80 protein-coding genes, 2 tRNA genes and 1 riboswitch are annotated in these 86859 nt (G+C 62.0%); of the genes, 44 read left to right on the top strand and 38 right to left on the bottom strand.

Annotation, left to right across the window (positions count from 1 at the left end; all coding sequences use genetic code 11):
- Positions 1 to 196: 196 nt before the first annotated feature.
- The 3 genes from Q8K08_RS21250 to Q8K08_RS21260 all read right to left on the bottom strand — a co-directional run bounded on the left by Q8K08_RS21250 (position 197) and on the right by Q8K08_RS21260 (position 3194).
- Positions 197 to 1474: a PqqD family protein gene (locus Q8K08_RS21250; RefSeq protein WP_305251638.1), complete on the bottom strand. Its 1278-nt coding sequence runs from the start codon at positions 1472 to 1474 to the stop codon at positions 197 to 199.
- 4 nt (positions 1475 to 1478) lie between these two features.
- Positions 1479 to 1805 (bottom strand): hypothetical protein, encoded by a 327-nt coding sequence (locus Q8K08_RS21255; RefSeq protein WP_304799430.1) that lies wholly within the window; start codon positions 1803 to 1805, stop codon positions 1479 to 1481.
- A 69-nt stretch (positions 1806 to 1874) separates the two neighbouring features.
- Entirely contained in the window at positions 1875 to 3194 is a 1320-nt protein-coding gene (locus tag Q8K08_RS21260; protein ID WP_305251639.1) for a S8 family serine peptidase, read from the bottom strand.
- A 191-nt stretch (positions 3195 to 3385) separates the two neighbouring features.
- On the opposite strand from Q8K08_RS21260, the gene Q8K08_RS21265 reads away from it, so the two are divergent.
- Together Q8K08_RS21265 and Q8K08_RS21270 are read left to right on the top strand one after the other, a co-directional pair.
- Entirely contained in the window at positions 3386 to 3907 is a 522-nt protein-coding gene (locus tag Q8K08_RS21265) for an RNA polymerase sigma factor (protein WP_305251640.1), read from the top strand.
- Positions 3904 to 4590 carry an anti-sigma factor gene (locus Q8K08_RS21270; protein ID WP_305251641.1) on the top strand — a complete coding sequence of 229 codons (687 nt, stop codon included), beginning with the start codon at positions 3904 to 3906 and terminating at the stop codon, positions 4588 to 4590. The genes Q8K08_RS21265 and Q8K08_RS21270 overlap by 4 nt, the downstream gene beginning before the upstream one ends.
- Position 4591: 1 nt before the next feature.
- Here the strand turns inward: Q8K08_RS21270 and Q8K08_RS21275 are convergent, their stop codons facing one another.
- Positions 4592 to 5620, bottom strand: a complete 1029-nt coding sequence (locus tag Q8K08_RS21275) for an ornithine cyclodeaminase (RefSeq protein WP_305251642.1) — start codon at positions 5618 to 5620, stop codon at positions 4592 to 4594.
- A gap of 15 nt (positions 5621 to 5635) precedes the next feature.
- On the bottom strand, positions 5636 to 6559 hold the full coding sequence (gene rocF / locus Q8K08_RS21280; protein WP_305251643.1) for an arginase: 924 nt from the start codon (positions 6557 to 6559) through the stop codon (positions 5636 to 5638).
- A gap of 111 nt (positions 6560 to 6670) precedes the next feature.
- On the opposite strand from rocF, the gene Q8K08_RS21285 reads away from it, so the two are divergent.
- Complete coding sequence (locus Q8K08_RS21285) at positions 6671 to 7102, top strand: Lrp/AsnC family transcriptional regulator (protein WP_304799442.1); 432 nt, start codon at positions 6671 to 6673, stop codon at positions 7100 to 7102.
- Here Q8K08_RS21285 and Q8K08_RS21290 read toward each other — a convergent pair.
- Positions 7099 to 7683, bottom strand: a complete 585-nt coding sequence (locus Q8K08_RS21290) for a flavin reductase family protein (protein WP_304799444.1) — start codon at positions 7681 to 7683, stop codon at positions 7099 to 7101. The genes Q8K08_RS21285 and Q8K08_RS21290 overlap by 4 nt on opposite strands.
- Before the next feature lie 134 nt (positions 7684 to 7817).
- Here Q8K08_RS21290 and Q8K08_RS21295 point away from each other — a divergent pair, with 134 nt between their 5' ends.
- A complete protein-coding gene (locus tag Q8K08_RS21295; RefSeq protein WP_304799446.1) occupies positions 7818 to 8306 on the top strand; it encodes a GNAT family N-acetyltransferase in 489 nt (162 codons plus the stop codon).
- 42 nt (positions 8307 to 8348) lie between these two features.
- Positions 8349 to 9125, top strand: coding sequence for an EcsC family protein (locus Q8K08_RS21300; protein WP_305251644.1), 777 nt, complete (start codon positions 8349 to 8351; stop codon positions 9123 to 9125).
- A 218-nt stretch (positions 9126 to 9343) separates the two neighbouring features.
- Here Q8K08_RS21300 and ptsP read toward each other — a convergent pair whose 3' ends face one another.
- The 3 genes from ptsP to purD form a co-directional block, all read right to left on the bottom strand.
- Positions 9344 to 11587, bottom strand: coding sequence for a phosphoenolpyruvate--protein phosphotransferase (gene ptsP, locus Q8K08_RS21305; protein ID WP_305251645.1), 2244 nt, complete (start codon positions 11585 to 11587; stop codon positions 9344 to 9346).
- Positions 11588 to 11786: 199 nt separating this feature from the next.
- Positions 11787 to 13043, bottom strand: coding sequence for an aspartate kinase (locus tag Q8K08_RS21310; protein WP_304801656.1), 1257 nt, complete (start codon positions 13041 to 13043; stop codon positions 11787 to 11789).
- Between the two features lie 211 nt (positions 13044 to 13254).
- Positions 13255 to 14517 (bottom strand): phosphoribosylamine--glycine ligase, encoded by a 1263-nt coding sequence (purD, locus tag Q8K08_RS21315; RefSeq protein ID WP_304801654.1) that lies wholly within the window; start codon positions 14515 to 14517, stop codon positions 13255 to 13257.
- A gap of 65 nt (positions 14518 to 14582) precedes the next feature.
- On the opposite strand from purD, the gene xseA reads away from it, so the two are divergent.
- The gene (gene xseA, locus Q8K08_RS21320; protein ID WP_305251646.1) at positions 14583 to 16148 is read left to right on the top strand and encodes an exodeoxyribonuclease VII large subunit; all 1566 of its coding nucleotides are present in this window, start codon (positions 14583 to 14585) and stop codon (positions 16146 to 16148) included.
- Between the two features lie 282 nt (positions 16149 to 16430).
- On the opposite strand, the gene Q8K08_RS21325 is transcribed toward xseA, so the two are convergent.
- Positions 16431 to 16844 carry a hypothetical protein gene (locus Q8K08_RS21325; RefSeq protein WP_304801649.1) on the bottom strand — a complete coding sequence of 138 codons (414 nt, stop codon included), beginning with the start codon at positions 16842 to 16844 and terminating at the stop codon, positions 16431 to 16433.
- 70 nt (positions 16845 to 16914) lie between these two features.
- Complete coding sequence (locus Q8K08_RS21330; RefSeq protein ID WP_305251647.1) at positions 16915 to 17973, bottom strand: alkane 1-monooxygenase; 1059 nt, start codon at positions 17971 to 17973, stop codon at positions 16915 to 16917.
- A 164-nt stretch (positions 17974 to 18137) separates the two neighbouring features.
- Here Q8K08_RS21330 and ftsY point away from each other — a divergent pair, with 164 nt between their 5' ends.
- The 6 genes from ftsY to Q8K08_RS21360 all read left to right on the top strand — a co-directional run bounded on the left by ftsY (position 18138) and on the right by Q8K08_RS21360 (position 25026).
- Complete coding sequence (gene ftsY / locus Q8K08_RS21335; RefSeq protein ID WP_305251648.1) at positions 18138 to 19166, top strand: signal recognition particle-docking protein FtsY; 1029 nt, start codon at positions 18138 to 18140, stop codon at positions 19164 to 19166.
- Between the two features lie 95 nt (positions 19167 to 19261).
- Complete coding sequence (locus Q8K08_RS21340) at positions 19262 to 20167, top strand: DMT family transporter (protein ID WP_305251649.1); 906 nt, start codon at positions 19262 to 19264, stop codon at positions 20165 to 20167.
- Positions 20168 to 20169: 2 nt separating this feature from the next.
- Positions 20170 to 20781 (top strand): inner membrane-spanning protein YciB, encoded by a 612-nt coding sequence (locus Q8K08_RS21345; protein WP_305251650.1) that lies wholly within the window; start codon positions 20170 to 20172, stop codon positions 20779 to 20781.
- Between the two features lie 117 nt (positions 20782 to 20898).
- Positions 20899 to 20975, top strand: a riboswitch (SAM riboswitch).
- A 49-nt stretch (positions 20976 to 21024) separates the two neighbouring features.
- Positions 21025 to 22206 carry an O-succinylhomoserine sulfhydrylase gene (gene metZ, locus Q8K08_RS21350; RefSeq protein WP_304799826.1) on the top strand — a complete coding sequence of 394 codons (1182 nt, stop codon included), beginning with the start codon at positions 21025 to 21027 and terminating at the stop codon, positions 22204 to 22206.
- A gap of 184 nt (positions 22207 to 22390) precedes the next feature.
- A complete protein-coding gene (gene folE2 / locus Q8K08_RS21355) occupies positions 22391 to 23479 on the top strand; it encodes a GTP cyclohydrolase FolE2 (RefSeq protein ID WP_304799824.1) in 1089 nt (362 codons plus the stop codon).
- A gap of 98 nt (positions 23480 to 23577) precedes the next feature.
- Positions 23578 to 25026: a TrkH family potassium uptake protein gene (locus Q8K08_RS21360; RefSeq protein ID WP_305251651.1), complete on the top strand. Its 1449-nt coding sequence runs from the start codon at positions 23578 to 23580 to the stop codon at positions 25024 to 25026.
- A 142-nt stretch (positions 25027 to 25168) separates the two neighbouring features.
- Here the strand turns inward: Q8K08_RS21360 and Q8K08_RS21365 are convergent, their stop codons facing one another.
- Positions 25169 to 26968 (bottom strand): serine protease, encoded by a 1800-nt coding sequence (locus Q8K08_RS21365; RefSeq protein ID WP_304799820.1) that lies wholly within the window; start codon positions 26966 to 26968, stop codon positions 25169 to 25171.
- A gap of 195 nt (positions 26969 to 27163) precedes the next feature.
- Here Q8K08_RS21365 and Q8K08_RS21370 point away from each other — a divergent pair, with 195 nt between their 5' ends.
- The 8 genes from Q8K08_RS21370 to glmM all read left to right on the top strand — a co-directional run bounded on the left by Q8K08_RS21370 (position 27164) and on the right by glmM (position 37847).
- On the top strand, positions 27164 to 28132 hold the full coding sequence (locus Q8K08_RS21370) for a glycine--tRNA ligase subunit alpha (protein ID WP_305251652.1): 969 nt from the start codon (positions 27164 to 27166) through the stop codon (positions 28130 to 28132).
- The gene (locus Q8K08_RS21375) at positions 28129 to 28602 is read left to right on the top strand and encodes a DUF6446 family protein (RefSeq protein ID WP_304797553.1); all 474 of its coding nucleotides are present in this window, start codon (positions 28129 to 28131) and stop codon (positions 28600 to 28602) included. The genes Q8K08_RS21370 and Q8K08_RS21375 overlap by 4 nt, the downstream gene beginning before the upstream one ends.
- A 4-nt stretch (positions 28603 to 28606) precedes the next feature.
- Positions 28607 to 30802 (top strand): glycine--tRNA ligase subunit beta, encoded by a 2196-nt coding sequence (gene glyS, locus Q8K08_RS21380; protein ID WP_305251653.1) that lies wholly within the window; start codon positions 28607 to 28609, stop codon positions 30800 to 30802.
- A 177-nt stretch (positions 30803 to 30979) separates the two neighbouring features.
- Positions 30980 to 33508: a pyruvate, phosphate dikinase gene (ppdK, locus tag Q8K08_RS21385; RefSeq protein WP_305251678.1), complete on the top strand. Its 2529-nt coding sequence runs from the start codon at positions 30980 to 30982 to the stop codon at positions 33506 to 33508.
- 218 nt (positions 33509 to 33726) lie between these two features.
- Positions 33727 to 34416, top strand: a complete 690-nt coding sequence (locus tag Q8K08_RS21390) for a cell wall hydrolase (RefSeq protein ID WP_304799665.1) — start codon at positions 33727 to 33729, stop codon at positions 34414 to 34416.
- 114 nt (positions 34417 to 34530) lie between these two features.
- Positions 34531 to 35439, top strand: a complete 909-nt coding sequence (locus tag Q8K08_RS21395) for a dihydroneopterin aldolase (RefSeq protein ID WP_305251654.1) — start codon at positions 34531 to 34533, stop codon at positions 35437 to 35439.
- Positions 35440 to 35484: 45 nt separating this feature from the next.
- Positions 35485 to 36507: a dihydropteroate synthase gene (gene folP, locus Q8K08_RS21400; RefSeq protein WP_305251655.1), complete on the top strand. Its 1023-nt coding sequence runs from the start codon at positions 35485 to 35487 to the stop codon at positions 36505 to 36507.
- Entirely contained in the window at positions 36504 to 37847 is a 1344-nt protein-coding gene (gene glmM / locus Q8K08_RS21405; RefSeq protein WP_304802020.1) for a phosphoglucosamine mutase, read from the top strand. The genes folP and glmM overlap by 4 nt, the downstream gene beginning before the upstream one ends.
- A 17-nt stretch (positions 37848 to 37864) precedes the next feature.
- Here the strand turns inward: glmM and Q8K08_RS21410 are convergent, their stop codons facing one another.
- Positions 37865 to 38758 (bottom strand): DMT family transporter, encoded by an 894-nt coding sequence (locus Q8K08_RS21410; protein WP_305251656.1) that lies wholly within the window; start codon positions 38756 to 38758, stop codon positions 37865 to 37867.
- Between the two features lie 158 nt (positions 38759 to 38916).
- On the opposite strand from Q8K08_RS21410, the gene Q8K08_RS21415 reads away from it, so the two are divergent.
- Positions 38917 to 39138, top strand: coding sequence for a hypothetical protein (locus Q8K08_RS21415; protein ID WP_304801775.1), 222 nt, complete (start codon positions 38917 to 38919; stop codon positions 39136 to 39138).
- An 80-nt stretch (positions 39139 to 39218) separates the two neighbouring features.
- Here Q8K08_RS21415 and ilvC read toward each other — a convergent pair whose 3' ends face one another.
- Complete coding sequence (gene ilvC, locus Q8K08_RS21420; RefSeq protein ID WP_304801771.1) at positions 39219 to 40241, bottom strand: ketol-acid reductoisomerase; 1023 nt, start codon at positions 40239 to 40241, stop codon at positions 39219 to 39221.
- 125 nt (positions 40242 to 40366) lie between these two features.
- Here ilvC and Q8K08_RS21425 point away from each other — a divergent pair, with 125 nt between their 5' ends.
- The 3 genes from Q8K08_RS21425 (at position 40367) to Q8K08_RS21435 (ending at position 42540) form a co-directional block, all read left to right on the top strand.
- Positions 40367 to 40825 (top strand): Lrp/AsnC family transcriptional regulator, encoded by a 459-nt coding sequence (locus Q8K08_RS21425; RefSeq protein ID WP_305251657.1) that lies wholly within the window; start codon positions 40367 to 40369, stop codon positions 40823 to 40825.
- Positions 40822 to 41280 carry an Lrp/AsnC family transcriptional regulator gene (locus Q8K08_RS21430; RefSeq protein ID WP_305251659.1) on the top strand — a complete coding sequence of 153 codons (459 nt, stop codon included), beginning with the start codon at positions 40822 to 40824 and terminating at the stop codon, positions 41278 to 41280. The genes Q8K08_RS21425 and Q8K08_RS21430 overlap by 4 nt, the downstream gene beginning before the upstream one ends.
- A gap of 135 nt (positions 41281 to 41415) precedes the next feature.
- Positions 41416 to 42540 carry an aminotransferase class V-fold PLP-dependent enzyme gene (locus Q8K08_RS21435; RefSeq protein WP_305251660.1) on the top strand — a complete coding sequence of 375 codons (1125 nt, stop codon included), beginning with the start codon at positions 41416 to 41418 and terminating at the stop codon, positions 42538 to 42540.
- A 49-nt stretch (positions 42541 to 42589) separates the two neighbouring features.
- Here the strand turns inward: Q8K08_RS21435 and Q8K08_RS21440 are convergent, their stop codons facing one another.
- From Q8K08_RS21440 to Q8K08_RS21450, 3 genes are all read right to left on the bottom strand, one after another.
- Positions 42590 to 43792 carry a UbiH/UbiF family hydroxylase gene (locus Q8K08_RS21440; protein ID WP_305251661.1) on the bottom strand — a complete coding sequence of 401 codons (1203 nt, stop codon included), beginning with the start codon at positions 43790 to 43792 and terminating at the stop codon, positions 42590 to 42592.
- Positions 43793 to 43859: 67 nt separating this feature from the next.
- Positions 43860 to 44129, bottom strand: coding sequence for a hypothetical protein (locus Q8K08_RS21445; protein WP_304797738.1), 270 nt, complete (start codon positions 44127 to 44129; stop codon positions 43860 to 43862).
- 92 nt (positions 44130 to 44221) lie between these two features.
- The gene (locus Q8K08_RS21450) at positions 44222 to 44872 is read right to left on the bottom strand and encodes a pyrimidine 5'-nucleotidase (protein ID WP_304797740.1); all 651 of its coding nucleotides are present in this window, start codon (positions 44870 to 44872) and stop codon (positions 44222 to 44224) included.
- 187 nt (positions 44873 to 45059) lie between these two features.
- On the opposite strand from Q8K08_RS21450, the gene Q8K08_RS21455 reads away from it, so the two are divergent.
- Complete coding sequence (locus tag Q8K08_RS21455) at positions 45060 to 45698, top strand: GntR family transcriptional regulator (RefSeq protein ID WP_304797742.1); 639 nt, start codon at positions 45060 to 45062, stop codon at positions 45696 to 45698.
- A gap of 8 nt (positions 45699 to 45706) precedes the next feature.
- Here the strand turns inward: Q8K08_RS21455 and Q8K08_RS21460 are convergent, their stop codons facing one another.
- Both Q8K08_RS21460 and carA read right to left on the bottom strand, forming a co-directional pair.
- Positions 45707 to 47590, bottom strand: coding sequence for a glycosyltransferase (locus Q8K08_RS21460; protein WP_305251662.1), 1884 nt, complete (start codon positions 47588 to 47590; stop codon positions 45707 to 45709).
- Positions 47591 to 47671: 81 nt separating this feature from the next.
- On the bottom strand, positions 47672 to 48826 hold the full coding sequence (carA, locus tag Q8K08_RS21465; RefSeq protein ID WP_305251663.1) for a glutamine-hydrolyzing carbamoyl-phosphate synthase small subunit: 1155 nt from the start codon (positions 48824 to 48826) through the stop codon (positions 47672 to 47674).
- A gap of 180 nt (positions 48827 to 49006) precedes the next feature.
- Between carA and Q8K08_RS21470 the strand changes: the two genes are divergently transcribed.
- Complete coding sequence (locus Q8K08_RS21470) at positions 49007 to 49465, top strand: GatB/YqeY domain-containing protein (protein WP_304803508.1); 459 nt, start codon at positions 49007 to 49009, stop codon at positions 49463 to 49465.
- A 7-nt stretch (positions 49466 to 49472) separates the two neighbouring features.
- Here Q8K08_RS21470 and Q8K08_RS21475 read toward each other — a convergent pair whose 3' ends face one another.
- From Q8K08_RS21475 to Q8K08_RS21490, 4 genes are all read right to left on the bottom strand, one after another.
- Positions 49473 to 49970, bottom strand: coding sequence for a DUF2244 domain-containing protein (locus Q8K08_RS21475; RefSeq protein ID WP_304803502.1), 498 nt, complete (start codon positions 49968 to 49970; stop codon positions 49473 to 49475).
- Between the two features lie 75 nt (positions 49971 to 50045).
- On the bottom strand, positions 50046 to 50357 hold the full coding sequence (locus Q8K08_RS21480) for a hypothetical protein (RefSeq protein WP_304803500.1): 312 nt from the start codon (positions 50355 to 50357) through the stop codon (positions 50046 to 50048).
- Between the two features lie 131 nt (positions 50358 to 50488).
- Positions 50489 to 52159, bottom strand: coding sequence for a cytochrome c oxidase subunit I (gene ctaD / locus Q8K08_RS21485; RefSeq protein WP_304803498.1), 1671 nt, complete (start codon positions 52157 to 52159; stop codon positions 50489 to 50491).
- Between the two features lie 232 nt (positions 52160 to 52391).
- Entirely contained in the window at positions 52392 to 52793 is a 402-nt protein-coding gene (locus Q8K08_RS21490) for a cytochrome c family protein (protein ID WP_304803496.1), read from the bottom strand.
- Between the two features lie 188 nt (positions 52794 to 52981).
- On the opposite strand from Q8K08_RS21490, the gene Q8K08_RS21495 reads away from it, so the two are divergent.
- Positions 52982 to 54190 carry a PLP-dependent aminotransferase family protein gene (locus Q8K08_RS21495; RefSeq protein WP_305251664.1) on the top strand — a complete coding sequence of 403 codons (1209 nt, stop codon included), beginning with the start codon at positions 52982 to 52984 and terminating at the stop codon, positions 54188 to 54190.
- 22 nt (positions 54191 to 54212) lie between these two features.
- On the opposite strand, the gene Q8K08_RS21500 is transcribed toward Q8K08_RS21495, so the two are convergent.
- Both Q8K08_RS21500 and lipB read right to left on the bottom strand, forming a co-directional pair.
- Complete coding sequence (locus Q8K08_RS21500) at positions 54213 to 54680, bottom strand: hypothetical protein (RefSeq protein WP_305251665.1); 468 nt, start codon at positions 54678 to 54680, stop codon at positions 54213 to 54215.
- 64 nt (positions 54681 to 54744) lie between these two features.
- Entirely contained in the window at positions 54745 to 55440 is a 696-nt protein-coding gene (lipB, locus tag Q8K08_RS21505) for a lipoyl(octanoyl) transferase LipB (protein WP_304803490.1), read from the bottom strand.
- Positions 55441 to 55540: 100 nt separating this feature from the next.
- Between lipB and Q8K08_RS21510 the strand changes: the two genes are divergently transcribed.
- The 6 genes from Q8K08_RS21510 to Q8K08_RS21535 all read left to right on the top strand — a co-directional run bounded on the left by Q8K08_RS21510 (position 55541) and on the right by Q8K08_RS21535 (position 62402).
- The gene (locus tag Q8K08_RS21510; protein ID WP_304803488.1) at positions 55541 to 57043 is read left to right on the top strand and encodes a peptidoglycan-binding domain-containing protein; all 1503 of its coding nucleotides are present in this window, start codon (positions 55541 to 55543) and stop codon (positions 57041 to 57043) included.
- A gap of 118 nt (positions 57044 to 57161) precedes the next feature.
- Positions 57162 to 57248: transfer RNA gene (locus tag Q8K08_RS21515), tRNA-Leu, on the top strand.
- Positions 57249 to 57821: 573 nt separating this feature from the next.
- Entirely contained in the window at positions 57822 to 58922 is a 1101-nt protein-coding gene (locus tag Q8K08_RS21520) for an ABC transporter ATP-binding protein (RefSeq protein ID WP_304803485.1), read from the top strand.
- Between the two features lie 75 nt (positions 58923 to 58997).
- Complete coding sequence (locus tag Q8K08_RS21525) at positions 58998 to 60074, top strand: ABC transporter substrate-binding protein (protein WP_304803483.1); 1077 nt, start codon at positions 58998 to 59000, stop codon at positions 60072 to 60074.
- 96 nt (positions 60075 to 60170) lie between these two features.
- Positions 60171 to 61433: an ABC transporter permease gene (locus Q8K08_RS21530; protein ID WP_304803481.1), complete on the top strand. Its 1263-nt coding sequence runs from the start codon at positions 60171 to 60173 to the stop codon at positions 61431 to 61433.
- 15 nt (positions 61434 to 61448) lie between these two features.
- The gene (locus Q8K08_RS21535; RefSeq protein WP_304803478.1) at positions 61449 to 62402 is read left to right on the top strand and encodes an ABC transporter permease; all 954 of its coding nucleotides are present in this window, start codon (positions 61449 to 61451) and stop codon (positions 62400 to 62402) included.
- Here the strand turns inward: Q8K08_RS21535 and Q8K08_RS21540 are convergent.
- Genes Q8K08_RS21540 through Q8K08_RS21570 form a run of 7 tightly spaced genes read right to left on the bottom strand, consistent with a single transcriptional unit; the run spans position 62399 to position 68777 of the window.
- Entirely contained in the window at positions 62399 to 63337 is a 939-nt protein-coding gene (locus Q8K08_RS21540; protein ID WP_305251666.1) for an AEC family transporter, read from the bottom strand. The genes Q8K08_RS21535 and Q8K08_RS21540 overlap by 4 nt on opposite strands.
- Positions 63334 to 64149 (bottom strand): MBL fold metallo-hydrolase, encoded by an 816-nt coding sequence (locus tag Q8K08_RS21545; protein ID WP_304803472.1) that lies wholly within the window; start codon positions 64147 to 64149, stop codon positions 63334 to 63336. Before Q8K08_RS21545 ends, Q8K08_RS21540 begins: the two co-directional genes overlap by 4 nt.
- Positions 64146 to 64949, bottom strand: coding sequence for a TatD family hydrolase (locus tag Q8K08_RS21550; RefSeq protein WP_304803469.1), 804 nt, complete (start codon positions 64947 to 64949; stop codon positions 64146 to 64148). The genes Q8K08_RS21545 and Q8K08_RS21550 overlap by 4 nt, the downstream gene beginning before the upstream one ends.
- 4 nt (positions 64950 to 64953) lie before the next feature.
- Positions 64954 to 66084 carry a DNA polymerase III subunit delta' gene (locus tag Q8K08_RS21555; protein WP_304803467.1) on the bottom strand — a complete coding sequence of 377 codons (1131 nt, stop codon included), beginning with the start codon at positions 66082 to 66084 and terminating at the stop codon, positions 64954 to 64956.
- On the bottom strand, positions 66084 to 66707 hold the full coding sequence (gene tmk / locus Q8K08_RS21560; protein ID WP_305251667.1) for a dTMP kinase: 624 nt from the start codon (positions 66705 to 66707) through the stop codon (positions 66084 to 66086). The genes Q8K08_RS21555 and tmk overlap by 1 nt, the downstream gene beginning before the upstream one ends.
- 12 nt (positions 66708 to 66719) lie before the next feature.
- Positions 66720 to 67874 (bottom strand): D-alanyl-D-alanine carboxypeptidase family protein, encoded by a 1155-nt coding sequence (locus Q8K08_RS21565; protein ID WP_370654173.1) that lies wholly within the window; start codon positions 67872 to 67874, stop codon positions 66720 to 66722.
- A gap of 15 nt (positions 67875 to 67889) precedes the next feature.
- Entirely contained in the window at positions 67890 to 68777 is an 888-nt protein-coding gene (locus Q8K08_RS21570) for an SPOR domain-containing protein (RefSeq protein WP_304803463.1), read from the bottom strand.
- Positions 68778 to 69007: 230 nt separating this feature from the next.
- Between Q8K08_RS21570 and Q8K08_RS21575 the strand changes: the two genes are divergently transcribed.
- From Q8K08_RS21575 to Q8K08_RS21615, 9 genes are all read left to right on the top strand, one after another.
- Positions 69008 to 69097 (top strand) — tRNA-Ser (locus Q8K08_RS21575).
- A gap of 723 nt (positions 69098 to 69820) precedes the next feature.
- Positions 69821 to 70717: a LysR substrate-binding domain-containing protein gene (locus Q8K08_RS21580; protein ID WP_305251668.1), complete on the top strand. Its 897-nt coding sequence runs from the start codon at positions 69821 to 69823 to the stop codon at positions 70715 to 70717.
- 219 nt (positions 70718 to 70936) lie between these two features.
- Complete coding sequence (locus Q8K08_RS21585) at positions 70937 to 72295, top strand: NAD(P)H-dependent oxidoreductase (RefSeq protein ID WP_305251669.1); 1359 nt, start codon at positions 70937 to 70939, stop codon at positions 72293 to 72295.
- Positions 72292 to 72585, top strand: coding sequence for a putative quinol monooxygenase (locus Q8K08_RS21590; protein ID WP_304803457.1), 294 nt, complete (start codon positions 72292 to 72294; stop codon positions 72583 to 72585). Before Q8K08_RS21585 ends, Q8K08_RS21590 begins: the two co-directional genes overlap by 4 nt.
- Positions 72582 to 73478 (top strand): NAD(P)-dependent oxidoreductase, encoded by an 897-nt coding sequence (locus tag Q8K08_RS21595; RefSeq protein WP_304803455.1) that lies wholly within the window; start codon positions 72582 to 72584, stop codon positions 73476 to 73478. The genes Q8K08_RS21590 and Q8K08_RS21595 overlap by 4 nt, the downstream gene beginning before the upstream one ends.
- A gap of 33 nt (positions 73479 to 73511) precedes the next feature.
- Positions 73512 to 74531 (top strand): DctP family TRAP transporter solute-binding subunit, encoded by a 1020-nt coding sequence (locus Q8K08_RS21600; RefSeq protein ID WP_305251670.1) that lies wholly within the window; start codon positions 73512 to 73514, stop codon positions 74529 to 74531.
- Positions 74532 to 74630: 99 nt separating this feature from the next.
- Positions 74631 to 75125: a TRAP transporter small permease gene (locus Q8K08_RS21605; protein ID WP_305251671.1), complete on the top strand. Its 495-nt coding sequence runs from the start codon at positions 74631 to 74633 to the stop codon at positions 75123 to 75125.
- Positions 75122 to 76393, top strand: a complete 1272-nt coding sequence (locus Q8K08_RS21610; RefSeq protein ID WP_305251672.1) for a TRAP transporter large permease — start codon at positions 75122 to 75124, stop codon at positions 76391 to 76393. Before Q8K08_RS21605 ends, Q8K08_RS21610 begins: the two co-directional genes overlap by 4 nt.
- A gap of 20 nt (positions 76394 to 76413) precedes the next feature.
- Entirely contained in the window at positions 76414 to 76896 is a 483-nt protein-coding gene (locus Q8K08_RS21615; RefSeq protein WP_304803447.1) for a gluconokinase, read from the top strand.
- 42 nt (positions 76897 to 76938) lie between these two features.
- Here Q8K08_RS21615 and Q8K08_RS21620 read toward each other — a convergent pair whose 3' ends face one another.
- A complete protein-coding gene (locus Q8K08_RS21620; RefSeq protein WP_305251673.1) occupies positions 76939 to 77802 on the bottom strand; it encodes a DMT family transporter in 864 nt (287 codons plus the stop codon).
- A gap of 117 nt (positions 77803 to 77919) precedes the next feature.
- Here Q8K08_RS21620 and Q8K08_RS21625 point away from each other — a divergent pair, with 117 nt between their 5' ends.
- Positions 77920 to 79338 (top strand): PLP-dependent aminotransferase family protein, encoded by a 1419-nt coding sequence (locus Q8K08_RS21625; RefSeq protein ID WP_304803443.1) that lies wholly within the window; start codon positions 77920 to 77922, stop codon positions 79336 to 79338.
- A 12-nt stretch (positions 79339 to 79350) separates the two neighbouring features.
- On the opposite strand, the gene Q8K08_RS21630 is transcribed toward Q8K08_RS21625, so the two are convergent.
- Positions 79351 to 79704 (bottom strand): phasin family protein, encoded by a 354-nt coding sequence (locus Q8K08_RS21630; protein ID WP_305251674.1) that lies wholly within the window; start codon positions 79702 to 79704, stop codon positions 79351 to 79353.
- Positions 79705 to 79847: 143 nt separating this feature from the next.
- On the bottom strand, positions 79848 to 81317 hold the full coding sequence (locus Q8K08_RS21635) for a ferric reductase-like transmembrane domain-containing protein (protein WP_305251675.1): 1470 nt from the start codon (positions 81315 to 81317) through the stop codon (positions 79848 to 79850).
- Positions 81318 to 81456: 139 nt separating this feature from the next.
- Here Q8K08_RS21635 and Q8K08_RS21640 point away from each other — a divergent pair, with 139 nt between their 5' ends.
- A complete protein-coding gene (locus Q8K08_RS21640) occupies positions 81457 to 82545 on the top strand; it encodes a polyheme membrane-associated cytochrome C (protein ID WP_304803436.1) in 1089 nt (362 codons plus the stop codon).
- 176 nt (positions 82546 to 82721) lie between these two features.
- Here Q8K08_RS21640 and Q8K08_RS21645 read toward each other — a convergent pair whose 3' ends face one another.
- The 3 genes from Q8K08_RS21645 to Q8K08_RS21655 form a co-directional block, all read right to left on the bottom strand.
- Positions 82722 to 83129 (bottom strand): universal stress protein, encoded by a 408-nt coding sequence (locus tag Q8K08_RS21645; RefSeq protein WP_304803434.1) that lies wholly within the window; start codon positions 83127 to 83129, stop codon positions 82722 to 82724.
- A gap of 85 nt (positions 83130 to 83214) precedes the next feature.
- Entirely contained in the window at positions 83215 to 84819 is a 1605-nt protein-coding gene (locus Q8K08_RS21650; RefSeq protein WP_305251676.1) for an MBL fold metallo-hydrolase RNA specificity domain-containing protein, read from the bottom strand.
- Positions 84820 to 84864: 45 nt separating this feature from the next.
- Positions 84865 to 86679, bottom strand: coding sequence for an alpha/beta hydrolase (locus Q8K08_RS21655; RefSeq protein ID WP_305251677.1), 1815 nt, complete (start codon positions 86677 to 86679; stop codon positions 84865 to 84867).
- Positions 86680 to 86859: the final 180 nt, after the last annotated feature.

An 86859-nucleotide genomic window follows, 5' to 3' on the forward strand; every position in this document is an offset into this window, starting at 1 on the left:
AGACATGCTCAGGGACGCGCGTATCACTACCGAAACCTGGCACGCGTTCCTCGACGACTTCGTCGATGACGCAGAACTCGTCGCACGCATCAAGGCCCAGTCACCACGGTAACAACCGGTCGATTACGTCTTGCCGCCTGACCCATGATGCAACCGGGCCGGATGACCCCTGTGGCACGGCTACCCCAAGCGGTTGTCAGGCGGGCAGGATCATTTCCTTTTCGGCAAGCTGTGACAGCAAGATGGCGGTATCTGACACGATGCTGTCCTTTGGCTGATCGGGGAAGACTTCGGCCAAAGCTTCGGCCAGATCGGTTGCCGATCCCGGTATTTCAAGCAAAGCCCAGATCGCGCCGCCAAGCAGATTCAACTGCCACAGCGTTGTGTCGTCTGGCATCCACAGAAAATGCGACTCTGCAACCCGGCGCAGCGCCACTTTGGGGTTTTGCCGCCAGGTCTGGTGTAGATCAACGGCAGTCGGCGCCTTTTGCGGAGGGGCATGCTCTGTGCAGTCCGGCCCGATGTCCAGCGCTGGGTTCAGCGGCAAAGACCCACAAAAAGCCCGTCGCAGCAAGGTCACCGCTTCCTCTAATTCGGAATAGATCAGGCGCAGACAGGTCACGCCCTCGATCACTGCCAGCATTTTGTCCAGCGCTGACTTTGCCGTGCCAAGATCGGCAAGGTTGTGCGACAGCAGCTGTCGCAGGGCTGTGTCGGGGGCCATGTGGTGCAGACGCGCCGAGCCAGAGTCGCGCCTGTCCAGCGTGATGATCGCCCCCAATGGGGCCGTCGCACCATGGGCTGCGCGGCCAGGGGGGCACAGATAGGCATAGCGTTCGTCTTGCACCGTGCTCCAACGGGCGACATGGGACCGAAAGGCCGGGCTTGCGCTGGCGGGCAGGGGCAGGCGCAAACGCGGCGCAATCCCCAGGGCGACCCCGCGCCCGTCAGGATGGATCGGCAGCACATCATCGCAGAAAACCCGCATGTCCGGTTCTGCGGTAAGCCGGGAAACAAGCGTGCTTTTGCCCGCGCGATGCGCCCCTGTCAGGACCACCAGCCGCCCGCCGATCTCGACGGCGCCACAATGCAGGGCCAGCCTGCCGGGGCTGCTGTCGATGTAGCTTTGCGACAGATCCGCCACCAGTGCGCAGGCGGCCGAGGTCAGCGTCAGACCGGGCAGCGGGCTGTCGGTAAACAGCGAGTGTGCCGTCAATCCTTCTGGACCTGCCACGATTTGGGCCAGCGCTTGTTGGTCTGGCGGGCAGGGGCGGGTGGCAGGCACCGATGTCACCCGGTGAGGCCAGTCCTGAATGATCCGGGCGAGCACGACAGGCAATGCCTTGGCGCCTTCAATCCAGACAGGGCCGTCAACCCCGGCGAAATCAAGACGCTGGCGTGTAGCAGGGGCCAAAGCCCGGACCCGCGCGTGGCGGGTCCGGGCAGTGTTGCCATTGGCAAGGTTCCGGATCATCTGATTACAGACCAAGGTTGCGCAAGAAACGGCGCAGATTCAACGCCTGCTGAGCCTGAGCCTGAGCCTGCGCCTTTGCCTGTGTCGGGCGGCGTGACGACGCGTTGTTGCGCGAAGGCCGCGACGGACGTGAGGGCCGTGATGGACGTGAGGGTGGCGAATTGCGTGATGGGCCAGAGCTGCGCGATGGGGCAGACTGGCCGCTGTTGCCACTGGCGCGGGCGGCGTTGAAACCGGCCAGTGTCGGGGCGACATAGGCCGCACCTGCGGCCAGACCAATGCGGCCCAGCAGGGCGCGGCGCGAAATCAGGGTCTTTGCGTCGTTGGACATGGTGCTTTCCTTTTCCAGTTGGGCCGGCTTTCTTCCCGGCTCTGATGGAAAAACGTGAAACCGCGCACTTTATTCCCCGCTGACCGAAAATAGTTCAGCATTTTCTGCGTTGCACTGTGCGGGGGCAGACAGAAGCCCATAGCCAAAGGTGTCATCAAACCCGGCTTCGCCCAGATCACGGGCACAATCGAACAGGCTCTGGGTCACCTCTGACAACGCAAGGTCCGGCGCACGCATCCGCTCAATCGCAAGCGACGCTGTGACAAAGGGTGCGGCATAAGATGTGCCGGATCGCAGGCGACCGCCAGAAACCGAGGCGGCGGTCCAGACATTCACACCGGGGGCAGCCAGCATGACATAGGGGCCGCGATTGGCCTGTCGGTAAGGCTGCGCGCTTGCATCCACCGCCGTCACCGCAATCACCTGACCCCATGCCGCCGGATAGGCTGGCGCGGCACCCGGCCCGCCGTTTCCAGCCGCCGCGACCATGGCCACCCCCGCCACGTCGGCGCGGATCACCATGCGTTCAAGCACCGTATTCGCCGGGCCAGAGAACGACAGGTTGATCACGCTGACACTTTCGGTCAGCAAAATATCCATGCCCCGGATGATCGAGAAGGCATCCGCCACCTCGCCCGTAGCACCCCTGTGAAACCCTTCGACTGCGATCAACTCGGCATAGGGCAACAGGCCGGGCACACGCCCGGCAACGCTGCCGATCAGCATCGCGGCAATCGCGGTGCCATGCTGACGCCCCGCTGCCGCCCGGTCAGCCAGATCCAACTGATGCACCGTCAGCTTCTGACCTGACAGCGTCGGGTGATCGACATTGACCCCAGTATCAATCATCCCGATGCGCGGCGCCATCGCACTGGGCCAGCCTGACCAGCCTATCATGGCATGGGCGGCGCAATCTTCGCCGGTGCAGGTGAAATCATCGGGCGCGTAAAGATGGTTCTCATCCGCCAGAGCACCGGGGATCAGTTGCGCAAGTTCTGCCAAAGCCGCCTCGATGGTGCGGCCCCCCGGCAGGCCCAACCGTGCCAGCCTGCCCGAAAGACCGCCCGAGTCTGCCTCGTCCAGCACGCGGTATCCTGCCTCTACGGCAGGCGTCAGGGATTGCTCTGCGCCAAGAAGGATCAGGATTTCCGGCACAACATTCGGAGCAGCCGGGCGGCGGCGCTGAGCCTGCTGGCGACGTGTGTGGGTGGGGTTACGGTCTGATCCGCGTGGTTCCACACCTGACGGGCCACTTGGCCCACTTGACCCTGACGCCCGCGCAACCCCCAGAGCAGACAGGCCGGGTGCCACATAGCTTAGCCCGGCGGCCAGCCCGATCCGGCGCAACAGCGCGCGACGTGTGGTCTTTGGGGTGCTGTCACTGTCCATCACCTGTCCTTTTTCGTCCGATGTGCAAAAAGATAGCCTTGAGGCATGGTTTAAACGATCCCGGTGGGCGATTTATTCCCCAAGCTGGCAAAAATCCTCCGATCCGCGTTTCTTTGCGCGCAGGCTGGAATAAACCGCTAACGGCACGCGTTGACACAGCAACCAATGGATCAGGTCGGGATGGACAGACCGTGACAACTGAACTTCGCAGCCAGATGATTGCGCTTTTGCCCCGTCTGCGCGCCTTTGGCCGCAGCCTGACGGGGGTGGCGGATCAGGCCGATGATCTGGTGCAGATGACCGTGGAAAAGGCGTTGTGCAACCTTGATGGCTTTACGCCCGGCACGCGGCTCGATTCGTGGATGTTTCGTATCATGCGCAACGCGTGGATTGATACGATCCGGGCGCGCAAGGACACGCAGGCGCTGGATGATGCCAGTGCCGAAACGCTTGTTGGTGATGACGGGCGCACCACGACCGAAGCGCGCTTGCATCTGGCCGATGTGCAACGTGCCATGGCCGGCTTGCCCGAAGAGCAGCGCGCGGTGCTGATGCTCGTTTGTGTTGAAGGCATGCGTTACCGCGAGGTGGCCGAGGCCCTCGACATCCCCGAAGGCACGGTGATGAGCCGCCTGTCCCGCGCCCGGCTGGCTTTGGCCGGGCAGTTGAACAAAACACCCGATGCGGCACCACAAAAGGGGTTTGCCCAATGACCCGAACCGAAGAAGTGAGCGATGATATGTTGATGGCCCTGGCGGATGGAGAATTGCCCGAAACTGACGCGCGTACCTTGCGCCAGCGGATCGAGGCTGATGCAGACCTTGCCGCCCGCTATGCGATCTTTGCCGAGACGCGGGCCATGTTGCAGGCCGCGTTTCCGCCCGAGCCCGTGCCGCAACACTTGATTGACGCAGTGATGCAGGGCGCAGAATCCGGCCCGTCCAATGTTGTGCTGATGGCGCGGCCCATGCTGCCCCGGTGGAGCTTGGCTCTGGCCGCATCACTGGTGTTAGCGGTTGGTGTGGCGGGCTTTGTGGCGGGTCGGGGTGCCGCCCCGGTCACACTCGCCACCGGGCCAGAAGCGGCGGCGCAGGCTTTGGCAGGCGTGCCAACGGGGGGCGAGGTGACCTTGGCCGATGGCAGGCGCGCTCGTGTCCTTGCCAGTTATCAAACTGACCTTGGCCTGTGTCGTCTGATCGGCACCGACGCATTGCGCGCGGTTGCCTGCCGCGCCCCAGATGGCTGGGCTGTAGCACTGACCGTGACCGCAACCGGCGGAGAGGCGTATTTGCCTGCCTCTGACCTTGGCACGGCGCTGATTGATCAGCTGCTGGATGACATCGCCGCTTCAGCGCCTTTGGACCCAGGCACCGAGGCGCAGGCTTTGGCGCAATAGATCAGGCAGCACGCAGGATCATCCCGAACAGGTCACGCGGATCATCGGGATCTGCGATCATGTCCAGATGGTCACACAGCCCGGTTTGCGCCAGTTGCGCACGGATATAGCGCAAGGCGCTGAAATCCTCGATCGCAAAGCCCACACTGTCAAACAGCGTGATCTGAGCGGCATCTGTGCGGCCGGGGGTTTGGCCTGCAATCACCTGCCACAGCTCTGTCACCGGATGATCGGGGGCAAGCTGTTGAATTTCGCCCTCAATCCGGGTTTGGGGCGGGTATTCGACAAAAATTGACGAGCGCAGCAGAATATCGCCAGCCAGTTCTGTCTTGCCGGGGCAATCGCCGCCAACACCGTTGATGTGAACGCCTGCGCCGACCATGTTGTCGGTCAGGATGGTCGCATTGGCCTTGTCGGCGGTGACGGTGGTGATGATGCCCGCGCCAAGGATCGCCTCCTCGGCGGTGGTGCAGGTGGTCACTGTCAGCCCGCGCCCCTTCAGGTTGGCCGCGCATTTTGCAGTGGCGGTCGGGACAAGATCGTAAAGCCGGACCTCGGAAATTCCGCAAATTGCCTTGAAGGCAAGCGCCTGAAATTCGGCCTGTGCGCCATTGCCGATCAGCGCCATCGTGGTGGTATTGGGCGCCAGCCACTTAGCCGCCATGGCCGAGGTCGCCGCCGTGCGCAGGGCGGTCAGGATGGTCATTTCCGACAGCAAAAGCGGATAGCCCGTCTCCACATCGGCCAAAAGTCCAAAGGCTGTAACGGTTTGCAGACCTTTCTTCATGTTTCCGGGGTGGCCGTTCACATATTTGAAGCCATAAGTTTCGCCATCAGAGGTTGGCATCAGTTCGATCACCCCGACATCAGAATGCGAGGCCACGCGCGGCGTTTTGTCAAACTGCGGCCAGCGCAGGAAATCCGCCTCAATCTCGGCGGCAAGATCCACCATCACACGTTCGATCCCAAGATGAAGAACAAGCTTCATCATATTGTGAACGCTGACAAAAGGCACAAGGTTCAGGCTCATGTCATACGCTCCGTTTCATTTCGCTCGGGTCGGGCGGTCAAAGACCTTTCGGCCCATCAGACTGCCCACCAGATCAACCATCAGTCGCGCGGTCATGCCCCGGTCATCCAGAAACGGGTTCAATTCCACCAGATCAAGGCTGGTCACCAACCCGGACTCGTGCAGCAATTCCATCACCAGATGGGCCTCGCGAAAGGTGGTGCCGCCGGGCACGGTGGTGCCCACAGCGGGCGCAATCGCGGGGTCCAGAAAATCGACATCAAGGCTGACATGCAGCATGCCACCCGCCCGACGCACCTTTTCCAGAAAGGCGCGCAAGGGCGCGACGACGCCATGTTCGTCCAGCACCCGCATGTCGTTGATGGCGATATCATGCTCCAGCAGCGCTGCGTGTTCGGCTGGATCAACCGACCGGATGCCATAAAGGCAAATGCGATCCGCCGGAATTGGGGCGGGAAACGGTGCAAACGCCTCAAACCCGGAACGGCCCGCGATATAGGCCACGGGCGTGCCATGAAGGTTGCCGCTGGTTGTGGACAGCGGCGTGTGGAAATCCGAATGGGCATCCAGCCACAGCAAAAACAGGGGCCGCCCGTTACGCCGGGCATGGGTCGCCGCCCCTGAGACAGAGCCAAGCGCCAGCGAATGATCGCCGCCAAGCATGATCGGCATCGCCCCCTCGCTTAGCGCGTCATCCACCTTGTCAGCCAGAATTTCGGTCCAGCCCAGAACCTCGGCCAGAGAATGCACCGCCGGGTTGGGGCAGGCCGGGGCCTCAACCACCGGGCAGCTCAGATCGCCCCAATCCTGTACCACATGGCCCTGACCGGAAATTGCCTGCGCCAATCCGGCCACGCGATACGCGGCAGGGCCCATCAGACAACCGGGGCGCTTTTGCCCCGCGTCAATCGGTGCGCCGATAAGAATGGTTTTGGGCATGTCGGTTTCCTTCTGTTTGGCACAGGGTTGCGCCAAACGATGGTGGATTCACGCAAATTACTGTGCAAAATGCACAGAGTATAGCGTCAAACGGCAGGGAATTTGCGCAAAATGGACGACACCGATACACGTCTCTTATCTGAACTGCGCCGCGACGGACGGGCGGCGATTTCCGATCTTGCCGACAGCCTTGGCCTGTCGCGGGCCACCGTGCGCGCCAGGATGGAGAGGTTGGTGGACCGGGGCGAGATCGCGGGCTTTACCGTTGTCACCCGCGCTGACGTGACAGCGGCCGCCGTGCGCGCGCTGATGATGATCGGGATCGAGGGCAAAGGGGCCGAACGCACCATGGCACGGCTGGCGGGTCTGCCCGCGGTGCAAGCGGTGCATTCAACCAACGGGCGGTGGGATCTGATCGTCGATCTGGCCACGCAGACTTTGCAGGAGTTGGACGAGGTGATCTTTCGCATCCGCAACATTGACGGCGTGATGACCAGTGAGACGAACCTACTTTTGTCTACCCGCAAAGCCGGGCGGCGTTAGGTCTCGCCGGGGCGCAGGTGTTCAAACACCGTATCCACAATCGCATAATCGCGGTAACCCATCCGGGCAAGCGGGCGGTAGCGGCTAGGATCAAACCGGCCGTCAACCACGCAATCATCGCGCAGGTGAATGCCTGTCACCTCACCCAGAATCAGAAAATTATTCTGTCCTTTCAGATCGATGATTTGGGTCAGCACGCATTCTAGGGTGGCGGGGGCATCGGCCACCCGCGCGCAGGCAATCGTGGTGCAGGCGGCTTTGTCCACTTCAGCTGCGGCGAATTCATCCGTGCCGCGCGGCAAGGGGGCCGAGGTTTTGCTCATCGCTATCAGCATATCGGCGCCCACGATATTCACAGCGAACACCCCGGTTTCGCGGATATTGGCCAGGCTGTCCTTGGCCCCGGTTGACGAGAACATCACCTGTGGCGGCACATAGGCTACGGCGTTAAAGAATGAATAAGGCGCAAGGTTATCGCCCTGCGACCCGGTGCTGGAAATCCAGCCAATGGGCCGGGGGGTAACTATGGCGTTGAACGGATTGTGCGGCAGACCGTGACCGTCCTCGGGGCGATAGAACATGGGGGCGTCCTTTTGGGAACAGTGATTTGAACCTGACATAAACGCATGTTAGGCGCGCATGTCACGGGGCATTCTAACCGGACACTGCGGGGAATCGCCCGCGGTTGCGGGTATTTGGGCGGGAGACGGACCGGGTGTACAAGCTGGAGGAGGAGACCGAGGACGACTGGTGGGAAGTCGAGGCGCTGTATGATCTGTGCTTTGCCCCCGGTCGCACCGCGTTGTCGTCTTACCGTTTGCGTGACGGAGTGCCGACGGTGGCGGCGCTGTGCCTGACCTTGCGCGATACCGATGGCACGCTGGCCGCTGTGATCCGCTATTGGCCTGCACTGGTGGGGGGGGGGCAGGATGTGCTGCTGCTTGGCCCCATTGCGGTGCACCCGACGCGGCAGGGCGAAGGCTTGGGCGGGCTTTTGATCAACGAAAGTCTGGCTGAAGCGCGGCGTCTGGGATGGGAGCGGGTGCTGCTGGTGGGCGATGCGCCCTATTACGGGCGGTTCGGCTTTCGCAAGCTGGAGGGGGTGGTGATGCCGCCGCCGACCAACCCCGACCGCGTTCTGGGTCTGGCGCTCAAGGCGGGCGCGTGGGACGGGGTGACCGGCGCTGTCACGAAAGCCACCTGAAGCCCCATTGCGCCGGGGGAACTTCCCCCCATATCATGCCCTATGGACCCTTTGCCGCTTGATCAGTCGACTGTTGTGCCACCCGGCGATGCCTTGCCGGAAATCCGCGATCTGGCGGCGCGGCACAAACGCGCCAACGGGCCGGTCATGAGCATGGTCAACCGGCTGGGCGGCACGCTGGAGCGGCAGATGGCGCTGGTGCCTCAGGTCTACCGGACCCAGATCGAACGGGTGGTGGCGCAGGCGCTGTCGGCGGCGATGACGGTGGCGGGGCAGGGCGACCGTTTGCCCGACACCGGTACGCGCGGGCCGCTGTTTGCCGCGATGGCCACGGGGGCTGCGGGCGGCGCCGGGGGCCTTCCGACAGCGGTTGCCGAGCTGCCGGTCACGGTCACGCTGATCTTGCACGCGATCCGGCAGGCCGCGCGGGCCGAGGGGTTTGACCCCGACGACCCGGCTATCCGGGCCGAGTGCATCCGGGTTTTCGGCGCGGGCAGTCCTTTGGCGACGGATGACGGCATCAACACCAGCTTTTTCTCGGCCCGGCTGACGCTGACCGGGCCTGCGGTGCAAAAGGTGATTGCCAGTGTCGCGCCAAAGCTGGCGACAGCCCTGGGGCAAAAGCTGGCGGCACAGGCGATTCCCGTGCTTGGCGCGGTCACGGGGGCGGCGCTGAATGCTGCATTCCTGAATTATTACAGTGAGATTGCCCGCGTGCGTTTCGCGCTGTTGCGTCTGTCACAGACCCATGGGGCCGAACAGGTTCTGGCCGATTTCCGCGCCGCCGTCGATGCGCCGCGCCTTGAAGCGGGGATCTGACGGAGCGGCTGCGCCGCGCGGTTTTTTTAGCTTGCCTCTGGCCTGCGGCCAACCGGCAAGCGCGCTGCCTCCGGCGGGGATATTTGAGAACAGAAAAAGTCTGCTCTGGGTTTATCTGGTTATAAGCAGCCTGAAAAATCCGGAGCATCCGCGCGCTTTTCGCGCGGCGGCGACATGTCGCTTGCCGCCGTAGGCGGCTCCGTTTGGGTCGGGTTGGATCACTCGCCTTGGTTGGACAGCCAGTCCATCAGGGCGGGGCGGGCGCTGTCATCGCCTTTGGCGCGGGCGTCTTCAATCACGCCGCGCACCTGCACCAGATCGACCCGTCGTAAAAGCGCCTTGACCGGGCCGATGGAGGCCGGCCGCATCGACAGGCTGCGCAGGCCAAGGGCGGCAAGGGCCAGTGCCTCGACCGGGCGGCCCGCGTCTTCGCCGCAAAACGACAGCGGGGTGTCTGTCTCGGCGCAGCGGGCCACGATCTGGTCGATGAAGCTGAGGAAGGACAGGTTGAGCATATCATAGCGGCGGCGTACGCGTTCATTCTCGCGGTCCGCAGCGAAGAAAAACTGCTTCAGGTCATTGCCGCCGATCGAGACGAAATCGGTCAGTTCGAAAAAAGCCTTTGGCGCGAAGGCAAGGCTGGGGGTTTCCAGCATCGCCCCGATCTCCAGGCCGGAGGGCATGACATGCCCCAGCGACCGTTCGCGGTGGATTTCGCGCAAAACATGGGCGCGGGCTTCCTGAAACTCGGAAAACTCTGATATGAAGGGGAACATCACGGTCAGTGCCCGGCCATTTGACGCGCGCAAAAGCGCCTGTATCTGCATGCGCAACACGCCGGGTTTATCAAGGCCGACCCGGATCGCGCGCCAGCCCATCGCCGGGTTAGGCTCGTCATTGGGCTTCATATAGGGCAGCACCTTGTCTGATCCGATATCCAGCGTGCGAAAGGCTACGCGCTTGCCTTTGGCCGCATCCATGACGCGGGCGTAAAGTGTGGCCAGTTCGGCGCGGCGCGGCATCTTGTTGCGCACAAGAAATTGCAACTCGGTGCGGAACAGACCCACCCCATCCGCGCCAGAGCCTTCAAGGCTGGGAAGATCGGCCATCAGCCCCGCATTCATATGCAGCGAAATGGTTGTGCCGCATTTGGTCAGCGCGGGCAGGTCGCGCAAAGACGCATAGCGCTGCTGCGCCTGCGTCTGCATGGCGATTTTGTCGCGAAAGGCGCGGGCTACGGTTTCTTCTGGCCGCAAATGGGCAATGCCCTGATCGCCATCGACAAGGATGTGATCGCCGTTCAGCGCCTCCATCGAGATGCGCCCGGCATGGATAATCAGCGGTATCGCCAACGCGCGGGCGACGATCGCGGCATGGCTGCCGACGGAGCCTTCCTCCAGCACCACGCCGCGCAGCTTGCGACCATAGTCCAGCAACTCGCCCGGCCCGATGTTGCGCGCAACCAGCACCGGGTTTTCCGGCATTTCCGCGCCGGTATCAGCACCTTGCCCGGTCAGGATGCGCAGCAATCTGTTCGACAGATCGTCCAGATCATTCAACCGCTCACGCAGATAGGCGTCTGGCACCTGTTCCATCCGGGCGCGGGCGGCGGATTGTTCCTTTTCTACGGCGGCCTCGGCGGACAGGCCGCTTTGGATGTCTTCTTCCATCCGGCGCAGCCAGCCGCGCGAATTAGCAAACATCCGGTAGGCTTCCAGCACCTGTTTCTGATCTTTGTCGAGGCTTTCGACCGACAAAAGATCATCGACTGACACCCGTAATTGTCCCACCGCCTCGCGGATGCGGTCAATTTCGGTCAAAGGGTCGTCGGCCACCGGGTTTGTCACCACCACGCGCGGCTCGTGCAGCCAGACATGGCCCTCGGCCGCGCCCTCTTGCCCGGTGGCACCGCGAAACATCACCGGTTGGCGGTGCAGCGCGCGCATGCCGTCTTCATCGCTGGTAAAGGCACCCAGTTCTGTCATCTCGGCCAGCACCATGGCCACGACTTCCAGCGCATAGATCTCGTCATCGGAAAACTGGCGCGCGGTTTTGGACTGCACCACCAGCACGCCCAGCTTTTCACCAACCCGTTGAATTGGCACGCCAAGGAAGCTGGAATAAATCTCTTCGCCGGTTTCGGGCATATAGCGAAAGCCCTTTTCGGCGGGTGCGTCGGCGGTGTTGACGGGCGTACTGGTGCGCGCGACCCGGCCCACCAGACCTTCGCCCAGCTTCATGCGCGTCTGGTGAACGGATTCGGGCTTGAGCCCTTCGGTGGCGCACAGCTCCAGCGTCTCGGGGTCACGGAACAGATAGATCGAGCACACCTCTGTCCGCATGGAATCAGCGATCAGATGGGTGATCTGATCCAGACGTTCCTGCCCCTTGGATTGCGCACCCAAGACGTCGCGCAGTCGGCGCAAAAGTTTGCGGCTGTCACTATCTGACCGTTCTGGCATGGCAAGGCATCCTTTGACTTGCTCTCTCTATAGGCGAGGCCGTCCCGGATGGGGAGTGGGGAAGTTCAACCGGGCGCGACACAGAGCGTAAGGGGGCGGAAATTGCCCGAAAAGCTGGCAGTTGCGCTGGCGGGTCTGGGTTTCAAAGGGCGATCTGCCGGAGCGGGCGGAACTCCGACAGACGCCAAGGGGTGGGGGATCAGGCTTTGTCCAGATCAAAGCAATCATGCAGCGCCTGAACGGCCAGTTCCATATACTTGCGGTCGATCAGGACCGAGATCTTGATCTCTGATGTCGCAATCACCTTGATGTTGATGTTCTCGGCTGCAAGCGCGTTGAACATCTTGGCGGCAACCCCAACCTGACTGCGCATGCCGATGCCCACAACCGAGACTTTGGCGACGTCGGTGTCAGAGATCAGCTCATCATACTTGATGATCCCGGCGGCACGCGCGTCTTCCATCGCCTTTTGCGCGCGGTCGACCTGATTGACCGGCACCGAAAAGGTCATGTCTGTGACCGCGCCGGTGTGACTGCCGTAGTTTTTCTCGGAGATGTTCTGAACGATCATATCCACATTCACCCCTGCTTCGGCCAGCGGGCCAAAGATGGCCGAGGCAACGCCGGGACGGTCCTCGACGGTGACAAGGGTCATTTTCGCTTCATCGCGGCTGTAGGCCACGCCAGAGACGACTTTCGATTCCATGATTTCATCCTCGTCGCAGACCAGGGTTCCAGAGTTCTCGTCGGTGTCCTCGAATGAGGACAAGACGCGCAGCCGCACCTTGTAGCGCATCGCAAGTTCGACCGAGCGGGTTTGCAGGACTTTGGCGCCAAGCGATGCCAGTTCCAGCATTTCTTCAAACGCGATTCTGTCGAGCTTGCGGGCTTTGGACGCAATGCGCGGGTCGGTGGTATAGACGCCGTCTACATCAGTGTAGATGTCGCAGCGCTCTGCTCCAAAGGCGGCGGCAAAGGCGACGGCGGTGGTGTCAGAGCCCCCCCGGCCAAGCGTGGTGATGCGGCCCTCGGCAGAGATGCCCTGAAAGCCCGCGACCACGGCAACCTTGAAGCCTTCGGCAAACTTGGCGTCGATATTGGCGCGCGGAATGTCGATGAAGCGGGCCGACCCATGGGCGCTGGTGGTGTTGATCGGCACCTGCCAGCCCTGCCATGACCGGGCCGGGATATCCATTTCCTGCAAGCGCAGCGCCATCAGTCCCGCGGTGACATTCTCACCGCTGGACACAACGGCATCATATTCGCGGGCGTCATAAAGCTTTGACGTGCCCTCGACATAGCCAACCATCCTGTTGGTCTCGCCCGACATGGCGCTGACGATGACAATGACGTCATAGCCACGGGCCACCTCGGCCTGCACCTTTTTCGCGGCATTCTCGATCCGCGACAGGTCGGCCACAGATGTGCCGCCAAATTTCATCACCAGAAGCGGCATGGATCAATCCTCCCCACGGCCCCCCAAACAATCGGGCGTGTCATAGGCCGCAGACGGGGAAGGCGCAAGCCCTGCCGCGCGGCGTGTAGAAGTCAAAGGTGAAGGCGGGTATTTAAGCCAAGATGAAATGGCACACGCGCGGATTTCATCCTGGCAAAAATACTCCCGCGCAGAGCGCATCCGACCACTGGCACCAATGCCATGTGGCGGATCAAAGCGCGCGCCATCCGATGTCGCGGCGGCAAAAGCCCTCGGGCCAGTCGATGGCATTCACCGTTGCATAGGCGCGGGCTTGCGCCTCGGCCAGCGTGGCTCCGCGTGCGGTGACGTTCAGCACACGGCCGCCTGTTGCGGTGATCTGGCCGTCTCGGGCCGTGGTGCCCGCATGAAACACCATCTGCGATGCGGTTTCAGGCAGGGCTTCAAGGCCGCGGATTGTGCTGCCCTTGGTGTAGGCGCCTGGATAGCCGCGAGCGGCCATCACCACTGTCAGGGCGTGGTCCTCGGCCCAGGTGACGCGGGTCTGGTCCAGCCGCTCTTCGGCGCAAGCCAAAAGCAGGTCCAGCGCCTGTGCGCCAAGGCGCATCATCAGCACTTGCGTTTCGGGGTCGCCGAAGCGGGCATTGTATTCCACCAGCCGACACTGGCCATGCTCGATCATCAGCCCGGCATAAAGCACGCCCTGATAAGGCGTGCCGCGCCGCGCCATTTCGCGGATGGTGGGCAGTACGATCTGATCCATCGCCTGCTTTTGCAACGCTGGGGTCAGCACGGGCGCCGGGGAATAGGCCCCCATGCCGCCGGTGTTTGGCCCGGTGTCGCCTTCGCCCACGCGTTTGTGGTCTTGCGCGGTGCCGATGGGCAGGGCGTTCATACCATCGGTCAGGATAAAGAAACTGGCCTCCTCACCCTGCATGAACTCTTCGATCACCACCTCGGCCCCGGCGCTGCCGAATTCGCCGCCAAACATGTCATCGATGGCGGCCAGAGCTTCGTCCATGGTCATCGCCACGATCACGCCCTTGCCTGCGGCCAGCCCGTCAGCCTTGACCACAATCGGCGCGCCTTTGGCCTGTACATAGTCACGGGCGGGGGCGGCTGTGTCAAAGCGGGCATAAGCGGCAGTGGGGGCGTGGCACGCGTCGCAGATTTCCTTGGTAAAGGCTTTCGATGCCTCCAGCCTTGCGGCTGCGGCACTGGGGCCGAAGGTGAGCAAACCCGCCGCGCGGGTGGCATCGGCCACCCCGGCAGCCAGAGGTGCCTCAGGCCCGATGATCACGAAATCAACGGCGTTTTCGGCGCAGAAGGCCACCACGGCTGCCCCATCAAGGATGTCGATGTCGGCGCATTCCGCCATCTGTGCAATACCTGCATTGCCCGGTGCCACGATCAGCCGATCGGTCTTCGGGTTTTGCTTGACCGCCCAGGCGAGGGCATGTTCGCGCCCGCCAGAGCCGAGGATCAGAATGTTCATGGGCGCGCCCCCTTGGCCTTCGTTCACGGGCGTCATAAGGTCACCCCCGGATGGAGGCAAGCTCTATGGACCTGCTCGACGATACCCCCGCGCCGCCCGGCAACAGCCCTGAGTACACTGTTTCCGAATTGTCGGGAGCGGTTAAACGGGTGATCGAGGGTGAATTCGGCCTTGTCCGCGTGCGCGGCGAGGTTGGGCGGGTGTCGCGCCCGGCCTCGGGGCATCTGTATTTCGACCTGAAGGATGATCGCAGCGTGATTGCCGCGATTTCGTGGAAAGGGCAGGTAGCCAAGATGCAGACCCGCCCGGAAGAAGGCATGGAGGTGATCGCCACCGGGCGCATGACCACCTTTCCGGGCCAGTCCAAATATCAGCTGATCGTCGAGGATGTGGCCCCCGCAGGCGCGGGCGCGCTGATGGCAATGCTGGAAAAGCGCCGTGCGGCCTTGCAGGCCGAAGGGCTTTTTGATGCGACCCGCAAGAAGCCGCTGCCCTATCTGCCACAGGTAATCGGAGTCGTCACCTCGCCCTCTGGCGCGGTGATCCGTGATATCCTGCACCGCCTGCGCGACCGCTTCCCACGCCATGTGCTGATATGGCCGGTGGCAGTACAGGGACAGGCCTGTGCCGCCGAGGTGGCAGCCGCTATTCGCGGCTTCAACGCGATCGAGGCTGGGGGGCCGATTCCGCGCCCCGATGTGCTGATCGTGGCGCGCGGTGGCGGCAGTCTTGAAGATCTGTGGGGCTTCAACGAGGAAATCGTGGTGCGGGCTGCGGCTGGCTCACAGATCCCGCTGATCTCGGCTGTGGGGCATGAAACCGATACCACGTTGATTGATCACGCCGCCGACCGCCGTGCGCCGACGCCGACTGCCGCTGCGGAAATGGCGGTGCCGGTGCGGCTGGAGTTGCTGGCGGCAGTAGATGCGCTTGGCGCGCGTCTTAGCCGGGCATTGGCACAGGGGGTGGCGGCGCGCGGCCAGCGACTGCGCGATGTTGCGCGCGCGCTGCCCCGGCCAGAAGCCCTGCTGGCCACCCCGTCACAGCGGCTGGATACTGCGACCGGGCGTCTGTCGGGCGGCTTGTCGCTGGCCGTCAGCCGCAAGCGCGCGGTTTATGCGCAGCAGGCGGGACGGCTGTCACCGACGGCGCTGGCCGGGCTGGTGATGCGGCGGCGTGAGGCGCTGTTGCGCCGCGCCGAGACGCTTGAGGCGCGTCTGTCGCGCAAGCAGGACTTGTGGCATTCGAGCTTTGACAAATGGGCCTCGCGGCTCGCACCTTCGCTGGCGCGGCTGATCATGCAAGCGGGTGGAAAGATCACTGATCAGCGCAATGCCTTGCAAGGTTTTACCGCCAGACTTGAAGCGGCACCCAAGCTGCGCTTTTCCGAACTTTCCCGGCGGCTTGATGCGCTGGACCGCACCCGGCAAACGCTGGGCTACGCCGAAACATTGCGTCGCGGTTACGCCGTGGTGCGCGGCGATGGCGAAGTCATCACCTCACGCGTAGCAGCGGAAAAGGCGCATGCGTTGGAGGTCGAATTCCACGATGGGCGGATGGCCCTGGGCGGCCGATCGGCTGCGCGCAAACCGGGTGGAGCAAAGCCGCCAGAGCAGGGCAGCCTGTTCTGACAGTGCCCCCACAGCGCATGCCACAAAACCCAAAGCGTGCACCGCGCCTTGAAAGCAAAGGGCGCGCCCGGCCATACGCGTGTCCGCTCCGCGGGGAGTATTTCAAAAGCAGCAAATCACAGTGCTGCTTGCAGCCACAAATCGCAGCGCTGCTTGCAGCCACAAATCGCAGTGCTGCTTGCAGCCAAAAATCGCGGCTCTGCCTGAAATTGCTGCTTTTAAAATACTCCCGCGCGGCGCGCGCCCTGCCCGATCCGCAGGCGCAAGGTCCGGTAGATGCGCTCAGACCCCGACTTCCGGCCCGGCGCAGGCCAGAGGATCGGGTGATTGCGCAACCTCGGACAATTCCGCGCCAGAGCCGTCACCGATGAACAGCCCCGTCAGCCTCCCGTCTTGCCGCCAGAAATTCCAGCATTGCGGGGTCTGGTCGTAATCGTAGACAAAGCAGATCAGCCCGGCCTCTTCATACCAGGATCCGTCGCGGCAGATATCACCCTTGAACGCCCAGCGAACCGCGCGGCCGGGCAGATATTGCTCGGCCCCGTAAACTTCGCCCATCTGGCTGAAGGTCAGGGTCTTGCCGGTGGTATAGGCCTCGAACTCTGCCCCAGTCATCGGCACGGGAGGTTCCGCGGCGGCTAGGGCTGCCGGCAGAATGGCAAAGCACAGGGCGATCTGGTGGGCAAGGCGGCGCATTGCGATGATCTCCGGTCACGAACAACCCAAGGTCGCATGGAGCGCGCCACATTGCCAGTGACAAGCACCGTCACTGCGCGGGAACTTGCGCGTGTTGGCTTTGCCAATGGGCCAAATGCGGGCGCATCCGGCGCTTCCACAGTCGCGGCACCATTGCCAGCGCACAGGCCAGCGGAAGCGGCCATGGCAGCAGCGGCGCGTCTTTGGTCAGCCGCAGGGCAGGGTAGGGCCGTGACGGATGGGCATGGTGGTCGGAATGGCGCGGCGCGTTCAGCATCAGCGCCGATGAAAACCAATGAGGCGTGTTCCACGAATGGCGCGCACCAACCGGTTCATAGCGGCCATCGGGCAGCCGCGCGCGGGCCAGCCCGTAATGCTGCACATAGTCGCCCAGCAGTTGCTGCATCTGCGCATGAGCCGACAGCAACAGCCAGATCAGTGCGCCAACCGGCCCTCCGATGATCGCGGCAAGTCCAAGGCAGGCCACCCCGATCCCCAGATACCACGCATAGGGATGCGCCCCCGCGGCTCTCTTGCGTCGGGCACGCAGCGCATCTTCTGCCGCTTTGCCTGCCCTGAACCCGCCGATCCAGGCGCGCGGCGCAAAGCGCCAGAAGCTCTCTCCCGCCCGCGCCGTATTGGGGTCATCGGGTGTCGCCACCGCCGTATGATGCACCAGCCGGTGCGCCGAGGCATGATGGCCAAACAGCATCATCGAATAGACCAGCACCCCCAGCCGATACAGTCCCCGGCCAGAGCGGTGGATCAGCTCATGTGCGGCGGGGTGGCCGACATGGCCAAGGAAATAGCTGGTACCAAAGAACAAAAGCACTTTCTCGCCCAAACGCAGGTGGTCCGACGTGATGCCCCAGACCGCCAGTGGCATCAGCGCCACCACCGCCAGCCCAACCGCTACCAGCACCGCATCAGCGGCAGGAAACTCCGCCCCCTCAGGCGCGTTTCCGGCGACATAAGGGATCAGCTGATCTAGCACGATCACCAGCAGCACCATGTACAGGAACCCGGCCCAAAGCCACGTGCCCCCGGCCCAGACACCAAAGGCGATTAACCCCACCGGAGACAGGGCGGCGATGGCAAAGACAGGCATGGGAAGCGGTCGGTCACTCATGCGCCTGTCTTTAGCACAGGATTTCGGCCTTTCCATGGCGTCACAGGCGCACAGGTCCGGCAATTTCCGCGCTCTTTGCCTGACCAATCCGTCGCCTGACCTTTTCTAACCGACGCTTTGGGCTTAGGTGTCGGGAAATGCGCCGTCACAGGACCGAGGCCCCAATGTCATTCTTCAAAAAACTGCGTGACAAGATGTTCCGCTCGTCCGACAAGATCGGTGAGGGGCTTAACGCGCTGGTATCAGACAGCCCGGTGCAGGATCAGGCGACGCGCAGCGTGGCCCCACTCCCAGAGGCCGAAGCCGCAAAGCCGGGCCTGCTGGACCGTCTGTTTGGTGGCCCCGAAGCTGAAGAGCCGCGCCGCGAGTTGGATGACGCCATGCTCGAAAGCCTGGAAGATGTGCTGATTCAGGCCGATATGGGCGTCGATACCGCGCTCAGGGTCAGCGCCAATATCGCCGAAGGCCGCTATGGCAAGAAGATCTCGGCCAGTGAATTGCGCCGCGCCCTGGCAACCGAAGTGGCCCGGATCATGACCCCAGTGGCCCGCCCGCTGCCCCTATATCCGACCAAACCGCAGGTGGTACTGGTGGTCGGCGTGAACGGATCAGGCAAGACCACAACGATCGGCAAGCTGGCAAGCCAGTTCAAGGCCGCCGGAAAATCGGTGGTGATCGCCGCAGGCGACACCTTTCGCGCGGCGGCGGTCGAACAGCTGCAAGTCTGGGGCAGCCGCGCCGGCGTGCCGGTCATGACCGCGCCCGAAGGGTCAGATCCGGCCAGCCTTGCCTTTGATGCCTTCACAAAAGCCCGTGCCGATGGCGCCGACCTTCTGATGATCGACACTGCAGGCCGGTTGCAAAACCGCGCCGACTTGATGGAAGAACTGGCCAAGATCGTGCGCGTCCTGCGCAAGGTCGACCCAACCGCCCCACACAACACACTTTTGGTTCTGGATGCCACCACGGGCCAGAACGCCATCGCGCAGGTCGAGATCTTCCGCAAAATCGCCAATGTGTCGGGCCTTGTGATGACCAAACTCGATGGCACCGCCAAAGGTGGCGTGCTTGTCTCACTTGCCGATAAATTCGGACTACCGATCCATGCCATCGGGGTCGGCGAACAGATCGACGATCTCGCCCCCTTTGACCCCGAGGATTTCGCCCGCGCCCTTGTCGGCCTCGACAGCTGACACCGCGCCTTTTCATTTTCTGTTCTTAAATATCCCACGGGGGTCCGGGGGTGTGAAACCCCCGGCGGCCTGCCCCGAAAGCCCACGGTCAAAGCATGTCACACTGGCTCATCTCTCTCGAAGGCACCCCCGAAGGCGCCCGCCTCGCGCTGATCCTCGCGCTTACCTCGGCCTTTGCACATGCGATTTTCGGGGCTTTGCAGAAGGGCCGGCATGATCCGTGGGTCACGCGCGGGTCGATTGATCTGTGGATCGCGGTGTTCTCGGCGCCTGTGGCGTTGTTTGTGGTGCCTTGGCCGCAGGGGTTTGAATGGCTGGTGCTTTTGGGTGCGCTGGGCATTCATTTCGCCTATAAGCTGACGATGGCGCTTGCCTATGAGCGCGCAGCCTTCACCGTGGTCTATCCGGTGGTGCGCGGCACCGGGCCCTTGGCGACGCTGGCTTTTGCCGCGATTTTTCTGGGCGAGGGCTACGGCGCGCTGCAATGGCTGGGGGTGGCGATCTTGTCGGCATCGATTCTGGCGCTGGCGGCGTTGAACCTGCGCGGGGGGCTGGTGGCGCGCGGAGCGCTCAAGGCGGGGTTGGCCTGGGCCTTTGCGGGCGGGCTTCTGGTGGCGGTCTACACCACCTACGACGCCTGGGGCATTCGCTTGACCCCGGACCCGTTCACCTTTTTGGCATGGTTTTTCCTGATCACGGCCATCGACTTTCCGGCGCTGGTGGCGTACCGGCTGTGGTGCGGGATTGGTGCGCCGTTGCCGGCAGCGGGGCCGCTGATCTTGCGCGGGATGATCGGGGCGTTGATCGCCTTTGTCAGTTTTGGCGGGGTCATGCTGGCCACACGTCTGGGTAAAGTGGGTGAGGTTGCGGCTTTGCGCGAAACCTCTACGGTGTTTGCCGCAATCATCGGCTGGGCGATACTGGGCGAAAAAGTCGGGATCTGGCGTGCGGCTTTGATGGCAGTCGTGGCAGGCGGAGCAATCATGGTGCAAGCGGGGTAAAGATGGCAGAGCGCAAGATCAACGGTGTGTTGAAACAGGGTCTTGAACTGGGGCCAACGGTCGTATTTTTCCTGACCTATCTGAAAATCAAGGAAGACACGTTCACCGTTATGGGCACCGAGTATTCCGGGTTTATCATCGCGGCGCTGGTGTTTATCCCCATCCTTCTGGCAGCTATGGGGGTCTTGTGGTATCTGACCGGCGCGATCAGCCGGATGCAGGTGTTCACCGCATTCATGGTGATCTTTTTTGGCGGACTGACCGCCTGGTTCAACGATGAGCGGTTTTTTAAGATGAAGACCACCATCGTTTACAGCTGTCTGGCGGGGCTTTTGGGCATCGGTCTTTTGCGTGGGCAAAGCTGGCTGCAATATGTGATGGGCGAGGTGTTGCCGATGCAGACCGAGGGCTGGATGATCCTGACCCGGCGCTTGTGTCTTATGTTTGTGGGCCTTGCGCTGGCCAATGAATTCATCTGGCGCACCATGTCTACCGACGCCTGGGTCAAGCTGGAGACATTCGCCATGCCCGCGGCGCTGATGGCGTTCTTGTGGTGGCAGATTTTTGCCTTGCAGCGGTTCCTGATCGAGCCGGAGGATGATTCCAAAGCGTAGTGCCATGGGCGGGGTGAATGCGCTCCGCGCGGGAGTATTTAGAAAGCAGCAATGCATGGCTGCGCGGCAATTGCGGGCGGGCCGAAGGGCGTTGACCGGAGGCTGGCAAAGGCGTATGCCGCGTTTTGTGGTGCTTTGTTACCGGATTGCGGGCCACGTTAAACATTCCGCTAAAAGGTCTTGGGTTGAAACCCCGAAGCCTTTGCCGGTTTCGGGGTTTTATTTTTGCCGACAGGTGACGCAATGTCAGAGACTTGGAAAACGCGCACGAAACTGGTGCATGAGGGCAGCCGCCGCAGCCAGTATGGCGAGATGGCCGAAGCAATTTTCCTGACCCAAGGGTTTGTTTATCCCACCGCCGAGGCCGCCGAGGCGCGCTTTGTGCAGGCCGGGGCGGATGAGTTCATCTATGCCCGCTATGGCAACCCCACCACGCGGATGTTCGAAGAACGCATTGCAGCACTTGAGGGCACCGAGGATGCCTTTGCGACCGCCTCTGGCATGGCGGCGGTGTCGGGCGCACTGACGGCGATGTTGCGGGCGGGGGATCACGTGGTATCTGCCCGCGCGCTGTTCGGGTCTTGCCTGTATGTGCTGGAGGAGGTTCTGACCCGGTTTGGCGTGCACGTCACCTTTGTCGATGGGGCCGATCTGGACCAATGGCGCGCAGCGGTGACGCCGGGCACCAAGGCGGTGTTCTTCGAGTCGATGTCGAACCCGACGCTGGAGCTGGTCGATATCCGCGCTGTGTCAGAGATTGCCCATGCCGCGGGGGCTTTGGTGGTGGTCGACAACGTGTTCGCCACGCCGATTTTCTCGCGTGCGGTGGATCAGGGCGCCGATGTGATCGTGTATTCCACCACCAAACATATCGACGGGCAGGGCCGCGCGCTGGGTGGCGTGGTTTGTGGCACGACCGAGTTTATCCGCAAGACGCTGGAGCCGTATATGAAGCATACGGGGGGCAGCATGTCGCCGTTTACCAGTTGGATCATGCTGAACGGCATGGCCACGCTGGATTTACGGTGCCGCGCGATGGCGGAGTCGGCTTTGACGATCGCGACCGCGTTGCAGGGCCATCCCAAGCTGAGCCGGGTGATCTTTCCGGGATTGGAAAGTCATCCGCAACACGGTCTGTGCATGGATCAGATGGGGTCGGGCGGCACATTGGTAACGTTTGACATCGCGGCGGGCAAAGAGGCGGCGTTCCGATTTATGAACGCTTTGCAGATCACCAAGATTTCCAACAATCTGGGCGATGCCAAGACCATTGCGACACATCCGGCCACAACCACACACCAGCGCCTGCCGCAGGATCAGAAGGACGCGCTTGGCATCACGCCGGGGCTGATCCGGCTGTCTGTCGGGCTTGAGGATGCGGATGACCTGATCGCCGATCTGCTCGGCGCATTGGATGACGCCTGAGCCTTGTCTGGGCGGCCGCCCCCCCTATATCTGGGGTCGGCCCAAAGGTCTCCGCGCAAGGGCGGATGCAAAATCTGCATCATCTTCGCGCTGACCAATGATCCGGCGAAGGCTTGCCTTCGTATAACCTGTTGACATTGACGGCCTGGGTACTGCCCGGCCCGAACCGGAAGGACCGATCTTCATGAACATCCACACCCCCGAGATTGACCGCAAGCCAAGCCGCACCGAAGCCGAAGCGGCACTGGCCTTGCTGCGGCAATGGGCAACCAAATCATCGGATGACGAGATTGCCACGCTGGAACCGGTCGTGGGTTATCTGTTGCCGGATCAAGGCGCACCTGCGCTGAGCCGCATCTATCCGCTGGGGTTTGAGGTAACAGACGCCTACAAGGCCAGCCTGCCCGATCTGCAAAACGGGCCAAGCAGCCTGATCCGGGGCGCGAAGGCCCGGATTCAGCATGTGGGGATTTCCAATTTCCGTCTGCCGATCCGCTACAAGACCCGCGACGGCGCACCCGTGATGCTGGAAACCAGCGTGACCGGGACGGTCAGCCTTGAGGCCGACAAGAAGGGCATCAACATGAGCCGCATCATGCGGTCGTTCTATGCCCATGCCGACAGCACTTTTGGTTTTGCGGTGATTGAGGCGGCGCTCGATGACTACAAGGCCGATCTGGGCAGCTATGACGCACGCATTCAGTTGCGCTTTTCCTATCCGGTAAAGGTGCAGTCGCTGCGCTCGGGCCTGTCGGGCTGGCAGTACTACGATGTGGCGTTTGAGCTGGTCGAGGCGGCCGGCGTGCGCAAAAAGATCGTGCATCTGGATTATGTGTATTCCAGCACTTGCCCGTGTAGCCTGGAACTGTCGGAACATGCCCGGTCGGTGCGTGGGCAGTTGGCGACGCCGCATTCGCAGCGCTCTGTCGCGCGCATTTCCGTTGAGGTGCTGGATGATCAGCTGTCAGTTGAAGATCTGATCGAGGCCGCACGGGCAGGGGTCGTGACAGAAACCCAGGTCATGGTAAAACGTGAGGATGAACAGGCATTCGCCGAGCTGAACGCCGCCAATCCGATTTTTGTCGAAGACGCTGCCCGTTCGTTCTGTGCGGTGTTGATGCGTGACCCGCGGATCGGTGATTTCCGGGTTCTGGCCAGCCATCAGGAAAGCCTGCACAGCCATGATGCGGTCAGCCTGCTGACCGAAGGCCCGACATTCGCGCAAGACAGCCTTGACCCGCGCCTGTTCCAGACGCTGTTCCATATCGGCTAGCCGCGCGCGGCGCAGGTTGTGGCTTTGGCGTCGTTGCCAAGTCCGCTTCGCGGCACACCCGATTGACTTGGACGCAGGGCTTCGCCAAGGCTCACGGCATGATTGATGTGCGACCCGTGACCTATGTGATCGGCCTTCTGGTGGCAGCCATGGGGATATTCATGCTGTTCCCGCTGGCGCTTGATCACGCGGCAGGCAATCCGAACTGGCGGGCGTTTCTGCAGGCATCTGTCCTGTGCCTTGTGGCCGGGGGGGCTACCGCGCTGGCCTCGGCAAATGGCGCGGGCGGTGGAATGACATTGCAGCAGATCTTTTTGCTGACCACCGGGGTCTGGGTCGCCATGCCCGCCTTTGGCGCCTTGCCGCTGATTCTGGGTGCGCCCGGTCTTCCCGTTATTGATGCCTTGTTCGAGTCGGTATCGGGCATGACCACAACCGGCACGACGGTGATCGTTGGCATTGACGCGCTGCCTTTGGGGGCGAACCTGTGGCGCGGTATCCTGCAATGGCTGGGCGGGCTTGGCATCGTGATCGTGGCGCTTCTGTTCCTGCCGGTGATGAAGGTTGGCGGGATGCAGTTCTTCCGCTCCGAAGGGTTCGACACGCTGGGTAAGGTCTTGCCGCGCGCGCTCGATATCTCGTCGGCGCTGATCCAGATCTATGTCTGGCTGACAGTCGCCTGTGCGATGACCTATTTCGCCTTGGGGATGAGCGGCTTTGACGCGGTGATGCATGCGCTGACCACAGTGTCGACCGGGGGCATGTCCAGCCATGACGCGTCGTTTGGTGTGTTTCAGGGGCCGCTGGAATATGCGGCGGTGGTGTTCATGGTGCTGGGCAGCTTGCCCTTCATCCGCTTTGTGCAGCTTGCCCAAGGCGTGTTTCAGCCGCTCTGGCGCGACCCGCAGGTGCGGGCCTATCTGCGCTGGAACCTTTATGCGGTGCTGGCTGTAGCCGGCTATGAGGTGCTTACCCATGATATGCCCGCAAGTCTTGTGCTGCGCGAAACCACCTTCAACATTGTCTCGACCTTTTCCGGCACCGGGTTTTCCAGTGTGGATATGTCGGCCTGGGGTCCGTTCCCCTTTGTTGTCCTGATCATCGTCGGGCTGATCGGCGGCTGCACCTCCTCGACCGGATGTTCGGTCAAGGTGTTCCGCTACCTGATCCTGTTTGAAGCGATCAAGGTCCAGATCAAGCGCCTGCATAACCCGTCGTCGGTCAACCCGCTGCGCTATGACGGGCGCACGGTAACGCAGGATGTGGTAGATTCGGTGATCGTGTTTTTCACGCTGTTCATCCTGACCTTTGGCGTGCTGGCGGTGGCTCTTTCGCTGACCGGGCTGGAGTTCAAGACCGCCGTGACCGCCGCATGGACCAGTATTGCCAATGTCGGCCCCGTCTTCGGGCGCGAGGTGGGCAGCACCGGCGCGGTCCACGGCTTTCCCGACAGCGCTAAATCGCTGATGATGGCGGGCATGCTGGTCGGGCGGCTGGAACTGCTGTCGGTCTACGTTTTGTTTATGCGCCGCTTCTGGCAAAACTGACCCCAGACCTGATCGCCCGCCCCGCCACCGGTTTATTTTCTGTTCAAAAATATCCCGGGGGGAGTCGCAACGCGACGGGGGGCTGGCCCCCCGGCACCGCTTGACCGGGGCGCCAAAGCTTCAGGTCAGTCGGCGCGCTTGCTCACTCCCAGCAGCTGACCAGCACGGTCATGCCGGTTGCCTTGCGGGTCAGATCTTCCGGCGCGAGGGCGCCGTTGGCCTTGGCATCAACCGCAGCAATGCCTTGCGTGCCCAGCACCTGCGCCAAAACTGTCCCGGAGGCGACAAACTCGACTCCACCCGGCAGCACGCGTGCGGGATCGCGCGCGCGCGGCAACAGCAGTCCCAGCACCGCGCCTGTGCCATCCAGCACCGGCCCACCTGCATCGCCGGGCAGGGTGCTGATGCCAAGCCGCTTCACGCCGGTTTCACCGTTCAGCCCCTGAACATCCTCCAGCACCCCAAAGGTGATGACCGGGGCGGGCAAGCTGTCGCCATAGGAATAGCCCGCGACCGCAACTTCGGACCCGATCCGGTCGGTTGCCGTCTGGAATCCCGCGACCGCAGGTGGTGCAAGCGGGGTGTTCGGGGTCAGAAGCGCAATGCCGGTGGCGGTGTCTGTATGGGTCACCTGTGCCTCGGTCACACCATCCAGAGTGATCCGACCGCAGTGCGCGACCGCCTCTGCGGTGGTCAGCACGCGGCCCGAGGTGTCGACGTAAAACCCCGATCCCGTGCTTTTGGGGCGGCGCAGCTCCAGCCCGGCCAACAGGCCGCGGCGGGTGGCGTCGGTCATTGGCACCATGCCGGGGTCCAGCGCGCGGTTGCCCACAGCGCGGAAGCTGGTCTTCATCTGGCCCAGCACACGGGCGGCCTGATCGGCCTGATCCGGGGGCCAGACCAGAATATAGCCCTTGACCAGCCCGGCTCGCGTTTCGGCAAAGGCATAGCTTTGGGTGCTGGCGGACGCGCCGTTGATCTCGAACGACCGCTCAGTGCGGCTGCGCTCACCCGTCGTCGGAATGATCGTCAGGGTTTGCAGAATGTCATACAGCCCATATAGGGCGGCCCGGTCACCGGGTTGCGAGATCAAAATCACCTTCATCCCGCCTTCAGTCTTTGGCGTGTAATGCACGAAGGGCGGCTCGTAATGGTCAAACTGCACAAGGCCAATGGGCAGGGTGATCTCAATGCCGGATTCGGTTTCAGACACCGTCTCAAACCCGTATTCCGCCACATCCAGCCGCCAGTTGGTCACCAGAGTATCGCGCTGGCGCGTGGTCAGAACGCCGGTCGGCTCCAGCCCCATTGCTGTCTGATACGCCGCCATCGAATTGCGGGTGCCGGGGCCAAAGGCTCCGTCGATGCCTGCGGTGTAAAACCCATCCCATTGGAGGGCGCGTTGCAGCTCTTGGCGTTCCTCAAGGGTCAACGCCGCCTCGGCCGCGCGGGCTTGAGCCGGGGTTTCCTCGGCCACGATGGTTTCGGGTTCCGCGATCAGCGCTTCGGGTGAGGCAGATTCCGGCACGACCTCGGCGCTGACCTCTGGCTCCAGCGGAGCCACATCAACCGGGGCGTCCGGGGCAAGGGGTGTGGCGAGTGGTGCGGCTTGCGGCGCACCGACCGGCCAGAACTGCTCGCGGAAATTGGTGCCATCCGATACATAGCTGTCGCGCGGGATCAGGTTTTCGCGCCGCAGGTCCGCCAGACGTTCAGCGGCCTCGTCCGGGCTGTAGGGACCAAGGGCAATGCCATACCAGCGCGACCCCAGACGATAGCCCACCACATCGGGAAAGGCTGCCGCATAGGCACTTGCGCGCACTTCGGCTTCGGCCAGCGTGGGTTGCGCCTCGACCTGCACCCAGGATTGTTGTTGCGCGGCGGCCATGCCGGCCCAAAGCATCACCGCAGTCATCCCTATCCCAAGTATCGCGCGCAGCATTCCGTTCTGTTCCCTTCGATTCCCACTCGCCGCCTGTCGGGCGACGCACCTTTAAGACCAGCGGAAAGACGCCCGCCCGTTCGCGTCACGCGCACTGCCCCCGCAAAGGCGCGGCGGCGCATTGACCCTGACCTGCCTCTTGCCTATGACAGCCGGGCATTTCAAGGCTTTTACGCGCCACCGGGGGTCAACATCATGTCAGACATGCCGCTTACAGGTGCTTCGCCTAGCGCAATCACCGCGCCACGCTCGTTCCAAGAGATTATCCTGCGGCTTCAGTCTTATTGGGCGGCCAAGGGCTGCGCGATATTGCAACCCTATGACATGGAGGTTGGTGCAGGTACCTTTCACCCGGCCACCACCCTGCGCAGCCTTGGCACCAAGCCTTGGGCCGCCGCCTATGTGCAGCCCTCACGCCGCCCGACCGACGGCCGTTACGGCGAAAACCCGAACCGCTTGCAGCATTATTACCAGTATCAGGTGATCATCAAACCAAGCCCGCCCGATCTGCAAGACCTGTATCTTGGCAGCTTGCGCGCCATCGGGCTGGACCCGGCTCTCCACGACATCCGCTTTGTCGAGGATGATTGGGAAAGCCCGACACTGGGCGCCTGGGGGCTGGGCTGGGAGGTGTGGTGCGACGGGATGGAGGTCAGCCAGTTCACCTATTTCCAGCAGGTCGGCGGCCATGATTGCCGCCCCGTCTCGGGCGAGCTGACATACGGTCTGGAACGTCTGGCCATGTATGTGCTGGGCGTTGACCATGTGATGACCATGCCGTTCAACGACCCTGCCAGCCCCATTCCGTTGACCTATGGCGACATCTTCCGCCAGACCGAGGAAGAATACAGCCGCCACAACTTTGACGGCGCAGATACCGCGCAGCTTCTGCGCCACTTTGAGGATGCCGAGGCCGAGTGCGACCGCCTGCTGGGCTTCCCGCCCGAAGACCCAAAGACCGGAAAGCGCATCATCATGGCGCATCCGGCCTATGACCAGACCATCAAGGCCAGTCACCTGTTCAACCTGCTGGACGCGCGCGGCGTGATCTCTGTCACCGAACGGCAGGCCTACATCGGGCGGGTGCGCGCCTTGGCCAAGAAATGCGCCGACGCCTTCCGTCAGACCGAAGCCGGGGCCGATGCCGAAGGTGTGAGCGCATGAACGGCAAGATAGCAGCGGGGGCAATCGTGATTTCAGCAGCAGTGGCGGGCGTGGCGATCTGGTATTTGCAGGTCTATGCCTTTTACGAACCCGTCAGTTTCACGCCGGGGCAGGAAATCACCCTGACCACCATTGAATCGGGCCAGCCCGAGCCGATTTTAGCCGAAGACATCACTGGCATTGACGCAGACAGCAGCCCCCTGCGGTTCCGCGCCTGTTTCACCACGCCGCTGACCTTTGGGATGCTGTCGGAAACCTACGTCGCTTATGACGGGGCCGAACCGCTGGTCGCCCCCGGCTGGTTCGACTGTTTTGACGCGGTTGCCATCGGCACTGCGCTGGAACGCGGCGAGGCGCTTGCCTTTCTGTCGCAATCCTCGGTCCATACCGATGTCGACCGTGTGGTCGCCGTCTTTCCCGATGGCCGGGCCTTTGCCTGGCATCAGTTGAACCCCGCCGCCAAGGATTGATCTTATGCCCGATCTGCTGATCGAACTGTTTTCCGAGGAAATCCCGGCCCGGATGCAGGCCCGCGCCCGCGCGGATCTGCAAAAGCTGGTGACCGATGGTCTGGTCGAGGCGGGGCTGACCTATGCCTCGGCGGCCGCGTTCTCGACCCCGCGTCGCCTGACGCTGGCGATCGAAGGGCTGACGGCTGAGTCGCGCCCCGTGCGCGAAGAGCGCAAAGGCCCCAACACCTCTGCGCCCGCGCAGGCGGTGGAGGGCTTCCTGCGCTCGACCGGGCTTTCGCTGGAGCAGTTGGAAAAGCGCGCCGACAAAAAGGGCGAGGTCTACTTTGCGGTGATCGAACGCCCCGGTCGTCGCGCGCCCGAGATTATTGCCGACGTGCTGGACGCCACCATCCGCAATTTTCCCTGGCCCAAGTCGATGCGTTGGGGCAGCGGGTCTTTGCGTTGGGTGCGCCCGCTGCATTCCATCCTGTGCCTGCTGTCGGATGAAGGCGGCGCCGAAGTGGTGCCTCTGTCCGTCGATGGCATCGCATCGGGCAACACCACACGCGGCCACCGTTTCCTGTCACCGGGGGTGTTTTCGGTAACGAATTTCGACGATTACGCGGCAAAGCTAAAGCGCGCGCATGTGGTGCTGGACTCTGCCGAACGCGAAGCCGCGATCTGGCACGACGCCCAGACCCTTGCCTTTGCAGCCGGGCTGGAGGTTGTCGAAGACCGCGCTTTGCTGACCGAAGTGGCGGGTCTGGTCGAATGGCCGGTGCCGCTGATGGGCCGCATCGGCGATGATTTCCTTGGCCTGCCGCCAGAGGTTTTGCAGACCTCCATGCGCGAACACCAGAAGTTCTTCTCGGTCAAAAACCCGAAGACCGGCCGGATTGAGGGCTTTGTGACCGTCGCCAACACGATCACCGCCGATCATGGTGCGACGATCCTGAAGGGCAACCAGAAGGTGCTGGCAGCGCGGCTGTCGGATGCGAAGTTCTTCTGGGAAAATGACCTGCGCGTGGCGAAATCCGGCATGGCAGAATGGGCCGACGGGTTGAAAATGGCAGAATGGGCCGACGGGTTGAAAGCGGTGACCTTCCATAACAAACTGGGCTCGCAATCCGACCGCATCGCCCGCATCGCGGCCCTTGCCCGCGAAATCGCGCCGATGGTCGGGGCGGACCCCGATCTGGCGGAACGCGCGGCCCGTCTGGCAAAGCTGGACCTGCGCAGCGCGATGGTCGGCGAATTCCCCGAACTCCAAGGCCTGATGGGCATGTATTACGCCCGCGCGGCTGGAGAGCCGGACGCGGTCGCCAATGCCGCACGCGACCACTATTCGCCGCTGGGGCCATCCGACGCCGTGCCCACCGACCCGGTTTCCGTCGCGGTGGCCTTGGCCGACAAGATCGACACGCTGACCGGCTTCTGGGCGATTGACGAAAAGCCCACGGGGTCAAAAGACCCGTTTGCACTGCGCCGGGCGGCGCTGGGGGTTATTCGGTTGGTGTTGGGGAATGGGGCGAGCACCGAGATTTCGACAAAACTAATCACCCATCTTGATATCGTATTAAGCGACATCGCGATGACAGCACGCCGACAAGCGCAGCAGTCGGGTGGTGACTTCATGGTCGCCATAGGTCAGGCTTTGAAAGAAGTCGACGGAATACAGGTTCCGGTGACTATTTTGGATCTCCTCGCCTTCCTCCACGACCGCCTGAAAGTCTTCCTCAAAGATCAGGGCATCCGCCACGACGTGATCGACGCCTGCCTCGCCATGCCCGGCAATGACGACCTGCCCCTGCTTGTCAAGCGCGCCACCGCCCTGCAAGCCACCCTGCAAACCGAAGACGGCGCCAACCTCGTCGCGGGCTTCAAGCGCGCCAACAATATCCTGACCCAAGCCGAACAAAAGGACGGCGTCGAATATTCCTACGGTGCCGACCCTAAATTCGCCGAAACCGACGAGGAACGCGCGCTGTTCGCAGCCCTCGACCACGCCGATGCGCTCATCGCCCCCGCGATGAAAACCGAAGACTTCGCCACCGCCATGCAAGCGATGGCGACCTTGCGCGCGCCCATTGACGCCTTCTTCACCGCAACGCAAATCAACACCGACAACCAGATCGTGCGCCGCAACCGCCTGAACCTGCTGCACCGTATCCGCACCATCTGCCTGTCGGTCGCAGACCTCACCAAACTCGACGGCTGACATTTTCTGTTTACAAATATCCTCAGGGGGTGAGGAGCGATAGCTCCGAGGGGGGGCGAGCCCCCCCTTTTCCACATCTGCCCCTGCGCGCAACCGCCTGCTTGCCTGACCCCAGAATCGGTGTAGTGTCTGCGCAGAAGAAGGAATGCCGCAGTGCAGAAACTCGATGCCGCCCCCATGACCGATCCGCTGGTCGCATTTGCCGAAGTCACGCCCTCGGCGCGCATTGATGTCGTGGCGCATGGCTGGCGAGCAAAGTGCTTGCAGCGGCTGGTGCGGCTGGATCTGCCGGTGCCGCAGACGGTTGCTTTGTCGGCCCTGACCGTCCGGGCGATTGCCGCGGGCACATTGGTGGATTGCCCTGCTATTTTGGCGCATTTCGGCACGGCGCCGCTGATCTCGGTCCGGCCCAGCCCGGAAAACCCCGATTGGGGTGGGCCTGCGACGGTGCTCAACATCGGGCTGAATGCGGAACGCCACCGCGCGCTTGCCACCCGCCATGGCCAGCAGGCCGCCGATGCCATCTATCTGCGCTTTGTCCAGTCATACGCCACCCATGTCGCCCGTCTGGACCCCGATATGTTCGCCGCCACCGCGCCCTCGCCCGAGGCGGTTGCGGCGGCGCTAAAGGTCTATGAGACCGAAATGGATGAGGAATTTCCGCAAGATCCCGCTCGGCAACTGTCCGAGGTGTTGCGCTCGATGGCCCGCGCATGGGAGGGCACAACGGCGCGGCTTTTGCGTCAGGCCAAGGGCGCGCCCGTTGATGCGCCGCTGGGTCTGGTGGTGCAGGCGATGGCACAGGGGCTGGGGCAAGGGATTTCCGGCTCTGGCGTGGTGCAATTCGTCGATCCGGTGACCGGAGAGCAGCAGATCACCGGGCGCTATCTGGGGCAGGGGCAGGGACGCGATGTGCTCAAGGCGGCGCAGGCGATGTTCCTGACCCGTGATGCGCGCGGCTCCTCATTAGAGGACATCGCACCGGAACTGGTGGCGGACCTCGTGCGCTATGGTGCCGCGTGCCGCGCCCGTCTGCGCGAAGAAATGCAGATTGAATTCACCATTGAAGATGGCCGTCTGGCGGTTCTCGATGCGGTCAAGGTGCAACGCTCGGCCCGGGCGGGCTTGCGGATTGCAGTCGCAATGGCCGAAGATGGCGTGATTCCGCGCGAAGAGGCGGTGTTGCGGGTGGAACCGCGCGCGTTGTCCGAACTGTTGCACCCGCAGGTCGATCCGCGCGGGCTGCGTGATGTGATCGCGCGCGGCATTGCCGCAAGCCCCGGCGCTGCAGTGGGGCGGATCGTGTTTTCCAGCCATGCCGCACAGGCCAGCGCGGCGCGGGGCGAGGCGTGTATTCTGGTGCGGCGCGAAACCGCGCCCGAGGATATCCGTGGCATGCATTCTTCGGCCGGGGTGCTGACCGAGCGCGGCGGGGTCACCAGCCATGCCGCGGTGATCGCGCGGGGCTTGGGCCTGCCTTGCGTGGTGGGCGCCGATCTGCGGCTGGATGCGCGCGACAAGCGCATTCACGCCAGCGGCCGCAGCTTTGGCGAAGGCGATGTGATCACGGTGGATGGCACCACGGGACAGGTGCTGGCCGGGTCGGTCGATATGCTGGCCCCGGCACTGGACAGCCATTTTCAGACCTTGCTGGGCTGGGCGGATGAGTTTCGCGATATCGGCGTGCGCGCCAATGCCGACACGCCTGCCGATGCCGCCACCGCGCGCCAGTTTGCCGCACAGGGCATTGGTCTGTGCCGCACCGAGCATATGTTCTTTGAGGAAAACCGTCTGGTCGCCATGCGCGAGATGATCTTTGCCGATACCTCGCAAGATCGCGCGGCATCTTTGGCGCGGTTGTTGCCGATGCAGCGGGCCGATTTTGTGCAATTATTTGAAATCATGTCGGGATTGCCGGTGTGCATCCGTCTGTTCGACCCGCCCTTGCACGAATTTTTGCCCCATAGCCGTGAAGGTTTGCGTGAATTGGCCGAGGCGCTGGACAAGCCCTTGTCCGAAGTCACGCGCCGCGCCGAGGCGTTGACCGAGTTCAACCCGATGCTGGGCATGCGCGGCGTGCGCTTGGGCGTTGTTCTGCCCGAGATCTATGACATGCAGGCGCAGGCGATCTTTGAGGCCACGGTCGAGGTGGCGCGGCGTGGCGCTGCTGTCGTGCCGGAAATCATGATCCCGCTGGTGAGCGCTCGGCGCGAGGTTGAACTGGTGAAAACCCGCGTCGACGCGGTCGCGGCGGCGGTTCGGGTCAAGGCCGGGATGGACTTTGATTACAAGCTGGGGGTGATGGTGGAAACCCCGCGCGCCGCGCTGCGGGCCGGCGAGATCGCGCAGCACGCGGCGTTTTTGTCGTTCGGTACCAACGACCTGACCCAGATGACCTATGGTCTGTCACGCGATGATGCCGGGCGGTTCATGAACACCTATGTGCAACAGGGCGTTTTCCCTGAAGATCCGTTCCACATTCTGGATGTGGACGGGGTGGGAGAGCTGTTGTTGATCGGGGCGGACCGGGGGCGGAAAACACGGCCTGATCTGACCGTTTCGATTTGTGGCGAGCATGGCGGCAACCCCGAATCAATCGCGTTTTGTCGAAAGGCGGGGTTCGATTACGTGTCTTGTTCACCGTATCGTGTTCCACTGGCGCGTTTGGCGGCGGCCCATCTGGCGTTGAGGGATCGTTGTGAATAACTCGAATTTCGACACAATATCATGTGTCTGAGCGGCTTTGTTCATCCGGTTTGTTAAAATATGCGCAAGTTTCCGCCGACTTGAGCCTGAATAGCGTTGCATTTTTGTCGCACCTCTGGACTCCGCCCCTTTGCCTGCTTTAAGCCCGGCGGCTGTTGCACGAACCCGTTCCTTTTCGTGGCCCGTGCAGCGTAGGCAACAGAACGGAACACGAGACAATGCGCTTGCGACAAATCATGGCCTCGGCTGCGGTGGCAGTCTGTGCCACGGGTGGAGCGGCCTTCGCCGAGGTGACGGTGAGCCAGTCCAACAGTCCAGAACTGGGCATGGCTGAACAGATGGCCTCTCTTATGGGGGCAGAACATGCGACGGTTGGGGCGGTACCTCAGGAACGTCTTGCGACCCTAGCAGCGGGTCCGAAAAAGCAAAAGCCGGGTGCCGTGGTCAAGGCGGTCGCGCCTGCCCAGCCCGTGCTGATCCGCTATGAAGACAGTTTTCTGGCATCCCAGCCTGCGCCAAAAGGCGATGCGCAATGGCAATGCCTGCAATCGGCCCTGTATTTCGAGGCGCGGGGCGAAAGCCTGAAAGGTCAGTTTGCGGTGGCCGAAGTTATTCTGAACCGTGTGGACAGCCGCGAATACCCCAATTCGGTCTGCGGTGTCGTCAAGCAGGGAGGCAACCGTGGCTGCCAGTTCAGCTATGTCTGCGACGGCAACAGCGATGTGATGCGCGACCGTCAGGCCGCCGATACGGCGGGCCGGATTGCTGCGGTCATGCTGAGCGGCGCGCCGCGCGGTCTGACGGCCGGGGCCACGCATTTCCATACCCGCGCTGTAAACCCCCGTTGGGCACGCCAGTTTCCGCGCACTGCTGCGATTGGCGCACATCTGTTTTACCGCCAGCCCTAAGCCCGCCCTAAGTCCGCGTGTCGCAGGGCTTGCGCCCGGTGTCGGCTTTGGGCATTCGGTTTCGGGGGCGGGCTGTAGCCTGCCCCTGAATGTTTTGCGGGCCAAGGGGGCCAGATGACCAGCGATATTCGCCTAGCCTTTGCCCACCCGGAAGAACGCAGCCACGCCTCGGCCAGTGCCGATCCGCGTGATCGGATCAGTTTGCGCGACCATGTGGTCGAGGTGGATATCGGCGCTTTTCAGCAAGAACGCGGCCACAAGCAGCGGGTGATGTTCAATGTGGTGGTCGAAGTGGCGCCCATAACGGCGCCGCTGAATGATGATGTGGACCGGATCCTGTCCTATGACCGGATCACATGGGCCATCGCGCACGAGCTGGCGGCGGAACGGCTGAACCTTTTGGAAACCCTTGCCGAACGGGTGGCAGAGCGCATTCTGGCCGAACCGCAGGCCATGCGCGCCTTTGTGCGGATCGAAAAGCTGGACGTTGGACCTTATAAGCTTGGGGTCGAGATTGTGCGCAGCCGTGCCGAGGTGCCATTGCGCGTTGTGGGGCAGGATGGGATGGAAGCGGCGGTGCATCCGCTGGTCGTGCATCTGGACAATGCTGCAATCGGCGGTGCGGGTCTGACCGCGCGTCTGGATGCGTTGCTGGCGCGTGGCGCTCCGTTGATTTTGACGGTGGGTCTGCCGGACGGCCCGCGCCCGCAGACCGGGCACAAGCCGACGCAGCGCCGTGTGGATCTGCTGGCGATCGAGCAAAACGCATGGACCCTTGCGGCGCGTGATCCGCGCTGTGTGGTGGTGGCGACGCGCACCGAAATTGACTGGGCGATCAAGCGCGGGCAATCGGTGGTCTGGGCCCCGTCCAAAATGGTGCTGGATGCGGTGGATGGGCCTAAAACCGCAGACGCAGTTGCCCTGGCGCTGTGGTTGGCCGAGGAAATGGCGGCGCTGGGGCTGGTTGTTCACGGGAATGTTGCACTTCCGGCGGGAAGCCGCGTTCCGGTGGAACAGGGCTAAGCGATCCGCTTGCCAAAGCTCGGCAATGGGGCCTAATCCGGGCGCATGACATATATACGCCCGATCCCCTTGCATGATGTCGCCCGCCCCACCGATGCCGTGGTGCTGGCCGGTGGCTGGTGCCGCTTTACCCATCTGGAAATTCTGGAGCGAGGCCGTGCGCCCGTGGTGGTGCCCGCGTCCGAGGCTTCGCCCAGCCTTTTGTCGCCCCTTATGGCGCCGCGCGCCGATTTTGCCGGGCTTGCGATGGACAGCCCCCGGTTGATGGGCATTCTGAACGTGACCCCGGACAGCTTTTCGGACGGCGGGCTGTTTTTGAAGCCCGAGGCCGCGATGATGCAGGCCCGCGCTATGGCAGCGCAGGCCGATATTCTGGACGTGGGCGGTGAAAGCACCCGCCCTGGTGCCGCCGAGGTGACGGCAGACGAGGAAACCGCCCGCACCGCCCCGGTGATTGCCGCGATGCGCGCGGCGGGAATTGACCGGGCCGTGTCGATTGACACCCGCAAGGCGGCAGTGGCGCAAGCCGCGCTGAACGCAGGGGCGGGGATCGTGAACGACGTGACCGCCTTGCAGTTTGATCCGGCGATGGCGGGTCTGGTTGCTGATGCGGGCGTGCCCGTCATCCTGATGCATTCGCTGGCCACGCCAGCCACCATGCAGGACAACCCGGTCTACGAGGATGTGCTGCTGGATGTTTACGACGCGTTGGCCGCCCGTGTGGCAATGGCCGAGGCCGCGGGCATCGACCGCAGGCGCATCGCTATTGACCCCGGTATCGGCTTTGGCAAGACGCTGGCGCATAATCTTGCGCTGCTGGCGCGGCTGAGCCTGTTTCATTCGCTTGGCCTGCCGTTGCTGCTGGGGGCAAGCCGCAAGCGGTTTATCGGCACGCTGACGGGCGAGGATGAGGCCGCCCGCCGGATGCCGGGCAGCATTGCTGTGGCGCTTGCGGGCGTGGCGCAGGGTGTGCAGATGATCCGGGTGCATGATGTGCGCGATACGCGGGCCGCGCTGACACTTTGGCAGGCCGCAACACAACACGAAGAAAAAGGGGAAAACCCATGATACGAAAACTGTTTGGCACCGATGGCGTGCGGGGCCGCGCCAATACCCATCCGATGACCGCGGAAATGGCGCTGAAACTGGGAGCTGCGGCGGGGCGGTTTTTTCGTCGTGACGGCGGATCGGCGCATCGGGTTGTGATCGGAAAGGACACCCGGCTTTCGGGTTATATGCTGGAAAACGCGCTGACGGCGGGATTGACCAGCACGGGCATGAATGTGCTGCTGCTGGGTCCGGTGCCGACACCAGCGGTCGGGTTTTTGACGCGCAGCATGCGGGCTGACGTGGGGGTGATGATTTCCGCGAGCCACAATCCGCATCAGGACAACGGTATCAAGTTCTTCGGGCCTGACGGGTTCAAGCTGTCCGATGAGGCAGAGGCCGAGATCGAAGCCATCGTTGCAGGGGAAATTCAGCTGGCGCAGGCGCAAAACATTGGCCGCGCGCGCCGGATCGAGGATGGCCGGGGGCGCTATCAGGAATTCGTCAAGACCACGTTTCCCGCCGGCGTCCGGCTGGACGGGCTGAAAGTGGTGATCGACTGCGCCAACGGGGCGGCTTACAAAGCCGCGCCCGAGGTGCTGTGGGAACTGGGTGCGACTGTGGTTCCGGTGGGCGTGTCACCCAACGGCACCAATATCAATGACCGTTGTGGCAGCACCCACACCCAGACCGCCGCCGAGGCGGTGGTCGCGCATGGGGCGGATGTGGGCATCTGTCTGGACGGCGATGCCGACCGGGTGATGATTCTGGACCAGACGGGCCGGGTGGCTGATGGCGATCAGATCATGGCGCTGATGGCGTCCCGCTGGGCCGAGGAAGGCAAACTGCGCGGTGGCGCTTTGGTGGCCACGGTCATGTCAAACCTTGGGCTTGAGCGGTTTTTGACTGGGCGCGGCATCGGGCTGGAGCGTACAGCGGTGGGTGACCGCTACGTGGTCGAACGGATGCGGGCGGGCGGGTTCAACCTTGGCGGAGAGCAGTCGGGGCATATCGTGATGACCGATTATGCCACCACAGGCGACGGTTTGATCGCGGGCTTGCAGTTTCTGTCCGAGATGGCGCGCACGGGTAACCCTGCCAGTGCCTTGGTGCAGCAGTTCGACACCGTGCCGCAGATGCTGAAAAACGTACGCTTTGCCGCTGGGAAAGCACCTCTGGAACACGCGTCGGTCAAGGCGGTGATTGCCGCCAACACCGCCCGGATTGAGGGCAAGGGCCGCATTCTTATCCGCAAATCCGGCACCGAACCCCTGATCCGGGTGATGGCGGAGTGCGAGGATGAGGGGATGCTGCATCAGGTCGTTGATGAAATCGTGGGCGCGGTCGAGGCGGTGGTCTGATCACCGCACCCTTGTCATCACCGGGGCTTGGCCCGCCCGCTCTGGCTGATGGCAAGGCCGGCCAAAATAAGGACCAGCGCTGCAAAAAAGGTGCTGGGTAGGGCTTCGGCCAGAAGCACCACGCCAAAGCCCATTGACCACAGGGGCACCTGATAATTGGTCAGGGTCATGAAGCCTGACCCTGCGCTGCGGATCACGGTCACGCGCAACAACGCGGCCAGTGCGGTTGGCACCAGCCCAAGGAAAAGGATGGCAAGGCCGGGCTTGGTGCCTGCCCAGCCCGGCACGCCTTCAACCAGCAGCATGGCCGGGATCAGCACGGCTGCACCGACGATCAGCGTGGCTGCGGCCAGTGCCACCGGGTCGACTGGCGGGCAGCGGCGGGTCAGGATCGACGATACCGCATAAGACAATGCGGCGCACAGGCAGGCCAGCCGCGCAAGGGTGGCTGCGTCGCCCTGAAACGCTAAAGGGCCAAGCAGCGCCAGCACCCCGGCAAAGCCAAGCGCAAAGCCGGTCGCTTTGCGGCGGGTCAGCGGCTCGTCTGAAAAGGCATGTGCAAGGGGCAGCACGAACAGCGGCACAGCGGCCATCGACAGCCCGGCAAAGGCCGATGGCACCGACTGCTGGCCCCAAGACAGCAGGAAAAACGGCAGCGCGGTGGATGTCAGGCCAATCGGCACCGCGCTGCGCCAGACGGCGGGCGATGTGGGCAAGCGCCGCCCGGTCAGACGCAATAGCCCAAGGACCGAAACCGCGCCCAGCGTGGTGCGGGCGCAGGCAACGGTCACCGGGCCATAGCCGCGCAGGGCAAAGGAAATGACCACAAAGGTGCCGCCCCAGATCAGGCCGAGGGCAAAGATGGACAGCCAGTCTGATCGGGTGGGTGTGGGGGGGGCGGGTGAGATCATGGGCGGCGGTGTAGCGGGTGGCGCTGCGCTGCGCCAGAGGCTGCAATACACGCGGGCGCGGAACCAAAACCGCGCAGCGGGCGTTGGCAGGACAGACCCATGACAGCCCGCCGCGCTATGCTTTCCGACGCGACGGCCAACCCGAAAGGAAGCCCACCATGTCTGGTGCCATTGTTCCGTTTCTGTCGTTGCTGACGCTGCTTGCTGTTGCCACCTTTGCGCTGATCAGCAAAGCGCGCGTTGAAGAGCGTCGCCACGATCCCTACGCGCCCAAATCAACGCTGGCCAAGGATGGTCCGCAGGGCGGCGTGGCGTTCCTGATGCCTTTGGGCGCGCGTATGCAGCACATGCCAGACCGCGTGAAGCCATTTCGGGTGTGATCCGACCCGATCAACGAATGCCCGATCAATGAAAAAAGCCGGGGAGGATCCCCGGCTTTTGACTGGTTGATGGGGGCTGCTTAGTTGCGGGCCTTGTCCACCATCTTGCCCTTGGAGATCCAAGGCATCATGTCGCGCAGCTTTTTGCCGACCAGTTCGATCTGGTGCTCGTCGTTCGAGCGGCGCGAAGCCTTGATCGTCGGCTGGCCAACGGCGTTTTCAAGCATGAAGTCGCGCACGAATTTGCCGGACTGAATATCGGACAGCACAGCTTTCATGCGGGCCTTGGTCTCGTCATACGGCAGGATGCGCGGGCCGGAAACATACTGGCCGTATTCTGCCGTGTTCGAGATCGAGTAATCCATGTTGGCGATGCCGCCTTCATAGATCAGGTCGACGATCAGTTTGACTTCGTGCAGGCACTCGAAATAGGCCATTTCGGGCTCGTAGCCAGCTTCTACCAGCGTCTCAAAGCCCATGCGGATCAATTCGACCAGACCGCCACACAGCACGGCCTGTTCACCGAACAGGTCGGTTTCGCATTCCTGACGGAAGTTGGTCTCGATGATGCCGGAACGGCCGCCACCGATGCCCGAGCAATAGGACAGGCCGATTTCCATGGCTTTGCCGGTGGCGTCGTTATGCACGGCGACAAGACAAGGCACGCCGCCGCCCTTGGTGTATTCGCCGCGAACGGTGTGGCCGGGGCCTTTGGGCGCCATCATGAGGATGTCGACGCCGGGCTTTGGCTCGATCAGGCCGAAGTGGATGTTCAGGCCATGGGCGAAGGCAATCGCAGCGCCTTCGCGGATGTTGTCGTGGACGTATTTGCGGTAGGTCTCGGCCTGCAATTCGTCGGGCATGGTGAACATGATCAGGTCAGCCCAGGCAGCGGCTTCGGCAATGCCCATCACCTTGAGGCCTTCGCCTTCGGCCTTCTTGGCCGATGGCGAGCCATCGCGCAGGGCAACGACAAGGTTTTTCGCGCCCGAATCGCGCAGGTTCAGCGCGTGAGCGTGGCCCTGAGAACCGTAGCCGAGGATCGCGACCTTTTTGTCTTTGATCAGGTTGATGTCGCAGTCACGGTCATAATACACGCGCATGGCGTCTCTCCTTTGATTGATGGGGGCAGGATAGGGGTTTTGAGGCGTTACGCCGTGCATTGTTTGACGAATTTTCAGTAACATGCGAAAGATCATTCTTATAATTGATTATTGGTGAAAAAATCATGCAGTTGGATGAGGCGGATCGGCGGATCTTGCGGCACTATCTGGCCGAGCCTGCGGTGGATCGGGCGGTTCTGGCCGACCGCGCAGGGGTGACGCCTGCGACGCTGTGGCGGCGGCTGGAACGCCTGCGAGCGGGAGGGGTGATCCGGGCTGAGGGGGCGGTGATCGACTGGGCGGCGCTGGGGTACGGGGTGGAAGTCTCGCTGCGTTTCACGCTCGACAAAACCAACAGCCGCGCCTTTGACGAGTTTATCGAGGCCGCGCGCGAGGTGCCGGAGGTGGTCACGATCGAGACCTTTCTTGGCCGGGTTGATGTGCGTCTGACGGTGATTGCCCGCGATATGGCGCAGTATCAGGAAACCTACCGCCGTCGCATCCTGACCCTGCCGCATATCGCAGAATTGGAGGCGCTGATGTTGATTGCGACGATCAAGGACGCAGGGGGGCTGCCGCTGTGATTGATCTGGACGATCAGGACAGGGCGATGCTGCGTGCGTTGTCGCTGGATGCGGGGCTGTCTGCGGGGGAGTTGGGGCGGCGGTTCGGACTGTCGCAGCCCGCCGCATGGCGCCGGGTGAAGCGGCTGGAAGATGCCGGCGTGCTGGCAGGGCGACGGGTGGAGGTGGACCGCGCCGCCCTCGGTTTTGGCGTGACGGTGTTTCTGGGCGTGAAGCTGGCCACACGCGGCCGGGTACCACTGGAGGATTTCGAGCGCGCAGTGACCGCCATCCCCGAAGTGCAGGTGGTGCAGCATGTGCTGGGCCTGTTTGATTACAGGTTGCGGGTCGTGGCGCGCGACATTGCCGATTTTGAGCGGGTGTTGCGGCGGCGGATCATGACCTTGCCCGGCGTGGGCAACGTTGAGGCCAACGTGCTTTTGACCGAAGAGCGCAGACCGGGACCGTTGGGATAGGGGCTGGCCGGGCAAGGGGGGCTTTGCCCCCCTCGGCTTCGCCTCACCCCCCAGGATATTTTTGAACAGAAAATGGTGTGGGGGCGTGCTTTTTGTTTTGGCTCGCCTATGGTTGGGACAAAGAGGAGAGAGATCATGGCTGGATTGCTTGGTGACGTGGACCCGGATGGGTTGGAGGAGTTTTCGGTGGTGTTCACCGATCGCAGTCTGAACCACATGTCAGCGCGGTTTCAGGCGGTGATGCGCGATGTGTCGGGCATGCTGCGCGCGGTTTACAAGGGCAGTGCAGTGGCGCTGGTGCCGGGGGGGGGCACCTATGCCATGGAGGCAGTGGCGCGCCAGTTCGGGCAGGGTAAGGTTCTGGTCGTGCGCAATGGCTGGTTCTCTTATCGCTGGAGCCAGATTTTTGACGCGGGCGGTTTCGCGCAGGATGTCAGCGTGGTGATGGCGAGACAAACCGGGAACGACCCCCGCGCGCCCTATGCGCCGCCCCCGGTCGAGGAGGTGTGTGCCAAAATCCGTGAGACGGCGCCGCAAGCAGTGTTTGCGCCCCATGTCGAGACCAGCGCCGGGATTATCCTGCCTGATGACTACATCGCGAAAGTGGCCGAAGCCGCGCATGAGGTGGGCGCGCTGATGGTGCTCGATTGCATCGCGAGCGGCTGCATCTGGGTGGATATGGTCGCTTTGGGGGTGGATTTGGTGATCTCGGCCCCGCAAAAGGGCTGGTCAGCCTCACCCTCGGCTGGGGTGGTGGTGATGTCGCCCTTGGCCGAGGCGCGGCTGGCGGAGACCACCTCGAACAGCTTTGCCGTTGATCTGAAGAAATGGCGGGCGATGATGGCGGCGTATGAGGCGGGCGGGCATGCCTATCATGCCACCATGCCCACCGATGCCATTCAGGGCTTTCGCGATGCGATGCTGGAGACGCAGGCGATGGGATTTGAGGCGGCCAAGGCGGCGCAATGGGAGTTGGGTCGCGCGGTGCGGGCGCTTTTGGTGGCCAAGGGCGCGCGGTCAGTCGCGGCCGAAGGGTTTCAGGCGCCGGGCGTGGTGGTGAGCTATACCGATGACCCCTCGGTACAGAACGGTGCCAAGTTCCGCGAGCAGGGCTTGCAGATTGCCGCCGGGGTGCCGTTGCAAGTGGGTGAGGGTGAGGCGTTCAAGACCTTCCGCATCGGGCTGTTTGGCCTCGACAAGCTCAAGGACGTGCCGGGCACCGTGACGCGGCTGGAGCGCGCGGTGGAAGCGGTGCTGTAGCGCAATGCCAAGGGCGTGTTGGCTGTGTAAAGATGCCACGCAACACGCCCTAGCGGACGCCAAGCCCTGCTTTCATCAGCGTTTTGCGCACGGGGGCTGTGGAATACAGCGCGTTCAGCGCGCCTGCCCGCAGGTCGCGCAAGGGCTGCGCCCCCATCATCGACGCGCGGTTCAGCGCGTCTATTCCGGTGACGCGGGCCTGCACATCAAGGTGGCGCTTGCGGTGATAGGCATCAAGCATCTTGGCCGACCCGATGTCATCTGGTGCGGCCTGCGCCAGATCCAGAAGCGCTGTCAGATCGGCGAGACTCATATTTAACCCCTGCGCGCCGATGGGAGGCACCACATGGGCGGCCTCGGCGATCAGGGCGCAACGCTCGCCCGCCATACGCTCGGCGATCTGCGAAATGATCGGCCAGATCGTCAGGCGGCTGGCAAGGGTCAGCGGGCCAAGGATCTGGCACGAGCGGGTGTTCATCTCGGCCTCGAACGCGGCCACCGGCAGGGCTTGCAGGCGCGCCACTTCTGGCCCGGACTCCATCCAGACCACGGCAGAGCGGGGCATCCCATCACGGTCTGGCAGCGGCACCAGCGTGAACGGGCCGCCCGTGCGGTGAATTTCGGTCGAGACGTTTTCATGTGGCACCGGATGCGTCACGGCAAAGGCAAGCGCCTTTTGCCCATAGCGCAGGGTTTTGACCGGAATGCCAAGCGCTTGCCGGGTCAGCGAATTGCGGCCATCGGCTGCGATCACCATGCGGGCACGGATCTGCGCGCCGTCAGATAGGGTGACCAGCGCCTCGCCGGTACGGGTCATCAGGCGGGTTGTGGAAATGCCGGGGCGGAAATCGACATTCGGCAATTCGGCCAGACGCGCCACCATTTCGCGGCGCAACAGCCAGTTCGGCAGGTTCCAGCCAAAAGGCCGGTCGCTGATATCAGCGGCGTTGAAATCCTTGGTCAGACGCGGTTCGGCCACCTCGCCCCCTGCGTCGATGATCCGCATCACCTGCAAGGCAGCGGCATAGGGTTCCAGCCGCGCCCAAAGCCCCGCAGCCTGCAAAACCGGGATCGACGGATGCAGGAATGCGGTTGTGCGCAGATCGGCCCCAGCTTCGGTGTCAGAGGAGACCGGCGGGGTGGGATCAACGCAGATCACCCTGAACCCGGCAGTGCCAAAGGCAGCCGCCGCCGTCAGCCCGGCAACTCCGCCGCCAGAGATCACAATATCGGTCTGAATCTTTTGAGTCATTGCACGCTCCTGTCAGCCGGGAAGATAGGCCAAGCGCAGGCGAAGTCGAAGCGACAAAGCGCCCCGGTCAGCGTTTTGGCTTGGATCTGCCGGGCCAGCTGATGACCACGAAAAACAAGAACATCAGAGGCACAAGCGCAATGGCTGTCAGCGTGAAAACCACAGGGCCCCAAAGGCGAAACGCCAGAACCTCCAGCGTGACCACGATCACCAGCAGATAGAACAGGTTATTCACATCCTGCCCGACCTCGCGCGCGATGCGGCCAACGACCGGTGTGCGATACAAAAGGCGCTGGCCAAGTGGCAGGGTCGTCGCGTGGGGGGTGGTCTGGGTCATCGGCATCTGCTCCGCTCTGTGAGAACCAGACATAAGGATAGCACGCCGCACCTGCCACGCGCGAAATGACGCATCTTCGATAGAGGTTTGTCTCAGATTTGCGTCAGCCGCGCCAGAAAGCCGGACAGGTCTTCGGCATGATGATGAATATGCGGGGCTGGTTCCGCCTCAGGCGCAATGTGGATGGTGCGCAGGCCCATGGCATGCGGCACGGCCAGATTGCGCGGGTCATCCTCAAACATGGCAGCACTTGTGGGGGTCAGCCCGTCAAGACGAAAGACCGTCTCAAACGCGGCGGCCTCTGGCTTGGGCAGATAGCCCGCATGTTCCACGCCATAGACCGCATCAAACAGCCCCGACAGCCCGCGTGCCGCCAGTACCTTTTGCGCATAGGGGGCATCGCCATTGGTATAGATGATCCGACGACCGGGCAGGGCGGCGATGCGGTCGGCCAGTTGTGGATCAGCCTCCAGCACCGAAAAGTCGATGTCATGCACATCGGCCAGATACCCCACTGGATCAATGGCGTGTTCCCGCATCAGCCCGGCAAGCGTGGTGCCGTAAAGCTGCCAGTAGTGCCCGCGCAGGTGGTTGGCGCGGGCGTGGTCCACCCCCAGCTCGCGCATGACCCAGGCCGTCATCCGCTGCTCGATCTGGTCAAACAGCCGCATCCGGGGCGGATAAAGCGTGTTGTCCAGATCAAAGACCCAAGTGTCGATGTGCGAAAAGCTGTGGTGTATCATGTCACCCACTTAACCCGATGCCACCCCCCCGGACAAGACCGCGCGCCCATGGCGATTGCTGCTTTCAAAATACTCCCGCCGGAGGCGTCCGGTCTGTCCGCCGGGTACGTGGCTATGGTTCTTGCCAAAGACCAAGGCAGGGCTGTAGCCTGCCCGTCTGTCAAAGACCAATTACAAGGACGTGCCGGTGCAGAAGGATGCCTATACGCTGATCCTCGAGGCGATTGAGACGGGACTTTACAAGCCGGGGGATAGGCTCGTCGAATCGGAACTGGCCGAGCGGCTGGGGGTAAGCCGGACTCCGGTGCGCGAGGCGCTGCAACGGCTTGAGACGCAGGCGATGCTGACGCGCGACGGGCGCAGCCTGATCGTGGCCAGTCTGGATCACAACCAGCTCGCCGAACTTTATGCCGTGCGCAGTGAGTTGGAGGGGCTGGCCGCGCGGCTGGCGGCGCGCCATGCCACGGATGAGGAAATCCGGGTGCTGCGCGGCATGGTCGAGGATGACCACCGCTTGCTGTCCGGAGATCCGCGCGCGCTCAGCCGGGCAAACAAGCGCTTTCACCGCCAGATCCATCTGGCCAGCCACAACCGCTTTCTGGTCCAGCAACTTGACCTTGTGCATCGGTCGATGGCGCTGATGGCCAATACGTCGCTTGCGGCCGAGGGGCGCAGTGAGGTGGCGCTGGCCGAGCATGACAAGATCGTGGCGGCCATTGAGGCGCATGACGGCGAAGCCGCCTATCAGGCGCTTCGGGTCCATATCAGTCGGGCGTTCGAGACGCGGCTGCGCGTGGATGCCGGCGAATTGCGCATGAAAATCTGAACCTCGCATCAGCTGTCCAGTGGGTCAAAATGGCCATGCGCGGTCTTGTCCCAGTAAAACGGATTGCGCACCAGTTCCCACGCCGCCTTGTACGACGCAAGCGCGCCCAGCGGAAAATACAAGTGCATGATCAGCACCCACCAACGGCTGAACCGGTGCCCCGACAGGTGCAGCGCGGTCAGGTGCAGTGTCAGGTTCACCACCTCGGTCAAGAGCAAAACCCCGATCAGCGCCAAGGTGACGGCGGGCGGCAGGGCGTCGGCAATGGGATGCGGCAGGCCCAGCCATGGCAGCCAGAACGACCACAGGACCGGCACCAGCAGGAATTGCGACAGGGTGGCCAGAAGCAGCACCTGAAAGCCCGCAAATTGCCATGGCCCCAGCTGACGCCACAAAAGCGCGGGGTCTCGCATATGGGTGGCCCATGTCATCATATAGCCCTTGAGCCAGCGTGAACGTTGCTTGATCCAGGGCAGCGTGCGGCAGTTGGCCTCTTCCCCGGTGACGGTCTGGATCAGCTCGGTCCGGTAGCCGTGACGATACAGCCGCATGCCCAGATCGGCGTCTTCGGTCACGTTATACGCGTCCCAGCCGCCCAGTTCTTCCAGCGCGGCACGGCGAAAGAACAGCGTGGTGCCGCCCAAGGGAATCGGCAGGCCCAGCCGTTGCAGCCCGGGCAGGATGATGCGGAACCATGTTGCATATTCCAGCGTAAAGCAGCGTGACAGCCAGTTGGTGGTGGGGTTGTAGAAATCCAGCACGCCTTGCAGGCAGGCCACCTCTGGCCCGCGCTGGTAAAAGCGCTGCACAACGCGGGTGATCTGGTCCGGGTCTGGCGCGTCTTCGGCGTCATAGACCCCGATGATCGACCCGCGGCAATGATCCATTGCAAAGTTCAGCGCCCGCGGCTTCGTTTTGATCTTGCCTTCCGGGACCACGACAATCCGCATCCATGGTGGCAGGTTTGCCCTTGCAAGAGCGGCGCGGGTCGTCCGATCGTCGGCTTCGACCACCAGCACAATATCAAGCAATTCCCGCGGGTATTCCAGACGGCCCAACCGGCGCAGCAGGCGCGGCGCGATATCGCTTTCGCGGTAGAGCGCCACGATGACCGACACGATGGGCAACCGGGCTATGATCGGCGGTGGTGGTTCGGGTACCGGACGCCGCCCTGCGGCCAGCCCCGCTGCGACCTTCAGCAGCGTGGACAGAAGCAGGGTCAGGAATGTCCACCCCGTCAGCAGCCAAAGCAACCCCAATGGCCAGAAAAGCGACACCAGCACAACCAACGCCGCCGCCAAGGCGAGGGGCCGCAACAGGGTTGCACCGCCCAAGGTGCGGCAGCTTTCCGCATCAGGCACCCGGTTTTCCGCCGCTTGCGCAAGGTGCCCGCCGCGCAGTGCCAGAACCGTATCCTGCACCGCCTGCAAGGGCGTGATGGCCATCGCCACCGGACCAAACAGCCGGATCAGATGATCACGGTGTTTGGAAAAATCTTCCGGCTCTGCCGTCGCAATCACTGTGGCGCCACCAACATTACGCCATGGAAACATAGACTTGCGCAGGCAGGTGCTGGCACCCAACTGGTCGAGCAGCCGGATGTCCGGCGGCAGTCGCGCAGGGTCAATCACAGAGGTTTCCCAATGCGCGGCAAGGGCTGCATAGATCTGTTTGGTGGGCAGGGCGGCACGAGAGAGCAAAATGTCGGTCACCCGCTCCCGACGCCGCGCCTGATGGGCCAGTGCCTGCACCATGGCGTCACCGCCGACCAACCCATCGCGCAGCAGGGCGACACCCAACGTATCGGCCTTGCCCGGCATATCCGGCACATCCGGCGCAACATTCTGTGTGCGGACCTTTGCGGTCTGGGGATGCGGATGTGCAGCGAACATGAATCCTCGGATGCTTTTGGCCGAGGGTTGCATGACACTGGTTAATGCGACGTTAAAATCCTGTTAACGCAGCGCGACGCCTCAGGCGCTCCGGCGCGCCTGCATTTCGCTGGCGAAACGCTCGAACAGGTAATAGCTGTCTTGCGGGCCGGGGCTGGCCTCGGGGTGGTATTGCACGGAAAATACTGGCTTTCCATGTACCGCGATACCGCAGTTTGACCCGTCAAACAGCGAGACGTGGGTTTCATCCACACCATCTGGCAGGGTCTGGCTGTCTACGGTAAAGCCGTGGTTCATCGAGGTGATTTCCACCTTGCCCGTCGTCAGATCCTTGACCGGATGGTTGGCACCGTGATGGCCGTGGTTCATCTTGACAGTCTTTGCCCCAAGCGCAAGCGCCAGCATCTGATGGCCAAGGCAGATGCCAAACACCGGAAGGTCGCGCGCCAGCACGCCCTGGATCATCGGCACCGCGTAGGCCCCTGTGGCCGCCGGGTCGCCGGGACCATTGGACAGGAACACGCCTTCGGGGTTCAGCGCCAGCACGTCTTCGGTGGTGGCCGAGGCGGGAAGGACGGTTACATCACACCCGGCCGAAGCAAGGCAGCGCAGGATGTTTCGTTTCGCGCCGTAGTCGATGGCAACCACGCGCAGGCCATCGCCGGTCCGTTTTGTATAGCCCTCGGGCCAAGCCCAGCGTTTTTCATCCCAGCGGTAGGATTGTGCGCAGGACACGTCTTTGGCCAGATCAAGCCCGACAAGGCCCTTCCACGCGCGGGCGCGGGCGACCAGTGCCTCAATGTCGAAATTACCGTTCGGGTCATGGGCCAGGGCCACATGCGGCGCACCTTGCTGGCGGATCGCGCGGGTCAGGCGGCGGGTGTCGATGCCGCCGATGCCGATACGGCCCTTTTTGAGCAGCCAACCGGTCAGCTCGCCCGTCGCGCGCCAGTTTGACGGCTCGGTCACGTCCCACTTCACCACCATTCCGGCAGCGACGGGTTCGGCGGTTTCGTCGTCTTCATCGGTAACGCCGGTGTTGCCAATATGGGGGAAGGTGAAGGTGACAACCTGACCCGCATAGCTGGGGTCGGTCATGATTTCCTGATAGCCGGTCATCGCGGTGTTGAACACCAGTTCCGCCACGGTCTCGCCGACCGCGCCGAAACCATTGCCGTAAAACACCGTCCCATCCGCCAGAGCAAGGCAGGCGGTAGCTTTCTGCTGAGCAGGCATGGCGGCGACTCCTATCGGTAAATTGCGCGGAACCTACGGGGGATGGCGTGCCGGGTCAAGGCTTTGTCGGAAATGGAATATGTCTGTATTACAATGGTTTGGCAAAAGCATGGCCAGTTGTCCTTGGCCGCGATCCCCTGTATTGTGCGCGCCACCGATCCTAGAGTGAAGGCAAACCACATGTCGCTGCGCGAACGTCTGCAGATTTCCCTGAAAGAAGCGATGAAGGCAAAAGAGGCAGACCGCCTGTCCACGCTGCGGCTGATCAATGCCGCCATCAAGGATCGCGAAATCGCGGTGCGCGGTGAAGGCGGCGAGGTTGAGGTGGGCGAGGGTGATATTCTGGCCATTCTTGGCAAGATGGTGAAACAACGTCAGGAATCGGCGCGCGCCTATGAAGAGGGCGGACGGCTTGAATTGGCGGAAAAGGAGCTCGCCGAGATCAAGGTGATCGAGGAATTCCTGCCGCGCCAACTGTCTGCCGCCGAAGTTGAGGCCGCCATCGTCGCCGCCGTGGCCGAAGTGGGGGCGTCCAGCATCCGTGACATGGGCAAGGTGATGGCGGTCCTGAAGGGCCAATACACCGGCCAGATGGATTTCGGCGCAGTCGGACCGATGGTCAAGTCGCGGCTGTCCTAAGCGCGCCTCAGCCCTTGTGACGGGCAAAAGCGGCGCGCAACTCGGCTGACAGGCTGACGCGTTCCTCCTCCGATAGAAACGATCCGATCTCAACCGGGCGCGGGCCACCGCGCAGGGTGACATATTGTGGCACCGGGCCGCCGGTTTCATGCAGTTCAACCCGCACCCAATGCGGGTTGGCCTGCCACTCGGCACGGGCCTTGCGTGGGCCTGTCCGGGTCAGGGTGACTTGTGCTGGCGTCAGGGTCAGGTCTTCGACAATCTCGCCGTCACGGTAGCTGCGTTGCAGCGCCATCCATATCCCCGCGATGGCCAGCACCAGAAACGGCAACAGCCCCCACAACACTGGCGAGCCAAGCACTGTCACAAGCGGTAAAGCGATCAGCGCCGAGGTGCCGCCGATGAACCACACAAACCCACGCTGCGGCAGAGACCGGTGTGGCCACAGACGCAAATGGCGGGTGTCGGTCTGGGTCGGGTCTGGGGGCAGCCAGTGGTAGGGCATGGCGCGGGGTGGTCCTTGTTCGCTGAAAAAGACATTAGGCCGCGTTTGCGCACTGTCCACGACTATGCCCTGTGGTCAGGCGTCGCAGGTGATCTGAACCTCATGCTGGCGATAGATAAAATCATCGCGCACCACTTCGAACCCCACCGGGCGCGAGGAAAACAGGCTGAAATCACCAAAGCCGCACAGCTGGCGCGCCTCGGCGGCGATCTGGTCGCGAAACGCCAGCTCACGCGGGTCGGACAGGGTAAAGGCGCGGTCGATGGTAAAGCTGTGCAGGGTTGACGGGGTAGATTTTGCCGCAACGGTCGCGACAGACTGTGGTGTGGTTGTCGGCACGCAGGCGGCAAGCGCGAAGACACACAAGATGGGCAAGCGATAGGTCATAGGCTGGCACGTCCTTTTGGGGCGAAGCATTGCGCCAGTATCCCGCAGATTGGCGTGGGCGTCAAAGTCTGGGCGCGCCGTAAGCAAAAAGGCCCCGGATCTCTCCGGGGCCTTTCAGGGGTGTTAATGATTTAGTGGGCGTGGCCTTTGTCCCAGTCGGATTGTTTGGGCAACTGCTCAAACGTGTGCTCCGGCGGGGGCGAGGGCAGGGTCCATTCCAAGGTGTCAGCGTATTCATTCCAGTAGTTGTTCTGGGTGATCCGCTTGCCGAACTTCATCGCCCAGAAGATCATCCCGATGAAGAACACGAAGGACGCAAAGGACAAGAACGCACCAATCGACGAGACGTAGTTCCAGTAAGCAAACGCCTCTGGGTAGTCGATGTAGCGGCGTGGCATGCCCTGACGGCCAAGGAAGTGCTGGGGGAAGAAGGTCAGGTTGGCACCGATGAACATGGTCCAGAAGTGCAGCTTGCCTGCCCATTCCGGATACTCCCGGCCCGACATCTTGCCAAACCAGAAGTAAATGCCGGCGAAGATGCCGAAAACGGCGCCAAGCGACATCACATAGTGGAAGTGGGCCACGACGTAGTAGGTGTCATGATAGGCCCGGTCGACGCCGGCCTGTGACAGCACGATGCCGGTCACGCCGCCGACGGTAAACAGGAACAGGAAGCCGAAGGCCCAGAGCATCGGCGTCTTGAACTCGATCGAGCCGCCCCACATGGTCGCGATCCACGAGAAGATCTTGATGCCGGTCGGCACCGCAATGACCATGGTTGCCAGCATGAAGTAGCTTTGCTGGGTCAGCGACATGCCAACGGTGTACATGTGGTGCGCCCAGACGACGAAGCCCAGAACACCAATGGCGACCATCGCATAAACCATTGGCAGATAGCCAAAGATCGGCTTGCGCGAGAAGGTCGCAATGACTTGGCTGATGATGCCGAAGGCTGGCAGGATGATGATATACACTTCCGGGTGGCCAAAGAACCACAGGATGTGCTGATACAGGATCGGGTCGCCGCCGCCTTCGGGTTGGAAGAAGGTGGTGCCGAAGTTACGGTCGGTCAGCAACATGGTGATGGCACCGGCCAGAACCGGCAGCGCCAGCAGGATCAGCCATGCTGTCACAAAGATCGACCAGGCGAACAAGGGAACCTTGTGCATGGTCATGCCCGGTGCGCGCATGTTCAGGAATGTGGTGATGATGTTGATCGCGCCCAGAATGGACGACGCCCCTGACAGGTGGACCGCGAAGATCGCAAGATCCATCGAATAGCCACCCTCATTGGTGGACAGCGGCGGGTAAAGCACCCAGCCCACGCCCGAGCCCATTTGCCCGTTGCCGCCCGGTGAAAACACCGAAGCCACGGCCAGCGCTGTGCCGGCAACGAACATCCAATAGCTGAGGTTATTCAGACGCGGGAACGCCATATCCGGCGCGCCGATCTGCAACGGCATGAAATAGTTACCGAAACCGCCGAACAGGGCCGGGATCACGACAAAGAACATCATCAGGATGCCATGGGCCGTGATCAGCACGTTCCACAAATGCCCGTTCGGTGTGCATTGGTCGGTGGTGGTGGCAATCAGCCGTGCACCTTCGGTACACATGTATTGCACGCCGGGTTCCATCAGCTCCATCCGCATGTAGACGGTGAAGATGACAGAGATCAGGCCGACGATACCGCCGGTAAACAGGTATAGAATACCGATGTCTTTGTGGTTGGTCGACATGAACCAGCGCGTAAAGAACCCTCGCTGATCATGGTCGTGGCCATGGATGGCTGCGTCCGCCATTGGCGTCTCCCGTTTTTGTTATGTGCGATCGTCCGACTTGCGGAGTCGGATATTCAACTTTTGTCATAGCTTTCAAAGCCGGGCACGGCAACGGGGGAAATTGATCTGGATCAAGTTCAAATGTCGCAGGGGTTTCGAAACCGCAGCGGGTTTTGACGGGAAAGAGAACGCGTTCCGGCACAGATGGCCCGTGCCGGAACGCAGCTTGGCTTGCGCGGATAAAGCCCGAAGGTCACTGCATCGTGGCCAGATAGGCCGCAACATCCTCGGCCTTGGCGCGCAGCTTGAAGGTCATTTTCGACTTTGCGGCGGAATCACCGCTTACCTCTTTCAGCCATGCGACCGGATCAGTCATATAGGCGGCAAGGCTTGCCTCGTCCCAGACGGTGCCAGCGGCACCCACGGCCAAGATGCTGTCGCCGTATTTGAACCCGTCAACCGACGCGACCTGTTTGCCGATCATGCCGAACAGATCCGGCCCGGTTTTGCCGCCCTTGACGATGGTGGTGCCATCAGCGGCAGTGATGCCGTGGCAGGATTTGCATTTGGCAAATTCCTTTTCCCCTACAGCAGCGTCGCCTGCAAAAGCGGGGGCTGCAATAAGCGCGAAAGCGGTGGCGAGACGGATTTTCATGGATGGCTCCTTTGAGAGGATTGGGCAAGATTCTGGTTTAAGTTCAGTCCTGCCTTGTGTCGCGGAGCAGGGCAAGCGGTATGAGTGTCGCAGGTGGCCGTGTATGGGTCAGCATTATTGACTTGCCTCAAGCGGCGCGGCAGGGTGCAGCGAAAGGCCCGAAGCGTTCGGGCGGGGAGGGTTTGTCAATGCAATGGGAACAGGTTCTGGCGCCGCGTATGGGGCGGATGAAGGCTTCCGAAATCCGCGAGCTGCTTAAGCTGTTGGATCAGCCCGATATCATCTCGTTTGCAGGCGGCATTCCTGATCCGGCGCTGTTCCCTGTGGCGGCGTTCCAGTCGGCCCTGACATCGGCCTTGGCCCCCGGCCGCGCCGACACCGCGCTGCAATATTCGGTGAGTGAGGGGTATTTGCCGCTGCGTCAGTGGCTTGCGGATCACATGACCGGTTTGGGCATTCCTTGCGGGACCGATAATATCCTGATCACATCGGGCTCGCAGCAGGCGCTGGACTATCTGGGCAAGCTGATGATTGGCACGAATGATACTGTGCTGGTGAACTGGCCGACCTATATGGGAGCCTTGGGCGCGTTCAACGCCTATGAGCCAGTGTATGACCGTCTGGACCCGCGCGAAAACCGTGGGGCCGCAGAGTTCAGGGCCAAGGCCGCCGAGGCCGGGGGCACGGTGAAGTTCGCCTATTTATCGGTTGATTTCGCCAATCCGACCGGAGAGACGATCCCACGCGCGGATCGCGAGCGGGTGCTGGATCTGGCGACAGATCTGGGGGCTGCGGTGATTGAAGACGCCGCTTATCAGGCGCTGCGGTTTGACGGTGACCCGGTGCCGCCGATTCTGGCGCTGGAGATCGCACGCAAAGGCAGCATTGAAGAGTGCCGCACGATCTATTGCGGGTCATTCTCTAAGACGCTTGCGCCGGGGCTGCGGGTGGGCTGGGTCTGTGCGGCCAGCCCGGTGATCGGGCGGCTGGTGTTGATGAAACAGGCGGCGGATCTGCATTCCTCGACGCTGAACCAGATGGCGATTGCCGAAGTTGCCGCCAATTCCTTCGATGCCCATGTGGCGGGCCTGCGGGATGTCTACCGCGCACGGCGCGATCACATGCTGGCGGCCTTGACGCGTGAGATGCCTGCGGGCGTGGAGTGGACAAAGCCCGAAGGCGGCATGTTCGTCTGGATCACCCTGCCAGACGGCATGGACGGCGCCGATCTGCTGGCGCGGTCACTGGAAACCGAACGGGTGGCCTTTGTGCCGGGGCGCGCGTTCTTTGCCGACGGGTCGGGCGGGAATACCATCCGCCTGAGCTTTTCGCGGGCTGATGAGGCGGCGATAGATGAGGGGATCAAGCGACTGGGGCGGCTGATCGCGGCGGGGTAAGGGGGCGGGGCCCCTTGGTGCATTATTCTTCAGAATACTGTTTGATAATATTCACTTGCATGAAAGTGCCTCGCCAAGTTTGTACAAGGTAGTGATCCTTGCCATCAAGGCCATCGTCAGAAATCTCATCCAAACCTGCTTGGCATACACGGACACGGTAGCTGCCCTTTTCCAACTCGATGCGCTCGGCTTGCGGAAAAGAGTCCGTGCATCCAGCGACCACAAGTCGACCCGACGGAACGTCTATTGAGAATTCGACGATATGATCCCATGCTGCCAAGTCGATTTCGGGTTGATCCTGATAAAGTCGCACGATCACTGGAACGTCCATGTTTCTTGCGGTCATAACCGCAAAAGCACAGCGTTCAAGCGCTAGACGTCGCTGGTGGGCCTCTGGTGTCCACGACTCGCCCTTAATGCCTTTTGAGCCTTCGTCCTGAAGGTAGAACTGAAAGTAGTCGGCAAAGAGCTTAAATCGTTTCTCGCGCATCCTAAGACCTCTCCAGCTATACACAAATACTTTGTCCCGGAGGATAGAGAGAATGAAAGCAGGGTTAGGTGGGTTTGCAGCCCGGCGGGTTCTTCCCGTCCGGCTGCATCCTGCTTTCGGGGAAAAAGCGCGGAAAGGTGGTTTTGAGGGCGACGTCCAGATCGCCCATCGTGACCGGCAATCCAAGGTCCACCAGCGACGTGACCCCGTGGTCGCGGATGCCGCAGGGGACGATGCCCGAAAAGTGGCTCAGGTCGGGCTCCACATTGATTGATATGCCGTGAAAGCTGACCCAGCGGCGCAGTTTGACGCCGATGGCGGCGATTTTATCCTCTACCGCTGCGCCATCTGGTCCCTGCCGCTCTGGCCTTGGCACCCAGACGCCGACGCGGCCGGGGCGGACCTGCCCGCTGACGTTGAACTCGGCCAAGGCCGCGATCACCCAGTTTTCCATCGCGCGCACAAAACAGCGCACGTCGCGGCCGCGCGCGCCGACATCCAGCATCACATAGACCACCCGCTGCCCTGGCCCGTGATAGGTGTATTGCCCGCCGCGCCCCACGGCATGCACCGGAAAACGGCTGGGATCAGTCAGATCGGCGTCTTTCGCGCTGGTGCCCGCGGTGTAAAGGGGAGGGTGTTCCAGCAGCCAGATCGCCTCGGGCGCGTCGCCGCGCGCAATCGCCTCGGCCCGCGCTTCCATGGCTGCAAGCGTTTCAAGGTAGGGTGCAAGACCGGAAAGATGCTGCCATTCGGGCATATGGAGCCTTTGGATAAGGAAATGAGCACTGGTCAGATCGCAGGTTCGTGATAGCCTATTTCGCAAATGAAATTGAGTCTGCCATTTACGGAGAGATGTGATGAAGTTCAAAGCAATTGCAACAGCCGGGATCATTGCGGGTCTGTCATTGGCCCCTGCCGACCAAGTTCACGCCGATGCAGGGGACGCCATTGCAGGCGCGTTGATTGGCGGGATCATTGGCCATGCCATCGGTCGTGACCAGCAAAAGCGCCGCCAGGTCACCACTCAGCGCAAGTCTACCAAATCGGCCAAGCCGGGGGTATCAAACGCGCAGCGTGAGGCCAACCGTGAGGTGCAGACGGCGCTGAACCATTTTGGCTATCCGGTCGGCACGCCGGACGGGGCGATCGGCCCGCGCAGCCGGTCGGCCATTTCCAGCTATCAGGCGACGCTGGGCTATCCGCCCACCGGTCAGCTGACCGATTACGAGCGCACGGTTCTGGTCACGGCCTATCACCGTGCGATTGCGGGCGGGCCTGTGGTGGCGCAGGCAGCCGCGACGCATCCGATGGGCATGAAGGGCCTGCTGTTGATGCAACGCGACGAAATGGCAGGCATTCCGCCCGCCATGGTCGCAACCCCCTTTGCCCCGGCCCCTGTGGCCCCGGCAGGGGTCATCGCAGCGGCCCCGGCCTTGCCCGAACTGATGCCAGAGGCGCCGGTTGTGGCAGCCGCCCCGGCTTTGCCCAGTTTCATGGGGTCGGGGGCTGCTCAGGTGTCGCTGGCCAGCCAGTGCAACAAGATCAGTCTGATGACCAACACCAATGGCGGTTACGTGACCGAGGCCAGCATGACCGACCCGGCCTTTGCCTTGGGCGAGCAGTTCTGTCTGGCGCGCACCTACGCCATGGCCACGGGCGAAGAGATGGCGGCCAAGATCGCAGGCTTCACGCAGAGCCAGATTGCCGAGCAATGCGCAGGCTTTGGCCCGGTGCTGGCCGAGCATGTGGCGGGCCTGTCGATGCGCACCCGCGACGAGGTGCTGGTCGGGGTCAAGGGGTTCGTCCTTGGCTCTGGCATGTCACCCGCGCAACTGTCAGGCACAGCCAAGATCTGTCTTGGGGTCGGGTATACCACGGACGCAATGGATGTGGCTGTCGGCTCGGCGCTGCTTTTGACCGCCATGGGCGAGGCTGGCTATGCCGAATTGCTGGGCCATCACCTGAGCCAGGGCTTTGGTGCGACCGTGCGGCCCGAATTGGCGCTGGACTGGTATGAGATGGGCTTGACCGCGATGGGGCAGGGGCAGGCGGTGTTTGCGCCGGGTCTTGGCGACCGTGGCGCGGTGATCCGCAAGGCTGCCTACACAGCGGCGGGTCGTGCAGGCGATCTGGCTCCGGTGGTGGTGCCTGCAGCGCTGCCGCAGTTCGCGCTGGCCCCAGAGGTGGCGCCAGAGTTGGTGCCCGAACTGGCGACAGAAGCCACAGCAACACAACTGCTTGCGCCAAGTGCTGCGCCACAAGTGGCAGAAACCACCCCCGGCATATTGGCACCTGAACAGGCTGGTGCGCGGGTTGTGATGTCTGCGGCAAGGCTGCCGTTCCTGCTTTTGGGCAACTGATCAGGCAGGCGGTTCAGGGTGCGCCCGGCGACGCGGCAGAGAAAGCGCGGGATGGCGTAGAATCCCCCTTTCCTTCGCGCGCGGGCTTCGCTAAAAGCCCGCCATCCAAGTCGTGTCTGCGGATGTGGCGGAATTGGTAGACGCGCAGCGTTGAGGTCGCTGTTCTTTAATCGGAGTGAAAGTTCGAGTCTTTTCATCCGCACCACGACTTGGCAAAATTTCCAAAGGCGCCCGCTGAACCGGGCGCCTTTTGGCTTTTGTGCCTGCTGAAGATGCCCCACATCTTGGATTGGTGCGCTTTGACCCGGCATTCGGACCCGCGCGATAATCGGCATGGGGTAGAGCGAATGTCGGGGCCTTGGCTACGCTTGGGGGGGGCTGCGTTTCAGCCACATGGCTTTGTGCCAAGGTGTCGCCACCATGCAATGGGGCCGCGACGGTCAGCGATGATTCGAACGGAAACCCCTGTCTGGTGGCCTTGCCCCGGTCTGATCCTTGCAGGCGAAGCCGGCTTCAGGTGCCAAAACCATGTGCCCGCCCCGCGCGTCATATCGCCTGATTGCCCCCTTGGTCGTTATCGACCGCAGGCAAACTGCCCGGCATTTACTCGCCATCTGCCGCAACAGGCGGCGAAAGCGGCGCAATATGACTGATTTTCCCGCATTCCGCATGCAATGCCTTAAAATGTGACAAGCCAGTTGCAATGCGGGGCCGCATTGGATTTAGTCACTATAACGAGTGCAGAAAATCTGCCGGACCACATGGGGAGACCAGCGAGTTGAGCGAAAGCCACAACGACGCCTTTGTTGCCTTTGACCGGGTGCAAAAAAGCTATGACGGCGTAAGCCTTGTCGTCAAAGACCTAAATCTTGACATCGCCAAGGGTGAATTCCTGACGATGCTGGGGCCATCAGGGTCGGGCAAAACCACCTGTCTGATGATGTTGGCGGGCTTCGAGACCGCCACCAATGGCGAAATCCGTCTGGATGGCACCAACATCAACATGGTGCCGCCGCACAAGCGCGGCATAGGGATGGTGTTTCAGAATTACGCGCTGTTCCCGCACATGACGGTGGGAGAGAATCTGGCCTTTCCGCTCGAAGTGCGCGGGATGGGCAAATCTGATCGCGACGCCAAGGTTCAGCGCGCGCTGGATATGGTGCAGATGGGGGCCTTTGCCAACCGTCGCCCGGCACAGTTGTCAGGTGGCCAACAGCAGCGCATCGCGCTTGCCCGCGCCTTGGTGTTTGACCCAAAGCTGGTGTTGATGGATGAACCGCTTGGCGCGCTGGACAAGCAGCTGCGCGAGCATATGCAATTTGAAATCAAGCATTTGCATGAAAGCCTTGGCATCACCGTGGTGTACGTCACCCACGATCAGGGTGAGGCGCTGACGATGAGCGACCGGATCGCAGTGTTCAACGATGGCCGCATCCAGCAACTGGCCCCGCCCGCCGATCTGTACGAACGCCCCGACAACAGCTTTGTCGCGGGCTTCATCGGTGAGAACAACAAACTGCCCGGCACGCTGGAAGAGCTTTCGGGCGATAAGGCGCTGGTCCGGTTGGCCACGGGAGAGGTGATCGACGCCACTGCCGTGAACGTGACTCAAAAGGGGCAGCAAACGCTGGTCTCGATCCGCCCGGAACGGGTAGAGTTCAAGCCAGAAATGATGCCAGAAGGCGCGCACATGATTGGCGCCGACGTGCTGGAGGTCATCTATATGGGTGACATCCTGCGCGCGCGGCTGCGGGTCGCGGGGTCGGATGACTTCGTGATGAAGATGCGCAACACGCAGGGCCAGACGCGCCTGAGCCCTGGACAACAGATCAAGGTCGGCTGGCATCCGCAAGATGCCCGCGCGCTTGACCCGGTCTGACAAATTCCCCGAAAAAAGGGGAGTGCCGCCCCGCGCGGTCAAATAACCACAGATAACCAACTTGGGAGCTTGCCAATGAAAAAACTTCTCGTTCTGACCACGGCCCTTTCCGGCTTTGGCCTTGCCGCTTCGGCGCAGGAAATCGCTGTGATGTCCTGGGGCGGCGCTTATGCGACCAGCCAGATCGAAGCCTATCACAAACCCTTCACCGCAGAGACCGGCATCACCGTTATCAGTGTTGATGCCGACAACCCGGCCGCACCTATCAAGGCTCAGGTAGAAGCGGGAAACGTGACCATTGACGTGGTTGACGTGGAATATGCCGATGCCGTGCGCCTGTGTGACGAAGGCCTGCTTGAAGTGCTGGACCCGGCCATGCTGGCCCCCGGTGCAGATGGCACCGCCGCGATGGATGATTTCCTGCCCGGCGCCGTGACCGAGTGCTTTGTCGCCACCATCGTGTTCTCGACCCTCTACGCCTTTGACGAGAGCAAGTTCTCATCCGATCCGCCAACCACCATCGCAGATTTCTTTGACACCACCAAATATCCGGGCAAGCGCGGAATGCGCAAAGGTGCCAAGGTCAACCTTGAAATGGCACTGATGGCCGATGGCGTGCCAGCGGACGAAGTTTACGCGATTCTGGAAACGCCAGAAGGCGTGGACCGCGCTTTTGCCAAGCTTGGCACCATCAAGAGCGACATGATCTGGTGGGAAGCGGGCGCACAGCCTCCGCAACTGTTGGCAGACGGTGAAGTTGCGATGACCACAGGATATAACGGCCGCTTCTTTGCCGCCGCTGTGACCGAGGGCAAACCGTTCAAGCAGGTGTTTGACGGTCAGGTCTATGAGTACGACGGCTATGCAATCCCCAAGGGTGCCCCAAACATGGAGGCCGCAAAGCAGTTCCTGACCTTTGCCACAACCACGCAGGCGCTGGCTGATCAGGCCAAGTGGATTGCTTATGGTCCGGCCCGTCACTCGTCCGGCCCTCTGGTCGGTCTGTTCATGGACGGCAAGACCGAGATGGGCCCATTCATGCCCACCGCGGCTGAAAACCTGACCAACGCGCTGCCGTCGTCCTATGAGTTCTGGGTCGACCGCGATACCGAGTTGAACGAGCGTTTCAACGCCTGGTTGGCGTCAAACTGATCTGACACGGGGCGGCGGGTGACTGCCGCCCCGATTCGTTGAAGACGGGGCCTGGTTCGGCGCGATGGGGCCCAATTCGGCAAGATGGGAATTGTGATGGCTGATGTTTCTGTACCTGCCGGGGGTCTGCTGACCACCAGCGATGGCCGCCCGCTGAAATCGGCGCTTGCCACCGCGCAACAACGCGCGAAACGGCGTGCGTTTTTGCTGGTGCTGCCCCTGCTGGCCTTTATCCTCATCACCTTTATCGTGCCCATCGGGCAGTTGATGCATCAAGCCATCTATAATGACGGGTTTTCCGCCAACATGCCGCGCACAACGGCATGGTTTGTCGAAAACCCACCCGGCACCGCGCCTGATGAACCCGCATGGGAAGCACTGGCGCTTGACCTGAAGGATTCCGCAGCCGCGCGCACCGTGGGTGTGGTCGGCACGCGTGTGAACTATGAGATGTCGGGCACGCGGTCGCTGTTCACCTCAACCGCGCGGGGGGCTGCACGGTTTGAGCCGCCCTATCGTGAGGCATTGCTGGCGGCGGACGCCAAATGGGATGACCCAAACCTTTGGGGTACCATGCGTCAGGTGTCTGACGCGTATAGCGCCAACTTCTTCCTTGCCGCGTTGGATATGACCCGCGACGTGAACGGCAAGATCGTGCCAATGCCCCAAGAACGGCAGATTTATGTCAGCCTGTTCATCAAGACCTTTCTCATGGCGGCACTGATCACATTCACCTGCTTTGTGTTGGCCTTCCCGATCGCGCATTTGTTGGCGACCTTGCCGATGAAGTGGTCCAACCTGTTGATGATCTTGGTGCTTTTGCCATTCTGGACATCGCTTTTGGTGCGCACGACCAGTTGGATGGTCTTGCTGCAACAGCAAGGGGTGATCAACAATACCATGGTGGCCATGGGGATCATCAGCGAGGAAGGCCGGATCCAGATGATCTATAACCAGATGGGCACGATCATTGCGATGACGCATATCCTTCTGCCGTTCATGATTCTGCCGCTCTATTCGGTGATGCGCCCGATCCCGCCGTCTTACGTCCGCGCCGCGCGGTCGTTGGGGGCTACAAGCTGGACTGCGTTTCGCCGGGTCTATGTGCCGCAAACCCTTCCGGGCATCGGGGCGGGGTCGCTTTTGGTGTTCATTCTGGCGGTGGGTTATTACATCACCCCCGCACTGGTCGGCGGCGCAAGCGGGCAGCTGATTTCCAACCTGATCGCTTTCCATATGCAAAGCAGTCTGAACTGGTCGCTGGCCTCGGCCCTCGCGGCACTGCTGCTTGGCTCGGTTCTGATCCTGTATTGGATCTATGACCGACTGGTCGGCATCGACAATCTGAAACTGGGCTGAGCAGGGGCACATATTATGGCACTTCCCGTCTATGCATCCCCGTTGGAGCGGGTCTGGTATTACACAAGACTGGCGATCTGTGCGCTGATCTTTCTGTTCCTGATCGCGCCAATCCTGATCGTGATGCCGCTGTCTTTCAACGCAGAGCCGTACTTCACCTTTACCGAAAAGATGCTCAGCTTTGACCCGTCAGGCTATAGCCTGCGCTGGTATGATCTGTTGCTGACCCAGCCCTCGATCCCCAATGACGTGCCGCGTGATGCCGCATGGTGGGGTGAGGTCTGGCGCAAGAGTGCTTGGGTCAATGCGGCGAAAAACTCGGTGATCATCGGCTTTTTCGCGACCATCGTGGCGACCGTGCTGGGCACCATAGCGGCGCTGGGTCTGTCGCGGCCAGAGATGCCGAACCGTCGGCTGATCATGGCGATCCTGATCTCGCCCATGATTGTGCCGATCATCATCACAGCGACGGGGTTGTTCTTTTTCTACTCCAGCCCTTGCGCACTGATCAACTGGACCGGGCTGTCGCAATATTGCGGGCGTTTGACCAGCAGCTACATCGGCGTTGTTCTGGCCCATGCCACGCTGGGTATTCCCTTTGTGATCATCACCGTGACGGCTACGCTGATTGGCTTTGACCAGTCGTTGAACCGCGCCGCTGCCAGCCTTGGCGCACCACCGACTACCACGTTTTTCAAGGTGACTATGCCGCTGATCCTGCCCGGCGTTATCTCGGGCGCGCTGTTTGCCTTTGTCACCTCGTTTGACGAGGTGGTGGTGGTGCTGTTCGTGGCTGCCCATGACCAGCAAACCATCCCGCGCCAGATGTGGAACGGTATCCGCGAACAGATCAGCCCGGCGATCCTGTCGGTGGCCACGATTTTGGTCGTGATCTCAATCGGGATGCTGACCACGCTGGAAATCCTGCGGCGCAGGTCGGAACGGCTGCGCGGGGTCACGCCGCACTAGGGGAGGATGGCCAACCATATCCAGACCGACCCGATGGACAGCACGGTGGCGATCAACACGGCCGAGGCGTTCACCCGCTTGCCCACGCCGTAAAGATGCGCAAACAGATAGGCGTTGACGCCCGGAGCCATTGCCGCTGTCACCACCGCCGAGCGCAAGGCGGCGGTGTCCATCGCAAAGACCTGCGTGCCCAGCAGCCATGTCACGCCCGGATGCACGATCAGTGACGCCACGCAGACCATTGCAATGGTGGCCTTGTCACCCTCGGGCCGATAGCGGAACAGCACGCCACCCAAACCGAACAGGGCCGCCGGAATCGCCGCGCGCGTCATCAGATCCACGCCCGACCAGAACGCACCCGGCAGCGGCAGGCCCGACAGGTTGACGACAAACCCAAGCATGATGCCGATGACCAGCGGTTGCGAAAACACCGCCTTGCCGATCTGGCGCGACAGGGCGGCAGGCGACAGCCCTTGGCCGCGCGTGCGGGCCCATTCCATCAGGCTGATGCCAAAACCATAAAGCATCGGCGAATGGATCGAGATAATCGCAAAGTTGCCCGTCAGCGCGCCTGCGCCATAAGCGCGCTCGGTGATGGGCAGGCCCAGCAGCAGCGAATTGGAAAACAACCCGGCAAAACCGATGGCAACAGAATCGGTCAAGGGTCGTTTGAACAGCCACCGAGCGCCAATGAAACATAAGCCAAAGCCGCTGAACGCACCGACATAGAACGACACCAAAAGACCGACATCATAGGCCCCCGACAGGTCCAGCATCGCGATAGAGCGGAATAGCAGGCAGGGCAGGGCAAAGTTCTGCGCAAAACGCATCACCCCATCCACCGCCGAGTCGGAAAACAGCCCAAAGCGCGCGGCGGCATAGCCAAAACCGATCACCATAAAGACCGGCAGGATTACATCGAGCAGGGCAGTCATGCGGAAAGCTCTATCACCATACCGTCAAATGCGGGGCGGATATGGGGCGGCAATTCGTCCAGTAAGGTGCCATGATCCAGATCGTTGTGCATATTGGTCAGCACTGCGCGGGCAGGTTTCGCGCGCTCAATCCAGCCAAGGGTCATATCCAGATGGGCATGTGTCGGGTGCGGCTTGCGGCGCAACGCGTCTACCACCCAGACCTCCAGCCCCGACAGCAGGGGCCAATGCACCTCGGGGATCGCCACCGCGTCTGGCAGATAGGCCAGCGCGCCAATACGGAACCCCAGCGCATCCATGCTGCCATGATCGCACAGAAACGGGGTAAAGGTCACATCGCCCCCGGCACCAGACACCGTGAACGGGGTGTCATCCTCAATCGCGTTCAGGTCAAGGATCGGCGGATAGGGGCTGCCTGCGGGCTGCACAAAAGCATAGCCAAAACGCGAAATCAGCGCGTCTTGCGTGGGCCCGTCGGCCCAGACCGGCAAGCGGTTGCGCAGGTTGTAGACCACCTGCCGCAGATCATCGATGCCATGGGTGTGGTCAGCATGGGCATGGGTAAAGACCACCCCATCCAGCACGCCGACCCGTGCGGCCAGCAGTTGCGCATGCATATCAGGCGAGGTGTCGATCAGCACCCGCGTTATGCCTTCCGCCCCGATCCGCTCGACCAGCAACGAACAGCGGGTGCGACGGTTCTTGGGGTTGGCGGGATCACAGTCACCCCAGTCGGGCGTAACCGCGCCAAGGCGTGGAACGCCACCGGACGAGCCGCAGCCAAGGATGGTAAAGCGCAAACGCCCGGTCATGCGGCGTGATCCGACAGTCGGGCGCGAGGAAACAGCCTGTCAAAGTTCGCGGTGGTCTGTGCCGCAAATTCCACCTCGGTCAGGCCATACAGGGTGGCCCCTACCTTGGCGGTAAAGGCGGTGTAGGCCGGTTCGTTGCGCCGTCCGCGATAGGGGGGCGGCGCAAGGTAGGGGCTGTCGGTTTCCAGCAAGATACGGTCCACCGGGGCAGCGGCGAAAATATCGCGCAATTCCTGACTTTTGGGAAAGGCCGCAATGCCTGACATCGACAGGTAAAATCCCAGCTCCAGCGCTGCCTTGGCCAATGATTCACCGCTGGAAAAGCAGTGCATGACGCAAGAATAGGGGCGATCTCTATAGCCTTGCGTCAGGATCGCGGCCATATCCTCATCCGCGCCGCGTGCGTGGATGATCAGGGGCAAGCCAGTTTCTTGCGCCGCCGTGATGTGCAGGCGCAGGCTGCGCTGCTGCACCTCCTTGGAGTCGGCGGTGTAGTGGTAATCCAGACCCGACTCGCCAATGCCCACAAACTTTGGGTGCTGTGTCAGCGCCACCAGCTGTTCAACCGTGGCCATCGGCTCAGACGCCGCACTCATCGGGTGGGTGCCTGCGGCGTAGAACACCGAACGATTGGCCTCGGCAATGGCGCGCACCTGAGGTTCCTGCCGCAGCCGGGTGCAGATCGTGACCATACGGCCAACGCCTGCGGCATGAGCGCGGGCGATGATCTGGTCAAGCTCACCGTCGAAATCCGGGAAATCCAGGTGGCAATGGCTGTCTACTATCTCGGGGGGCGTCATAGGCTCACCTCTGGGCGAGCTGTGCCGCCGTCTGGTCGATTTTGAGCAAGCTATCCATCAGAAGGGCGGCAGGGTCAAGGTTGACCGCCTTTCCCCGACGCGCACGCAAGGTCAGGGTTTGTGCCAGATCGGCCCAGATCCGTGCTGCATGTTCGTTGGGCGCCAGTTTGGCAAAGACCTCGCCCTCGCCCTTTGCGGCCTCGGGGGGCAGTTGGCGCAGGGTGCCTGCCCGTGCCAGCCGCGCAAGAAACAGATCGAGCAGCGTCACGATCAGGTCAAAGCGTTCCTCGGCCCCTTTGCCCGCACCAGTTTCGGCAAGCGCAAGCGCGCGCGGGCGGTCCAGCCGGGGCAGGGCGGCAAACATCTGGATCAGCGTGCCATAGGTTTTCAATCCGTCCAGATTGGTCAGCCGGAATGCCTCGCCCACAGAGCCGCCCGCCAGCTCGCCAAGGGCTTGGACGTCTTCCGGGTCCACCGCGCCGCCCGCCTGTTCCAGCGCACGGGCGAGCGGTTCAGCGGGCAGCGCGTTGAGCCTGAGTTCTCGGCAACGCGACCGGATCGTGGGCAACAAGCGGTGCGGCTGGTGCGCGATGACAAGGAATGTCACTTGGACAGGTGGTTCTTCCAGCAGTTTCAAAAGCGCATTGGCCGCCCCGGTGTTCAGATCATCCGCCGCATCAATGATCGCCACCCGCCGCCCGCCATCTGCCGCCGACAGCGCGAAAAACGACTTCATCTTGCGCACCTCATCCACCCGGATATCGGCAGACAGGGCGGTTTCCTTGTCATTTGGGCCACGGCGCAGCAAAAACAGGCGCGGCTCGGCCAGTTGCAGCATCCGGCGCGCGACGGGCGCTTCGGCTGGGATGGTCATGTTCTCCGGCGGTGGCGCAGCAAACATGCCGCCATCATCGGGCGGGGTGGCCAGCAAGAACCGCGCAATGCGCCATGCAAGCGTGGCCTTGCCCACACCTTTCGGCCCGGTGATCAGCCAGCCATGATGCAACCGCCCCGAGGTATAGGCATTCAGGAACGCGCTTTCCGCTGCATCATGGCCAAACAGCCGCTGGGTTTCGCGCGGGTGGGGCGCGCCCTCAATCCGGTCGGGCTCGGGCAGATCGACAGCGGCGGCCATCAGCGGGCCTGCAAGGCGGCCAGAGCGGCGGCCAGCACCTCCGCCGCCACCACGTCGGGCATGCGCGCCCCGTCGATCACGCGAAAGCGGTCGAAACGAGTAGCAAGCGCCAGAAACCCCGCCCGCGCGCGGGTCTGAAACGCCAGTCCCATATCTTCGAACCGCATTTCCGATCCAGCGCGGGCGGTGGCGCGCGCCAGCCCCTCGGCCGGGTCCAGATCGACCAGCAGGGTCAGGTCAGGTTCAACCCCGATCATCAGATCATGCAGCGTGTCCACCGTAGCAGTCAGATCGCCGCGTGTGATGCCCTGGAAAATCCGGGTGCTGTCAGCAAAACGATCGGTGATTACCACATCGCCGCGCAGCAATGCCGGGCGGATGGTCTTTTCCAGATGATCGCGGCGTGCGGCGGTGAACAGCAAGATCTCGGTCTCGGGCGACCAGCGGTCGGTTGCGCCTTCCAGCACCAGACGGCGGATTTCTTCGGCCCCCGCGCTGCCACCGGGCTCGCGTGTCAGGGTGACGCCATGGCCCGCCCTGCGCAAGGTATCGGCCAAAAGCCGCGCCTGGGTTGATTTGCCCGACCCGTCAATGCCTTCAAAGCTGATGAACAATCCCGCCATAGCCCCCGCCTATCAGGAGGCAGGCTGCCCGTCGAGGTAGCGCGCGCGCAACATATCCACCGCCGTCAGCAACCGCTTGCCAAACCCGCCACGGGCCACATCGGATTCCACCACCAAAGGCACTCGGGCATCGGGCAGGTCAGGGATATGGATGATCATTTCCGCCACCTGCGTGCCCGCCGTCAAAGGTGCGCGCAATGGGCCGGTGTAAACCACTTCGGCGGTGGCATTTTCCTGCACAAGCGCGGGCACCAGCAGGCGCACATCAGCGGCAGGCACAAGACCCACCCGGTCCACCGCCCCCATCCAGACCGGCGCATCAGCCACGCGCTGCCCGGCTTTCACAAGCGTTTTTTCGGCAAACTGACGGAAGGCCCATGACACAATACGCTCTGCTTCTTCGGCGCGTTCGCGCTCGCTGGTAAGCCCGGTGATGACAAAGATCACCCGCCGGTTGCCCTGTGCTGCCGACCCGGCAAGGCCATAGCCTGCCTCGGATGTGTGGCCGGTTTTCAGGCCGTCAGCCCCCACACCCAATGCCAGAAGCGGGTTGCGGTTGTTCGAATTTGCGGGCGCACGGCCTTTGTAATCGAACGTTGTTTCGGCAAAGATCGGGTAATACTCGGGGAAATCAACGATCAGCCGCTTGGACAAGATCCCCAGATCGCGCATCGACATCACATGGCCAATCGCAGGCCAGCCAGATGAGTTCTTGAAGACCGAGCTTTGCATGCCAAGCGCGCGGCTGCGTTGGGTCATTTGTTCGGCAAAAGCTTCTTCGGTGCCCGCCAGCCCTTCTGCCACGGCCACGCAGGCATCATTGCCAGAGTTGACGATCATGCCATGGATCAGATCGCTGACCGTGGGGCGGTCGGATTCCTGCAAGAACATCGTCGATCCACCCATTGCCGCAGCACGGGCCGACACGGGAAACGCGGTATCCATCGTTACCCGGCCATCTCGCAACGCTTCGAAAAGCATGTTGATCGTCATCAGTTTGGACATGCTGGCCGGGGGCAGGGCCAGATCGGCGTTCTTATCCATCAGCACGGTTTGAGTGCTGACATCATAGACCCAGGCGGCGGTGGCGCGCGTCTCGAATGCCTGCGCCATGCTGGCGGCAAACATCATAATCGCGGTCAGAACGGGGCGAAACAAAGGGCGCATCGGATCTCCGCCAGCTTAGCGTTTCAGGAAATAGGCATCGGGAAAGCCAAGTCCCTTGACCTTGGTCATCATGGCTGCATCGCCGCGCGTGGTCACCGACCACAGCGCCTTGCCCTGGCTTTCCTCACGCCGCACAGAGCCGCTGACGCCAGCCTTTTTCAGCGTTTCCACCGCGCGGGTGGCGTTGGCCTCGACCGAGAAGATCCCGATCTGAATCGTGCGCCCGCCTGTGGCCGCAGCAGGAGCGGCGGTAGCAGGGGCGCGGGCAGCAGGGGCGGCGGCTGCAGGAGCAGCCGTTGCGGCAGGTCGGTTAACAATAGGCGCAGCCGGAGTGGGCGACACCGGCCGCCCTTCTGCGCGGTCAATCGCGGCGGCTGCCCCGGCAATCGGGTCAAGCGATTGCGTCTCGACGCTTTCTGACGAATCGAGGATCGGCTTGGTCGCGTCGGTGGTGACCTTCTCCTCCTCGCGACGCAGCGCAATCACGCTGACATCGGCGGGCGCACCGGCCAGAATGCCAAGGGCTGCGGCGGCATCTGACGAAATCTGAAGCTTTGGCCCCGGATTCTCAATCTCACGCCGGAACAGCGCGCCGATCACGAATTTCCCGTTGGACGCATTGCGGATGATGACCCGTTCGGGGTCTTTGGCATCGGGTGACGCAACCCAGACACCGCCCAGCGACGGGCGGCCGTCCCACAGCGCCTTGTCCTTGGTCTGAAACACCTCGGGTGCTTCAACATCGCGGTCCACCAGCCGGGTAGAGGTGGATGCCGCAGGACCACTTTGCGCGCCTTCGGCCTTTTGCCCGCCTTTGAAAGGGTTTTCGCCATTCACACAAGCAGCCAATGCCGTGCTTGCGACTGTCATCAGGATGAGCGACCTGATCCGTGCCTGTGCCATTCCTTGCCCCCGATGGACGCAGGTTTATCCTGCGCTTTTTTCCCTTGGCCGCCTGTTGTTGATGCAGCCCATGTTTGATGCATAACGTAATTTGCGCTCTTATCATACCGCTGTGCGTCCCGCGTGGAAAGGGGACGCGAGACTTTCGGCATAGATCGACACGTACAGTTGACCAATCGGCATCAGACCCGCTTGAATTCAGCGCCGAGGCCCGTTAATCGGGGGCGTCTGGAAGTGTGGCCGAGTGGTTTAAGGCTCTAGTCTTGAAAACTAGCGTGCGGGGAACCGTACCGTGGGTTCGAATCCCACCGCTTCCGCCATATGCCTTTGATTTTATTGGATAATTTTGCCTGAATGGCGGTCTTTGCGTTTCATTTTGCATGTTGGCAAAGCAGCTGATTTTGCAGGAAAATCAAACCAAAGCGTCCGAACTGATCACGCGTTCGTGAATCGCTTTTTTGTCGTTCGGGCGGGCGGCGCTGCGGAATGCGGCGAAACATTGGTTGAGGGGTTCTTGAAATGTGGGTTGATAGCGCCGTCGCTTGGTTGGCCGAAGCTGCAAACGCTTTGGCCGCTGCACAGTTGTTCGCAGCTTTGGTTACGGCTGCTGCAACCTTCGCCCTATGGCGTGTGACCCGCGTTCTTTCCGTCGAAACCAAGACACTGGCCGCAATGACTTCGCGGCGATGGTTTCCAGATAGAATGCGGGCCGGATTTCTTGCAGCCCCTTTTCACTCCGCTCGGATCCCCCGGCGATAGCTTGAGTTGCGAGCAGGCGTTCGGCTTCGTCGGGGGCCCGCCCGCTGTTTCGCTTTCACTGCATGCACCTGTTCAGCGTGCCCCAAGCACAGTCTCCGTTGAGCGCAATGCGACTGGCGCCGCGAAGGTATAAAACGATCCCCGCCGGCAGACTGGGCAGACCGGATAGGCTTTACCCCGCCCCAAAAAACATGTTCGTGTCTGCGGTTTGCGTCAATGGGTTCACATGCGGACCACATTGACCTATTCCGTCAGGGCAATGATTAAGCCACAAGGGTAATGTTGTGATACCGTTTCGGGCGATATCGGTGTTTTATCAGGTGGCGACACTGAACTCTGTGGCGGCGGCTGCAGAGCATTTGGGTGTTACGCCGTCTGCCGTGACCCAGCAGTTGCGGGCGCTGGAACAGCAGATCGGCACATCACTGGTCACCAAAGTGGGTCGCAAAATCCGGCTGACCGAGGCGGGCGAGCGCTATTTCGAGATGATCGCCGAACAGGTCGAAGGCATCATCGCATCCACCCGGCTGATACAGGGGGCAAAAACCTCGACCCTGCTGACCATCCGGGCGACGCCTACGATTGCGACCAAATGGCTGTTGCCGCGCTTGCCCACGTTTCTGGAGGCCAATCCCGATATCGACATCCGGCTGGACGGCACCAACGAGCCTACGGATTTCGCGCGCGATCTGGTGGATGTGGAAATCCGACACGGCACCGGAAAATGGACCGGGTTGCACATAGAGCCCTTGGTTGAAGAACGCTTTGTGCCGGTCTGCGCGCCAACCTTGGCGGGGCCTGGGTCGCTTGGGGTTGCGGATCTGCACCGGTTCCGGCTGATCCATTCGGTCAAAGCGCAGGTTCAGTGGAACACTCTGTTTCAAAAGGCGGGGCTTGGTGACCAAGGCGTGATGAAGCGGCTGTATTTTGACCGCTCTCACATGGCGGTCGATGCGGCTATGCTGGGCTTGGGTGTGGCGTTGGAAAGCACTCTGATGATGGAGCGAGAGTTGCAAAGCGGCCAACTGGTGGTACCGCTGCACGATGTTCCGAACATGCGGGTGACGACGCAATGGCTGGTCTGCCCCCATGCCAACCTTCGGCGCAGGCGTGTGAAACTGTTTCTGGATTGGGTGCGTGACCAGGCAAGGGACTGGCATGAGGTCAACGCGACTACTTAGATTATCTAAGCAAAACGGCAGAAAGAATAAATTGTTCTGACACCTTAACTGCGGGACAGTGGGCGTATCGGTTGTGGCACCGTCAAGACCGATCGGGGGACTTGCAAACTGTTGAAAATCCATGACGTGCCCCGCATCGGTGGCGCGCTGGCCAAGCTTTCCCTGTCCACAAAATTTTGGGGCCTGACGCATCCGTCGGCCTGCTATCGGAGATGGAACATGAACCTTTACTCGATGCTGGAAGCCCGCAACGAAACCGGTCGGCCCATTCGTGTTGGCCTGATCGGGGCCGGCAAGTTCGGCTCGATGGTGTTGGCGCAAGCGCGCAAGATTGCGGGCTATCATATCGTCGGCGTGGCCGATCTGGATGCGGGCAAGGCGCGGGCTTCGCTGGCACGCACCGGGTGGCAGGCCGATGAATACGCGGCCAAGTCGCTGGGCGATGCGATGGACACGGGCCGGACCTTTGTGACCGATGACGCCGCCGCGCTTTGTGCGTTTGAGGGCATCGAATGCATCATTGAGGCCACGGGCCACCCGATTGCCGGGGTGCGTCACGCGCTCAAAGCCATCGACGGCATGAAGCATATCGTGATGGTGAACGTTGAGGCCGACGTGATGTGTGGCCCGATCCTTGGCCGGATGGCGCGGGAAAAGGGCCTTGTTTATTCCATGGCGTATGGCGATCAGCCCGCGTTCATTTGCGAGTTGGTCGATTGGGTCCGATCTTGCGGTTTCGAGTTGACCTCGGCGGGCAAGGGCATGAACTTCCGCCCCGAATACCGCTATTCCACACCTGATACCGTCTGGGGCTATTTCGGGTGGAGTGATGAGTTTGTGGCCAAGGGTGACTTTAACCCCAAGATGTACAACTCGTTCACCGATGGCACCAAGGCCGCAATTGAAATGGCCGCTGTTGCCAATGGCACGGGGCTGGATTGCCCCGATGATGGTCTGGCCTTCTATCCCACCGGTTTGCAGGATCTGGCGCAGGTGTTCAAACCTGAATCCGAGGGCGGGCGTCTGCCGTCAAACGGGCTGGTCGATATTGCGGCCAGCATGGAACCCGATGGCCGCAAGGTGCTGAACAACATCCAGTATGGCATGTTCGTCACCTTTCGCGCGCCGGATGAGTACACCAAAAGCTGCTTTGAACAATATGGCCTGCTGACCGACAAATCGGGTTGGTATGGCTCTATGTGGCGGCCTTTCCACCTGATCGGGCTGGAAACTTCGGTTTCTGTGCTGTCGGCGGTGTTGCGCCATGAGCCGACCGGATCGTCGCGTGAATTCCGGGGTGATGCGGTGGCAACCGCGAAATCAAACCTGAAGGCCGGGTCTTATCTGGACGGCGAGGGCGGCTTTGCGACTTGGGCCAAGGCCATTCCGGCCACGATATCGACGGCTGTCGATGCGTTGCCGATGGGGCTGGCGCATCATGTGAAGCTGAAAAATGACATCCCGCGCGATCAGATCATGCGCATGTCGGATGTGGAATTTGTCGAAGATCTGGATGTTGTCAGTCTGCGCCGCGAACAGGTCATCAAGATGGGTCCAAAAGCGGTGAAAGCAGCATGAGCTTTGTCGTTTTGCCAGAATTCCATGTGGCCCCGGAAAAGCTGAGCGCTTTTCTGGCCGCCGCACGGGCCGACGCCGAGGCATCCTTGGCCACAGAGCCCGGCTGTCTGCAATTTGATGTGGTGGTGCAGCAGGGCGATGGTCTGGCGCGTGTGCTGTTCTACGAGGTCTATACCGACCGCGCAGCTTTTGACGCGCATCTGCAAACGCCACATTTGGCTGCGTTCCGCGAGGCTCTGGCCCAGTGCGACGAACAACCAGTGCGGTTTTTGGACCGCGTTGTGCCATGAGTGCGGGTTGGCAGCTTGGCGTCTTGGGCACCGGGCTGATGGGCGGGCCTATGGCCGCCAATCTGGCGGCGGCCGGACACAAGCTGCGGGTCTGGAACCGCACCCTTGAAAAAACCAAGGATGCAGGCACCGAGGTCACGGTTTGCACAACGCCTGAACAGGCGGTCCGTGGGGCGGATGCGGTGATCGTCATGCTGTCCTCCGGGCCGGTTTGTGCCGAGGTGCTGTTCGGATCATCCGGGGCCGCCCAAGCGATGGCCAAAGGGGCCAGCCTGATAGTGATGTCGTCGATCGCGCATGACGAGGCCAAGGCGATGGCGGTGCAGGCGCGGGGGATGGGGTTGATCTGGGTCGATGCCCCGGTGTCGGGTGGCACGGTTGCGGCGGCGGCGGGCACGCTGTCGATCATGGTGGGGGGAGAGGCGGATCAGATTGCGGCGCTGCATCCGGTTCTGTCGGCGATGGGCACTGTTACCCATGTCGGGCCGGATGGGTCTGGGGCACTGACCAAGCTGGTGAACCAGCTTTTGGTTGCGTCAACCATCTGCGCGGTGTCCGAGGCGTTGCTTCTGGCCCGGCAGGGCGGGGCGGACGTGGCGCGTGTGCGTCAGGCGCTTCTTGGCGGATTTGCCGGGTCGCGTATCCTCGATCTGCATGGCGCGCGGATGATTGCGGGCGATTTCACCCCCGGTGGCCCTGCGAAATATCAGATCAAAGACACCGGGGCGGCGAAGGCCTTGGCGCAATCGCTGGGACTAGAGTTGCCGCTGCTTGGATTGGCGGACCAGCTGTTTACCGATCTGGTGGCGCATGGCGGCGGCGATTTGGACCATTCTGCCTTGATCCTTGAGTTGGAACGACGAAACGGACTGCGCCCAAAGGCGCTGGCCTGAGAGAATAACGAAAGTCAAATGGGAGGAAACCTTATGACACACAATCTTACCCGCCGCGCCTTGATGCTGGGCGCTACTGCCGTGGCCCTGATGTTTGCGGGCCTTGCTGCGCCTAACATGGCGCTGGCCGAAACGCAGTTGCGGATGGCGGTGCCGGACCCTGCGGAAAGTTCGGTCGGACGCGCGGCCACCCGCTTTGCCGAACTGGTGTCTGAGAAGACCGGGGGCGCGGTGGTCATTCAGGTGTTCCCCGATGGCATCCTGTATGGCAAAGACCAGAACGCCGCGATCAACCAGCTTGGCTCTGGCGCGCTGGATGGACTGATTTTGGCCACCTCGGTCTATGCGTCCTTTGAGCCGAAGATGAACGCGATCTCGCTGCCCTATCTGTTTGCCGATTATGATCAATTGCAAGCCTATCTGTCGGGCGAGCCGGGGCAAGAGTTGCTGGCATCAATGGAACGGCTGAACATCAAGGGTCTGGGCTTTTTTCTGCGCACATTCCGCAATGTGACCACGCGCGAAACCGCGATCACCACCGTTGAAGATTTTGCGGGACTGAACCTGCGCACGCCGAACAACCCGCTGTTCGTCAGCCTGTTTCAGGCGCTTGGCGCGAACCCAACGCCGATGGCGTTTTCCGAAGTCTATTCGGCGCTGCAACTGAAAGCGATCGACGGTCAGGAAAACCCGGTCGAAGTGCCGTTCAACAACCGTCTGTATGAAGTGCAGGGGCATCTGAACATCACGCAGCATCTGGCCGACAGTTTCCTGGTCGGGCTGTCCATGGCTGCATGGGAAAAGATCCCAACCGATCACCATGCAGCAGTTCAAGAGGCAGCAGCCGAGATGATTGCGGAACGTGACGCAGAGGAAATCGCGCAAGAGGCCGCGATTATCGTCAAGCTGCAAGAGACAGGCATGCAGGTCAACCAACTGGCGGCGGGCGAATTGGAAAAGATCCAGACCGTCGCGCGTGGCATCTATTCACAGTTCGAAGAACAGATCACACCTGAATTCATGCAAAAGAGCGTTGATTTCGTGTCAAAGTAACAGCTTGCAAAGCAGGTCGGGGCGGGCATTCCGCCACGGCCTTCCACCCGTTTGGTGTGGGCTGAAACAGGAAACACCAAAAACGTGGAAGGACAGATCGTGAAAACCATCGACCGATGGATCTGGCGGCTTGTGGATGTGGTGCTGCTGATCGCCATTTGTGGAATGATCGGCCTGATCGCCTTGCAGGTGATTTCGCGCCAACTGGGAAGTTCGGTGCCATGGACCGAAGAGCTGTCGCGGTTTTTGTTCATCTGGACGATCTGGTTTGGGGTGGCCGCCAGTTTCCGCACAGGACAGCACCCGGCAGTGACGCTGTTCACCGATCTTGTGACCCAGCCAGCGGCGCGACGGATCATTGATCTGATCCCGGCATTGGCTGCGGCGGTTCTGTTTGTGATCGTTGCCTATTACGGCTGGCAATTGCTGGCCCAACAGATCCGGTTTGGCGAAAGCTCGCCCATTTTGCGGGTGGGGATGTGGCTGGCCACGCTGCCACTGGTGCTTGGGTCCGGTCTGGCGGTGCTGGGGGCCATCATCCACGGGTTGCAAGGCGGAGACTATACACATGCCATGAAGGAGCGCCAAAAATGAGCCTGACACTTCTTTTATGCTTCGCGGTTCTGGCAGCACTTGGGGTGCCTTTGGCCGTGGCCCTTGGTCTGGGCACGGTGATCACCATGCAGCTTTACGATTTGCCGATGTCGATGATTACGCAAACCCTTGCAACCTCGATCAATTCCTTTCTGCTTATCGCAGTGCCACTGTTCATTCTGGCCGGTCAGATCATGGAGCGTGGCGGCCTGTCCGAGCGCATCTTTGACGCGGCCGAGGCGATGGTGGGCCGGTTTCGCGGCGGGTTAGGCCATGTGAACATTGCGTCGTCCTTTGTGTTTGGCGGCATTTCCGGGTCTTCGGTGGCCGATATCGCCAGCCTTGGGCCGATAACCATAAAGTCGATGACATCGCGCGGGTATCCGTTGCCCTACTCGGCGGCACTAACGCTGATCACGGCCACACTGGCCACATTGGTGCCGCCATCGATTCTGATCATTGTGGCGGCGGCTGCGGCGGGGCAGTCGGTGGGCGCTGCGCTTGCCGGGGGGCTTGGTCCGGGCGTGTTGCTGGCAGGGTCGCTGGCGGTCTATAACTACATCGTGTCGCGCAAGCGGGGCTATGGCGATGTGGTGGCCTTTGATCGTGGGCGTTTCGCGCGGTCGATCTTGCGGGCCCTGCCGTCAGTTGGCGCTCCTGTCATCATCCTGACCGGTATGTTTTCCGGCATTGTCACTCCAACCGAAGGCGCGGGTCTGGCTGTGATTTACACGCTGCTGGTGGGGGGGCTGGTGCACCGCGAAATCGGCGGGCGCGACTTTTTCGAACTGGCGATAAAGGCCGGAAAGCTGGCCGGCACGGTGCTGTTGATCCTGATGGTGGCGTCGGCGGCGACCTTTATCTTCACTGTTGATCTGTTGCCGCAAAAGGCATCGGGCCTGCTGTCTTTGATCAGCGGATCACCCTTTGTCACCTTGCTGATGATGGGGCTGATCTTTCTGATCGTCGGCATGTTGATGGATATTGTCGCGGCCGCGCTGATGCTTATTCCGGTGCTTATGCCTGCGGCGGTTGCCGCAGGGGTAGAGCCGATGCACTTTTTGATCTTCATGGTCACATGCCTTGCCATCGGCCTTGCAACCCCGCCCGTCGGCACTTGCCTGTTCGCCACCGCCTATGTCGCCAAAATTCCGACCGAGCGGCTGGTGATCGCCAGCCTGCCGTTCTATGCCATCAGCCTGAGTGCGGCAGTTCTGGTCGCCGCGTTTCCACAGATCGTGATGTGGCCCATCGCTCTGCTGACATGACGCCCGTCAGAATTGTCGTAATGGGGGTTTCCGGATGCGGGAAGTCCACGGTTGGTCTGGCCCTTGCACAACGGCTTGGCCTGGGCTTTCTGGAGGGTGACAGCCTGCATCCGCCGGGGAACATTGCGGCGATGGCCGCGGGCATCGCGCTTGATGATGCAATGCGCCTGCCGTGGTTGCAGGCGGTTGCCACTGGGCTGCACAGTGAGCAGCAGGGCATCGTTGGCAGTTGCTCGGCCCTGCGGCGCAGCTACCGCGACGTTCTGCGCCGACAGGGGGAGGTGTTTTTTGTGCACCTGAAAATTGGCCTGCATGCCGCGCGTGCCCGAATGCAGGAACGGCCGGGGCACTTCATGAACCCGGCACTTGCGGTAAGCCAACATGCCAGCCTTGAACACCTTGATAGCGACGAATGGGGGATAGCGGTTGATGCAAGTCACCCAACAGAGGTGCTCGTAAAGCGTGTCGTCGACCACCTGCAAACCCATGCGGCCGGTGGGTGATCCACAGGACAATGCAGGGCTGTCCGCGCCTTGATTTGCGGATCAGGCAAAGCGCTTTGCCCCGACCACACACAGCACAACCAGCAACGTCACTGCAATCATCGTGCCGGACACAGCCTCGCCAAGCAGCAGCTGGGCCAAGGCCAGTCCAAAGAACGGTTGCAGCAATTGCAGCTGCCCCACACCCGCGATTCCGCCAAGCACAAGGCCGCGATACCAGAAGACAAAGCCGATCAGCATGCTGAACAGCGAGACATAGCATAGGCTTAGCCATTGCGGCGCGGTCACGCCCGCAAAATCTGTCGGCCAGCTTGCGACCATCAGTGCCGCCATCACCGGCAGCGACAGCACCAGCGCCCAAGAGATCACCTGCCAGCCGCCAAACCGGCGTGACAACACGGCACCCTCGGCATAGCCCAAACCGCAGATAAGAATGGCGGCCAGCATAAGCAGATCGCCCGTCAGCGTGCCGCCATCGCTGTGCGTTCCGGCAAACAGCGCCACCGCAAAAGCACCCGCACAGGAAAACAGCCAGAATGCCGGTTGTGGCCGCTCAGCTCCGCGCAGCACGCCGAACAGGGCCGTGGCCAGCGGCAACAGACCGATGAAGACAATCGAATGTGCTGACGTCATGTGTTGCAGCGCCAGGGCTGTCAGCAGTGGAAAGCCGATGACCACGCCGATGGCGGTGATGCCAAGCGGAATAATATCCCGCCGCCTTGGCCAGCTTTGCCGCAACGCGATAAGCAGCGCAGCCCCCAGCAGGGCCGCAATCACCGCCCGCGCCGAGGTCAGGAACAACGGCGTGAACCCGCCCACTGCAACCCGTGTCGCCGGAAGCGACCCGCTGAAAATGATCACCCCCAACAGCCCGCTGCCCCATCCGCCACCCAACCGCTTCAACACCTTGCCCCGCGCACCGTCTGTTTTGTCAGCCGATAGCGGATTGGCACTGGTCCTGACAGAGACAGACCGATACGATTTATACAAACTGTATGGGTTCAATCGGGGATACAATTCGCTATGGCGCAGGCGACACGCACGGTCGAAGTGATGGAGAATATCCGCCGCAGGCTTGCCTCGCGCGCACTTGCGCCCGGCGAACGGCTCCCCTCGATCCGGCGCTTTGCGGCGGTGATGGGGGTTTCGCCATCGACAGTGGTTGACGCTTATGACCGGCTGGTGGCCGAAGGCGTGATCCGGTCGCAGCCGGGATCGGGGTTTTATGTGGTGGGCGTTGCCCCGTCGCTTGATCTGCGTGCCGCCGGGCCGCAAGCGGATCGTGACGTTGATCCGTTCTGGGTGTCGCGCCAATCCCTTGATGCGGATGCCGGGGTCTTGAAACCCGGTTGCGGCTGGCTGCCACCGGACTGGATGCCACAAGCCGCCCTGCGCCGCGCGCTGCGCCAGCTTGCACGCGGGCCGGATGCGGTGCTGACCGATTACGGCAGCAGTCTTGGCCCGGCAAATCTGCGCCACATTCTTGCCCGGCAGTTCGCCGGGGAAGGGCTGGACATCAGCCCCGAGACGATCTTGCTGACCACCTCGGGGTCGCAATCGGTTGACCTGATCTGCCGCTACCTGCTGCGTCCCGGCGATACGGTGTTGGTGGATGACCCGTGCTATTTCAACTTTCAGGCCCTGCTGAGGGTTTACAAGGCGCGGATCGTTCCGGTGCCCTTTACGCCGACCGGGCCGGATCTGGCGCATTTTGCCGCCGCACTGGCCGACCACCGCCCGCGCCTCTACATCACCAACTCGGCGTTGCACAATCCGACCGGGGGCACGATCACAGCCCAGACCGCACATCGCCTGCTGCGACTGGCGGCGTCGCATGATCTGACGGTGATTGAGGACGACACATTCGCAGTTCTGGAGCCCGACTTGTCGCCGCGTCTGGCCACGCTTGACGGGTTGGACCGGGTTATACGCATCGGCAGTTTTTCCAAGACGCTGTCGGCCTCGGTTCGCTGTGGCTATATCGCCGGGCCACCACAACTGATTGCGGCGCTGACCGACCTGCAAGTCGCAACCAATTTTGGCGGGCCAAGCCCCGTGGCGACCGCGATTGTTCACTCGGCCCTGAGCGATGGCAGCTACCGCAAGCATGTAGACGGGGTGCGCAAGCGCCTGACCCGCGCCCGCAAAGAGGCTGCGACCCGGCTGAGCAGCCTTGGGGCCGAGCCTTGGCTGATGCCTCGTGGCGGGTTTTATCTGTGGTGCAGACTGCCCGAGGGCCGGGATGCGGCAGACATCGCAAGGGCGGCGCTGAAACAAAACGTCGTTCTGGCGCCGGGAAACATTTTCAGCCCCGCGCAAACGGCCGCGCAGTACATGCGCTTTAACGTCACCCAAATGCCCCAACGGGCGTGGGAGGTTCTAACCGGTGTTTTGACGACGCCACAGGCGTCAGCGCGCGCGGCACCACAGCGCCAGTGCTAGCCGCATTGGTGCCTATAGCGGTATATCGTCATAGCGGCGGGATTGACCCGACTGCATGTCCTGAACCGGATTTGTCGCGGCCGTGGTCATGGTCTTGTACAGGCGGGTTGCATAATCGGTATACTGATCCATTGCTGCGGTCAGAAAATCCGACTGAACCTTTAGCAATTCCGTCGGGCTTTTACAGGCCATCATGGCCTTTTGAGCTTCCAGATCCTGTTGCAGGCGCTCTGTCAGGAATTGTGCGCTTTCTGACATGAAAGACAGCCAAGCCTTGGCCACAACCGGACTGCCGGTCATCATGGCTTGGGTCATCGCAGCGGTGCCGCTGTCCGGGGTGGGCCGTGTGTCATTGCGTTTTCCCATCTCTCATGCTCCTCAATTGATGCCGACATAGCGCCGCAAGGCCATTCCAAAGTACAAAGCGGCGAGTTTCATAATAGCAGAGTCAAGGTGATCGCACATTGATCTGGATCGTGTTGCGGGTGGTGCATCCGCCAAAACATCCCTTAAGACACCAGCGCGAACACCGCGACCAAAGCGGCAAGACCGGCACCGATGGCCAGAAAATGCCGGGCGCGCCGCCTGTCCTGACGCGAGGCACCGCCGGCATAGTCGAACCGTTCATACACGATCTTATTCATCGATACCCCCAGATCAAGCAGCGCGTCCGAGGTGGCTGTGACCATCGGGCCGGGGCCGCAAATAAGCGCAACCATGCGCTGCGGATCAAGTCCGTCAATCAGATCGCGCAGCCTGTCATGGGACAATCGCCCGAGCAGCCCGCCCCAACCATTGGCATCTTCTTCGCTGACCAGCATGACCTTCAGGTCAAGTGCTTGCACAGCGGCCTTGATTTCGGGCAGGCAGGCGAAATTTGCCGGAACGCCAGCCGCATAGGCCAGCCGCACAGGCCGGGGATCACGCCGCGCGACCAGATCGCGCAAAATTCCCATAATCGGGGCAATGCCGACCCCGCCCGCCAAAAGCACAACTGCGTCGCCCGGATGCTGGTCCAGCGTAAACTCACCATAAGGGCCGTCGATACCGATCGCCGTGCCGGGTGCCAGACTGCCGATCCCCCCGGTGAAATCGCCGGCTTCCTTGATGATCAGGCTCAGCCCCGGTCGCGCCGGGCTGTCCGCGATGGAAAACGGATGGTCGAACAGTGGAAACCGGCGCTTTCCTTCGGTCATCCAGACGAACTGTCCGGCGGAATAGCCGGGCGTCGGGCTGTTTGTGCTGGGCTGAATATCAAGTTCCCACATCCGGTCGGCCAGTTTGGTCACTTTAGTCAGGCGCCACGGATGCCGGTGCAGCATGGCCCAACGCCAACCGTAAAGCACCGCCATCACCGCCACGACCGACAAACCAGCCGCCCACCAGAACCCGTGAACCGGCCCCATCGCGCTGAACCGGCCGGTCGTGACGGCGTGATGTACGCCCCCACCCACAGCAACAAGCCCAAGCACCAGATGCGCCGCCCGCCAAGTCTCATACCGCCACGGCAGGCGGTCGCGCAGGATCGAGGTCAGCACCAGCACCAGCAACGCCACGAGTGCCACCACCCCGGAGCGGTAATGCGGCACCGTCAGATAGGCGGTCAGCCGTTCTGCCCCGCGTGCCGGGTCATCGACCCAAGTTGGCAAGACATAGGCCAGCGGATGCAAGACAATGGCAATCAGCACCCACCACGCCGCGACCTTGTGAAGCGCCATGATCTTGTCGATGCCAAGACGGCCCGAGACGGCCTCGAACCGGCCCGAGGTCACGAACTGGATGGCCGTCGCCACCAGCGCCACCATCCCCAGCGCCGCCCCGGCGCGTTCCCAGGCATCCAATCGGGCGACGCTTCTGCCAAAGGTTAGCAAAAGCGGCACAAGGCACATCGCAAGATATAGGCCCGCAAGTGCCAGCCCCGAAAAGCGCATCGGATGGGCCTTGTCTGAGCCAAGCGCGGGTGGCGATTGGTCTGGCATATGCTCTTTCCTTGGGGCGAATGTTGTTAGCTTGCCTTGCCATCCAAGCGCACGCCTTGATCCCGATCAAGGCGGGACATCATGAAATCGGTGAGACTGATCCAATGCGCCACCTTGCAAGCCGAACGGAGGAGACCCCATGCGCCTTTCCGCAACGTTGCCCCTGATCAGCGCAGTTGCCGTGATTTTGTCCATCGCGTCGCCTGTGATGGCACAAGACCGATCAGAACTTTCACGTCTGACCGAAGAATGGCTTGCATCGCCCCATGGCGATTACAAGTCGCTGTCCTTCACTTATTGGAACAAGGATGGCGAAGTGCCGGTCGCCTGCGCAGCCTGCCATTCGCAACCGGGCTTTATTGACTGGCTAGGGGCCGATGGCAGTGCGCCCGGCGTGGTGGACCACGCCGCTGCCATCAACGCGCCAATCGGCTGCGCGTCCTGTCACACCTCTGCGGCCCACGCGCTTGACAGCGTGCCCTTTCCATCCGGGGTGACAGTGGACGGGTTGGGGCCGTCTGCGGTCTGCACGGTTTGCCATCAGGGCCGCCAATCGGGTGACAACGTGATGGCCGCGACCAAGGGCATCGCGGATGATACCGTTTCCCCCGATCTGGCGTTCCTCAACGTGCACTATGGCGTTGCGGCTGCGGTGATGCATGGTGCCGAGGTGCGGGGTGGTTTTCACTATCCTGGCAAGACCTATGCGGGCCGGTTCACCCATGTGCCCAGTGCCAACACCTGTGTCGCCTGCCACAATGCCCACACCACCGAGGTGGCCACCGATGGTTGCGTCAGCTGCCACCGCGGCGTTGAGGATATCCGCGACATCCGCACCCGGCATCAGGATTTCGACGGCGATGGCGACAACGCGGGCGGCATCCATGCCGAGATCATCGGGTTGCACGGCCAGCTTTACGCCGCGATTCAGGCCTATGGGGCAGGGGTCGGCAATGCCCCGATCGGCTATGCCTATGGCACGTTTCCGTACTTCTTCAACGACACCAACGCAGATGGCCAGATCAGCCCTGACGAGGCAATTTTTCCCAACCGCTATCAAAGCTGGACCCCACGATTGCTGAAGGCCGCCTACAATTATCAGGTCGTGCAGAAAGACCCTGGCGGTTATGTGCATAACCCCAGCTATATGCTGCAACTGCTCTACGACAGCCTTGAAAGCCTGTCCGAGCGGGTGGATGTCAAGATGACGGCCCTGCGTCGGCCCTGATCGGCGCGGGCAGGGATTCTTGCGGCGCAGGTGTTGCACTTGGCGCCGCGAACTTTGGCGGTGGCAACCAACTGCAAGACGGTGTTGGGCTGGATCCGGTGGCGCCGCCGACCCGCAAGGCAGGCTCGCCCCGTCGGGCCAGCATGGCGCTGACCTGCCGGGGCGCGGTTTGTGCTTCAGCGGATCACATGGACCGAGCATTGCGCATGGCGCACGACCCTGCCAGCAGTGCTGCCCAGAAAATAGTCTTGCAGCCCCGGCCGGTGCGACATCATCACAATGCAATCCACCTGATTGCGTTCGGCCCATTCAAGAATCGTTTGCCCCGAATTGCCTTCAATCAGCACGCCCGCGCCGTTTTCAAACTGCGCAGCCAATCCCGCCAGCCGATCACGAATGGCGACTTTCAGGTCGGCATCATAATCGTCAGGGATGTAGGAAATCGCATAGCCCGGAAGTTTATCCTTCACATGCAAGATTGTGACCTTTGCACCGGGTGCTGCAAGAATCCGCGCGGCCTGCAACGACCGGTCCGGTTCGTGATCCGTGTCAAATGCCACGGCAACAAGAATATGGTTATACATGTGACCCTCCTTTGTTTGACCTTTCCCTATCCTACACGAGTGCGCCCCTGTGCGGGTTGACTTGGATCAGATCGCGCCTTGGGCATCAGGTCCGGGTATCCGCATCCTTCAGGGCGCGCTGCAGACGCCGGATCAATGCGCCGCGGGTCTTTTCGTCCGGGCTGGCCAAAAGGCCCTCGTTGATCTCCAAAAGCAGACGCGAGACGTCGTTGTGCCAATCAAGGCGTGCAACTTTCTCTGGAGAAATACGCGGTGGCGTGGCTGGCGTGAGGCTTTGCGCACCGTCCGGTGTCAGCACGAAGCTTTCATCCAGTTTCGGCTGCAAGACATCGCTTGCCGCGACAATTCCATCCAGTCGCGCCGCAAGCCCTGCCATCGCGGGTTCTTCGCCATGGACCAGAAAAACCTGATGCCGGATCGGCAGCCGTTCTTTGATCCACTCGCGCAATTCAGTGCCGTCTGCGTGGCCGGAATACAGATCCAGCGACCGGATCCGGGCGCGCACTGCAAATTCCTCGCCTTGAATGCGCACTGAATTCGCGCCGTCCTGCAGGATGCGCCCCAGTGTGCCCACCGCCTGAAACCCGGTGAACAGAACCGTGCCCTCATCGCGCCAGAGCCAGTTCTTCAGCCGGTGCCTGATGCGCCCGGCATCGCACATCCCCGAGGCGGCAATGACAATGTGGAACCCCTGCACCCGGTCGAGTGCGATGCTTTGTTCCCGCGTTTGGGTGAAATGCAGGTGCCGCGACTGCAAACCCTTCATCAGCACCGCGCCGTCTTCCAGTTCCCGGTGGTGCTTGGCAAATACCCGCGTGGCCTTGGTCGCCAGCGGGCTGTCCACATAGATCGGGATCTGTGGCAACGCGCCTTCGCTGATCAACCGGCCCAGATCGCTGATCAACTCCTGCGCGCGTTCGACCGCGAACGACGGGATCAAAAGCGCGCCATGGGGGTGCATGGCTGCGCGCACCTCATCGCGCAGCAGTTGGCGGCGGCGGTCGGCGGTGGCGTCAATGCGGTCGCGGTCGCCGTAGGTTGATTCGCAGATCAGATAATCCACACCAACAGGCGCTTCTGGATCGGGGTGCAGCAGCTTGTAATCCGGGCCGATATCGGCCGAGAACAGGATCCGCACCGGTTCACCCTTGGCTTGTGCCATTTCAACCTCGACCGAGGCCGAGCCCAGAAGATGCCCCGCATTCCAGAACCGCGCCCGAAGGCCGGGCAGGACGGCAAACCAACTGTCATAGGGATGCGGCTGGAACAGTGTAAGGCAGACGGCGGCATCCGCTGCGGTGTAGATCGGGGTGACCGATCCGCGATCACGCCGGGCGGCGCGGCGGTTGAACTGCTCGACCTCCAGTTCCTGAATATAGGCGCTGTCGGGCAGCATCACCCCGGCCAGATCGGTGGTGGCAGGTGTTGCGTGAATCGGCCCCGAAAACCCGTGCTTGACCAGTTTGGGCAAGAGGCCGGAATGGTCGATATGGGCATGGCTGAGGATGACTGCGGCGATCTTGCCCGGTGCAAAAGGGAAGGGGCGGTAATTGAGTTCTTTTTCAGTCTTTGAGCCCTGAAACATCCCGCAGTCGATCAGGATAGCACCGTGGTCGGTGTCCAGCCGGAAACATGACCCGGTGACCGACCGGGCAGCGCCGTGAAACGTCAGGCGGGGGTGGTGGGGCATGGCTCGATCCTTTCATAGCAATGCGTCGCGGGTCTGCACCAAAGGTCAGGGCTGCATCACATAAGCGCCGGGGGCGGGGCCAAGCGGGGCAAGCCCGTTGTCAGGGGCACCCATGGCAGGCGGATCCGACAAACCACCGCCCTGCGCCGCCAACCAATCCGCCCAGTCCGGCCACCACGATCCGGACTTTGGCGCAGTCTCTGCCAGCCAGGCGTCTGGGCCGACATAATGCGCCGCTGCCGGGCGGCGGGAGATGCGGAAGTGCCGCCCCTTATGGCCCGGTTCGCTGAGGATGCCGGTGTTGTGGCCCCCTTTGGTCAGCACGAAAGTCAGGTCGCTGTCCGTGAACAACTTCGTCTTGTAGACCGACCGCCAGGGCGCGATGTGATCGGTTTCGGTGGCGATCACAAACAGCGGCACCGACAGATCCTTGAGCGCGATCACCCGCCCCTCGACCGCAAAGCGCCCTGCCGTCAGCCGGTTTTCCAAAAACAACCCGCGCAGGTATTGCGAATGCATGCGTGCCGGCATCCGTGTGGTGTCCGATAGCCAGACGCCGATGTCGGTTGGCACGTCTTCGCGACCCAGAAAATAACGCCGCACCGCGCGGGTCCAGATCAGATCTTCGGACCGTATCGCGGCAAATGCGCGAGCCATCTGCGGACGGTCAAGATAGCCCTGTTCCCACATCAGATCCTCTAGAAAAGCGATCTGGCTTTCATCAAGAAACAAAAGCAATTCACCCGCTTCGGCAAAATCCACCTGCGCGGCCATCAGCGTAACCGAGGCAAGCCGGTCATCGTGGTCTCGCGCCATGGTTGCTGCCGCAATCGCCAGAATTGTGCCGCCAAGGCAGTAGCCGACGGCCTGAACCGGGGTGTCCGGCACGATTTTGGTCACAGCGTCAAGCGCCGCCATTACCCCCCGCTTGCGGTAATCTTCCAGCGAAAGATCGCGCTGGTCAGAGGTCGGGTTGGTCCATGAAATCATGAAGACGGTGAAACCCTGTCCGACCAGATAGCGCACCATCGAGTTGCCGGGCGAAAGATCAAGGATGTAGTATTTCATAATCCAGGCCGGAACGATCAGGATTGGGCGGGCGTGAACCTGCGGCGTCTGTGGCGTATACTGGATCAGTTCCATCAGGTCGTTGCGGTAGACCACCTGACCGGGGGTGCAAGCCAGATCCTTGCCGATCTGATAGCCTTCGGGTGCCGGGTCGCGTTGGCCGGTCAGGGTCTTCACAGCGTCATGCGCGAAATGCGCCGCCCCTTCGGTCAGGTTGCGCCCGCCCGTCTTAAGCGTTTCGGCGACGATCTCGGGGTTGAGAAAGGGCGCGTTCGACGGCGACAGGACATCAAGCGTCTGCCGGGTCAGAAAGCGGGCACGTTCGGCATCCTCGGTGCGCAAGCCGCGCATTGGTTCGGTTGCGTGGTCCCACCAGTCCTGCATCGCCAAAAAACCCTGCTGCCACATCTGGAAGGGCTGCTTTTGCCAGCCTTCATGGTCAAAACGGTGGTCATAGGGCTTCGGGACGAAGGGCGGAGGGCTGCCGGGAGTGGTGGCCAGAGCCATCAGCTTCAACAGATTGCGCTGCGCGTGTTCGGCCAGTTCCATCTGCCGGCCGGGCGCGCGCGAAAGATGCTGCGCCCAATCGCTCCATGCCTCAAAGAAGGCATAGCTTGAGACCCCGCCCGAAAGCCGCGCCACGGCGGCCCGCGCCGCACGGTCGAAATTCTGGTGCCGATGCGCTGGTGCCGGTGCAGGCGGTGGGGCTGTTGCGGGTGGCAGCAAAGCGGGCACCGGCGCGTCCTGTGGCAGGCTTACGACTGGTTTGGTCTTTTTGGGTGGTCGGGTCATGAAAGCCTCCTGACAGATGGCGGGTCGGTGCTAGCTTCCGCCTTTGCGAAACGGGGTGATTGTGTCTGATGGGCCGAGGCATTCCCGGATCGCGGTCAGATCAAGGGTTTCGTCGGCCTCGAGCCGGGTGACGAGCTGTCCGATCTGGTCGCGGTGCGCTTCGATGATCTGCGTCGCTTG

It is taken from the genome of Pseudotabrizicola sp. (genome assembly GCF_030684215.1).
Lineage (GTDB): Bacteria > Pseudomonadota > Alphaproteobacteria > Rhodobacterales > Rhodobacteraceae > Pseudotabrizicola.

Bases quoted from the DNA above. Each gene is read 5' to 3' on its own strand.
- Q8K08_RS21250 (WP_305251638.1), bottom strand. From the start codon at position 1,474: ATGATCCGGAACCTTGCCAATGGCAACACTGCCCGGACCCGCCACGCG.
- Q8K08_RS21255 (WP_304799430.1), bottom strand. From the start codon at position 1,805: ATGTCCAACGACGCAAAGACCCTGATTTCGCGCCGCGCCCTGCTGGGC.
- Q8K08_RS21260 (WP_305251639.1), bottom strand. From the start codon at position 3,194: ATGGACAGTGACAGCACCCCAAAGACCACACGTCGCGCGCTGTTGCGC.
- Q8K08_RS21270 (WP_305251641.1), top strand. From the start codon at position 3,904: ATGACCCGAACCGAAGAAGTGAGCGATGATATGTTGATGGCCCTGGCG.
- Q8K08_RS21275 (WP_305251642.1), bottom strand. From the start codon at position 5,620: ATGAGCCTGAACCTTGTGCCTTTTGTCAGCGTTCACAATATGATGAAG.
- rocF (WP_305251643.1), bottom strand. From the start codon at position 6,559: ATGCCCAAAACCATTCTTATCGGCGCACCGATTGACGCGGGGCAAAAG.
- Q8K08_RS21285 (WP_304799442.1), top strand. From the start codon at position 6,671: ATGGACGACACCGATACACGTCTCTTATCTGAACTGCGCCGCGACGGA.
- Q8K08_RS21290 (WP_304799444.1), bottom strand. From the start codon at position 7,683: ATGTTCTATCGCCCCGAGGACGGTCACGGTCTGCCGCACAATCCGTTC.
- Q8K08_RS21300 (WP_305251644.1), top strand. From the start codon at position 8,349: ATGGACCCTTTGCCGCTTGATCAGTCGACTGTTGTGCCACCCGGCGAT.
- ptsP (WP_305251645.1), bottom strand. From the start codon at position 11,587: ATGCCAGAACGGTCAGATAGTGACAGCCGCAAACTTTTGCGCCGACTG.
- Q8K08_RS21310 (WP_304801656.1), bottom strand. From the start codon at position 13,043: ATGCCGCTTCTGGTGATGAAATTTGGCGGCACATCTGTGGCCGACCTG.
- purD (WP_304801654.1), bottom strand. From the start codon at position 14,517: ATGAACATTCTGATCCTCGGCTCTGGCGGGCGCGAACATGCCCTCGCC.
- xseA (WP_305251646.1), top strand. From the start codon at position 14,583: ATGGACCTGCTCGACGATACCCCCGCGCCGCCCGGCAACAGCCCTGAG.
- Q8K08_RS21325 (WP_304801649.1), bottom strand. From the start codon at position 16,844: ATGCGCCGCCTTGCCCACCAGATCGCCCTGTGCTTTGCCATTCTGCCG.
- Q8K08_RS21330 (WP_305251647.1), bottom strand. From the start codon at position 17,973: ATGAGTGACCGACCGCTTCCCATGCCTGTCTTTGCCATCGCCGCCCTG.
- ftsY (WP_305251648.1), top strand. From the start codon at position 18,138: ATGTCATTCTTCAAAAAACTGCGTGACAAGATGTTCCGCTCGTCCGAC.
- Q8K08_RS21340 (WP_305251649.1), top strand. From the start codon at position 19,262: ATGTCACACTGGCTCATCTCTCTCGAAGGCACCCCCGAAGGCGCCCGC.
- Q8K08_RS21345 (WP_305251650.1), top strand. From the start codon at position 20,170: ATGGCAGAGCGCAAGATCAACGGTGTGTTGAAACAGGGTCTTGAACTG.
- metZ (WP_304799826.1), top strand. From the start codon at position 21,025: ATGTCAGAGACTTGGAAAACGCGCACGAAACTGGTGCATGAGGGCAGC.
- folE2 (WP_304799824.1), top strand. From the start codon at position 22,391: ATGAACATCCACACCCCCGAGATTGACCGCAAGCCAAGCCGCACCGAA.
- Q8K08_RS21360 (WP_305251651.1), top strand. From the start codon at position 23,578: ATGATTGATGTGCGACCCGTGACCTATGTGATCGGCCTTCTGGTGGCA.
- Q8K08_RS21365 (WP_304799820.1), bottom strand. From the start codon at position 26,968: ATGCTGCGCGCGATACTTGGGATAGGGATGACTGCGGTGATGCTTTGG.
- Q8K08_RS21370 (WP_305251652.1), top strand. From the start codon at position 27,164: ATGTCAGACATGCCGCTTACAGGTGCTTCGCCTAGCGCAATCACCGCG.
- Q8K08_RS21375 (WP_304797553.1), top strand. From the start codon at position 28,129: ATGAACGGCAAGATAGCAGCGGGGGCAATCGTGATTTCAGCAGCAGTG.
- glyS (WP_305251653.1), top strand. From the start codon at position 28,607: ATGCCCGATCTGCTGATCGAACTGTTTTCCGAGGAAATCCCGGCCCGG.
- ppdK (WP_305251678.1), top strand. From the start codon at position 30,980: ATGACCGATCCGCTGGTCGCATTTGCCGAAGTCACGCCCTCGGCGCGC.
- Q8K08_RS21390 (WP_304799665.1), top strand. From the start codon at position 33,727: ATGCGCTTGCGACAAATCATGGCCTCGGCTGCGGTGGCAGTCTGTGCC.
- Q8K08_RS21395 (WP_305251654.1), top strand. From the start codon at position 34,531: ATGACCAGCGATATTCGCCTAGCCTTTGCCCACCCGGAAGAACGCAGC.
- folP (WP_305251655.1), top strand. From the start codon at position 35,485: ATGACATATATACGCCCGATCCCCTTGCATGATGTCGCCCGCCCCACC.
- glmM (WP_304802020.1), top strand. From the start codon at position 36,504: ATGATACGAAAACTGTTTGGCACCGATGGCGTGCGGGGCCGCGCCAAT.
- Q8K08_RS21410 (WP_305251656.1), bottom strand. From the start codon at position 38,758: ATGATCTCACCCGCCCCCCCCACACCCACCCGATCAGACTGGCTGTCC.
- Q8K08_RS21415 (WP_304801775.1), top strand. From the start codon at position 38,917: ATGTCTGGTGCCATTGTTCCGTTTCTGTCGTTGCTGACGCTGCTTGCT.
- ilvC (WP_304801771.1), bottom strand. From the start codon at position 40,241: ATGCGCGTGTATTATGACCGTGACTGCGACATCAACCTGATCAAAGAC.
- Q8K08_RS21425 (WP_305251657.1), top strand. From the start codon at position 40,367: ATGCAGTTGGATGAGGCGGATCGGCGGATCTTGCGGCACTATCTGGCC.
- Q8K08_RS21435 (WP_305251660.1), top strand. From the start codon at position 41,416: ATGGCTGGATTGCTTGGTGACGTGGACCCGGATGGGTTGGAGGAGTTT.
- Q8K08_RS21440 (WP_305251661.1), bottom strand. From the start codon at position 43,792: ATGACTCAAAAGATTCAGACCGATATTGTGATCTCTGGCGGCGGAGTT.
- Q8K08_RS21445 (WP_304797738.1), bottom strand. From the start codon at position 44,129: ATGACCCAGACCACCCCCCACGCGACGACCCTGCCACTTGGCCAGCGC.
- Q8K08_RS21450 (WP_304797740.1), bottom strand. From the start codon at position 44,872: ATGATACACCACAGCTTTTCGCACATCGACACTTGGGTCTTTGATCTG.
- Q8K08_RS21460 (WP_305251662.1), bottom strand. From the start codon at position 47,590: ATGTTCGCTGCACATCCGCATCCCCAGACCGCAAAGGTCCGCACACAG.
- carA (WP_305251663.1), bottom strand. From the start codon at position 48,826: ATGCCTGCTCAGCAGAAAGCTACCGCCTGCCTTGCTCTGGCGGATGGG.
- Q8K08_RS21470 (WP_304803508.1), top strand. From the start codon at position 49,007: ATGTCGCTGCGCGAACGTCTGCAGATTTCCCTGAAAGAAGCGATGAAG.
- Q8K08_RS21475 (WP_304803502.1), bottom strand. From the start codon at position 49,970: ATGCCCTACCACTGGCTGCCCCCAGACCCGACCCAGACCGACACCCGC.
- Q8K08_RS21480 (WP_304803500.1), bottom strand. From the start codon at position 50,357: ATGACCTATCGCTTGCCCATCTTGTGTGTCTTCGCGCTTGCCGCCTGC.
- ctaD (WP_304803498.1), bottom strand. From the start codon at position 52,159: ATGGCGGACGCAGCCATCCATGGCCACGACCATGATCAGCGAGGGTTC.
- Q8K08_RS21490 (WP_304803496.1), bottom strand. From the start codon at position 52,793: ATGAAAATCCGTCTCGCCACCGCTTTCGCGCTTATTGCAGCCCCCGCT.
- Q8K08_RS21495 (WP_305251664.1), top strand. From the start codon at position 52,982: ATGCAATGGGAACAGGTTCTGGCGCCGCGTATGGGGCGGATGAAGGCT.
- Q8K08_RS21500 (WP_305251665.1), bottom strand. From the start codon at position 54,680: ATGCGCGAGAAACGATTTAAGCTCTTTGCCGACTACTTTCAGTTCTAC.
- lipB (WP_304803490.1), bottom strand. From the start codon at position 55,440: ATGCCCGAATGGCAGCATCTTTCCGGTCTTGCACCCTACCTTGAAACG.
- Q8K08_RS21510 (WP_304803488.1), top strand. From the start codon at position 55,541: ATGAAGTTCAAAGCAATTGCAACAGCCGGGATCATTGCGGGTCTGTCA.
- Q8K08_RS21525 (WP_304803483.1), top strand. From the start codon at position 58,998: ATGAAAAAACTTCTCGTTCTGACCACGGCCCTTTCCGGCTTTGGCCTT.
- Q8K08_RS21530 (WP_304803481.1), top strand. From the start codon at position 60,171: ATGGCTGATGTTTCTGTACCTGCCGGGGGTCTGCTGACCACCAGCGAT.
- Q8K08_RS21535 (WP_304803478.1), top strand. From the start codon at position 61,449: ATGGCACTTCCCGTCTATGCATCCCCGTTGGAGCGGGTCTGGTATTAC.
- Q8K08_RS21540 (WP_305251666.1), bottom strand. From the start codon at position 63,337: ATGACTGCCCTGCTCGATGTAATCCTGCCGGTCTTTATGGTGATCGGT.
- Q8K08_RS21545 (WP_304803472.1), bottom strand. From the start codon at position 64,149: ATGACCGGGCGTTTGCGCTTTACCATCCTTGGCTGCGGCTCGTCCGGT.
- Q8K08_RS21550 (WP_304803469.1), bottom strand. From the start codon at position 64,949: ATGACGCCCCCCGAGATAGTAGACAGCCATTGCCACCTGGATTTCCCG.
- Q8K08_RS21555 (WP_304803467.1), bottom strand. From the start codon at position 66,084: ATGGCCGCCGCTGTCGATCTGCCCGAGCCCGACCGGATTGAGGGCGCG.
- tmk (WP_305251667.1), bottom strand. From the start codon at position 66,707: ATGGCGGGATTGTTCATCAGCTTTGAAGGCATTGACGGGTCGGGCAAA.
- Q8K08_RS21565 (WP_370654173.1), bottom strand. From the start codon at position 67,874: ATGCGCCCTTTGTTTCGCCCCGTTCTGACCGCGATTATGATGTTTGCC.
- Q8K08_RS21570 (WP_304803463.1), bottom strand. From the start codon at position 68,777: ATGGCACAGGCACGGATCAGGTCGCTCATCCTGATGACAGTCGCAAGC.
- Q8K08_RS21585 (WP_305251669.1), top strand. From the start codon at position 70,937: ATGAACCTTTACTCGATGCTGGAAGCCCGCAACGAAACCGGTCGGCCC.
- Q8K08_RS21590 (WP_304803457.1), top strand. From the start codon at position 72,292: ATGAGCTTTGTCGTTTTGCCAGAATTCCATGTGGCCCCGGAAAAGCTG.
- Q8K08_RS21595 (WP_304803455.1), top strand. From the start codon at position 72,582: ATGAGTGCGGGTTGGCAGCTTGGCGTCTTGGGCACCGGGCTGATGGGC.
- Q8K08_RS21600 (WP_305251670.1), top strand. From the start codon at position 73,512: ATGACACACAATCTTACCCGCCGCGCCTTGATGCTGGGCGCTACTGCC.
- Q8K08_RS21610 (WP_305251672.1), top strand. From the start codon at position 75,122: ATGAGCCTGACACTTCTTTTATGCTTCGCGGTTCTGGCAGCACTTGGG.
- Q8K08_RS21615 (WP_304803447.1), top strand. From the start codon at position 76,414: ATGGGGGTTTCCGGATGCGGGAAGTCCACGGTTGGTCTGGCCCTTGCA.
- Q8K08_RS21625 (WP_304803443.1), top strand. From the start codon at position 77,920: ATGGCGCAGGCGACACGCACGGTCGAAGTGATGGAGAATATCCGCCGC.
- Q8K08_RS21630 (WP_305251674.1), bottom strand. From the start codon at position 79,704: ATGGGAAAACGCAATGACACACGGCCCACCCCGGACAGCGGCACCGCT.
- Q8K08_RS21635 (WP_305251675.1), bottom strand. From the start codon at position 81,317: ATGCCAGACCAATCGCCACCCGCGCTTGGCTCAGACAAGGCCCATCCG.
- Q8K08_RS21640 (WP_304803436.1), top strand. From the start codon at position 81,457: ATGCGCCTTTCCGCAACGTTGCCCCTGATCAGCGCAGTTGCCGTGATT.
- Q8K08_RS21645 (WP_304803434.1), bottom strand. From the start codon at position 83,129: ATGTATAACCATATTCTTGTTGCCGTGGCATTTGACACGGATCACGAA.
- Q8K08_RS21650 (WP_305251676.1), bottom strand. From the start codon at position 84,819: ATGCCCCACCACCCCCGCCTGACGTTTCACGGCGCTGCCCGGTCGGTC.
- Q8K08_RS21655 (WP_305251677.1), bottom strand. From the start codon at position 86,679: ATGACCCGACCACCCAAAAAGACCAAACCAGTCGTAAGCCTGCCACAG.